This window comes from Streptomyces sp. NPDC050422 (genome assembly GCF_044458665.1).
In the GTDB taxonomy this organism is placed as follows: domain Bacteria; phylum Actinomycetota; class Actinomycetes; order Streptomycetales; family Streptomycetaceae; genus Streptomyces.
Genome location: NZ_JBITIE010000012.1, coordinates 1 through 115,343, shown reverse-complemented (window position 1 = coordinate 115,343; position 115,343 = coordinate 1). Strand labels below are relative to the sequence as shown.

Genomic DNA, 115,343 nt, shown 5'->3' with positions numbered 1-115,343 from the left:
ATGATGTGCTGGACCTGCTCGACGGTGCGGGGCAGCGTGACGACGGCGGGGGTGCCGGCTTCGCAGAAGCTCGCCATGTCGTTGGCGTAGGAGGCGGTGACGTCCGGGTCGGTGATCAGGGCTTCGGCCGGCAGGCCCGCGCGCAGAAGTTCGAGGAGATCATCCATGATCCAAGACTGGCACCCGGGCCCATTGGTGTGAACCCGTATGCGGCAGCGTTCGTAAGGCGTGGTGTGATCTTCGTACTGACGCAGAGTGATCGTCATGGACGACACGTCACGGCAGACCCCGATGGCCCCCGGGCCGGACCATGACCTCGAGACTCCCCCCGCCGCCCCCTACGAGTCCCCGCCCGACCCCGCGTCCCTGGCCGAGCCGCCGCCCGCCTCGCTGCGCACGACGCTGCGCAGGGCCGCGTTCGGGGTGGTGGCCGGGGCGGTGCTGGTGACGGGTGCGGTGGTCGCGGTGCCCGACGAGGACCAGGACGCGGCGCCGCCCGTGCCGGGACCGGTCTCGCGGGCGATGAGCGCGACGGCCGCGGGCTCCCCCGCCTCGCTCTCCGATCTGACGGCGCTCATCGGGGAGCGGCAGAAGTGGGTGGGCACGCATCCCTCGGATGCGCAGTCGTGGGCGGTGCTCGGGTCGGCGTACGTGGAGTGGGGCCGGCGGGCGTCGGACGCGGCGTACTACACCCGGGCCGAGCAGGCGCTGAAGCGGTCCCTGGACGTGCGGCCGGGTGAGCGGGGGAACGAGGCCGCCTGGGTGGGCCTCGCCTCGCTCGCCAACGCCCGGCACGACTTCGTGACAGCGAAGAAGTGGGGCGAGACGGTACGGTCCCGGCAGCCCAAGCAGTGGGCCGTGTACCCGGAACTGGTCGACGCGTACAACGGCCTGGGCGACTACAAGTCGGCGACGACGGCGGTGGAGAAGTACGCCGCGCTGCGGTCCGGTGTGCCGTCGCTGGGGCTGACGGCGCAGATGTACCGGGACCGGGGCTGGCGCGAGGACGCGCTGGCCACCGCGCAGGACGCCGCGAACCGGGCGAAGACGCCCGCGGAGAAGGCCGCCTGCCTGTCCAGGCTGGGCGATCTCGCCTGGGAGCGGGGTGAGCCGAAGGAGGCGGTGGCCCAGTACGGGGCCGCGCTGCGCACCGACCCCGCCCATCACCCGTCCTTCGCCGGCCGGGCCCGTGCGCTGGCGGCCCTGGGACGCACCGACGAGGCCCAGCGCGACTACCAGGCGGCGCTGAAGAAGTCGCCGCGCCCGGCCTATCTTCTGGAGCTGGGTGAGCTGTACGAGTCGCTCGGCCTGGACGGCGACTCGGTCAACCAGTACACGAAGCTGCGCCGGGCCCTGGCCGGCGGGAAGGCGCGGGGTGTGGACGAATCCCTGCTCCTGGGCCGCTTCGAGGCCGCCCACGGCGACGCGGCCGCGGCGGTGGAGCTGCTGCGGGCGGAGTGGGGCCGCGGCCATCACAGCGCGGCGGTGGCCGATGCGCTGGGCTGGGCGCTGCACCGCTCGGGCGATCCGGACTCGGCGCTGGAGTACGCGGAGCGGGCGGTCGAATCGGGCGGTCAGAACGCGTCGTACGCGTATCACCTGGGCATGGTCCAGCGGGCGTTGAACGACTTCGGCCCGGCCCGCCGCCATCTGGAGGAGGCGCTGCGCACCAATCCGCAGTTCTCGCCGCTGGACGCGCCTCGGGCCCAGGAGGCGCTGGACACGCTGGGGCTGCCGCCGGCCGGCGGTCCGCAGGACATGCAGCCGGCCGCGCCGCCGGCTCCGGAGCCGTCGCAGGCGTCGTCGCCGGCCGCCGATCCGGAACCCGCTCCGGCTCCGCCGGACGGGGAGCCCGCGCAGATTCCCGGTGAGGCGCCGGCCCCGGCGGCCGGTGCTCCGGGGCAGCGGGCGAAGCCGAGCGCGCCGAAGGCCGCCGCCGCGCATACCTCGGTCGAGCCGTCTGCCCCGCAGTCACCGGCGGGGCACTGACGCCCGTACCTCACAACGGGACAGGGCGGGCCGGTGGTCACCGGCCCGCCCTGTCCCGTGTCGCCGTGTCCCCTTGTCCTCAGTGGATCAGAGGTTGCCGCGCTTCTCCTGCTCGCGCTCGATCGCCTGGAAGAGGGCCTTGAAGTTGCCCTTGCCGAAGCCCATCGAGCCGTGGCGCTCGATCATCTCGAAGAAGACGGTCGGCCGGTCCTGGACCGGCTTGGTGAAGATCTGCAGCAGATAGCCGTCCTCGTCGCGGTCGACGAGGATCTTCAGCTCGCGCAGAGTTTCCACGGGCACCCGGGTCTCGCCCGCCCACTCGCCGAGGGTGTCGTAGTAGGAGTCCGGGGTGTCGAGGAACTGGACACCGGCGGCGCGCATCGCGCGCACGGAGGCGACGATGTCGTTGGTGGCGAGCGCGATGTGCTGGACGCCGGCGCCGCCGTAGAACTCCAGGTACTCGTCGATCTGGGACTTCTTCTTCGCGACGGCCGGCTCGTTGATCGGGAACTTGACCTTGAGCGTGCCGTCGGCGACGACCTTGGACATGAGCGCGGAGTACTCGGTGGCGATGTCGTCGCCCACGAACTCCTTCATGTTGGTGAAGCCCATGACCTTGTTGTAGAAGGCGACCCACTCGTTCATCCGGCCGAGCTCGACGTTGCCGACGCAGTGGTCGATGGCCTGGAAGAACCGCTTGGCCGGGGGCTCGACGACCGGGTCGGCGGCGGCGAAGCCGGGGAGGTAGGGGCCTTCGTAGCCGGTGCGCTCGACGAGGGTGTGGCGGGTCTTGCCGTACGTGGCGATGGCGGCCAGGACGACGGTGCCGTGCTCGTCCTTCACCTCATGCGGCTCGGTGAGGCCGAGGGCGCCGTGCTCGACGGCGTAGGCGTACGCGGCGCGGGCGTCGGGAACCTCGATGGCCAGGTCCACGACGCCGTCGCCGTGCTCGGCCACGTGGTCGGCGAGGAAGCGGCCGTGGTCCGTGGACGCCTTGATGACGGAGGTGAACACGAAGCGCGCGGAGCCGTTGGTGAGGACGTAACTGGCGGTCTCGCGGCTGCCGTTCTCCGGTCCGGAGTAGGCGACCAGCTTCATGCCGAAGGCCGTCGAGTAGTAGTGCGCGGCCTGCTTGGCGTTGCCGACGGCGAAGACGACGGCGTCCATTCCCTTGACCGGGAAGGGATCGGCCTGCCGCGCTGTCCCGGGGGTGCTGTGCATCGTCTCAGTCATGTCCGAAGGTTCCCGCCGCTTCGCAAGGTGCGCAACAGTTCGCGAATCCACTGGTCAATCTGTGCAGCGCATCGCCATGATGGGCGGGCTATCTGTACATGATGACCATCACACCGACACCCCGGAGGCCGGCCGTGGCAATCGATCATCTGGACGGGCGGCTCATCGTCCTGCTGGCGCGCGAGCCGCGGATCGGGGTCCTGGAGGCGTCGCGCCGGCTCGGCGTGGCGCGCGGCACGGTCCAGGCGCGCCTGGACCGCCTTCAGTCGAATGGCGTCATCCGCGGCTTCGGCCCCGACGTCGACCCGGCGGCCCTCGGATATCCGGTGACCGCGTTCGCGACGCTGGAGATCAAGCAGGGTCAAGGCGCCGACGTACGGGCGCACTTGGGCGGCGTGCCGGAGGTTCTGGAGCTGCACACGACCACCGGGCACGGGGACATGTTCTGCCGGCTCGTGGCCCGTTCCAACGCCGATCTCCAGCGGGTGATCGACCGGGTTGTCGGATTTGATGGCATTGTCCGGGCCTCCACGGCCATCGTCATGGAGAACCCCGTACCCCTGCGCATCATCCCGCTCGTCGAGCAGGCCGCACAGGACACCGACTGAGCCGAGGAGTGACGTGTGAGCTTCTGGGAGTACCTCGGGAACCGGCACCAGCAGTTGCTCACCGACGCGTTCCAGCATGCCAGCGCCGTCTTCCAGTGCATGGTCATCGCCACCGTGCTCGGCGTCCTGATCGGGGTGGTCAGCTATCGCAGCGGCTGGGGGTCCTCGGTGGCGATCACCTCGACGGCGACCGTCCTGACCATTCCGTCCCTCGCCGCGATCGGTCTGCTGATCCCGCTGGTCGGACTCGGGGTGGCGCCGACGGTGATCACCCTGACGCTGTACGGGCTGCTGCCGATCGTCCGTAACGCCATCGTCGGCCTGCGCGGCGTCGATCCGTCGCTCGTGGACGCGGCGAAGGGCATCGGGATGTCGCGGACGGCCCGGCTCTGCAAGGTGGAACTGCCGCTCGCCTGGCCGCCGATCCTCACCGGGATCCGGGTCTCCACCCAGATGCTGATGGGGATCGCCGCCATCGCCGCGTACGCCTCCGGACCCGGTCTCGGCAACGAGATCTTTCGCGGCATCGCCTCGCTGGGCAGCGCCAACGCCATCAACCAGGTACTCGCGGGCACGCTCGGCATCGTCGTCCTCGCCCTGCTCTTCGACGCCGCCTACGTCCTGCTGGGACGGCTCACCATCCCGAGGGGGATCCGTGTCTGAGACCACGGCACCGGCCGGACCGGAACCGGCCGTCAACGCCACCTCCGGCGCCACCATCCAGCTGGAGGAGCTGACCAAGCTCTACCCGGGCAATCCCAGCCCGGCCGTGGAGAACGTGTCGATGGACATCAAGGCGGGCGAGACCGTCATCTTCGTGGGCCCGTCCGGCTGCGGGAAGTCGACCACCCTGAAGATGATCAACCGGCTGATCGAGCCGACCTCCGGCCGGATCAGGATCGGCGACGAGGACGTCACCGACATCGATCCGGTGAAGCTGCGGCGCAAGATCGGTTACGCGATCCAGTCGTCCGGGCTCTTCCCGCACATGACGGTCGCCGAGAACATTGCCCTCGTACCGAAGATGGTGGGCTGGTCGAAGTCGAAGGTGAAGGACCGGGTCGAGGAGATGCTCGATCTGGTCGGCCTGGACCCGCGCGAGTTCCACGGCCGCTATCCGCGCGCGCTCTCCGGCGGTCAGCAGCAACGCGTGGGTGTGGCACGCGCGCTGGCCGCCGATCCGCCGGTGCTGCTGATGGACGAACCGTTCGGCGCGGTCGACCCGATCACCCGTGACCACCTCCAGGACGAGCTGATCCGCCTCCAGCACGAACTGCACAAGACGATCGTCTTCGTCACCCACGACTTCGACGAGGCGATCAAGCTGGGCGACCGGATCGCCGTGTTGCGCGAGCACTCGCACATCGCGCAGTTCGACACCCCGGAGGCCATCCTCACCAATCCGACGGACGACTTCGTCTCGGGCTTCGTCGGGGCCGGCGCGGCGCTGAAGCGGCTCAACCTCACCCGCGTGCGGGACGTGGAGATCGCCGAGTTCCCGACGGTGACGGTCGACGACCCGCTCCAGTCCATCTTCAACAAGCTGCGCAGCGGACCCCACAACGAGCTGCTGATGCTGGACCGCAGGAACCGCCCGTACAAGTGGCTGCGGCGCGGCGATCTGATGCGGGCCCGCGGTTCGCTGGCGCGGGCCGGGCAGCTGGTGCACGACACGGTGACCAGGGACGCGACGCTGCACGACGCGCTGGAGGCGGTGCTGACCGACAGCGGCGGGCGGGTCGCGGTGACGGGGCGGCGCGGCGAGTTCATCGGAGTCGTCGACATGACCACGCTGATGAACTCCGTGCAGGAGCTCCTGGAGGCCGACCGGCTCACCGCCATCGAGCACCAGCACGACCTGGAGGAGCTGCGCACCCACCAGACCGTCCAGGAGCTGGAGGGCGGTGCGGGCGCATGACTCCCAGTTCTCCGTCCGGCCCCCGCTCCAGCGGGCCGCTCCCCTCCTCCGGCCGGGACCGGCCGCCGGGCGAGCACGACGTCAAGGGCCTCGCCTTCCATGACGAGGAGGAGGAACCCGCCCCGCCGCCGGCCGGTCCCCCGCGGCGCCTCACGTGGCGCAAGCTCGTGCTGGTGCCGGCGGCGCTCGCGGTGGTGCTGGTCATCACGTACGTGTGGATCACGAACGTCGACCTCGACTCGATCGCGGAGAACTCCCTGGCCGGTGACACGGTCCAGCTGCGGTGGTGGCAGCACGTCAGACTGACGGCCATCTCGACGTTCTGGGTGCTGATCATCGCCATTCCGCTGGGGATCGCGTTGACCCGGCGCGGTCTGAGCAAGGCCGCACCGCTCGTCACCGCGATCGCCAACATCGGACAGGCGACGCCGGCGATCGGTCTGCTGGCGCTGCTGGTGATCTGGCTGGGCATCGGCCCGTCCACGGCGATCACCGGCATGGTGATCTACGCGGTGCTGCCGGTGCTCTCCAACACGGTGGCCGGACTGAAAGCGATCGAACCGACGCTGGTGGAGGCCTCGCGCGGCATCGGCATGTCGGCGATGGGGACGCTGCGGAAGGTCGAACTCCCCCTCGCCGTCCCGCTGATCCTGGCCGGCGTACGGACGGCACTGGTGCTGAACGTGGGCACGGCGACCCTGGCGACGTTCGGCGGCGGTGGCGGGCTCGGTGACCTGATCACGTCCGGCATCCAGACGCAGCGCATGCCGGTCCTGGTTCTCGGTTCCGTGCTGACGGTGGTGCTGGCGCTGCTGGTGGACTGGCTGGCCTCGCTGGTCGAGGTGGCGCTTACGCCGCGCGGACTGGAGGTGGAGCAATGAGGACGCGCCGAGTGCGTACGGTGCTGGCGGGCGCCGCCGCCCTGGCCCTCGCGCTGGCGGGGTGCGGGCTGAAGAGCGGCTCGCCGATGGTGGACGACGTGGTGCCGGGGTCGGTCGGACGGGGGCAGCCGCTGGACGGCGCCTCGCTGACCGTCACCTCGAAGAACTTCAGCGAGAACATCATCCTGGGCCAGATGATCGGCCTGATCTTCAAGGCCGCGGGGGCGGAGGTCCTGGACCGGACGAATCTGCCCGGCTCGATCAGCGCCCGTGAGGCGATCGCCCAGGGCGACGCCGACGCGATGTACGAGTACACGGGCACCGGCTGGATCACGTACCTGGGTCACGCCAAGCCGATCACCGACCCGCTGAAGCAGTGGGAGGCGGTGCGCGCCGAGGACCGGAAGAACGGGGTGACGTGGCTGCCGCAGTCCACCCTGAACAACACCTACGCGCTCGCCATCAGCAAGAAGAACAACGCGAAGTACCACCTGAAGACGCTGTCCGACGTGGCCGCGCTGTCGAAGAAGAACCCCTCGGCGGTGACGATCTGCGTGGAGAACGAGTTCGCCTCGCGCAACGACGGGCTGCCCGGGATGGAGAAGGCGTACGGGATGTCGATCCCGGCCGCCAACATCAAGAAGATGGACGCGGGCATCGTCTACACCCAGGTGTCGAAGTCCGACTCCTGCCTGCTGGGCGAGGTGTTCACCACGGACGGGCGCATCAAGGCGATGAACCTGGACGTGCTGGTGGACAACAAGCACTTCTTCCCCAACTACAACGCGGCGCCGGTCGTCCACACCGCGACCTTCGACAAGTACCCGGTGATCGCCGCCCTGTTGGACCCGCTCAGCGCGCGGCTGACCACGGAGGTCGCGCAGGTGCTGAACGCCAAGGTGGACGTCGAGGGCGAGGACCCGCACGAGGTGGCGAAGGACTGGCTGATCCAGGAGGGGTTCATCAAGGAGGGGTGACCGGGAGCCCCCGAAGTTACAAAGAAGATGTTGCAAAGGTCTGTTGCAAAGACAGCTTTGCAACTCTATGGTTGGGGCATGCCAAAGAAGGACACCGACGACAGAACCGCCACCGCACCGGACCCGAAGGTCCGCAGCATCGACGCCCGCTCCCTGCGGGGGCTCGCCCACCCGCTGCGCATGCGCCTGCTCGGCTCCCTGCGCGAGTTCGGACCCGCCACCGCGTCGGGCCTCGCCGACCGGCTCGGCGAGTCCAGCGGCGCCACCAGCTACCACCTGCGCCAGCTGGCCGCGTACGGCTTCGTCGAGGACGACCCGTCGCTCGGCAAGGGACGTGAACGCTGGTGGCGGGCCGTGCACGCCGGCTCCGAGTTCGGCCCCGAGTTCCTGTACGACCCCGACCCCGAGATCCGCGGCGCCATGGGCGTCGTACTCCACGAGGTCGCGACGGCGCACGCGCAGGAGCTGAACACCTGGCTCGGCACGATGCACGAGTGGCCCCGGGAGTGGTACGAGGGCTCGGACCTCAGCGACTTCAAGGTGCGGCTCACCCCCGAGCTCTCCAGGGAACTCTCCGACAAGATCCACGAGTTGGTCAACAGCTACCGAGGTCGCGTCCCCGAGGACACCGAGGGATCCGCCGTCGTCCGCACCCATCTGCACGTCTTCCCGCGCCCCACCGACTGAAGGGACCACCACGCCATGCATCCCGAGACGCACCTTGAGCTGCACCGCATCCGTTCCGCCGAACTGCGCGACCAGGCAGCCGAGTTCCACCTGGCACACCGTTGCGCCGCCCCGCGCAGGGACCTGCGGACCCGGCTGGGCTGGACCATGATCGAACTGGGCCTGCGCGTCATACCGGCGCGGACCACCGTGCCGCCGCGCGCACCTCGCATGGCGTAGCCGTGGACGGGGGGAAGAACAACACGCCCGGCCGGCTGCCGCTCGTCTCCGTACTGGCAGCCAACTCCATCTCGACAGCGGGAACTTCACTCACACTGATCGGCGTCCCGTGGTTCGTCCTCGAAACCACCGGAAGCGCGGGCAGGGCCGGGTTCGTCGCCTTCTGCGCGACCCTGCCTATCGTCGTCTCCGCACTGATCGGCGGGCCCGTCATCGACCGGATCGGCCGGCGCCGGGTCTCCATCGCCTCCGACACGGTGTGCGGACTCGCCGTCGCCGCCGTCCCGTTGCTGCACTACGCCGACGCCCTCGCCTTCTGGATGCTCTGCGCCCTGATGGCGCTGGGCGGGCTCGCCCACATCCCCGGCAACACCGCGCGCTACGTCCTCGTACCCGACCTGGCCGAGCACGCCGGCACCACGCTCGCCCGCGCCGCCAGCCTCTTCGACGCGGTGTCGCGCGGCGCCCGGATGGTCGGGGCGGCACTGGCCGGCGTGCTGATCTCGCTGGTCGGCGCGGAGACCGTGCTGCTGCTGGACGCGGCGACGTTCCTGGCCTCGGCCGCACTGGTGGCGGCGGGGGTACGGGGCGTGCGCGCGGCCGAACCGCTGAAGGCCGCGGCGCCGGTCTCGCTGCGCACCTACCGGCACGAACTGCGTGAGGGTTACGCCTACTTGTTCGGGAACCGGCTGCTGCTGGGCGTCGTCGTGATGGTCCTGTTCATGAACGGCACCGACCAGGGCTGGAACGCCGTCCTGCTCCCGGTCCACGCCTCCGCCGAACTGGGCGGGGCGCGCGACCTCGGGCTGCTCACCGCGCTGTTCGGGGCGGGCGGCCTGACCGGGGCGCTGCTGTACGGGGCGGTGGGGCACCGCTGCTCACGGCGGGCCGTCTTCACCGTGTGCGTGGTGCTGTGCGGGGCGCCACGATTCCTCGTCGCCGCCCTTACCGGTACGACGCTCCCCCTCGCCGTCACGATGGTGCTGAGCGGGATCGCGGGCGGGGCCCTGAACCCGATCCTGACGACCGTGATCTACGGGAGCGTGCCCGACGCCCTGCGCAGCCGGGTCTCCGGGGCGGTCACCGCCGGGTGCGAGCTGGCCATGCCGGTGGGCGGGCTGGCGGCCGGCCTGCTGGTGGAGAGCGCGGGCGCCTCGGGGGCGCTGCTGGCGATGGGGGCGGTCTACCTGATCGCGACGCTGAGCCCGCTGGTCTTCCCGGCCTGGCGGGCGATGGACGACCCGCTCCCCGGGGAGACCGACGGCCGTGCGGCGGACCCGGTCAGCAGCCCGGGACCTTCCCGCCGTGGTCCAGTGCCCGCAGCGAATCCACCGCGCCCTTCAGAGTCGTGACCGGGATCAGCCGGAGCCCCTTCGGCAGCTCGGACTTCGCCTCCTTGCACTCGGCCTTCGGTACGAGGAAGACGGTCGCCCCGTCCCGCCGGGCCGCCTGCGTCTTGAGCGAGACGCCGCCGACCGCGCCGACGTCGCCGTCCGCCTCGATGGTGCCCGTACCGGCGACGGTGCGGCCGCCGGTGAGATCACCGCCGGAGCCGTCGCCGTCGAGCTTGTCGACGATGCCGAGCGCGAAGAACAGGCCGGCGCTGGGGCCGCCCACGTCGGCGAGGTGCAGGGTCACGTCGACCGAGCCGGGCTTCTTGCCGAGGTAGTTCAGAGCGGCGTCGACGGCGGAGTCCTGCGACTTCGTCATGTCGTCGAGGTTGTGCTTCTCGATCTCCTTCTCGGAGCCGCCTGAGGGGTAGACGGAGTCGCGCGGCATGACCGCCCGGTCCGTACGGAACCAGCTGTCGATCACGTCACCGACCCCGACATCGGCGCTGGGCCCGGTGGCCACGATCGTCGTCATCCGCAGCTGGCCCTTGGTGGGCCGGGTGGGGGTTCCCTCGATGCTGATCACCGGGGTGCCGTGGTCGTCGCCGAGCACGTTCGCCGTCGTCCCCGGCTGCGCCAGCGTGAACGGCAGCGGCGCGAAGGCGGCGACACCGAAGAGGGCGAGGACGGGGAGGGCGCACAGGGCGAGGGTGCGGGGGCGCGAGCGACGTGTGAACACGCACCCAATCTAACGGGCGCCCACGCCTGGAGGTCTCGGCCCCACGATCTCCGTGGGGTGCGCCTCTGTCCGGTGGGTGGGGGTGGGGGCCCTCCGGGGAGACTCCTCAAAAATGGCGTGTTCACCCGACAACGGACAGATACCCGGGTCGTACGCCATTTTCTGCGGGGACTCCCCTGCACGCCCCCACCCACTCCCACCTGCGTCTGCACACCGGCCATACAACCGCCGCAGACGCGGGACGGCCGGGTCCGGGGGCGTGCAGGGGAGTCCCCGCAGGACGACGAACACCGACCCGGGTCCGCTGCGTACCCGCCGAACGTTCGTCGTCCGAGGAGACGCCCCGGAGGGACCCCGGACCCCCACCACCGGGGAACCGCGCCTCCGCAACGCGGAGCACCCGCACCAACCAGCCCGTCCGGCAATTGAGGACGGAACCGGTCCGCCGGAGCAACCCGCACCAAGGACCTGGCCAGCCCAAGCGCCCCGCGCTAGCGAAGCGCGTCCGCGACCTCGCGGGCCGCGTCCACCACCCGTGGCCCCACCCGCTCGGGAACCGCGTCCGCGAGCATCACCACACCGACGCTGCCCTCGACCCCCGTCACCCCCATCAGCGCGGCCGCGGCCCCGCTCGCCCCCGCTTCGAGCTCTCCGTGGGTGAGCGTGAACGCCGTCTCCCCCACCGGCTTCTGCCGGGCGGCAAGGATCGCCCGCCCCGCGGCGCCCCGGTCGAGCGGGTGACGGAACCCGGCCCGGTAGGCCACGTGGTAGTCCGTCCAGGTCGGCTCGACGACCGCGACAGCGAGCGCGTCCGTGCCGTCGACCAGCGTGAGGTGGGCGGTGGCCCCGATGTCCTCGGCCAGGGAGCGCAGCGCGGGCAGCGCGGCCTCCCGGACGAGCGGGTGGACCTGGCGGCCCAGGCGCAGCACGCCCAGCCCGACTCTCGCCCGGCCGCCCAGGTCGCGGCGGATCAGGGTGTGTTGTTCCAGGGTGGCGAGCAGACGGTAGACCACGGTGCGGTTGACGCCGAGTTTGTTGGACAACTCGGTGACCGTCAGGCCGTGGTCGGTGTCGGCGAGCAGTTTGAGGACACGCAGTCCTCGGTCGAGCGTCTGGGAGGTCTCCGCGGTCACGACGCCCTCTCCTCTTTGGTGAGCGGCGGCGGCTGTTCCCACGGGATGTGCGCCACCGGTCCCAGCGGCGACGCACGGAGAGGCCGCCGGCCTGGCCAAGGCACCGGCTGCGCTCCGCGGCGGCATTGCCACGGGGCGTTCACATTTTGGGGACAGTAGCGAGCCAGTCCGCTCAGCGGAAGACCTCGTCCAGAATCCGGGCGCTCAGGAAAACGCGCTTGTGCCGGAATCACATAAGCGCCGGTCAGCGGGGGGTCGGCCGAACAGCGCGGATCTACGCGCGTCCATGTCGGCCGACTCCCCCGCGACGCTCCGTACACCGGAGGTGAACCGGCGTTAACTCACTGTGAACAATTGCTGCACAGTTTTTCCGTTCACGAGTACCTCGCAGGCCCTGATCGCCTTCGTCGCCGGGTCCCGGACGGTGAAGTTGAGGGCGAACGTGCCGTCGAGTCCGATGACCCGGGTGACGTAGGAGTCGGAGGTCTGCTTCCCGTCCGCGGCGCGTCCGGTGACGGAGACCGTGGCGACGGGGGCGAAGCCCCGCCCGGCCACCTGGACCACCGTGCCGGGCGGTCCCTCGGGCGGCGAGAGAGCGAAGGAGGCCCCGGCCGGGGCGGTGCCGTCCTGGACGGTGAAGGCGGCTGTCTCCGTACGCGGGTTGACGAGGACCTCGCGCACCCGGAGGGCGACGGTGTCGGCCGCGTTGACGGTGAAGGTCTGCGAGAACGCCCCGTCGAGGCCGACCACCTTGGTCCGCACCGAGTCGGAGGTCTGCGAACCGTCCGCCCGCAGCCCGACGATCGACACGGTCGCCACCTTCGCGAAGCCCTGGCCGAGCACGGTGACCGCGGTGCCCTTCGGTCCGGACGCCGGGGTGAGGATGATGAAGGTCGGGGCGACGGTCAGCTCGGTGAGCGCCTGCTGTCCGCCTGCGGTGACCTGGAGTGCGTAGACGCCGCGGGCGGTGGATCCGGCGGCCGTGACCGTACCGGCGAGAGTGCCGTCGGCGGCGATCCGCAGGGTGGAACCGCTGATGCCGGCGGCGTTGCAGCCGGTGCCGTCGGCGGCGCACAGGGCGGCGGAGGGGGTGGCGCCGGAGGGCCAGCCGTCACCGGAGACGGCGATCGAGCCGCCCGGTTTGACCTTGGCGGTGCCCGCGGAGAGCGTCGCGGTGGCCTCGGTGACGGTGAACGGCGTGGTCAGTACGGTAGCCGGGTCGTTGCCCTCGTCGACCTGGATCGAGGCGATCGCCGGATCCGAGACGGTGAAGTCGACGGAGAACGTGCCCTCGGGCCCGCTCTTCACGTAGACGGCCGTGTCGTCGAGCGTCGCGCCGCTCGCGTCGAGACCGACGGTGTTGATCCACCGGTCCTGGTAGTAGTCGCTGCCGGTGACGGTGATGACGCTGCCGACCGGGCCACTGCCCCGGGACAGGGCGATCGCGCGGGGGCCGTCGGGCACGAATGCCTGGACGGTCAGGGGCGCGGTCGCCTCCTTCGTACCGTCGCCGACCTTCACGAGGTACGAGCCGTCCGGCACCGTCCCGGCCGCGGCGAGCACGGCGCTGCCGGTGAGCTGCCCGGAGGAGTTGATCGCGAGGGAGCTGCTCGCGAACTTCCCGGCGTCGCAGCCGCCACCGTCCACCGCGCAGAGCGAGGGCACGGGGGTGGCGCCGACGGTCCAGCGGCTGCCCGACAGGGCGACCGCGGTGGACGGCCTGACCGCTGTGGTGGGGGCGATGAGGGTGGCCGGCTGGCCGGCGCTGCCCTCGGCCGTCACGGTGCCGATGGAGCCGCCGCCCGCGGTGATCTCACAGGTGGTCGTGTAGTTGGAGCCGAGCACCTTCGTGCGGGTGATGTTGCGCAGCGGGGTGAAGGTGATCGGACCGCTCGCGTTGGCGGGGATGAGGAAGTCCCCTTCGTACGGCGGGATCTCGATCGGCTGCCCGGACGGGACGTCGAGGCTGACCTCGGGCCCGGTGACGGTGACCGTGCCGGTGGCGCCGCCGGACATGGCGAGGTCGACGCTCGGGGTGGTGGGGACGTCGTTGAGGCCGATTCCGCTGGTGGCGGGGGACGGGCCGAGCGTCACCTTGGCGTGCACCTTGCCGCCCGGGTCGACGACATCGGGCGTCAGTTCGACGTCGAACTGCTGCGGCCCGGTCGCCTCGCCCTGACCGGCGGGCAGGACGCAGTGGACGGTCGGGGTGATGGTGCCGGCGTGGGCGAGGGGGGCGAGCGCGACGGTTCCGCCGGTCCAGGCGAGTACGGCTCCGGCACCGAGGGCGACGGCGCGGCGCCATGCCGGGCGGCCCGGTCTTCCGGTGGGTCTGCGATGCGCGAACATGCGGCTCCTCCAAAGGAAACGGAATGCGACTGATCCGAATGCGGAATGGACGACGCCCGCCTGCTCCATTGCCGTACGGAACAGACGGGCGTCCTCGGTGCTTTCCTCGCGACCCTTTACAGCAGGGTCAGTGTGAGGGTGGCGCTGTAATCTCCGGGCCGGGTGAATTCGGGAACCGTGAGGGCGAGCCCCGCCTCGGCGTCGAACTTCCCGCCGGTGAACGGACGTGATCCGTCCGGATTCATCCGGCAGAGGCTCGCCGCCTCGCTCCCGAGCACGGTGGGCGATCCGGCGACCGGCGCCCCCACACTCCCGTCCTGTGCCGTGCAGGCCGGCGCCCAACGCACCGCTCCGGCCGGGATGGTGTTCCCGTCGGCGCTCGTGAAGCCGGTGAGGGTGGCGGTCAGGGACCAGCCGCTGTTGACGCCGCGGGCGTCCTGCACCTCCACCCGGTTGAGGTGGGCCCGCTGCACACCGCTGTCCGCGCCCAGGACCGTCTCACCGAAGTCGACGGTGTCACCGTCCTGGGTCATGGACAGCGTCCCCGCCCTGACCTGGGTGCTCAACTGCTGCTCGGCCGTGCTGCCGCCCCCGCCGCCACCGGTGGTGACGGTGAACGGGGCGGTGCGTACGGTCGCCGGGTCGTTGCCCTCGTCGGCCTGGACGGCGGCGACGGCGTCGGAGATGACGGTGAACTCGACGGCGAAGGTGCCGTCCGCGCCGCTCTTCACGTAGACCGCGCTGTCGTCGAGCGTGGTGCCCGAGGCGTCGAGGCCGATGATGTTGATCCAGCGGTCCGGGTTGTAGTTCCGGCCGCTGACGGTGATCACGCTACCGACCGGGCCACTGTCCGCCGACAGCTCTATCTCGCGGTTGCCGGCCGCGACAGCTTCGACGGTGAGGGGGGCGGTGGCCTCCTTCGTACCGTCGTTGACCTTCACCTCGTAGCTGCCGTCGGGCACCGCTCCGGCCTCACCGAGGGTCGCGGTGCCGCTGAGCGTGCCGTAGGAGTCGATGCTCAGGGTGTGGGCGGTGAACTTCAGCGGATCGCAGCCGCCTCCGCCGACCGCGCACAGCGAGGGTACGGGGGCGGCGTCCGGGGTCCAGTCCGAACCGCCCAGCTTGACCGCGGTGTTGGGGCGTACCGGGTCGGCGGGCGCGGTCAGGGTGGCGGGCTCCGCCGCGGAGCCCTCCGCGGTGACCGTGCCGATGGAGCCGCCGCCGTCGACGACGTCGCAGGGTGTCTCGAAGACCGATCCGAACACCTTCGTCTGCGTCAGCGTGCGGATCGGAGCGAACGAGATCTCGCCCGAGGCGTCCGCCGGGAGCAGGAAGTCACCCTCGAACGGGGGGAACTCCATGGGCGTGTCGACCGGGACGTTCATGATGAACTCGGCGCCCCGCACGGTGGTGGTGCCAGTGGCCCCGCCGGACATCGCGAGGTCGAGGCTGATGGTGGTCGGCACGTCCTCCAGGGCGATCTTGCTGGTGGCCGGGGACGGGCCCAGCGTCACCTTCGCGTGCACCTTGCCGCCCGGTTCGACGACGGCCGGCGACAGGTCGACGGTCATCTCCTGCGGCCCGGTGGCCTCGCCCTGGCCGGCGGGCAGGACGCAGTGCACGGTCGGGGTGATCGTGCCGGCCGCGGCCACCGGTTCGACGGTGGGCGGGGACGGTGCGGCCGTCGCCCCGACGCAGCCCAGTGACAGTACGAAGCAGGCCGCGAGCAGACCGGTCACACCGGGTCTTCGTCGTCGGATCACCTGACACCCTTTCATGGACCATTGATTGCGCACATTGAGGAGGTCACGTGCAGAGAAGTCAAGAGAGAGCCTGTTGATTCTTTCGGAAATGCCCCAAAGGGATTTTGGAAGACGTTCCTCACATACCTGTTGACTTCTTCGAAGATCACCGTTTCACTGCTGCCGACATGCCGGGCCCGGCACGCAGATCCGCACGTATAGCGAATGCACCGAGTGCAGCGAGACGGCGGATCTACGGAATTCAAACCGGAAGGAGTTCCACCCGTCATGTCGATCTCTTCCACCCGCACGCCCGCCCGAAGACGCCTGCCGCTGGTCCTGGCGGCGGCGTGTTCGGCCGGTGCCCTGCTCGCCCTGTCGTCCCCGACGGCCTCCGCGGTGGCCCCGCTCTCCGCGACGGCCACCTTCGACTGCGGCTCGTGGGGCAGCGGTCTCGCCACCCTGACCGCCGCCGACAACGGCACGACCAAGTCCATCAAGCTCACGTCCTCGGCCATCACGATTCCGGTCGGCTCGAGTGCCGACCCGAACAGCATCACGACGACGCTCAAGGTCTCCAAGACCTCGGGCGGAGTCACCAGTCAGGCCCAGTTCTCCGCCAAGGCCAACCCCGGCATGAGCTATCCGAACCCGATCACCCTCGGGCCGCTGAAGCTCAGCTCCGGCACCCTGGCAGCCGGCGACAGCACCAATTCCGTGGTGCTGCCGGCTCCCGCGACCGCCACCAACTGGTCACTGCGGATCGTGACCTCGTCCCCGACGTCCGCCACCGTGTACTGCGTGGCGACGTCCGTCCAGTCCGCGCCGTTCGTCTGGTAGCGGCCCGCGCATGACGCCGGCCCGGCGCAGGGAACCGCTGTTCCCCGCCCCGGGCCGGTGCGTCGGTGTGCCACCGCGGACTCACGTCATGCGGGTGGCCCACTCCTGGACCTTCTTGATCCGCTGCTCGATCTGACCGGCCGTGGCCTCCGCGCTCGGCGGTCCGCCGCAGACCCGGCGCAGCTCGGTGTGAATGACCCCGTGCGGCTTGCCGCTCTGGTGCGTGTAGGCGGACACCATGGTGTTCAGCTGCTTGCGCAGCCCCAGCAGCTGCTTGTGCGTGACCACCGGCCGGTCCTCGGCCGGCTTCTCCAGCAGGTCGGCCTCCGAGGCCGGCTTCTGCCGACTGTGCGCGATCTGCCGGGTCTGCCGCTTCTGGAGCAGCAGCTGCACCTGGTCGGGTTCGAGCAGCCCCGGGATGCCGAGGTAGTCCTGCTCCTCCTCGCTGCCCGGGTGCGCCTGCATGCCGAACTCGGCACCGTCGTACAGCACCCGGTCGAAGACCGCGTCGGACTCCAGCGCCTCGAAGGGCAGCTGCTCCTCGGTCTCCTCGTCCTCGAGCTTCTCGGCGTCGGCGAGGAGCTTGTCCTCCTCGGAGAACGGGTTCTCCTCGTCGCTGCCCTTCTTGGGCTTGTCGAGGACGTGGTCCCGTTCGACCTCCATCTCGTTGGCGAAGTCGAGGAGCATCGGGATGGTGGGTACGAAGACGGAGGCGGTCTCGCCGCGCCTGCGGGAGCGCACGAAGCGGCCGACGGCCTGGGCGAAGAAGAGCGGCGTCGAGATGGTGGTGGCGTACACGCCGACGGCCAGGCGCGGCACGTCGACGCCCTCCGACACCATGCGGACCGCGACCATCCAGCGCGATCCGTCCTCGGTGAACGTGTCGATCTTCTTCGACGCGGCCTTCTCGTCGGAGAGGACGACGGTCACCTTCTCGCCGGAGACCTTCTTCAGGATCTTGGCGTACTCGCGCGCCGACTCCTGGTCGGTGGCGATGACGAGCCCGCCCGCGTCCGGGATGCCCTTGCGGACCTCGGTGAGCCGCTTGTCGGCGGCGCTGAGGACGTTGGGGATCCAGTCGCCGGTGGGCGACAGCGCGGTGCGCCAGGCCTGCCCGATGGCGTCCCTGGTCATCGGCTCGCCGAGCCGGGCGGCGATCTCGTCACCGGCCTTGGTGCGCCAGCGCATGTTGCCGCTGTAGCTGAGGAAGATGACCGGGCGGACGACGCCGTCGGCGAGCGCGTTGCCGTAGCCGTAGGTGTAGTCGGCCGAGGACCGGCGGATGCCGTCGTTGCCCTCCTCGTACGCGACGAAGGGGATCGGGTTGGTGTCCGAGCGGAACGGCGTGCCGGTGAGGGCGAGCCGGCGGGTCGCCGGGTCGAACGCCTCCTGGCAGGCCTCGCCCCAGGACTTCGAGTCACCGGCGTGGTGGATCTCGTCGAGGATCACCAGCGTCTTGCGCTGCTCACACCGGTTTCGGTGCAGCATCGGGCGGACCCCGACGCCCGCGTACGTGACCGCGACCCCGTGGTACTCCTTGCTCACGGGGCCCGCGCTGTACTCGGGGTCGAGCTTGATCCCTATCCGGGCGGCCGCCTCCGCCCACTGCTTCTTCAGGTGCTCGGTCGGGGCGACGACGGTGATCTGCTGCACGACGTGATGGTGGAGCAGCCATGAGGCGAGGGTCAGCGCGAAGGTGGTCTTCCCGGCGCCGGGGGTCGCGACGGCGAGGAAGTCGCGCGGCTGCTCCTGGATGTACCTCTCGAGGGCGCCCTGCTGCCAGGCTCGCAGCTTGCCGGCCGTACCCCAGGGGGCGCGGCCGGGAAAGGCGGGTGAGAGGTTGTGGGAGGCGGTAGTAGTCACGGTCTCCGGTTCGGGTCTCTCGGGTACGTGTGGTGCTGTCCGCACGGACCGGGACGGGCCCGTACGCGATACGACAACCGGGCCACCTTACCGGGGGGCGGGGCGGAACCCCGTACGAACCAGCCGTGGTTCCGCGCCGCTGAGACCCGCTTCACAGGGGAACGTCTACTTGGCGAACCTGGGCAGCTGTTCCGCGATCTTGGGCATGTCCAGTGCTCCCTGACAGACGTCAAGGACGAACTGCTCAGCCTCGTCCACATCAAAGCGTCCGTCCAGCGGATGCCCGTTCATGTGCAGAAAAACCCAGGTCGCATACCAGGCGATGCGCTTGTTGCCGTCGACAAGCGCGTGGTTGCGTGCCAGCGACTCCATCAGCGCGGCAGCCTTCTGCCAGACGTCCGGATAGGCGTCCTGACCGAATACGCTCGACTGCGGACGGGCCAGCGCCGAGTCGAGCAGGCCGTAGTCACGCACCTCGGCCGCACCGAGACGCTCGGCCAGGTTGAGCAGCTCGGGCATGGTCAGGTACTGCATCAGGCGAGCCTCCGGTTGAGCTCCTCACTCGCCTTCAGTACATGCTCCGCCGCCTCGTTGAAGAGGCGTGAGTGCTCATTTATGGCGGTGATCACCGCATCGTGGGCGAAGGACTGCATGCTGCGCCCCTCCGCCTCGGCACGCGTCCGCAAGGCGTCCAGCTCTTCTTCGGTGAACCGCAGATTCAAACCAGCCATGAGCCGATGGTACTACTCGGTACTACGCGGTACTACGCGTTCATCCGCACCCGCGTAGCCACCCAAGCCCCCACCAGAGCCACCCCCGCCATCGGCAGGAACACCACCGCGAACGCCCCCGGGTGCGAGCCGGACGCCCCCGCCTCCACCGCCTCGTGCACCGCTCCCACCGTTCCCCCGCCGAGCGCCGCGAACGCCGCGCCGCCCGCGGCCAGCAGCAGGACGTTCGAGAGGCCGTCGGAGATCTGCAGGGCCGCCGAGTTCGCCCCCGCCTCCTCGGGCGCGGACAGCTTCAGCAGCAGCACGCTGGTCGAGGCGATCACCATGCCCATGCCGAAGCAGCCGACGGTCCAGGCCACCGCCAGGGTCCAGACGGGCACCGACTGGATCAGTACGGCGGGCGCGGCCGCTATGGCCGCGGCGACCAGCACCATGCCGCCCACCATCAGCCGCTCGCGGTGCGCTTCCGCGCGCGGCCGGGACTGTACGTACGAGCCCAGCGCCCACGTACCGCCGCCGGCGGCGAGCGAGAGTCCGGCCATCGTCGGGGACAGCCCCCGCTGGGTGACCAGCATCAGCGGGACGAACGACTCGGCCGCGATGAACGACCCGGCCGCCACCCCGCGCAGCAGCACCACCGCGGGCAGCCCGCGCGCCGCGCGGCCGGTGCCCGGGGGCAGCAGACCGCGGACCGCGGGGACGAGCAGGGCCACACCGGCGGCGGCCGGCAGCAGGGAGAACCAGTTCCGCTCCTGCCCGGCGTACTGGAGCAGACCGGCGCCCAGCGAGATGCCCAGCGCGAGCGCGATGCGCCGGCGGTCGTACGGCTCGACGGGCGCCGCCGGGTCCGCGGGACCGGAGGCCATCCGCCGGATCGCGGGCAGCGCGAGCACCAGCGGGAAGACGACGAGGACCGGAATGCCGACGAAGACCCAGCGCCAGCCCAGGTGCTCGGTCACGCTTCCGGAGGCCAGCGGCCCCACGACGGACGGGATCACCCAGCTCGCGGCGAACGCGGCCAGGATCGCCGGCCGCAGGTGCTCCGGGTAGGCCCGGCTGATCACCACGTACAGCGCGACGATCACCAGCCCGCCGCCGAGCCCCTGCACCGCCCGGCCCGCGATGAACATCCACATGGTGCCCGCGGTCCCGGACAGCAGCAGCCCCGCCCCGAAGGCGCTGATCCCCGCGGCGAGCGGCGCGAGCGGCCCGCGCCGGTCGGCCCACTGGCCGGACAGCACCATGGCGAAGAGGCTGGTGGTGAAGTACGCCGAGAACGCGAACGCGTACAGCGGGATGCCGTGCAGCTCACGGGCGGCGACCGGCATCGCGGTCCCCACGGCGGTCGCCTCGAAGGCGATCAGGAACACCACGGAGACGATGCCGATGCTGAGCGCCCGGTAGGTCCGTCCCAGGACGCCTTCGGGCGCCGTGGCGACCGCTGCCCCCGGTATGTCGTCGGTGTCTTCGGGGCGGGGCGAGACATCGGCGTCACGCGGTTCCAGGGCGGTCATGAGCCCAAGGGTAAGGGGCGAAATCCGGCATCGGACCTGTCGTGGGCCGCCAGGGTTCTCGTCCGTTGGTCGTAGGACCGGAGCGTAGGACCGGAGCGCATGGGACAGCGGCGATCGTGAACGGCACATGGCAGTCGCGTTGCACGGCGGCCCGCACCCTTGTACGCCCGGCCACCCCCGGCCTACCTTCGGGATGTCGCACCGACGCACGACCGTGTGCCCGAGAGGCTCAGGGGCTCGACTGCAACTCGAGTTACACCGGTTCGAATCCGGTCACGGTCTCCACATCGGACCGCCCGCCCCTCACGCAGAGGGGCGGGCGGTCCGTCGTGCGGCGGGTCAGTGGGTGGACACCGCGTCCGGCGCAGGCTCGCCCGCGTCGGCGTCCCGGTCTGGCACCGGGCTCCTGCCGCGCGCCTTGCGCACCGCGTACGCCACGAGCACGACAGCCAGGCTGCCGAGGCTGGTCAGCAACTGGGTGCGCTGGTCGGCGATGACGGCCATGGCCACCAGCACCGCCGCGAAGCCGGCCATCACCACCCAGGTGAGGTACGGGAAGAGCCACATCCGCAGGGTCAGCCGCTCGGGCGCCTCACGCTCCAGCCGGCGCCGCATGCGCAGCTGGGACACGCCGATCATGAGGTACATGAAGATGGCGATCGCACCCGAGGAGTTCACCAGGTAGGTGAAGACCGTGTCCGGGGACAGGTAGGCCAGGAGCACCGAGATCCAGCCGACCACGGTGCCGGCGAGGATCGCGCGGACCGGGACCTGGCGCTTGTTCGTCGCCACCAGCCAGGTGGGGGCGTCGCCGTGGGTGGCGAGCGCCCGCATCATCCGCGAGGAGACGTAGACCGAGGAGTTGAGCACGCTCAGCACGGCCGTGAGGATCACGATGTCCATCACGACGCCCGCGCCCGGCAGCCCGATGATCTTCCAGGCCGCGACGTACGGACTGGCCAGGACCTGGGCGCTGTCCCACGGCACGATGGCGACCACCAGGACGATGGAGCCGACGTAGAAGAGGATGATCCGCCAGATGATCCCGGTGGTGGCACGGGCCACCGAGCGCTCGGGCTCCTTGCTCTCGGCGGCGGCGATGGTGACGATCTCGGCTCCGCCGAACGCGAAGATGACCACGACGATCGCGGAGAAGATCGCGGTGAAACCGTTCGGCGTGAAGCCGCCGTGCGCGGTCAGGTTGGAGAAGTCGAAGGACGAGTCCGGCCAGAGGCCGAAGACGTAGAGGCCGCCGACGATCAGGAAGGCCACGATGGCGGCGACCTTGACGGAGGAGAACCAGAACTCGAACTCGCCGAACGACTTCACGGAGAGCAGATTGGTCGCGGTCATCACGACCATCAGGCCCATGGCCAGGACCCAGAGCGGCAGGTCGATCCACGCGTGGAGGATCGCGGCGCCCGCGACGGCCTCCACAGCCACGATGATGACGTAGTAGTACCAGTACAGCCAGCCGATGGTGAAGCCCGCCCACGGCCCGATGGCGGTGCGGGCGTAGTCGGCGAAGGAGCCCGCGGACGGCTTCGCCACGACCATCTCGCCGAGCATCCGCATGGTGCACAGCACGAGTGCGCCGGCCAGGCAGTAGGACACGATCGCGGCGGGCCCCGCGGTCTTGATCACCGAGCCGCTGCCGACGAACAGTCCGGCGCCGATCGCGCCTCCGATCGCGATCATCGACATATGGCGGTTGCGCAGGGAACGGCTGAGTTCTGGTTGTGGGCTCTGCGGTTCTCTCTGCGGTACGGACGAAGTCATGGCAGCTCCAGTCATGGGCAACGGCATACAAGGGGGCGGGGAAAACCCCTCGGGGCGGGTGCGGGCGCGCCGTCGAGAAGCGGCGGTCGGGCGGCGTGGATCCTGGCCGCCCGAACGCGGTGGTCTCAGGTCCAGTCACCCTCGCGACCGCCGCCGATCACCCAGCTGAGCGCCCGGAAGCGGCGCAGCGCCGTCACGGCGTCAGGGGTCTTCATGCGGATGGTCCGGGGCCCGGACAGTTCGACTCCGGACAACGCGCTCGCGCGGTCCGCGAGGTGCGGGCTGTCCACGTCGACCTCCACCACGTGCGGCGAGGGCCGCAGGGTGGGGCGGGGTGGGGGTGCCGAGAGCGCCGCCGCGGCCTCACGGCGGATGTCGGCCGTCGTGACGGCCGGGGTGCGGCAGACGGCCGCGTACCGGGAGATCGCCCTCTTCACGGTGACGGTCCGGCAGCCGGGGGCGTACGCGGCCGCTTCGCGGCAGGTCACGTCGTCACCGGTGACGAGGACGACCGGGACGCCGGCCTCGGCGGCGACCAGGGCGTTGAACCCGCCCTCGCCGACGGGTTCGCCGTCGATGCGGACGCCGAGGATGCTGTGCGAGAGGTAGGTGTGGGCGAGGACGCCCTGTTCGCCGGCGCCGGTGTGGTAGCCGACGAACGCCACCGCGTCGGGGCCGTCCTCCAACCCCTCCATCATGCCGAGGGGCTTGTGCCGGCCGACGATCAGGACGGCGCGCGGGTCGAGTTCCTCGATGAGGACGTTGTCCATGCCGCAGTGCGCGTCGTTGACGACGATCTCGTCCGCGCCCGCGTCGGCGAACCCGGCGACGGCGGCGTTGACGTCCTGCGTGAGCAAGCGTCGGAAGCGTTCGTAGCGCGGTGTCCCCGCGGTGACGTCCGCCGGGGAGACCGTGCCCGTCGCCCCTTCCATGTCGGCGGATATGAGGACACGCTTCACCCCGCCACCTCCTTCTTCGTTCCTTGCTCCGGACCGTCCGCGCACAGCGCCACGAGGGCGTTCGCGTGGGAGAGGCCGCTCTCCTCGACGACTTCGCGCACGCTCTGGGCCTCGCGGACCAGGGCGAGGCGGACCTGCCCGGCCGAATCCGTGCGATAGCCGTATACAGCGGGTCTGGGGAGGGAATTGTATGAGAAGTGCGAGGAGAAGTAGTACGCCCCGGTGTCGTACAGCGCCACCACGTCTCCGGGCTCGATCGCCGGGAGTTCGCGGGCGGTCGCTGTCAGGTCGCCGGCGAAGCAGCACGGTCCCGCGATGTCCACGACCTGGAGCGGGCCCTCCTTCGGGTGGCCCGCGGCGTCGAACACGCCGACGCGCAGGGGCCAGGCGTCCGGCATGAACACGGTGCGGGTGGCCACCTGGGCTCCGGCGTGGGTGACCGCGATGTGCCGGCCGCCGGAGGACTTGGTGTACTCGACGACCGAGCCGATGGTGCCGCTCTTCGCGAGCAGCGAGCGGCCGAACTCGGTGACAAGGGTGTACCGGCCGTCGAAGAGGTCCGGGGCGGCGCTGCGCAGTTCGGCGACGTAGTCGGCGTAGGTGGGGCGGTCGTCCTCGTCGGCGAAGTTGACGGGCAGGCCGCCGCCGATGTCCAGGCCGGTGATCCGTGCGTGCCCGAGCCGGTCGTTGATCCGCTCCGCGAGGTCGTACGCGGCACTGATGCCCTGCGCGATCAGCGGCAGCGGGCACCCCTGGGAGCCGACGTGCGCGTGCAGGCGGTTGAGCCAGGGGCGCCGGGTGAAGGCGTCGATGACCGCGTCCACGGCTCCGGGGTCGCGCAGTGCGACGCCGAACTTGGACGTCGCCGTCGCGGTGCTCATCGCGCCGATGGCGCCGGCACCGACCTGCGGGTTCACCCGCAGCCCGATGGGGCCGGACGGCTCGCGGCCGGCCAGCAGACGGTCGACGCGCTCCAGTTCCTGGAAGTTGTCCAGGTTGATCGCGATGCCGTGCTCCAGCGCGAACTCCAGCTCCTCGACCGTCTTCGCCGGGCTGTCGAAGACCAGCCGGTCGGGGCTGAAGCCGGCGGCAAGGGCCTGTTCCAGCTCGCCGGGCGAGGCGACCTCGCAGCCCATGCCGGCCTCGGCGAGCAGCCGCAGCACCGGCACCAGTCCGCACGCCTTGGCCGCGAACGTGTGGTGCACGGTGGCCGGTCCCTCGAACGCCTCGTTCAGCGCGTCCACCGCGGCCAGCACCCCGTCCACGTCGAGGAGGCCGACCAGGGGCGAACCCGGACCGAGCAGCCCGTCCTCGACGGCACGGGCGAGCGCCGCCTCGCGTGCGCGCTTGCGCTGGGGGGCCGGACCGGAAGTCACCTGAAGCACACTCCTCTGTGATGGCGTGATGGGCCGCTCGGGGACCGCGCTCGTCGGACCGCGGGCCGTTGTGCCCAGCTTCGGTGCGCGGAGCCCGGCATGTCTTCGTCAGCCACGACCAGGCCTGGTCCGTTCATTTGTCCGGTCCGACAGGTAAACGATCATGTGAGGTTGGTTGCCGTACCGGGTACGCGTCACCGGGTACGGCTGCCGAGGCGCAGCCCGATGTCCGCCAGGAGCCGTACGGCCGGGTCGGTGAGGTCCACACCGAACAGCTCACGGGCCCGGCGCAGCCGGTACCGCAGGGTGTTGGCGTGCACGTTGAGGTGCCGCGCCGCCTCCGCCGTGTCACCGAAGGCGTCGAGGTGCGCGGCGACCGATTCGCCGTACCGTGACCCGTGTGCCCGGTCGTGCTCCAGCATGGCGTGCACCGGACCCGACAGCTCCTCCCACAGCGGCTCGACCCGGTCCAGCAGCCGCAGCACCGCCGCCTCGGCCGCCACCTCCGCGTACGACGCCACCGCCGACCCGGCCCCGGCCGCCGGCAGGCGTGCCGCCCGCTCCCTCAGCACCCGTACCACCAGCTCCGCGGCGTCACGGGAGGCGGGCAGCTCCGACAGGTCCGCCACCACGGGGCCCGTGCCGGCGAAGACCGCGCCGCGCGGCACCGCGCGGGCCGTCGCCAGCAGCGTGCGCGCGGGATCCGTCTCGCCGTCCGCGGCCGGCACCAGGACGTAGAGCCGCGGCCCCGACCGTGCGGTCACGCACCCGGGGCGGTAGGCGGCGGCCTGCAGCGCGAGTACGTCGAGCACCCGTTGCCCGACGTCGCCCGGCGCGGGCTCCCGGCCGTCGTACACCTCCGCCACCATCACGGCGTACGGCCTGCCCCGTACGATCCCGACGTCGTGCGCCGCCTGCGCGCTGCCCGCCAGGAGCGCGTGCACCGCGCCCTCGCGCGACCGGGCCGCGGCCCGGCCCCACGTCCGGTGGTGCGACAGGTGCGGGACCGCGGCGCGGCCCGCCGTCCGCAGCGCCGCCACCGCGTCCTCGGCCATCGGCCGCCCGTCCGTGGCGGCCCAGATCGAGCCGAGCACCTCGGAACCGTGCCGCACCGCGACGGCGAGCCGCTCGGCGTACCGGTCGTCGGCGGGGAGCCGCACCACGTCATCGGTGTTCCACAGGGTCTGGAAGAAGCCGCTCTCGCGCAGTTCGACGACCCGCCAGCGGGGCACCTCCTGGCCGAGGATCGTGAGCCTGCGCATCGGATCGGGCTCGTGGTCCATGCGCGAGTACGCCAGCACCCGCGACTGCGGGTCCTCGATCGTGATCGCGCCGCCGACGAGGTCGGCCACGGTGTTGGCCAGGCCCGACAGATCTCCCAGCCGCAGCCCGTCCACCCCTGCGGCGCCCTCGGACCGGTCGGCGACGCTGTGCACCAGCGCCGTCCGCAACTGCCCGAGCACCTCGGTCCAGCCCTGCCCGGGCCGCCGGGTCAGCAACGCCGTGCGCCCTCGCTCCGCCGCCTCCAGCAGCACCGTCCGGGGCCCGCGGGCGCCGCGCCGCATGACCACGGCTGCCGCCCCGGCGCGGTCGGCGGCGCGCAGCACGTCGACCGCCTCGGGCGAGGCGACCTCCACGCCGACGGCGAGCAGGACCAGCCCGGTGGCCGCCCACGCCTCCTCGTCCCGCTCCTCGCCCGTGTCGTGCAGCACCACGTCGGAGACGGGTACGCCGGTACCGCACGGCGCCACGACGACGTCGAGGGTCCCGGCGGCGATCAGCGCGAGGAGCTGCGCCAGCGTGGTGCCGTGGTCGGGGCGGTCCGTTGCGGAGGAGTGCATCCACCCATGGTCGCCCCATGCCCCGGCGGCCCGGCCATGTCCCCGGTCACTGTGCCGGGGACGGAGTCAGGACTTGGGGACGGCCACGGCCGCCTGCGGCCGGATCGGGAGACGGTTGACGGGGCGGCCGGTGGCCGAGCGGACCGCCGCGGCCACCGCGGCCGGCGAGGTCACGACCGGGATCGCGGAGGCGGGTTTGGCGCCGAAGGGGGCCACCACGTCGCGTTCCTCGACCAGTCTGACGATGTGGATCTCCGGGGCGTCCAGCGCCGTCGGCAGGGCGTAGCCCGTCAGGTCGGGGTGCCGGATCACTCCGCGTGCGCTGCGGAGGTTCTCCGTCAGCGCGGCCCCGATGCCCTGGGTAATGCCCGCCTCGATACGGGTCGCCAGCTGGGACGGGTTGAGGACCCGGCCGACGTCCTGGGCGATCGCCATCTCCACGACCCGGATCGAGCCGAGTTCGATGTCGACGTCCACCACGGCGCGGATCGCGCAGAACGCGAGGCCGACGAAGGCATCACCCTGGCCGGACTCGTCGAGCGGTTCGGTGGGGTGCGGGCGGCACTGGGCGGTGGCCCAGAGCTCCTTGCCGTCCATGGCCTCCATGACGGTCGTGGAGAGCACTCCGTCGTACGAGGTGATCTTGCCGTCGGCGATCTGGAGCAGCTCGGTGGACATGCCGAACTGGTGGGCCAGCGGCTGGAGCAGCTGGGTGCGGACCATCTTCGCCGCGCGTTCTACGGCTCCGGCGGAGACCCAGGTGTGGCGGCCGTGCGTCGTCGGGCCCGCCGGGGGCTGGTCGGTGTCGACGGAGGCGACGTGCACCTCTTCGATGCCGAGCGTCTCCTGCACGACCTGCCGGGCCAGCGTGGTGAAGCCCTGCCCCGCCTCGACCGCGGCGCAGATGACGGTGGCGACCCCGTCGTGGACCCGGACGGTGGCCGTGGAGACCTCGTCGGCACCCTCGGCGCCGAGCATGTGGACCATGCCCAGCGCGTACCCGACCCCGCGCCGCACGGCTCCGGGTTCGCCCGCGCCCTCGGGGCCGCCGGGCAGCAGCCAGTCGTCCTCCGGGGAGTCCTTGGGCAGCGAGGGGAGCGGGAAGTCCCGTACGGAGCGCAGGAGTTCGGCGACCGGGGCGGGGCAGGTCACCGTCTGTCCGGTGGGCAGGATGTCGCCGGTGGACAGCACATTGCGCATCCGCAGTTCGGCCGGTTCGATGCCGAGCTTGGCTGCCAGTTTGTCCATCTGGCCCTCGTACGCGGCACACACCTGCATCGCGCCCTCGCCCCGGACATGGCCGGACGGCGGGTTGTTCGTACGGACGGCCCAGCCCTCGATGAAGGCGTGCGGGACGACGTACGGACCGCAGGCGAAGGCGACCGCGGCGGCGAGGGACTCCGACGAGGCGTCCGCGTAGGCGCCCGCGTCCAGGAGGATCTGTGCCTCGACCTTGACCAGACGGCCCTCGGCGTCCGCGTGGTGGCGGTAGCGGAGCAGCGTTGGGTGGCGGTGCGCGTGCCCGAGGAAGGACTCCTCTCGGGTGGCGGCCAGTTTGACCGGGCAGCCCGTGCGCAGGGCGAGCAGGCCGAGGGGGAGCTGGAAGCCGGGGTCCTCGCGGTCGCCGGTGGCGCCGGGCACCCCGGTGACGACGACCTTCACGCGGTCCGGTTCGAGGCCGAAGCAGGCGGCGGCGAGGTCCCGGTCGGTGTGCGGGTCGGTGGACGCGGTGTAGAGCTCCACGCCGCCGTCGGGGCGGGGCACGGCGAGTCCGGCCTCGGCGCCGATGGGCGCCGGGTCCTGACGGCCGATGCGGTAGAGGCCCTCGACGACGACCTCGCCGGTGACCTCCGGGTCGCCGTAGCGCAGCGGGATGTGGCGGATCAGGTTGCCGTCGGGGTGCAGCGGCTCGGCGGCGAAGGCCTTCTCCGGGTCGGTGACCGGTTCCAGCACCTCGTACTCGACGGCGATCGCGGCGGCGGCCAGCCGGGCGGTGTCCGGGTGGTCGGCGGCGACCGCGGCGATCGGCTCGCCGTGGTGGCGGACCAGGTCGGACGCGAAGACGGGGCGGTCGACGACGCGGCGTCCGTAGGAGCCTTCGCCGGGGACGTCCTCGTGGGTGACGACCGCGCGGACACCGGCCATCTCGGCGGCGGCCGAGGTGTCGATGGACAGGATGCGGGCGTGCGGGTGCGGTGAGCGGAGCACGGCGGCCCAGAGCAGTCCCTCGGCCCACAGGTCCGCGGCGTACGGGAAGGTGCCCTCGGTCTTGGCGCGGGCGTCGGCGGGCGGCAGGGAGGCGCCGAGGCCGAGCAGCGGCTGCTCGGTGTCGGGGCCGCTCGGGCCGTCCGGTGACGGGATGCTGATCGCCGTGTGGGTCGCGCCGGCGGCGGTGGCCGCGTCGTTGCTCACGCCATGCCTCCGTCCTGCAGGTGGGCCTGCACACTACCCGCGCCCGGTGGGGCCTGGTGCGGGATGCGGGCCTCGTCCGGCTCCGCGGATTCCTGCGCGGGTGCCGATGCCGCCTCCAAGGCGGCCTCCCGGCCCGCGATGACCTCGTTCACGGCGTCGAGCACGCCGCGGTAGCCGGAGCAGCGGCAGAGGTTGCCGCAGAGCGCCTGGCGGGTCTCCAGCTCACTGGGGGCGTGGTTGCCCTCCAGCAGGTCGTGGACGGTCATGGCCATGCCGGGGATGCAGAAGCCGCACTGGACGGCGCCGCAGTTCGCCAGGGCCCGCTGCACGTCGGACGGCTCGCCGTCGACGGCCAGACCTTCGACCGTACGGACCTCGCTGCCCGCCGTCGTGGCCGCGGGGACCAGGCAGGAGGCGACGAGCCGGCCGTCCACCTGGACGTTGCAGGCACCGCACTCGCCCTGCGAGCAGCCGTCCTTGGCACCGGCGAGACCGAGGCGCTCGCGCAGCACGTAGAGCAGTGACTCACCGATCCACGCGTCGGTGACCGGCCGGTCGGCTCCGTTCACGTGCAGCACGTAGGAGGCGGCGGGGTGCTCGCTGGGCAGGTCGAGCGCGGGGGCGGGCGGGGCGTCCACGGACGCGTCGTCCGGGGACGCGTCGTCCGCGACCGCTCCGTCCGCCGCGTCTTCCGGGGCCGCCGGGTCGGGCTGTTCCGGGTCGGGCTGCTCCGGGTCGGGCTGCTGCGCGTCCTCGGGGCCGGTGTCGGGCGCGTCCGCGGAATCGGCCCCGGCCGCGATGCCGTCGGCGACCGGCTCCTGGCCCGGCCCGTCCGCCGGGTCGTCGGCCCGCGTTTCGGCGCCGGGCTCCGGCAGCGGGCCCAGGTCCGTTCCCAGGGCCGGGGTGTCCCCGGCACCGGACTGCGGCTCCTGCGTCGCCCACGGCGCGGGCGCACCGCCCGGCAGCGTGGCCGGCGGGGTGCGGTCCGCGTACCAGCCGGCGGCCAGCGCGGAGGCGGAGAACTCGCCGGACTCCTCCGGGAGCTCGCCGTCGGCGACCGGGATCGTCCACTGTCCGGTGTGACCCGCGGCGGCCTCGGCGGGACCGCCAGACTCGGCGAAGTCCCACTGCCCGGTGGCGGCCGAGGCCCCGGGGTACTGGTCCGGGTACTCCCGGTCCGGATACTCCCGGTCCGGATACTCCCGGTCCGGATACTCCCGGTCCGGATACTCCTGGTCCGGGTACTCCTGGGATGCCTGCGGGCCGGGCTGCGAGTATCCGTACGGCGTCTGCTGCTGGTTCGGGTCCGGCCAGTGCACCGCGGCGGGGGCGGGCTCCGCACCGGGGTCCTGCGGCTCGGGCCGGCCGTGCTGGTCCGGCGTCTGGACGATCCAGCTGCCGGTGGCCGCCGGGTCGAGACCGGCGGCGGGGGTCAGCGGAAGAATCATCGGCGGCACGTACCCCTGGCCGGGTGCGGCCAGCGGCACGTTCGCCAGGTCCTCGGGCGGCAGGTGGACGAAGGCGGTCGCCTCGGCGTCGTACTCGCCGCCCTGCGGGGTCGGCTCCCAGCGTCCGCGCCGGTCGGTGCGGTCCTCGTTGCTCACGACAGTGCCCTCCCCAGCGCGCGTCGGGCCAGCGCGGCGACGGTGCGCCGCAGGTGCAGTACGGCGGGAGGCAGCGGTGGCGCCTCTCCCCCGTCGGCGGGTGGTGCCTGGTCCGGGATGCAGGCCGCGGCGACGTACTCGCCGAAGGCGGCCAGCGCGTCGGGGGCGAGGCCCCGTTCGCCGTCCCAGTCGATCAGTGAGGCGATCCAGCGCTCGGCCTCCAGCGGCCGCAGCGGCATCGGCGCGATGGCGCCGACCGCGCAGCGCACCCCGCGCCTGGCCGGGTCGAGCACGATCGCGACGGAGGCGGTGGCCCGGCCGGGGCCGGTGCGTCCGGTCGCCTTGAGGAAGACCTGCGGGGCGTGCAGCAGCGGAACCCGCACGAAACCGATCAGCTCGGCGGGCTCCAGCATCTCGCGGCCCGCCAGCAGGTGCGAGACCGGGATCTCGCGGCGCGCGCCACCGGGGCCCGCGATGACGAGCTCGGCCTCCAGGGCGGCGAGCACCGGCAGGGCGTCGCCGGTCGGTGCGGCGGTGGCGATGTTGCCGCCGAGCGTCCCGGCGTTACGGATCTGGGGCGGGCCGGCCGCGCGCGCGGACGCGGCGAGCGCGGGGATGAGGGCGGCGAAGTCGGGCCGCCCCATGCGTGCGTGGGTGAGACCGGCGCCCAGCAGGGCGTGGCCGTCCTGGTAGTGCCAGCCGCGGAGCTCGCTGATCCGGCCGAGGCCGACCAGTCCGGAGGGGCGCAGGAGCCCCTTGTTGACGGCCGCCATCAGGTCCGTGCCGCCTGCCACGGGGACGGCGGCGGGCATGGCGCCGAGTGCCGCCACGGCCTCGTCCAGCGAGGCAGGCAGCGTGACGGACTGCGTCGCCTGCGGTGCGTGCGTGGTCAACCCAGCTGCCCCTTCCCGGTGTCCCGGCTGTCCCGCCTGTTTCGCCGTACGGTACGTGCTCAAAGCCTGGACGTGGCAACTCTGGCACATCTTCGGACCGGCCCGACGCGAGGGTCCACGAAGGGTGTATCCGTCCCCGACCAGGGGAATGATCCCGTTTCGCACCTCTTCGGCACAGGGCGCGAATTGCCACTGTTCAACGCGCTTGTACGACTTGTCCGTTCCGGCGGGTGACGGCTCCCACGGGCGGTACTCGCGCGCGAACGGCACCGCCACCACGGTCCCAGGGACCGTGGTGGCGGCAACCGGAGCGCGTCCGGACTCACACGTTCGGGGGTGTTCCCTCGATCGGACGTCCGAGGACCCCGGGACGCCGCTGCCACGGCAACGGCCCGCCCGGCGGCCGGTAGTCGACGCCGAGCGCGTCAAGTCGCGCGTAGTGCGTGGCCATTCGGCGCTCGAAGTCCGCGAAGTCCCGGTCCGCGGGGGCCGGCAGGGCCGACCAGGCGACCTCGGCGAAGGCCGCGAGACGGGGGAAGACCTGGTAGTCGACCCGGGCCCGGTTCTGCATGACCTCGGTCCAGACGTTGGCCTGGGTGCCGAGGACATGACGCGCCGCCTCCTCGGAGAGAGCCGGCGGCACGGGTTCGAAGCGGTAGACGTCCTCCAGGGTGCGGACGTATCCGATGGGCATCGGCTCGTCGGGGCCGCCGTGCTGACGGTGGTCCAGATACACCTGCTGCTCCGGACACATCACGACGTCGTGCCCGGCCTCGGCCGCCGCGATGCCGCCCGCGTACCCGCGCCACGACGAGACGGCCGCGCCCTCGGCCAGCCCGCCCTCCAGGATCTCGTCCCAGCCGATGAGCCGGCGGCCGCGCGCGGTGAGCCAGGTGTCGAAGTGACGGATGAACCAGGACTGCAGCTCGTCCTCACCGGCGAGACCGAGTTCCTCGATGCGGGCCTGGACGGCCGGCGACTGCTTCCACTGGTCCTTGGGGCACTCGTCGCCGCCGACGTGGATGAACGGCGAGGTGTCCGCGGGGAAAAGCTCCAGCAGTTCCTCGAAGACGCCCTCGAAGAAGCGCAGGGTGTGGTCGGAGGGGGCGAGCACGTTCGGGGTGACACCCCAGTTGTCCCACACGGACAGCGCGGCGGTGTCGACGACGTCGGTGTTGCCCAGCTCCGGGTAGGCGCTGATGGCGGCCTGCGAGTGACCCGGGATGTCGATCTCGGGAACGACCCTGATGTGCCGCTCGGCGGCGTACGCCACGATCTCGCGGATGTCGTCCTGCGTGTAGTAACCACCGTACGGGGTCTCGTCCCAGAGCTCGGAGGCCCGGTGTCCGTACTTGGTACGCGAACGCCACGCACCCACCTCGGTCAGGCGCGGGTAGCGCTTGATCTCGACGCGCCAGCCCTGGTCGTCGGTGAGGTGGAAGTGGAAGACGTTCAGCTTGTGGGCGGCGAGGAGGTCGAGGTAGCGCAGGACGTCGTCCTTCGGCAGGAAGTGCCGTGACACGTCGAGCATCAGACCGCGCCAGCCGAAGCGCGGGCGGTCCTCGATGTCCGTGAACCCGAGAGCGGTCTCGGTGCGCCCGTCGACGGGCGCCCGGCGGAAGGCCTCGGGCCCCAGCAGCTGACGCAGCGTCTGCGCACCCCAGAAGACCCCGGCGGGGCTGCCGCCCGTGATCACGACGCTCTCGTCGGGCTGGGTGGTCAGCCGGTAGCCCTCGGACGCCAACGACGGGTCGACGCGCAGCCGGATGGCGCGCGCGGCCCCCTCGGCACCCGGTGCGAGCGGCAGCCCGAAGGCGGCTCCGAGCGTGGCACGCAGCCAGCGCTCGGTGCTCTCGGTTCCGGGCGCCGCCGCGATGGCGGTGGACGGGTCCAGGAGGAACCCGCACCGCCCTCGGTCACCGATACTCACGGGCGCCGGGATCAGTTCCATGCGCACATGCCCCTTTCGTTTGGTTCTGCACACCACGCAGGAGGATAGGTCCTGTCTGGAGTTCCGGCGCGGGAGAAGGAGCGGCGTCCGGTGCCGTCGGATCCAAGGCGGAGGAGGGAGTCGACGCGGAGCGTCGGCGACTGACGACAACGCGGAGGCGGCGGCACCGGACGCCGTGACGCCGCGGGGGAACTCCAGACAGGACCTGGGTCCATACCAAGAAGCCGACAAGTGGTCTCCACCACTCCGTGACCCACGGACGCAGCCCGTGCAACGCGCCGGTCCCGCACGCGGGAGAGCCCCCGGGGCACGCGACTGCGTGCCCCGGGGGCTCTCCCGGGCTGTTCCTCCGTACGGGCGGGACTACTTCTTGTCCTTGCCGCCCTTGCCCTTGTCCTTGTCGCCGCCGGCGCCCATGGACTCGTAGATCTCCTTGCACATGGGGCAGACCGGGTACTTCTTGGGGTCGCGCCCCGGTACCCAGACCTTGCCGCACAGTGCGACCACGGGGGTGCCCTCCAGGGCACTCGCCATGATCTTGTCCTTCTGAACGTAATGGGCGTAGCGCTCGTGGTCGCCGTCGCCGTTCGACACCTGGGGTGTCGGCTCCACGAGGGTTCCGGTGCCTGACCCGCGCTCGGGCTCAAGAGTGCTCATAACCGCCAAGCGTACTGAAAGCCCGGGCATCAGTTCAGCGAAGGGTCGTCCGGATACGTGGCGATCATGGCCAGTTCGCTGCGCTGGCGGCGCAGGACCGCCCGCCAGAGACTTTCCGGGCGGGGCGAGGAGACGTCGCCGGGTTCCGACTCCACGACGTACCACGCACCCTCGGACAGCTCCGCCTCGAGCTGGCCGGGGCCCCAGCCGGCGTAACCGGCGAAGATCCGCAGCGAGCCGAGGGCCGCGGCGAGCAACTCCGGGGGCGTCTCCAGGTCCACCAGGCCGATCGCCCCGTACACCCGGCGCCAGCCCAGGGGGCCCTCGTCGCCGGGGATCACCGCCACGCCGAGCGCGGAGTCGAGGGAGACCGGGCCGCCCTGGAAGACGACGTCGGGCTCGCCCGTCAGGCCGGCCCAGGACATCAGGATGTCACCGACGCCGACCGGGGTCGGGCGGTTGAGGACCACGCCGAGGGAGCCCTCCTCGTCGTGGTCGAGGAGCAGCACCACCGCGCGGTCGAAATTCGGGTCGGCGAGGGCGGGTGTGGCCACGAGCAGTCGCCCTGTGAGCGAGGACACCTCCGTCATGGCAGAAATGATCCCGCATCTTCGGCTTTCGCGGGGGCCAAGGGCTCGTCCGGCGGGCCAGGGTCGAACAGGGCGTGGCGTCCGGTGCGGTGCATCGCAAGGCGCAGAAATGCCCGCATAGCATAGCCATTCGGGCTTTTCGGCAACGCCGCGAGGTGCCGTGCCGGACGTCACGCCCCGACCCGGCCCGCCTGACGCGCCCCAAGTGACCCGGTCGTCGCCCTGGGTGCCCGAGCGCAGCTCAGGGCGCACGGGTGCACAAGGAGCGCACGGCCGGGCCGCCCATCCGGACGGTAACCCTCCGCAAGATCCGGGCAGCACAGCGTGTTGTGGCGGATTCATGACGTTCGTACTCCCCCCGTTCCCTTACGGAAGGGGGGTGCCGGGCCATTACCCTTTCGGTTGGCCCCCTGCCCGACCACTCCGGAACGCGAGATTCATGACCGGCACAGACGATGTCCTGCTTGTCCACGGCGGAACCCCGCTGGAGGGCGAGATCCGCGTCCGAGGCGCCAAGAACCTGGTGCCGAAGGCAATGGTCGCCGCGCTGCTCGGCAGCGGGCCCAGCCGGCTGCGCAACGTGCCCGACATCCGCGATGTGCGGGTCGTGCGCGGGCTGCTGCAGCTGCACGGCGTGACGGTCCGTCCGGGTGACGAACCGGGTGAGCTGATCCTCGACCCCACCCATGTCGAGAGCGCGAACGTCGCCGACATCGATGCCCACGCGGGCTCGTCGCGCATCCCGATCCTCTTCTGCGGCCCGCTGCTGCACCGGCTGGGCCACGCGTTCATCCCGGGGCTCGGCGGCTGCGACATCGGCGGCCGGCCGATCGACTTCCACTTCGACGTGCTGCGGCAGTTCGGCGCGACGATCGAGAAGCGGGCGGACGGCCAGTACCTGGAGGCCCCGCAGCGGCTGCGCGGCACCAAGATCCGGCTGCCGTACCCGTCGGTCGGCTCCACCGAGCAGGTGCTGCTGACCGCGGTGCTCGCCGAGGGTGTCACCGAGCTGTCCAACGCGGCCGTGGAGCCGGAGATCGAGGACCTCATCTGCGTACTGCAGAAGATGGGCGCGATCATCTCCATGGACACCGACCGGACCATCCGGATCACCGGTGTCGACCGGCTCGACGGGTACACCCACCGGGCCCTCCCGGACCGCCTGGAGGCCGCCTCCTGGGCGTCCGCCGCGCTGGCGACCGAGGGCAACATCTACGTGCGCGGCGCCCAGCAGCGCTCGATGATGACGTTCCTGAACACCTTCCGCCGGGTCGGCGGTGCCTTCGAGATCGACGACGAGGGCATCCGCTTCTGGCACCCGGGCGGCGCGCTGAACGCGATCGCGCTGGAGACGGACGTGCACCCCGGCTTCCAGACGGACTGGCAGCAGCCGCTGGTCGTGGCGCTGACGCAGGCCGCCGGTCTGTCGATCGTCCACGAGACGGTGTACGAGTCTCGGCTCGGCTTCACCTCGGCGCTCAACCAGATGGGCGCGCACATCCAGCTCTACCGCGAGTGCCTGGGCGGCAGCGACTGCCGCTTCGGCCAGCGCAACTTCCTGCACTCCGCGGTCGTCTCCGGGCCGACGAAGCTGCAGGGCGCGGATCTGGTCATCCCGGACCTGCGCGGCGGTTTCTCGTACCTGATCGCCGCCCTGGCGGCCCAGGGGACGTCCCGGGTGCACGGGATCGACCTGATCAACCGCGGCTACGAGAACTTCATGGACAAGCTGGAGAAGCTCGGCGCGAAGGTGGAGCTGCCGGGCGGCTCACTGGTCTGAGGAGGGGTTCCCGGGGGCCCGCGCCCCCGGGAACGCCCCTCCAGGGGCTCAGAACGGCGTCAGAAGGGCGTTCTGCGGCCCGCACGCCGAAGGGCGGCCACCCTGGTCGGGGTGACCGCCCTTCGTCGTGCTCAGGGGTGTTACTTACCCTTGGCGGCTTCCTTGAGCTTCGAGCCCGCGGAGACCTTCACGCTGTAGCCGGCCGGGATGTTGATCGGGTCGCCGGTCTGCGGGTTACGAGCGGTGCGAGCGGCACGGTGAGTGCGCTCGAAGGTCAGGAAACCGGGGATGGTGACCTTCTCGTCGCCCTTGGCGACGATCTCACCGACGGTCTCGGCGAGCGCGGCCAGCACGGCGTCGGCGTCCTTGCGAGTCACCTCGGCACGGTCGGCCAGGGCGGCCACCAGCTCACTGCGGTTCATGTTGTTACTCCCGTGTTCTTCTTGCCTGTGAGGCGTGAGATCGAAGCCGATGCTGCCAGGGCCCTCGGACAGTCCCCGGACCCGGGTCCGAATTTTTGAGACCTTCGCGCCCCGTGGGGTCTCCCCCGGACGAAGTCCTTGGGAAAGCATCCTGCCCCCACCTGCGGCGGGAAAGCCAATCCGGCACCCTCCGGAGTCACACGAAAAGCACCACTGCCTCGTCGTGGTGACGTTCCGTCGACTCCCCAAAAGCGGTCCGCACCTGATGCGGGGCTCTGCGGGACGCGTCGCCCGCCCACCCTAAAGGGGCGTTTGGGGCGCCGCGACCCGCGACGCGCCGGACATCAGACCGACGTGGGGCCCGTCACAGCGTCGCCGGCCGCCTTCGCGGCGTCCCGGACCGCTCCCGCGACCGCTCCGGCGACCCTGTCGTTGAAGACCGACGGGATGATGTAGTTCGCGTTCAGCTCGTCCTCGGCGACGACGTCCGCGAGGGCGCGCGCGGCGGCGAGCATCATCTCCGTGTTGACGGCGCGGGACTGAGCGTCCAGCAGGCCGCGGAAGACGCCGGGGAAGACCAGGACGTTGTTGATCTGGTTGGGGAAGTCCGAACGGCCGGTGGCCACAACTGCCGCCGTCAGGCGTGCGATCGCCGGGTCGACCTCGGGGTCCGGGTTCGCAAGCGCGAACACGATCGCGTCCTCGGCCATGGCGGCGACGTCGTCGCCGTCCAGGACGTTCGGGGCCGAGACGCCGATGAAGACGTCGGCGCCCACGACGGCCTGCTTGAGGGTGCCCGTGACGGACTCCGGGTTGGTGTTGTCGGCGATCCAGCGCAGCGGCGAGTCGGCGTGGGCGGAGACCAGGTCCTCGCGGCCGGCGTGCACCACTCCGTGGATGTCGGCGACGACCGCGTGCTTGACGCCCGCGGCGATGAGCAGCTTCAGAATGGCCGTGCCGGCCGCTCCGGCGCCGGACATGACGACCCGTACGTCACCGATGCCCTTGCCCACCACGCGCAGCGCGTTGGTCAGGGAGGCCAGGACGACGATGGCGGTGCCGTGCTGGTCGTCGTGGAAGACGGGGATGTCGAGGGCCTCGCGCAGCCGTGCCTCGATCTCGAAGCAGCGCGGCGCGGAGATGTCCTCCAGGTTGATGCCCGCGAAGCCGGGGGCGATCGCCTTGACGATCGCGACGATCTCGTCGGCATCCTGGGTGTCCAGGCAGATCGGCCAGGCGTCGATGCCGGCGAAGCGCTTGAAGAGCGCCGCCTTGCCCTCCATCACGGGGAGGGCGGCCATCGGGCCGATGTTGCCGAGGCCGAGCACCGCGGAGCCGTCCGTCACGACTGCGACGGAGTTGCGCTTGATGGTGAGGCGCCGGGCGTCCTCGGGGTTCTCGGCGATCGCCATGCAGACCCGGGCCACGCCCGGGGTGTAGATCATCGAGAGGTCGTCACGGTTGCGGATGGGATGCTTCGACGCCATCTCGATCTTGCCGCCGAGGTGCATCAGGAACGTACGGTCGGAGACCTTGCCGAGGACGACGCCCTCGATGTCCCGCAGACCTTCGACGATCTCGTCCGCGTGCGAGGTGGAGGAAGCGGCGATCGTGACGTCGATCCGCAGCTTCTCGTGGCCGGAAGCGGTCACGTCGAGGCCGGTGACCGAGCCACCGGAGGACTCCACGGCCGTGGTCAGCTGGGAGACCGCTGTGCCGCTCGCGGGCACCTCCAGCCTGACCGTCATCGAGTACGAGACGCTGGGCGCCGTTGCCATGGCCGAGTCCTTCGCTTTCCTCAGAGCGGCCGTCCGTCGGGGCGGCTTCGCGGGGCTGGGCACGCACTCCGGGGCCGGACGCTCTTAGCTTCATTGCTACGCATGGCCGGAACTGTTGCTCCGGACACGCCTGACCGATATTCGCACCTACCGACGAGTAGCCGGTAATGACTGCCACGCTTCGGAAAGTATTTTCCACCATACGAGATATGAAGGCTCCAGCGGAACCCTGCCAGGGGCCGGAAACAGAAACAGGCCCGCGCCACCGGAGGGTGACGCGGGCCTGTCTTCTTCAGTTGAGCGGCACCGACCCGCCATGCTCGCCTCGCGGCAAGTGGTCGCTCGAAGCGACGAAGGTTGGGCCCGGGGGCTTGGATCGAGCCGGTGCCGACTCCAGGCTAACAAAGACCCCGGAGAAGTGATTCCCCCAGCGCGGGTTGACCGAAAAAAGGCTCCCGCGCCGGGCCCCGTCAGTCCCTGAGCAGGTCCGGCACCCCGTCCTCGTCGGGCAGGTCCCGCTCCCCCGCGACGACCGTGAGCTGCTGGGTCGCCCGGGTCAGCGCCACGTACAGCACCCGCAGCCCCGCCGGGGACTCGTCCGCGATCTCCGCGGGCGAGACGACCACCGTGGCGTCGTACTCCAGGCCCTTCGCCTCCAGGCTGCCCAGCGCCACCACGCGCTCGCCGAGCTCCGCGAGCCAGCCACGGGCCTGCGCCCGCCGGTTCATCGCGACGACGACGCCGACCGTGCCGTCCACCTCGCCGAGCAGCCGCCGGGCCTCCTCGCGCACGGTGCCGGCCAGATCGCCGTCCCGCACGGTCTCGAAGCGCGGCCGCACGCCCGTGGAGCGGACCGCGGCCGGGGACTCCATGCCCGGCATCGCGAGCGCCAGGACCTTGGCGGCGAGCTCGGCGATCTCCGCCGGGTTGCGGTAGTTGACGGTCAGCGTGAAGTTGCGGCGCGGACGGCTGCCCAGCGCCTCGTCACGGGCCGCCGACGCCTCGTCCGGATCGGACCAGGAGGACTGCGCCGGGTCGCCGACGATCGTCCACGTGGCGTGCCGGCCGCGGCGGCCGACCATGCGCCACTGCATGGGCGTGAGGTCCTGCGCCTCGTCGACGATGACGTGCGCGTACTCCGTGCGCTCCGCCGCGAGCCGCTCGGCCCGCTCCCACTGGGTCTCCTCGCGCTGCGGCATCAGCTCCTCCAGACCGGTGAGCTGGTCCAGCGGATCGAACTCCCGCTTGCGCTTGGGCCGGTTCGGGGCGCCGAGCAGCGTCTGCAGCTCGTCGAGGATCGCCACGTCGTGGACGGAGAGCGGCCCCCGGCCCTCGGCGTCCAGGCGCTTCAGGGAGCGGGCGAACCGGCGCACCTCGCCCTGGTTGAGGGTGCGGCGCGCCCAGCGGGCCAGGCGCTTCTCGTCGGCCATGGCCGCGAGCACCCCGCGCGGGGTGAGCTCGGGCCACCACGCGTTCAGGAACTCGATGAACGGCGTCTCGGTGGAGACGTCCTCGTCGAACGACGAGCGCAGCTCCGCCGCGAGCTCCTGGTCGGTGTAGCGCCCCCGGCCCGACGACCTGTTCCACAGCGCGTCGAGCAGCAGCTTGCGGGCGCGCGGGCGCAGCAGGTTGACGGGTGCGGTGCCGCTGAGCACGTTGTTGCGGATGCGCCGCAGCTCGTCCTCGTACAGCTCGACCCGGGCGCCGAAGGCCACCACCCTGAGCCGGGTGGGGGTGCCGGGGTCCTGAGAGGCCTCGTCGGCCTCCCCGAACGCCAGCTGGCCCTCCTGGCCCGCCGGGCGGGGCACAGGCTGTTCCAGGGCCCCGCGAGCTGCCTTGCGCAGCACGTGGAGCATCCGCGAGGAGCCCTTGATCCGCGCGACGGCCGGTTCGTCGTACGTGGTGGCACCCTCGGTGCCGGCCGCCTCGTCGGACAGCGAGCCGACCGCACGGATCGCGACCTGGCCCTCCTCGCCGAGCGAGGGCAGCACGCCTTCGGTGTACGCGACCAGCAGCGGCGTCGGCGAGACGACGAGGATGCCGCCCGCGTACCGCCGCCGGTCCTGGTAGAGCAGGTACGCGGCACGGTGCAGGGCGACCGCGGTCTTGCCGGTGCCGGGACCGCCGGAGACCTCGGTGACCGAGGCGGCGGGCGCCCGGATCACCAGGTCCTGCTCGGCCTGGATCGAGGAGACGATGTCCCGCATGGTGTGGCTGCGGGCCTGCCCGAGCGCCGCCATCAGCGCGCCGTCCCCGATGACGGGGAGCGTGGCGCCGCCCAGGTACGCGGTCAGCTCCGGACGCATCAGGTCGTCCTCGACCCCGAGGACCCGGCGGCCCTTGGAGCGGATGACCCGGCGGCGTACGACCCGGCCCGGTTCCTTCGGCGTCGAGCGGTAGAACGGTGCGGCCGCCGGGGCGCGCCAGTCGATGACCAGCGGCGCGTAGTCGGAGTCGAGGACCCCGATCCGGCCGATGTGCAGCGTCTCGGCGATATCCGCGGTGCCGTCCTCCCGTACGACGTCGTCGGCGGGTTCGACGGAGGTGAACGCCCCGTCCGGGCCGCGCTCACCGTCCTTGCCGAGCAGCAGGTCGATCCTTCCGAAGAGGAAGTCCTCGAACTCGCTGTTCAGCCGGTTGAGGTGGATTCCGGCGCGGAACACCTGGGCGTCACGTTCGGCGAGCGCTCCCGGTGTACCCACCTGGCCGCGCTTGACGGCGTCCTTCATGAGAAATTCCGCCTCGTGGATCTTCTCCTCGAGGCGGTGGTAAACACGGTCGAGATGTTCCTGCTCGACACCGATTTCCCGGTCCCGCATCGAATCGACAGCGGCATCCTGCGCGGCCACCGAGGCCCCCTTCTGACGTGCATTGGGCAGCCGTCAACCCTATGCGAAGGGGGGCCTTCGCGCACCTGCCGCAAGCATCGGTCTTGCGCGCCGGGATATCGATTGCGTGTCGGAGGCCCGGTGGGCGCCCCGCACGGTCCTCAGACGCCGACGCTCACCAGCCGTTCGCCGTCGAACGTACGTACCTCGAAGTGGTCGATGTCGGCCCGGTCCATAGCCGCCCCGCCGTGGACGTAGAGCGGGTACCGGGCGGTGGGGTGGGTGGAGTCCGCGATGCCGTATCCCCACTTCGGTACGGACCAGGAGGTGACGACCTCTTCCTCGCCGGTCTTCGAGACGGCGACCAGCCGGCACTTCTGCGGGCCCTTCACGTTCTTCAGTTCGAGGACGGTGTGCGTGCCCCATGCCTTCGGCTCCATGCCGACCGTGGCGTCGACCGCGGTGACCGGATCGGTGGCCTGCGCCTTCTCCTTCATGTGGTGGAAGAAGGCGTCCTCGGCGGGGCTGGTGGGGTGAGGGTCGGCCGCCTCCACACTGCTCGTGCCGCCGCCGGTGGCCACGACCGCGACCACCGGGCCTCCGATGATCAGCGCCGCTGCCGCCGCCACCAGATACCTGCCTCGCCGGGTGCGCCGGGCGCGTTTGGCCGCCACCTCGTCGACCAGCGCGCCGAGCACCCGGGGCGCGGGCGGCGCCGGCACGTGCGGGGCCGGGCGGGCGCCCGGCACGGCGGCCGGGGACTCTGCGAGCATCGCGAGCATCGGCTCCAGGCCGGCGAACTCGTCCAGGTGGGCGGCGCAGCGGGCGCAGCCGGCCAGATGCGCCTCGAAGGCGGCGGCCTCGGCGCCGTCCAGGATGCCGAGGACGTAGGCCCCCGCCGCGTCGTGCCCTGCCTCGTCCCCGGGGCTGCCGGGGACGGCGAAGGGGCCGATGGGGCCGGAGGGGCCGGCCGGCCGGGGCTCGAAGGGCTCCCACTCGTGGTCGCTCATGCCGTGATCCCCCTCTCCTCGAGTGCGAGCTTCATCGAACGCAGTGCGTAGAAGACCCGGGACCGCACCGTGCCACTGGGTATCCCGAGCACCTCGGCCGCCTCGTTGACCGTGCGGCCCTTGAAGTAGGTCTCGATCAATGCTTCCCGGTGGGCCGGGGTCAAATCGTCGAGCGCGTCGGAGAGCGTCATCAGCCACAGCGCCTTGTCGATCTCGTCCTCCGCGGGAATGACCTCCAGTGGCGACGGGTCGACCTCGTGCGGCCGGGCCTGCCGGCTGCGGTGGCCATCGATGACGATGCGCCGGGCGACCGTCACCAGCCAGGGCCGGACGGAACCGGTGGCCCTGTTGAGCGAACCGGCGTTCTTCCAGGCACGGATGAGCGTCTCCTGCACCACGTCCTCGGCGCGCTGTCGGTCGCCGGCGACGAGGCGGAGTACGTACGCGAGCAGAGGTCCGGCGTGTTCGCGGTAGAGCGCCCGCATCAGCTCCTCGTCGGGGACGGCGGAGGGGGACGGGGACGGCCCACTGCGATGCCGGGCCCTGTGCGGACGGTCATCGGCCACGGCCGCATCCTTGCGCACCCGAACCTCCCGGTCGAGACCCTGTTGAGCTCCTTGGCCATCGATACGGGGATGCCGGGCGATCCATTCAACGCGCGTCCAAGATTCTTTACGGATCCGGGGCGCCGCGGTCCGCTGCGGCGCCGGCCGGGTCCGTGTGGCGCCGCCGGTGCCGGGCGACCCGTTCACGGTTGCCGCAGACCTCGCTGGAGCACCAGCGCCGGCGCCGGCCGCGGGAGGTGTCCAGGTAGACGCGGCGGCAGTGGTCGCCCTCGCAGCGGCGCAGCCCGGCCAGGGCGACCGGATCGGTGAGGAGTTCCACGGCGTCCCGCGCCACGGCGGCCAGCAGCGCCCCGCAGCCGGGCTCGGCGCTCAGGCCGCGCACCAGGGCTCCGTTCCCGGCGCGCACGGCGCACAGACCGGGCGGAGAGCCGGCCGCGAGCGCGTTGACGCGCTCCAGGGCGCCGGCCGCGTCCCGCCCGCCGAGCTGTGCGGTCAGCAGCCCGTCCACGGCGCTCCTGAGCTGCCGGAACCGCACGAGCCAGTGGTCGTCCACGACGTCGAGCCGGGTGCCCCGGGGCACGGCCCCGGCGGCCACCAGCCAGTCGGCGAGCCCCTCGGGCCGGTCCAGCGGGTCGGCGGTGCCCGGGTTCCCGGCCCCTGTCGCGACGAGGTCCAGGCAGAGCCGCCCGGAGTCGAACCGCCAGTCGTACGAGCCCTTGCGAGTCGCCATGCGCATGCCACCGCCTCGGGTCCGGTCGACGTCCCCACCAGAGTGCCCCGCGCGCCCCCCGGCCGTAACCCCTGCCGCGTGGGCGGCGGCAACTCCCCTCATACGATGGGCCGATGAACGACCACGCGCGGGGTACCCGCCTCCGAACCGGCTCCCTGGTGCTCCGCCCCTGGCTGCCGGGCGACATCACGTTCCTTCTGGACGCGTACCGCGACCCGGCGATCCAGGCCGGGTCGCGCGCCCCGGTGGCGGACGGGGCGGCGGCGGAGCGCTGGCTGCGGGACCAGGAGGAGGGCCGGGCGTCCGGGCTGCGCCACAGCTTCGCCGTGGTGGACACGGCGCTCGGGGACGGGCCGGCCGGAAACGTCGTCCTGGTGCGCCCCGCACCGGGTTCGGCCGCGGCCGAGGTCGGTTACTGGACGGCGGCGCCCGCCCGCGGCCGCGGCATCGCCCCGCAGGCCCTCGCAGCGCTCACCGACTGGGCGTTCACGGTGTTCGCCGCGGACGGACTCGTCACGCTGGACCTGCTGCACCAGGTGGACAACGAGGCGTCGTGCCGGGTGGCGGAGAAGGCCGGGTACGGCTTCGCGGAGGTGCTGCCCGCGCACCCGCCGTGGCCGCTCGAAGGCCACCGCCACGAGCGCCGGGCGGCCGGCCCCGGGCGCTGACGGCGCGGAGTCCCTCAGGCTCCGTTCACCGGGCCGTCGTGCAGGATGCGCTGGAAGAGCCGGTGGTCGCGCCATGCGCCGTCGATGTGGAGGTAGCGCGGGGCCACACCGAACTCCTCGAAGCCGCACTTGGTGAGCACCCGCTGCGACGCCGCGTTGTCCAGCACCGTCCCGGCCTCGACCCGGTGCAACCGGAGCTCGTCCCGGGCCAGTTCGCAGATCAGCCGCACCGCGGCGGTGGCCAGCCCGCGCCCCGCGAAGTCCACGTCCACCCAGTAGCCGAGGGTGGCGCTGCGAAACGGCCCGAGCACCATGCCGTTGAGGGTGAACGCGCCGATCGCCCGGTCCTGCCCGTCGCAGAGCGCCCAGGGCATCGCGCGCCCCCCGGCACGGTCCGCCAGCGCACCGGCCAGCCGCTCGCGCTGCCCCTCCTCGGTGTAGAAGGCGTCGGGCCGCACGGGCTCCCAGGGCTGCATGTACGTACGGCTGCGGGTCAGGGATTCCGCGAGGGGACCGGCGTCGGCCATGGCGACGGGCCGGAGCCGTATCTCCGCGTCGATCCGGTGGATGTCATCGATCATCCCCGCACGCTATCCCGGCGCGCGGGACGCTCCTCAGGAGTCGGCGTACTTGGCGTCGGACGCCGGGTCCAGGGCCAGCCGGTAACCGCGTTTGACGACCGTCTGGATCAGCCGGGGCTCCCCGAGCGCGGTGCGCAGCCGGGCCATCGCCGTCTCCACCGCGTGCTCGTCCGTACCGCTGCCGGGCAGGGCGCGCAGCAGATCGGCGCGGGCCACCACCCAGCCCGGCCTGCGGGCCAGGGTGTGCAGCAGGGCCATGCCGGCGGGCGGCACCGCGCGCAGTTCGTCGTCGACCAGGACGGCGTGGCCGCGGATCTCGACCCGGTGCCCGGCGACCGGCAGGGTCCGTGCGCGGGCGGGCAGTTCGCGGCAGATCAGCTGGACGAGCGGGCCGAGCCGGAAGCGCTCCGGCTGGACGGTGTCGATGCCGCGGTCCTGCAACGGGAGTGCGGTGACCGGTCCGACGCAGGCCGAGAGCACGTCCCCCTGGAGGGCGACCGTCAGCTCGGTCAGCAGCCCGCGTTCCCCGGCCCGGCGCAGCAGGGAGACCGCGGCCGGGGCGCTGGTGAAGGTGAGCGCGTCGAGGCCGCCCGCGACGGTGATGTCGATGAGCCGGTCGAGGGGGGCGATGTCCTCGGGCGGCATCCAGCGGTAGACGGGAACGCCGACGACCTCGCCGCCGGCCGCGCGCAGCGACTCCACGAAGCCCGGGAGGGGTTCGCCGTGCAGTTGGAGGGCGATGCGGCGGCCCTCGACGCCCTCCTCCAGGAGCCGCTCCAGCACCTCCGCCATGGATTCGGACGCCGGTGACCACGTCTCGGTCAGCCCGGCGGCACGGACCGCGCCCTTGACCTTGGGTCCGCGGGCCAGCAGTTCGACCCCGCGCAGGGTGTCCAGCAGCTGTTCCCCGATGCCCCAGCCGTCGGCGGCCTCGATCCAGCCGCGGAAGCCGATCGCCGTGGTCGCGAGGACCACGTCGGGGACGTCGTCGATGAGTTCCTTGGTGGCGGCGAGCAGTTCGCTGTCGTCGGCGAGCGGCACGATCCGCAGGGCGGCTGCGTGCACCACGGTGGCGCCCCGCCGCCGCAGCAGGGTGGAGAGCTCGTCCGCCCGGCGCGCGGCGGTGACACCGACCGTGAAGCCCGCGAGGGGCCCGTGCTGTTCGTCGTCGCGCATATGGTCTACCCGGCTCTCGTCCCGCTGCTGATCGATGGTGCGGAGGTCCGAGCCTGCCAACGAAGCGTGACAGGCTCGGTTCACCCGTATTTCCCGCCCGTTACGTCACCCGACATCGATAGGGCCTTTCGTTTGGATCATGCCGGACCCCGCGAGCCCGGCATGATCCAAACGGAAGGCCCTAGGTCATCATCACACTTCGGCGTAGCTGAGCTGGGGCTTCGCCGGGACGGCCGCGGTGCGGCGAAGGTATACCGCCCAGGTGAGCGCGAAGCACACCCCGTAGAAGACGAGGAAGGACCAGAAGGCCGCCGTTCCGGAGCCCGAGGTCTGGAAGGACTGCCGGAAGGCGAGGTTGATGGCGAGCCCCCCGAGCGCCCCGACCGCGCCGATGAGCCCCATCGCCGCCCCGGACAGCCGCCGCCCCCGGGCCGCCGCCTCCTCGCCGCGCAGCCCCTGGGCGATCGCCTTGGCGTGGAAGATGCCCGGGATCATCTTGTACGTCGATCCGTTGCCGAGCCCCGTGAGGACGAACAGGGCGGTGAAGCCGACGAGGAACACGGTGAGCGATTCGATGCCGGAGGCGTATACGACCACGCCGGTCGCGACGGCCATGGCGGCGAAGTTCGCCAAGGTGATCCGGGCGCCGCCGTACCGGTCGGCCAGCAGGCCGCCGGCCGGCCTGATGAGCGAGCCCAGCAGCGGACCGACGAAGGTGAGCGAGGCGGCCTGCAGCGGGGTCCGGCCGAACTGGGTCTGCAGGACGAGCCCGAAGGCGAAGCTGTAGCCGATGAACGAGCCGAAGGTGCCGATGTAGAGCACCGCCATGATCCAGGTGTGCGGGTCGCGCACGGCGTCCTTCGCGGCCCCGGTGTCGTTCTGCACGGGTGCCAGGTTGTCCATGAAGTACGCGGCGCACAGCCCGGCGACGACGATCAGCGGGATGTACGCGCCGAGCACGATCCGCGGGTGCATGGCGCCCGCGGTCCCGATCACGAGCAGCCCGGCGAGCTGCACCACGGGCACCCCGATGTTGCCGCCGCCCGCGTTCAGTCCGAGCGCCCAGCCCTTCTTGCGCAGCGGGAAGAAGGCGTTGATGTTCGTCATCGACGAGGCGAAGTTGCCGCCGCCGATGCCGGTCAGCGCGGCCACGGCCACGAAGGTCGTGTACGAGGTCCCCGGCTCCATCACCATGAAGGCGGCGACCGTCGGCACCAGCAGGGTGAACGCGCTGAACACGGTCCAGTTCCGGCCACCGAACCGGGCGACGGCGAAGGTGTACGGCACCCGCACGAGGGCCCCGACCAGCGTCGCGGTGGAGATCAGGAAGAACTTCCCGGCGGGGTCCACCCCGTACTCCGGCCCCATGAACAGGACCATCACCGACCACAGGGTCCAGATCGAGAACCCGATGTGCTCGGAGAGTACGGAGAACCAGAGGTTCCTGCGGGCGATGCGCTCGCCCTTCTCCCGCCAGAACGTCTCGTCCTCGGGTTCCCAGTGCTCGATCCAACGGCCGGCCATGACGCGCCTCCACGGGTGGTCGGGGTGTTGTCCCCGACGCTAGGGTCGGTTCGGAGGATCAGGGCCGGGGCGGCGGCGCCTGGTACGGCACCTCGCCGCGTTACCGAAACGCCCGGATAGCTCCGCTATCAGGACGCTCCGGCGCCTTGCGATGGGCCGCACCAGACGCCGCCGCCTATCCGACCCTGATCCTCCGAACCGACCCTAGAGAGCGCGCGTTTCGGTGTGGTGCCGTGAGGTGACCGGTGCGCAACCTTGCTCTCACCGGGCCCGGGCCGGCCCGGTGAGACGGTGGTTCAGCGCCGGCGCGAACCCTCCGGCACGACGGCCGCACGGCCTTCCGCGCCGCGCTTGCGCCCCTGCCCGTTGGGCCAGAGCCGCGGGGGGCGCTTGGCCGCGACGTCCTCGACCCACCCGACGGTGATGATCATCAGTCCTATCAGGGGCCAGATGAGAATCAGCACCAGAGTGTTGTACGAAGCGTCGATGTAGGTGCCGAGGTGGTCGCCGACCCACGGCACGTTCCACAGCTGGTCGATGAGCGGGAAGGCGGCCATCAGCAGCAGGTTGTGCCAGAGGTAGATGGTCACGGCCCGGTTGTTGGCCAGGGTGACCAGGCTGTCCCAGCCGGCCAGCCGGCCCGGCAGCTGCCGCCAGGAGGGCGCGTACTGGAGGAGGATGACGCAGAAGCCGAGCGACCAGGTGGCCTGGGCGAGCGGGATCTCGTCGAGGTTCCAGCCCTCCTCGGTGAGGTGCCCGGAGGCCCACCAGAGCGCGAAGGCCATGAGGAACGCCGCGAGGGAGACCGTGAGGTAGCGCGGAACGGTCCGCAGCAGCCCGTCGTTGTGCGCGAAGCCGAGAATCCAGCACGAGCCGAACACGGCGAAGTCGACCAGCCCCTCCCCCGCCGTGCCCGGCACGGTGACCAGCCCGGTGCCGATGACGGCGGTGAGACCGATCGGGGCGAGCAGGGTCACCCAGGGAAGCCTGCGGAAGGCTTTCAGCAGAAGCGGTGAGGCCAGGACGAACCACAGGTACGCGCGGATGTACCAGAGCGGCCCCATCGCCTGCTCGGCCCAGGAGGTCTCCAGGAAGCCGCCCTCGGAACCGTTCTCCCACGGGAAGGGGGGCGTACCGACCGGGAGCAGGTAGCAGCCCAGCTTGAGGAACCACCAGATGCCCTCGTCCCGGACCGGCTTCCAGCCGAGCAGGAAGACCACCGGTACGACGACGGCGAGGAACGCCCACATCGGCGGAAGCAGTCGCCGCAGCCGGCCGCGGACGACGCTCCACGCGGGCCGCGCCAGCGACCGGGCCATCAGCGAACCGGCCAGGGCGAACATGACGCCCATGGAGGGGAACAGGACGGTCAGCCAGGCCCAGCCGAAGAGGTGGAAGACGACGACGCGGACGAGCGCCACCGCACGCAGCAGGTCGAGATAGCGGTCCCGGCCCGGCTTCGTCGCGGCGGCCGGCGCGGCTTCCGGCTCCGGCGCGGGGGCGGGGGCGGGGACCTGTGTCCAGGGTGTGGGCCCGGACAGCGGTGCCCCGTGCTGCGGCTGCACCGGGAACGGCACCGTGTGCGGCTCCCGGGGCGGCTGCTGCGGGTACGCCGAGGGGTAGGTCATGCGACGGGCCTCCGGTCGTTGCTGCGCCGGCCCTGGCTCGGCATCGCACGGGGCGCCTCCACGGCCCCCGTGCGGCGCAGCTTCTGCCAGCGGAGCCGGCCGCCGGTGAGAGCGGTGATCCACGACTGGAGCAGCACCACGTACATGAGCTGCCGGTAGAGGACCTGCTGGAGGGGCAGCGAGAGCAGATGGGTCATGCGCTCCCGGTCGAGCCGGAAGGCGTACGCGGCGCAGACGGCCTGCACCGCGAGGACGCCGAGCCAGGCGACGACCGTCTGCTCGGTGGGGCCGAAGACGAGCCCGTACAGCAGGAAGACGTCGATGAGCGGGGCGAGCAGCGGGGCGACGACCATGAACAGGGCGACGAACGGCAGCCCGACGCGTCCGAAACGGCCGGACGGGCCGCGTTCGATCACCGAGCGGCGGTGCTTCCAGATGGCCTGCATCGTGCCGTACGACCACCGGTAGCGCTGCGACCAGAGCTGTTGCACGGACTCCGGCGCCTCGGTCCAGGCACGGGCGTTCTCCGCGTACACGACGCGCCAGCCGTCCCGGTGCAGGGCCATCGTGACGTCGGTGTCCTCGGCGAGGGTGTCCTCGCTCATGCCGCCGATCCGGTTCAGCGCGTCGCGGCGGAACGCCCCGACCGCGCCGGGGATGGTGGGCATGCAGCGCAGCATGTCGTACATGCGGCGGTCGAGGTTGAAGCCCATCACGTACTCGATGTGCTGCCAGGCGCCGATCAGCGAGTCACGGTTGCCGACCTTGGCGTTTCCGGCGACGGCCCCGACCCGGGGGTCGGCGAAGGGCTGCACCAGCTCGCGGACGGTGGACGGCTCGAAGACCGTGTCGCCGTCCATCATCACGATGATGTCGTGACGGGCGTGCGCGATGCCGTTGTTCAGGGCGGCGGGCTTCCCGGCGTTGCGCTGGCGCACCACCCGGACGCCCGGCAGTCGCATCCTGTCGACGAGGTCCGCGGTGCCGTCCGTGGAGCCGTCGTCGATGACGATGACCTCGAGCGGGTAGTCGCTCGCCACCAGCGAGCGGACCGTGTTGGCGATGCACTTGCTCTCGTTGTACGCGGGCACCAGGACGGACACCGGGCGGGTGAGCGGCTCGCCCCAGTTGAAGTCCCTCTTGCGGACCCGGCGGGCGTGCGCGAAGGACAGCAGCAGCATCAGGCCGAAACGGGCCAGGACCAGCACGCCGATGACGGCGAGACCGACCACCAGCACATCGGTGATGTGCTCGGAGACCTCCACGGCGGAGACGAACGCCTTGCCCTTCCAGAGCGCGTACCCGGTGACCGGGGTGTGTGCGCTGGGGGCGCCGAGCGCGTCGGTGAGGTTGGCGAACTCGTACCCCTTGTCCTGCATCTTGGGCAGGAAGTGGCCGAGCGCGGCCACGGTCTGGGACCGGTCGCCCCCCGAGTCGTGCATCAGGACGATGGCACCCTTGCCGCCCTTCGGGGTGGCGTTCTTGCTGATGACGCCGACGCCCGGCCGCTTCCAGTCCTCGCTGTCGGTGTTGTTGACGACGGTGAGGTAGCCGCGGCTGCCGACGTACTGGGTGACCGGCCAGGACTTGTCGTCCATGGCGTCGGCGAACGAGGAGTAGGGCGGCCGGAACAGCGAGGTGCGGATGCCGGCCGCGCCTGCCAGCACCAGCTGGTTCTGGGACAGCTCCCAGTCGATGCGGCTGGTGGACTGGTAGGAGAGGTCGGGGTGGTTGAAGGTGTGCAGCCCGACCTCGTGCCCCTCCTTGACCATGCGCTCCACCAGATCGGGGTAGCGCGAGGCCATGGTGCCGGTGACGAAGAAGACGGCGTGGGCGTTGTACTCCTTGAGCTTGTCGAGCACGCGCGGGGTCCACACCGGGTCGGGGCCGTCGTCGAAGGTCAGCACGATCCGGTGATCGGGGATCCGGAGCGTCTTCGCGGGCTCGGTGGCGCTGCGCGCGTCGATGACCGGACCGCCCTCCAGCACCTGCTCGGGCACCTGGTCGGTGGCCGCCGGTGGCTGGATCCGGTGGTCGGCGAGGATCTCGCTGTGCACGTAGCCGCGCAGCATCAACATGGCGAGCAGGGCAACGAGGAGCATGAACGGCAGCATGTAGCGCATGGGAAGTCTGCGCCGCCGTGTCTGCTTCTTACGGTTGTGCCTGACCCGCGGGGCGGGGGTGGTCATTCAGCTGGCGCCTTCTTGCTCTTGCACAGGAGGATCCGGTGTGCTGGCGGTCGAGCTCACGGGGTCCGGGGGTGTGGACACCGGATCGGCGCTCGGTGTCCAGGGTTCGGCGGCCGCTGCCGAGGCGGACGTCTCGCCGCCCGGCTCGTCGCCGGCGGTGCTCGATCCCGTTCCGGAATGCTGGGCGGACGGGAAGGCGGCGGGGGCCGAGGCGGACGATCCGGCACCGGGCGACGAGGAGCTTCCGGCACCGGCGGCGGCGCCTGCGGGGACGACCGTGCTCCCTCCGGACTGCGGGGTCGCGGACGGCGAGGTGCCGGGCGCCGTACCGGGTGACACCTGGGTTCCCGGGGTCTGACCCGGCGTGGCCGGCGTCTGTACCTCTTCCGTCGTGCGGTGCTCCTCCTGGCCGGAGAGCGGCAGGAAGGGTGCGCTGGAGTTGCCTCCGAGCAGGGCGACGACGAGCGTCACCGCGTACCCGAGACAGATCGCGGCCAGGACCCAGCCGAGCCGCCGGAGCGACTTGCTGCGCCGGCCGCTCTCGTCGACGAAGACAGGGCCTTCGGAGCCATCCGGAGCGGTGGGTTCCGGGAGCAGCTCGGAGAGCTGTCGTCCCAGTCCGTCGAGCTGGATGGTGACTTCGTTCGGCTCGTGGGTGTGACCCGCACGGGCACCTTCACGCCAAGTTTCCACTGCTGTACGCACTTCCCCCACTCAGGATCGGGTGCGCGCGACTGACCGTCTGTACGCCGCCGGACCGGGCCCCCACCCTGTCCACGCGCCCCTTACCACAGTGCACCCGGGCCATGAATGTAGCGCACGCCGACGACGGTCCGACCCCGCAGCCGGCTGTTGTTCATCATGAGAGATACATCTGTTTTCGAACCGTGGTGCGGGCACTGCCCCGTCCGGGCCGGGCCGCCCGACGCATGGGAGCGCGGCACATAATCGCGCGCCGGGGGCGCACGCCCTCAGACACCGGCCGCGGCCCCCGCGATGCGTCGGGCCACAAAAAAACGAGGACCCCGCTGCCGGTGGCAGCGGGGTCCTCGTTCACATGGGAATTGTGGAGATGGCGGGAATCGAACCCGCGTCCAACGGTGCGGAACCAGGGCTTCTCCGAGTGCAGTTCGCTGCGCTTTTCTCGGCCCCGGAGGTCACACGAACAAGCCTCCGACAGGCCCAGCCACTGTTTGATTTCCTTCCAGGCCCCGTGACCGGGCTTAGAAGTTTAGATCCCTTAGTGATGCCAGGATCCGGGTCGGGATCACCCCCGGGCTGACACTCCGCAGAGTCTTCGCTTAGCTGCTAATTAGGCAGCGAGGGCGAAGGCGGAGGAATCGCGCTTGGAATTGGCGATTATTGTTTGCGACATATGGTTTACGAGATCATTGCCGCTTCCTCGACTCGCTTCCCCTGCTTCGACATCCGCTGTCGAAACCGATCATCCCCATGTTGATTTTTCAAAGGTGGTGCACACCCCGTGGGGTGCAGTGCCATCGTACGTGACCAACGCACGACGATGCCAGCGTATTCCTGCCGCACCGGCCGGCAGCCACTGGCGCGGTGCGCTCAGGCGCTCCGCTGACGGCGGCGGACCGCCGAAATCGCACGGTTCGTCTCCCTCGTGTCCTGCTTCTCCCGCAGGGTCTGCCGCTTGTCGTACTCCTTCTTGCCCTTCGCCAGCGCGATCTCGACCTTGACCCGGCCGTTGGTGAAGTACAGGGCGAGCGGCACGATCGTGTGCCCGGTCTCCTGCGACTTCGACTCCAGCTTGTCGATCTCGGCCCGGTGCATCAGCAGCTTGCGCTTGCGCTTGGCCGAGTGGTTGGTCCAGGTCCCCTGGACGTACTCCGGGACGTGGATGTTGTGCAGCCACGCCTCGCCGCCGTCGATCTGCACGAAGCCGTCCACCAGGGAGGCCCGGCCCATGCGCAGCGATTTGACCTCGGTGCCCATCAGGACGAGGCCACACTCGTAGGTGTCGAGGATGGTGTAGTCGTGGCGCGCCTTCTTGTTCTGCGCGACCATCTTGCGCCCGGTGTCTTTTTCCTTAGCCATAGTGCGGCCATTTTCGCACTACGACCCACCCCCGAGGCCACTCAATACTGTCTCGGCCCGCTGCTGGGCCCGCGCGCTCACCGCGAGGTCCGGGGTGATCCCCCGGCCGTCGACGCCATGGCCCGCCGGAGTGCTGTAGTGCCCCACGGTCAGCTCGGCGACGGAACCGCCCGCGAGCCTGCTCGGCATCTGGACGGACCCCTTGCCGAAGGTGCGCGAACCGACCGTGACCGCCCGGCCCCGGTCCTGCAGGGCGCCGGTCAGGAGCTCGGCCGCGCTCATGGTCCCGCCGTCGATGAGGACGACGAGGGGGCGCTCGATGTCGCCGCCCGTCTCCGCGTACAGGGCCTGCTGCTCACCGTGCACGTCGTACGTGGCGACCAGGCCGCCGTCCAGGAAGGCGGAGGCGGCGGTGACGGCCTCGGTGACCAGACCGCCGGAGTTGCCGCGCAGATCCAGCAGCACACCGGCGCCCGCCGGCGCCTCGCGGACCGCGTCACGGACCGCGGCGCCGGATCCTTTGGTGAACGAGTCGACCTCGATCAGTACAGCTGCGGAGGAATCGGAACGGTCCGGTCCGAGCCGCCGCACGGAGACGGTCTCGGTGGCCAGACGGGCCCTCCGCAGCGTCTCGGTCCGGGTGACGGAGCCCCGCTGGACGCCCAGTACGACGGTGGTCCCGGCGGTCGCGCCGGTGCGGTCGCCCCGCAGCAGCGCCACGACGTCGGAGACCGGCCGCTTGTCGACCCGGTGGCCGTCGACCGTGCGCAGCAGATCACCGGCCCGGATGCCGGCCCGGTCGGCGGGGCCGCCCGGCTGGACCCGGGCGACCGCGACCAGCCCGTCGTCGGAACGCCTGGCCGCGATCCCGACGCCCGTGTACGAGCCGTCGAGGGCCTGCTCGAACTCCTGGTACTCCCGCTCGTCGTAGACCGCACCCCAGCGGTCCCCGCTGCGGCTGACGGCCTCCTCGGCCGCCTCCGTACCGGACTTGCCGTCGGCCACCGCCTCGGCGGCCGCGTCGGCCACCGCGTCGCGGTCGGCGGAGGCGACGACGGACCGGGTCTCTATGTCGGCGCTCCGCCCGCTCCCGCGCGGTAGCGAACCGGTGGCGGCGGCCGTGGCGAGCACACTCGCGAAGACCAATGTCAGGGCCGCCCCGCGGCAGAGGCCGCGGGGCCCGAAACGGTACTCAGGGCCCGACATGGCGCCGAGTCTAGGACAACGCCCCGACGGCGCACGGCCCGTTGGCCGCGCGCCCCAAGGGGCGCATGTCACACCTTGAGGTACTTGCGCAGCGCGAAGAGAGCGGCAACTGCGGGCATCAGCAAGCCGATCGCCAGGACCAGCGGGAGCTTGGTGAGGACGGCCTCCCAGCCGATGAAGTCGATCAGATTCAGCTTGTCCTGGAGGGCGAGGCCGCCGTCGATCAGGAAGTAGCGCCCGGCCAGCAGCATGACGCAGGCCAGCACGCCGCCGATCAGTCCGGCGAACGCGGCCTCCATGATGAACGGCATCTGGATGTAGAAGCCCGACGCGCCGACGAGCCGCATGATGCCCGTCTCCCGCCGTCGGCTGAACGCGGACACCCGGACGGTGTTCACGATCAGCATCAGCGCGATGACGAGCATCAGCGCCATCACGAAGAGCGCGGCGACGTTCATACCGTTCATCAGGCCGAAGAGGTTGTCCAGGATGCTTCTCTGGTCCTGGACCGACTGCACCCCGTCACGGCCGGCGAAGGCCGTGGCGACGACCTTGTACTTCGTCGGGTCGTGCAGCTTGACGCGGAAGGACTCCGGCATCTGGTCCGGCGTGATGTTGCCCGCCATCGGGGAGTCGCCGAACTCCTCCTGGTAGTGCTTGTACGCCTGGTCGGAGGACTCGTACGTCACCGTCTCGACGACGTCCATATCCCTGAGATCGCCCTCGATCTCCTTCTTCTGCGGCTCGGTGACCGCACCCTTGGCGCACTGGACCACCGTCTCCGCGTCCCCCTTGCCACAGAGGTAGATGGAGACGTTGACCTTGTCGTACCAGTAGTCCTTCATCGTGCTGACCTGCTCGCGCATGAGCAGCGCGCCACCGAACAGGGCGAGCGAGAGGGCGACGGAGACGACGACGGCGAAGGTCATCGTGAGGTTGCGACGGAGGCCGACGCCGATCTCCGACAGGACGAACTGGGCGCGCATGGCGTCCTTTCAGTGCTGGGTGCTCAGTGCTGGTAGCCGTAGACGCCGCGCGCCTGGTCGCGTACGAGACGGCCCTGCTCGAGCTCGATGACGCGTTTGCGCATCTGGTCGACGATGTTCTGGTCGTGGGTCGCCATGATCACGGTGGTCCCGGTCCGGTTGATCCGGTCCAGGAGCTTCATGATCCCGACCGAGGTCTGCGGGTCGAGGTTGCCGGTCGGCTCGTCCGCGATCAGCAGCATGGGCCGGTTGACGAAGGCCCGCGCGATCGCCACGCGCTGCTGCTCACCACCGGAGAGCTCGCCGGGCATCCGGTCCTCCTTGCCGCCGAGGCCGACGAGGTCGAGGACCTGCGGGACGGCCTTGCGGATCTCGCCGCGCGGCTTGCCGATCACTTCCTGGGCGAACGCCACGTTCTCCGCGACGGTCTTGTTGGGAAGGAGCCGGAAGTCCTGGAACACCGTGCCCAGCTGGCGCCGCATGTGCGGCACCTTCCAGTTGGACATGCGCGCGAGGTCCTTGCCGAGGACGTGGACCATGCCCTGGCTGGCGCGCTCCTCGCGGAGGATGAGACGCATGAAGGTGGACTTGCCGGAGCCGGAGGAGCCCACCAGGAAGACGAACTCGCCCTTCTCGATATCGAGAGACACATCCCGTAGAGCGGGACGGCTCTGCTTCGGGTAGGTCTTGGAGACGTTGTCGAATCGGATCACGGATGCACCACGGTCGGCCGGGAGTAGGTGTGCGTGACCATACGCGAACCCGGCTCACGCGTGCAGGCGCGCGTACCGGGATGGGTGATTTACGGTGAAACGGCAGCGGCCCGGGCTCCGCCGGAAGCGGAACGGACCGGGAGGTATCCGGCGTGCCGAGCCGAAAGCCGTGCGAGCTGGCACAGTGGTAGGGGGAACGGTTGCGTTTCCGTGAGCGTTGTGCGGAGAGAAGGCTTGTGCGGCTCCGCCGCGCGGGAGGAGGAAAGCGCATGACCTATGACCGATTGGTGTGCGCGAACTGTGCGGCGCCCGTGAACGAGGGGCGCTGCCCCGTATGCCGGGCCAGCCGCGCGCGACTGGAACAGCAGGAGCAGGAGCAGGGCCCGTTCGCGGGGATCAGCCCGGCGATGCTGGTGGCCCTGATGGTGGTGCTGCTGGCCGCGCTGGCGCTGCTGGCGCACCAGACCGTTTAGCCCACCCGCCCGGCCACCCGTCCTTTTTTGCCGGGTCGGCAAAAGCATTTCGTCCTCGTACGCGCAGGCGCAGGCGCATGCACAGGGGCCCCGGACACCGATCGGCGTCCGGGGCCCCTGTGTGATGTGTACGTGTTCCGCTACTGCCGGTCAGGCGGTCGTGCGGCCGTTCACCAGGCGCGGCAGGATCCGGAAGCCGATGCCTCCGGCGATCATCGTCGCGGCGCCGATCAGCAGGAACGTGGTCTCGGCGGCGCCGGTCTCGGCGAGCTCGTCCTTGCCCTTGCCCTGCTCGGCCGGCTGGTTGCCGACCGAGTCGGTGTCGGTGTTGTCGGCGCACTCGGCACCGTCGAGGTCGACGGTGCAGGTACCGGTGTCGCCGGTGGAGCCACCGTTCGTCGCGGAACCGTTGGTCCCCTCGCCACCACCAGCAGCAGCGTTACCGCCACCAGCAGCCGCGTCGCCACCACCGGCAGCCGCGTCGCCACCACCAACGGCAGCGTCACCGCCACCAACAGCCGCGTCACCGCCACCAACAGCCGCGTCACCGCCACCAACGGCAGCATCGCCACCACCAACAGCCGCGTCACCGCCACCAACAGCCGCGTCACCGCCACCAACAGCCGCGTCACCGCCACCAACGGCAGCATCGCCACCACCAACAGCCGCGTCACCGCCACCAACGGCAGCATCGCCACCACCAACAGCCGCGTCACCGCCACCGACAGCAGCATCGCCACCACCAACAGCAGCGTCGCCACCACCGGCTACGTCCGCACCGCCGGCGACATCGGCGCCACCGGCCACGTCAGCGCCGCCGGCCGCGTCGCCACCACCGGCAGCCGCGTCGCCGCCACCAGCAGCCGCGTCGCCACCACCGGCGGCGTCGTCCTCGCCGTTGACGCCGATGTTCAAACCGTCTTTGTTGGCCTCGGCGTTGACACCGATACCGGCCACGTCGACGCCAATGCCGACGGCCTGCGCCGCACCCGCGACGGTCAGCGAGGCACCCGCGGCAATGACCGCGCCCGCAGCTATCCGCGCGACGCGGACTCGCGTCTTCTTCGTCATGTGCTGCTACCCCCAGTAGCTGTTCTCGTCAATGGAGCAGCCATACGCGGGGCACGGCCCAACGGGGTTTGCTCCGAGCGCCGGCCCACGTCGTGCCGTGGCCATGCCGCCCGCCCCCGATCACACCCGTCCCAGACATACGCATGCTGCTCCAGCACCCTGTCCAGAGTTAAGGACTACGTCAAGGCCGTTCTGTGCAATGTGCACCGGTTTGAGCAGAGTTGACCTTCATTCAGGGCCTCGACTGTGACGCACTCACCACGCCATCCACGCAACTCACCCGACCAACTCCACTTTGGCCCAGGCCCGTTTCGGACGCCTGCCCGTCGCACTGCGGCCATGTCCGGTTCATCCGGAACGATCATGATGCGGGCGTCCGCCCGAACCGTCGTCCCGAACCCCGGTGAACCCATGCAGAAGCGAACCGCCGCACTCTCCCTGACGCTCACCGTGTCCGCCCTGCTGCCGGCCGCACTGCCGGCGCAGGCCACGTCGGGCTCCTCCGGCTCCTACGCCACCAAGACCCCGTACGCGCCGCAGCAGGACCCGCGCTCGTACCAGCAGGCCCCCAAGGGCTTCGTTCCGGTGTTCACCGAGAACGTCTCCCGCCACGGCTCCCGCGCGGCATCCGACAGCGAGGACGGCGACCTGATCCTGGCCCTGTGGGAGAAGGCGAGGAGCGAGGGGCAGTTGACCCGCGACGGTGAGCGGTTCGGCGACGAGACGAAGTCGTTGCTCGCCGCCATGGACGCGATCGGCTACGGACAGCTCAGCGGGCGCGGCGTACGCGAGATCCAGGACACCGCCGTACGGCTGGAGAAGCGGCTTCCCGGGCTCTTCCGGCAGATCGCCAAGGACTCCGAACAGATCAACGTCGTCAACTCCGGCAAGGACCGGGCCGTCGACAGCGGGGACCTGTTCGCCGAAGCCCTCGCCGAGAACGACCCGGCCCTGGCACCGCTCATCACCCCGGCCAGGACCGACGCCGACCTGCTCTACTTCCACAAGTCGGCCGACAGCGCGGAGTACCGGGACTACGTCGACAACGACGAGCGGCTCGCCACCACCCTCGACACGATCACCGACCAGCCGGCCTCGCACACCGCTGCCCGCAACGTGCTGAAGAAGATCTTCAAGCCCGCGTTCGTCGAGCGGATCTCGGCGGGCGAGTTCGACTCGGTCGGCACCGAGGTGGAGGCCGCGCAGGCGGTCTACGCCCTCTACAGCATCGCTCCGGCCATGGCCGACGAGGGCGACTGGAACATGAAGCGCTACCTCGCCCCCCGTGACGCACGGTGGTTCGCCTACCTCAGCGACGCCGAGGACTTCTACGAGAAGGGGCCGGGCTTCGCCGACAGCGACATCACGTACAGGATGGCGAACGTCCTGCTCGACGACTTCTTCGCGAAGATCGACGCCAAGCGGAACGGAACCGGCAACGCGGGCGCGGAGCTGCGCTTCACGCACGCGGAGGAGATCATCCCGCTGGCCGCGCTCATGGGGCTGCCCGGCAGCACGAAGCCCGTGTCGCAGGCCCGGCCGTACACGTACGCCGACAACCCGTGGCGCGGTGAGTCGGTGGCGTCCATGGCGACGAACATCCAGTGGGACCTGTTCCGGAAGGGGAACAAGTACCTGGTGCGGATGCTCTACAACGAGAAGCAGACCGCGTTCAAGAAGGGCTGCGAGCCGGTGGCGAAGGGCAGCTACTACTACGAGGTCGACGAACTGAAGCAGTGCCTGGGCCGCGCTGCTTCCTGACCGCCCAGCGGATACGCGAGGAGGGGCGTCGGAGCCGCGGCTCCGACGCCCCTCCTCGCGTACGTCCCGTCCGGCGGGACTACCTCGCCGCTTCTCGCTACTTCTCGCTCTGCTTGCGCCAGCGGATGCCGGCCTCGATGAAGCCGTCGATCTCGCCGTTGAAGACCGCTTCCGGGTTGCCCATCTCGAAGTCCGTACGCAGGTCCTTGACCATCTGGTACGGGTGCAGGACGTACGAACGCATCTGGTTGCCCCAGGAGTTGCCGCCGTCACCCTTGAGCGCGTTCATCTTCGCCTGCTCCTCCTGGCGGCGGCGCTCAAGGAGCTTCGCCTGGAGGACGTTCATCGCGGACGCCTTGTTCTGGATCTGCGAGCGCTCGTTCTGGCAGGAGACGACGATGCCGGTCGCCAGGTGGGTCAGGCGCACCGCGGAGTCCGTGGTGTTGACGCCCTGACCGCCGGGGCCCGAGGAGCGGTACACGTCGACGCGCAGTTCGGACTCGTCGATCTCGATGTGGTCGGTCTGCTCGACCACGGGCAGCACCTCGACGCCCGCGAAGGACGTCTGGCGGCGGCCCTGGTTGTCGAACGGGGAGATCCGGACGAGCCGGTGCGTGCCCTGCTCGACGGAGAGCGTGCCGTAGGCGTACGGGACCTCGACGGTGAAGGTGGTCGACTTGATGCCGGCCTCTTCCGCGTACGCCGTCTCGTAGACCTCGGTCTTGTAGTTGTGCCGCTCGGCCCAGCGGAGGTACATGCGCTGGAGCTTCTCGGCGAAGTCCGCGGCGTCGACGCCACCGGCCTCGGCCCGGATGGTGACCAGGGCCTCGCGCGCGTCGTACTCGCCGGAGAGGAGCGTGCGGACCTCCATCTCGTCCAGTGCCTTGCGGACGGACGTCAGCTCGGACTCGGCCTCGGCGAGCGCGTCGGCGTCGCCCTCGTCCTCGGCGAGCTCGAAGAGGACTTCGAGGTCGTCGATCCGGCCACGCAGGGCCTCGGTCTTGCGGACCTCGGCCTGGAGGTGCGAAAGCTTGCTGGTGATCTTCTGCGCCGCCTCCGGGTCGTCCCACAGGGACGGAGCGGCAGCCTGCTCCTCGAGCACGGCGATGTCACCCCTCAGCGCATCCAGGTCCAGGACGGCCTCGATCGACCCCATGGTCGAGGAGAGGGACTTCAGCTCTTCGGAAATATCGACGACTGCCACGGGTCCAGCGTAACGGCTGTCGGCGCGGGCATTCCTCGGACCGCTGGATCACGGCTCCGCCGCCCCTCCCGGAGGTCCGGGGTCAGGGGACGGCGGGGGCCGAGTTCTTCGTGTCCTGCGGTGTCGCTCCCGCGCCGTCGCCGCCCAGCGCCAGCCAGCCGCCCACGCCGACCGCGGCGACCAGCACCAGGGCCGCGGCACCCAGGGTGAGGCGGCGCTTACGGATGGCCGCCGACTTGTTGCGGGCCGAGCCGGGGCGGGGTTTGCCCGGGGCGCGGGGAGCTCGGGCGGTGCCGCGGGGGCCGCCCGAGAGTTCGTCGGGGGCCGGGACACGCATGCTCGTGTGGGTGTCCCGATTGGAGTCGGGCGAGGAACCGGGGACCAGCGGGACCGCGCCGCGGCGGCGGGGCTCCTCGGCCGCCGGGGTGTACTGCTGCTCGTCGTAGGCCTGGCCGTGCGGTTCGGACTCGGACTCGTCGTCCGGCTCGTCCACGTCCAGCGGCGGTATGCCGGCCAGGTGCGGGAGCTGCTCGCGCAGCCGCGCCGCCAGCTCGGAGGCGCGCAGCCGGGAGGCCGGGGCCTTGGCCAGGCACTGGACCAGCAGCTGCCAGAGCTCGTCGGGGATGCCGGGCAGCGGGACGACGGTCTCGGTGACATGGCGGCGCAGGACGGCCCCGGGGTGGCCGCCGCCGAAAGGCGTGAAGCCCGCGAGGAGCTCGTACAGCACGGTCGCGAGGGCGTAGATGTCGACGGCGGCGCGCGGCGGGAGGCCCTCCACGATCTCGGGGGCCAGATAGTCCGGCGTACCGATGATCTTGGTGGCCTTGGTGCGCCGCGGGGTGTCGATCAGCTTGGCCACACCGAAGTCGGTGAGGAGTGCGGGGTGGGAGTTGCCGGGGCCGAGCGGGCCCTCCATGTCGAGCAGGATGTTCTCCGGCTTGACGTCGCGGTGGACCACCCCGGCGGCGTGCGCGGCGGCGAGGCCGTCGGCGACGTCGGCGACTATCGCGACGGCGGCCTCGGGGGCCAGCCGGCGCTCGCGGTCGAGCCGGGTGCGCAGGTCCGTGCCGCGGACCAGGTTCATCACCAGGGCCAGGTCGTTGCCGTCCACCACGAGGTCGCGGACGGCGACGACGTGCGGATGGTCGAGACCGAGCAGGGCTGTGCGCTCCTGGACGAAGCGGCCCACGAGTTCCTGGTCGGACGCGAGGTCCTCGCGGAGCAGCTTGATGGCGACGGGCCCCTCGGGGCCGTCGCCGAGCCACACCGTGCCGGCGCTGCCGCGCCCCAGAATCTGGTGGGCGGTGTACCGGCTGCCGATATTCCGTGCCAAGACTGCTCCCTCAGCGGCTGGCGATGGACCGTCGCTCAACAACCCCCGGTCGACAAAGCTACGCGGCGATCGGGGGGTTGCGTGCCCTGGATGGCGCCAACCTTCGCTTCTGCGGGCGAATTGCCGCGGAATTCGTCCGCAGAAGTCGATATAGCTACAGAGTCCGGCCGGCGTCCAGGTGTCCGATTGCCCGGGTGTCCGGGTGTCCGTGTCCGGGTGTCCGGGTGTCCGGGTGTCCGGGTGTCCGGTCAGGTTCCGCTGCCGCCGCTGTCGCCGCCGATCTTCGAGATCCAGCCGGTGACGGTGTCGAAGGCGTCGGTGATCGCGTGCCAGTAGCTCTGTCCCTGGCCGATCCAGTCCTTCAGCGGGGTCAGCTCCCAGATCAGCCAGCTCGCGACGAAGAGCAGCACCAGCGTGAACAGGCAGCCCTTCAGGCAGCCGAGGCCGGGGATCTTCATCGGGCTGGCGCTGCGCTGCCTCGGCTCGCGGGGCGGGCGCTGGGCCGGCTGCTGGGGCTGTTGAGGCTGCTGCGGCGGCGCGTACTGCTGGCGCTGCTGCTGCGGCTGGTACTGCTGCGGCTGGGGCTGGTACTGCTGCTGAGGCTGCTGGCGGTACTGCTGCGGCTGCGGCTGTTGTTGCTGGGGGTACTGCTGCTGGCGGCCCGGCTGCTGCTGTTGCTGCGGCTGCTGGCGCTGGGGGCGGCGGCGCAGCGGGTCCTGGCTGGGGTCGAGGTACTGGACCTGCGTCTGATCGTTGCGGTCGCGGGCGGCCTGGAGCTGGGACTGCCACGGGTGCGGTCCGTCGGGCTCCGGTGCTCCCTCGGGGCGCGGCGGGACGGGCGGCATGACCGCGGTCGGGTCGGCGTGACCGCCGCCCGGCCCGGCGTTCTGCTGCATGACGCTGGTGGCCGCGTTGGGGTCGTAGCCGTTCGGGTCGTACGAGCCGGCGTTGCTGGGCAGCACCTGCGTGGGGTCGGCAGCGCCGGGCGCCTCCGGGACGGCGGTGGGCGCCGGGTCGGGGGCGAGCAGGGCGCCCACCCCGTCGGCGGCCGCGATCTGCGCGGAGTTCGCGTGCACGCCGATGCCCGCGGCGACGGTACGCAGCGCACGGGCGAGGTTCTCGGCGCTGGGCCGGCGGTCCGGGTCCTTGCTCAGGCAGCGCTCTATCACCGTCCACAGCGGGGCGGGGACGGTGCTGGGGCGGCGGGGCTCCTCGCTGAGGTGCCGGTGCAGGACCTCGAGCGCGGTGCCGCCGGCGAACGGCGGACGGCCGGTGAGCAGCTCGTACAGCAGGATTCCGGCGCCGTAGATGTCGACGGCGGAGGTCTGCGGGCGGCCCTCTGCCGACTCGGGCGCCACATAGGCCGGCGTCCCGACGAACTCGTGGGTCCGGGTCAGGCCCGGGGAGTCGGCGAGACGGGCGATGCCGAAGTCGGTGAGCATCGGATGCATCTGGCCGTCGCGCTCGTCGAGCAGCACGTTGGCGGGCTTCAGGTCACGGTGGACGACGCCGTCGGCGTGGCTGGCGGCGAGCGCGTCCGCGATCTGCGCGGTGAGCAGCGAGGCGGCGACCGGGGTGAGCGGGCCGTTGTCGCGGAGGTAGTGGTGCAGGTCGGGGCCGTCGATCAGGTCCATGACGAGGGCGAGGAGATCGCCCTCCACCACCAGGTCGCGGGTGCGCACGATGTTCTCGTGCCTCAGCCGCAGCAGGACGGAGCGCTCGCGCAGGAACCGCATCACGACATCCGCGTCGTTGGCGAGCTCCTCCTTGAGGACCTTGATCGCCACGGTCTCGCCGGGCTGACCGGCGACGGCCGCCTCGGCGCCCGCGGTCTCACGCTGGCGGGCGCGCCAGACGGTGCCCGTGGCGCCGCGTCCCAGCGGCTCCTCGAGCAGGTACTTGCTGCCTACCGGCCGCACGTCATGCGCTCCCTGCTGATCGTGGTACTTGCGGTCCCCCCGGATCCGTCCGGAGTTTCCGGCCCACTCTAGTGGGGCGACAGGAGTGGACGGCCGGGTCGGACGGACTGCGGAGGAAGACGCCCGGCCCGGGCCGATGGTTGCCGCCAGGGAGTCCGGCGAAACGTCTCCGGACTCCGCTCCGGGTCACACCGGGTGCGGCCGGGGCTCCTCGAATACGCCCCGGGGAACCGGCCAAGCAGGCACTTTTGGGCGCACAGCCGACCTTTCAAGATCACTTAGCGGTGACCCCCGGGCGTGTTGTCAGTGGCAGGTGCGAGGATGCCTCCAGCACGGAACTGTGGGGGCGGGAGCTCTGCAGTACGTGACGAACCTGTACCGGACGACGCGTCCGTGCCGGGTGGGGGGAATCACAGGGCGTCTCCCCTGCCTGTACACCGCGCGCAGAAGGGACCGCTGACGCGATGCAGATCCGGCTGACCGTCCTCGCGCCGCGCAGCGGCCAGACCCCGGCGCGTGCATGCGACGTGCTGGTGACCGCCCCTGCGGGGACGGCGCTGGCCGCCGTGGCGTCCCACCTGGCCGCCTCCGTCTCCGGGCCCGACGGCTCCCTGGGCGGCGGTGCGGTGGTGCTGTTCGCGGGCCGGGAGCGGCTCGACGCGCAGCGTTGCGCCCTGGGCGAGCCGCCGCTGGTCGACGGGGCGGTGCTCTCACTCCAGGTCCCGGGCGAGGACGAGACGCCGGACGACACCGTCCCGGCCCAGTTGCACGTGATCGCCGGGCCGGACGCGGGCGGGGTCCACCTGCTGCACGGCGGGCAGATCCGGATCGGCCGCTCCGCCGATGCCGACGTCCCGCTCGACGACCCCGATGTGTCCCGGCTGCACTGCGCGGTGACGGTCTCCGCGGAGGGCCGGGTCTCCGTCGCCGACCTCGGCTCCACCAACGGCACCTCCCTGGACGGCACGGACGTCCGTGACCGTCCGGTCCGGCTGCACCCCGGCGCGCTGCTCCGGCTCGGCGAGTCGACGCTCCGGCTCACCTCCGGTGCCCGCCCCGCGACGCTGGGGACGGCGCCGGACGGCGAGGGCCATCTGCGGGTGGCCAGGGCCCCCGCCGTCGCCCCGGCAGCCCCGGACCACGGCTACGGGCCCGCGTACGGCGGTCCGGACGAGCACGACGGACCGGACGCAGCCCATGAGCACACGCGCTCCACGGACCCCGACGGGCCGGCCCCTGCACGGCCGCAGCACTCCGGCTCCGGGCGTACCGGCCGGTTGCCGGACGACGGGGCGCCCCGTCGTGGCGGGATAGGCAAGTGGGCCCGCCGGCTCGCGGGCGGCAAGGGCGATCCGGTGCACGAGAGCGTGCCCGACGAGGCCGGTCCCCCGGCTCCCGCCGCGACCTTCACCGCGCAGCCCACCGCCCCCGAGGGCACCTGGCCGGATCCGGCCGCCGTCCTGCTGACCGCGCTCGGCCCGGGGCCCCGGCTGTGGGAGCGCGACACTGCGCACCCGGAGGCGCTGGTGGTCCGGCTGGGCACGACCGACCGGGCCGACCTGCCCGCCGTGCCGGTGACGGTCGGGCTGCGGGAGGCGGGTTCGCTCGGGCTCGCCGGGCCGCGGGAACGGCTGGCTGGGCTCGCCCGTTCCGCCGTGGCCCAGCTGGCCGCGCTGCACTCCCCCGCCGATCTGGAGATCGTGCTGATCAGCACGGACCGGGCGCGCGGCACGGACGAGCGGCGGCGCGAGTGGGCCTGGCTCGGGTGGCTGCCGCATCTGCGCCCGATGCACGGCCAGGACTGCCGGCTGCTGCTGGCGTACGACCGTGAGCAGGCGGTCGCCCGGACGACGGAGCTGGTGCGCCGGCTGGACGAGGGCCCGCTCGGCCCCGGCTGGGCGAGCCTGGACCCCGGCACGGTCGCCGAGGCCGCCCGTCACTACGAGGGCCCGTTCACCGTGGTGATCGTCGACGGTGACCCCGGTTCCGCGGTGCTGCGCGAGAACACCGCTCGGCTGGCCGCGGCGGGTGCGGCGGCGGGCATCCATCTGCTCTGTCTGGCGGAGACTCCGGCCGCCACCCCCACGTCACCGGTCGCCGCGACGTACGAGGCGGCCTGCCATGCCTCGATCGCCTTCCGGGAGTGCGGGGCCGTGGCCATGCTCAGCGGTGACGTGGCGACGGCACTTCGGCTGCTGCGGACCGCGGGCGGCCGGGCGGCCGGCCACGGCACGGTGGCCGCGGTCGACGCGGTGTCGGCGCACTGGGCGGAGCGGTTTGCGCGGGCGCTGGCCCCGTTGCGTGCCGAGGGTTCGGCCGCGCTGCCGGGCCACCGCGCGGCGGTGGCGCTCCCGCCGTCGGCCCGCCTGCTGGACGAGCTGGGTCTGGCCCGCGCCACCCCGGCCTCGCTGATGGCCCGCTGGGCCTCGGCCGCGGACGAACAGCCCGGGGCCACGGTGCGCGGCGTCGGCAGCTGGACGGGCGGCGGCACGGGAGCGTCGGCGGACGACACCCGCGGCTCGGCCCGCACCGCCCACCCGGGCGGCCCCGGCCCCCGCGTGGGCGCCCAGCGCACCGCCGCCGACCCGCCGCACACCGGCGCGCCCCGGAGCACGGACGACGACGGCCACCCCCGGGACTCGGGGCGCACCCCGTACCCGTCACCCACCGGCTCCGGCCGCACGCCGTACCCCCGCGCCACGGACGACCGCGGATCGAGCCGCACGACGGACGACCGCGGCTCCGGCCGCACGCCATACCCCCGCGCCACGGACGCCCCCGGCTCCGGCCGCACGCCATACCCCCGCGCCACGGACGACCGCGGCTCCGGCCGCACGCCATACCCCCGCGCCACGGACGACCGCGGATCGAGCCGCACGCCGTACCCCGACAGCTCCGGATCGGGCGCCGGCTCCGGCCGCACGCCGAACCCGGAAAGCAGAGGATCGGGCCGTACCCCGTATCCCGACAGCGCCGGATCGGGCCGCACGCCCCATCCCCGCGTGGGGGCACAGCGCTACGACGGAGGGCCCGGGGACTCGCCGAGTTCCCGCACCCTGCCGGGTTCCGACACCCGTTCCTGGGGCGGGGCCGGAGACGTCCAGGGCGCCGACAGCCTGCGTAGCGCCGGATCGGGGCGCTCCTCGAACCGGGTCAGCGGACCGCGCCAGGGTGACGCGCCCCAGGTCGCCGCGCGCGGTGCCGAGTCCGGGCGGGCCCCCGTGCCCGCTCCCCGGCCCGCGTCCGCAGGCGTTCCCGCCGGGGCGGCCGGGCGGCCTGTCGTGGTGCTCGGGGCCGGGCCCCGGGGCCCGGTGAGTGTGGATCTCGCCGACGAGGGGCCGCACCTGCTCATCGAGGGGCCCGGCGGCAGCGGGCGTACGGAACTGCTCAGGGCGGTCGCCGCGTCGCTGGCCGCCGCCGACCGGCCCGACCGGCTCGGCATCCTGCTGGTCGACGGGGCGGGCGGCGAGCGGGGCGAGAGCCTGCGCCCCTGCACCGAGCTCCCGCACGCGTTCACGCACCTGGTGGCCTCCGACCCGGTCCGGATGCGGGAGTTCGCCCAGGCCCTCGGCGGTGAGGTGAAGCGGCGGGCCGAACTCCTCGGCGGGCTCGACTTCGCCGACTGGCACAGCCGGCTCGAGGTGGCGCAGCGGATGGCCGGACAGCGGCCCCCCGGCCCGTCCGAGCAGGGCGGTGACATCGAGTCCGCGATGAGCGGCACCTTGCGGCTCCGGCCCGCATCCGCGCGGGCGACGGACCCCGGCCCCTCGCCGCTGCCCAGGATCGTCGTGCTCGTGGACGACTTCGACGCCCTGATCGCCCCGGCGCTGGGCAGCCCGGGCCGTCCGGCGGCGGGTTCGGTCGTACGGGCACTGGAGGCCGTGGCCAGGGACGGCGGCCGGCTCGGGATCCATCTGGTCGCGGCATCCGCCCGCCCGGACCGCACGGAGGACACCGAACTGGCCCGCGGGGCGCGGCTGCGCGTCGTGCTGGATCCGCCCGTCGTGCCGCCGTCGCCGGACGAACCGGCGCCGGGCCGCGGGCGGCTGGGCCATCCCGACGGACGGGTGACGCCGTTCCAGGGCGGCCGGGTGACCGGCCGCATCCCGCGTACGGCGACGCTGCGGCCCACGGTCGTACCCCTGGAGTGGGAGCGGATGGGCGACCCGCCCACCCGTCGCCCGCTCCGCGAGCTGGGCAACGGGCCCACCGACCTGGCGCTGCTGGCCAGTGCCCTGGAGCGGGCGGCCCGTTCGGTGAACGCCGAGCCGCTGCCACCACTGCCCCCCACGCACCCGTGACCTAGGTCCTGTACTCCGTACAGGACCTAGGTGGCCACCCCGGTGGGCCCCCTGTCCTCAATCGCCTCATACCTGCCCTGACCTCACGTCACGAGCCCATCACGATCAAGGAGTTGGGCCCACTGACGGTATTGCGGCGCCCGGACACCGGGCGTAGGACTGTGCGCACAGGACGACGTGATGAATGAGCGGCACCGTCGGAGGTCCGGCCGGTGCCGGTCCGTGCAAGCGCACAGGAGAGACGGGGCAGGGATGCGCACAACGCTTCGGATTCGCAGGGCCGCCTTGGTGTTCACCGCCATCGGCGCACTGGCCCTCACCGGTTGCAGCGACGACGGTGACGGCACGAAGGGCTCGAAGGACGGGGGCAGCCCCTCCAAGGGGGCCGAGGACACATCGAGCGTCACGTTACCGAAACTGGACGGCGAGAAGATCTCGGTCGCCGCGGTGTGGACCGGGCCCGAGCAGGCCAACTTCGTCAAGGTCCTCAAGGAGTTCGAGAAGCGTACGGGCGCGACGGTGACGTTCGTCCCGGCGCAGGACCCGATCGTGAACTTCCTCGGTACGAAGATCGCGGGCGGCCAGCCGCCGGACGTGGCGATGATCCCTCAGGTGGGCGCCATTCGGCAGGCCGTCGAGAAGAAGTGGGCCAAGCCGGTCGGCAACGAGGCCAGGGCCCAGCTCGGACAGAACTACTCGCAGGTCTGGCAGGACCTCGGGCGGGTGGACGGCACCCAGTACGGCGTCTACTTCAAGGCCGCCAACAAGTCCCTGATCTGGTACAACGCCAAGGCGTTCGAGAACGCGGGCGCGAACGAGCCGAAGACCTGGAAGGACTTCCTGACGACCGCCGAGACGGTGTCCGCCTCGGGTGTCACTCCGGTCTCGGTCGGCGGCGCGGACGGCTGGACGCTCACCGACTGGTTCGAGAACGTCTATCTCTCCCAGGCGGGGCCGGAGAAGTACGACCAGCTGGCCCAGCACAAGATCAAGTGGACGGATCCGTCCGTCAAGGCCGCGCTGACCACCCTGGCCCAGCTCTTCGGCAAGCCCTCCCTCATCGCGGGCGGCGCCGACGGCGCGCTGCAGACGGAGTTCCCGGCCTCGGTCACCCAGACCTTCACCGGCGGTGACCAGCCCAAGGGCGCCATGGTCTTCGAGGGCGACTTCGTCGGCGTCAACATCGCGCAGACGAAGGCCAAGATCGGCACGGACGCCAAGGTGTTCCCGTTCCCCGCGGTCGGCGCGGAGTCGCCCGTGGTGACCGGCGGCGACGCGGCGGTGGCCCTGAAGGACAGCAAGGGCGCCCAGGCCCTGCTGACCTGGCTGGCCTCCACCGACGCGGCGAAGATCTGGGCCGAGCAGGGCGGGTTCATCTCGCCGAACAAGGCTTTGGACGCCGCCGCGTACCCGAACGAGGTGCAGCGCACGATGGCGAAGGCGCTGATCGCGGCCGGTGACGCCGTCCGGTTCGACATGTCCGACCAGGCTCCGCAGTCGTTCGGCGGGACGCCCGGCAAGGGCGAGTGGAAGACCCTCCAGGACTTCCTGAAGAACCCGAAGGACATCGCGGGGACCCAGGCGAAACTGGAGTCCGACGCGGCCAAGGCGTACAAGAGCTGACGGGATGACGACAGCCGCATCGGGGGGCGCCGACGAGGCGCTCCCCGCCGACAAGCAACCGTCCGGCGGGGCCACGGTTCCCGCCCCCAGGAAGCCCGTGCCCGGGGAGCCGCCCCTGCGCAAAGTGCCCAGTAGCAGGAGCGTGACCGGCACCCGCAGGGTCATCGCGGCGCTCTTCCTGCTGCCCGCGCTGGTCCTGCTCGGCGCGCTCGTGGTGTATCCGATCGTGTACTCCGTCTACCGGTCGTTCTTCGACCAGGCGGGCACCGGATTCGCCGGGTTCGACAACTACAAGGCGCTGTTCACGGACGACACGATCCGTACGGCGGTCAAGAACAACGCGATCTGGGTCGTCTTCGCCCCGACCGTCGCCACCGCGCTCGGGCTGATCTTCGCGGTGCTGACGGAACGGATCCGCTGGGGAACGGCGTTCAAGCTGATCGTCTTCATGCCGATGGCGATCTCGATGCTCGCCGCGGGCATCATCTTCCGGCTGGTGTACGACGCGGCCCCGGAGCGCGGGGTCGCCAACGCCGTGTGGGTGGGCGTGCACGACACGTTCGCCGAGTCGGCGGGTTTCCCCAAGGCGCATCCGCTGCCCGTCCATCCGCTGAAGGCGGCGGGCGGTGGTTCCTTCGTGACGAAGGTGCCGGTACGGGCCGGGGAACCGGTCCGGCTGCCGCTGGTCGGGGTGCTGCCCGCGAAGATGCCCACCGACGCGAAGCCGGCCCGCGCCCCGCAGACAAGCGGGGACGGGAAGATCACCGGCACCGCGTGGCTGGACTTCACCAAGGGCGGCGGGGGCAAGCCCAACGTCATCGACGCCAAGGAGCTCGGGCTCAAGGGCATCAAGGTGGAGGCCGTCAAGGACGGCAAGGTGGTCGCCTCCGCCACGGCGGGCGCCGACGGGGTGTTCACCCTGCCCGCCTCCGCGGACGGTGCCGAACTCCGCCTGCCCGCCTCGAACTTCAAGGAGCCGTACAACGGGGTGGAATGGCTCGGCCCGTCGTTCGTGACGCCCGGCATCATCGGGAGCTACGTCTGGATGTGGGCAGGCTTCGCCATGGTGCTGATCGCGGCGGGCCTGGCGGGCCTGCCGCGTGAACTCCTGGAAGCGGCCCGGGTGGACGGGGCCAACGAGTGGCAGGTGTTCCGCCGGATCACCGTGCCGATGCTCGCCCCGGTCCTCGCGGTGGTGCTGGTGACACTGATGATCAACGTCCTGAAGGTCTTCGACCTCGTCTTCATCATCGCGCCGGGCTCCTCGCAGGACGACGCGAACGTCCTGGCGCTCCAGCTCTACCGGTCCTCGTTCGGCACGGACGCGGATCTGGGGATCGGCAGCGCCATCGCCGTACTCCTGCTGCTGCTGGTGGTCCCGGTGATGCTCTTCAACATCAGGCGGATACGGAAGGAGGGGCGCCGATGACGACACCCTCGACCAAAGCCCCGCCCGCCGGGGCGGGCGACGCCCCGGGCACCTCCGCGGCGAAACCCGGACGGTCCCTCGGCGCACGGATCGCGGCCCTGGCCGGCGGCGGTGTGATGCGGGTCGTCCTGATCCTGGTGGCCCTGTTCTGGCTGATGCCGACCATCGGACTGTTCCTGTCCTCGCTGCGCAGCGCGGACCGGATCGCGGCCACCGGCTGGTGGAAGATCTTCACCGTCCCCTCCGAGCTGACCTTCGACAACTACTCACGACTGCTGGACAATTCCACGATCACCGACTCGCTGTTCAGCACGGTCCTGATCACCGTCCCGTCGACGGTCCTGGTCGTGGTGATCGGCTCGCTCGCCGGATACGCCTTCGCCTGGATGGAGTTCCCGGGCCGCGACTGGTGGTTCCTGCTGGTCGTGGGGCTGCTGGTGGTCCCGGTGCAGGTCGCCCTGATCCCCGTCTCGAAGCTCTTCGGGGCGGTCGGGATCTTCGAGACGACGTTCGGCGTGATCATCTTCCACACGGCCTTCGGTCTGCCCTTCGCGATCTTCCTGCTGCGCAACTTCTTCGCGGAGATCCCGCGGGAGCTGCTGGAGGCGGCACGCCTGGACGGGGCGGGCGAGATCCGGCTCTTCACCCGGGTCGTGATGCCGCTCGGCGGGCCGGCGATCGCCTCGCTCGGGATCTTCCAGTTCCTCTGGGTGTGGAACGACATGCTGGTCGCGCTGATCTTCGCGGACTCCGGTTCGCCGCCGATCACCGTGGCGCTCCAGCAGCAGGTACGGCAGTTCGGCAACAACATCGACGTACTGGCGCCCGGCGCCTTCGTGTCGATGGTGATTCCGCTCGCGGTCTTCTTCGCCTTCCAGCGCCAGTTCGTATCCGGCGTGATGGCGGGCGCCGTCAAGTAACCGCACCACTAGAACCGACGGGTACGTCAACCGGGGGCATCCCTGCTTACTCCAGCAGGGGTGCCCCCGCCTGGCGTTTCGCGTGGCCGACGGGGTTCCGCGTAACCCTGTCACTCCATCGGGCGTTTACGGAGTACCCGCCCCCGCCGTCGGCGCGCGCACCTGCGCGCACCGCGCGCCGGCCCTGCCGCTCCGCACGCCCGTGTCCGAGAAAGAGTCCGTATGCCCCGCCTGAGTGTCATCATCCCCGTCCGCCGCGCCCGGGGAAGTCTGCGCGAGTGCCTGGAGTCGGTGCTCTCCCAGTCGTTCTCGGACATCGAGGTGATCGGTGTCGACGACGGGGCGCCGGACGGATCCGGGCTCCTGCTCGACGAGTTCGCCGCCCGCGACGACCGGGTGCAGGCCATCCACCTCCCGGACGGTGCGGGCCCGGAGGGCTGCCGCAACGCCGGGGCCGAACGCGCCGTCGGGGACTACCTGCTGTTCCTGGAGGCGCGTTTCGTGCTCCTGCCGGGCGCGCTGGGGGCCGTAGCCGACCGGCTCGGTGCCGCGGGTGACCCCGATCTGCTGCTGTTCGGCCATCACAAGCGGCCGTTCCGGGGGCGCTCCCGCCCCAGCCGGTCGCTGGAGCGGCTGGGCGAACTCTCCGACGGACCGCTGGCCGCGACAGGACAGTCCGCGCTCCTCGACATCGCCCCGGTGTCCTGGAACCGGGCGGTGCGCCGCACCCTGCACGAGGGCGAGAAGCTGGCCTTCGGGCCCGGGCGGCACGGGGAGCGGATCTACGCCCTCCAGACCGTCGCCGCCGCCGAGTCCGTGGTCGTCCTGCCGACCGCCTGCGTCGAGCACCGCCAGCAGCGCCACCTGCCGGGCCTCGACGACGAGACGACGCCGGACGTGGCACCCGCCGAGCTCGTCGACGCGTACGCCGGGCTGATGGAGTTCCTCCGTGAGCGCCCCCGGCTGCTCCCGGTCCAGCCCCTGCTCTTCGAACGGGCCGTCCAGGAACTGCTGTCCGGCTATCCGGCGGTGACGCGCCGCCGCAGGCGGTACGTACGCTCCGTCGCCGCCTTCCACCGCGCGTACCGGCCCGCCGGGCACCGTTTCCCCGGCGGCGCGCGCGGGCTGCGGCCCCGGCTGATCGGCGGCGGCCGGTACGCCGTGCTCGGCGCCCTCGACACGGCCCTGGCCCTGCGCCGCGGGCTGCGGGCCGCGCCGGACGCGGTGCGGGAGCGGTCCAAGCGGAGCCTGAGCAGGCGCTACTACTGGTGGCAGCGCAAGCTCCCGCTGGACCGCGGGCTCGCCGTCTACGCCGCGTACTGGAACCGCGGGGTCAGCTGCAATCCGGAGGCCGTCTTCCGCAAGGCCCGGGAGCTGGCGCCGGGGGTGCGCGGGGTGTGGGTGGTCTCGAAGAACCAGGTGGACTCGGTGCCGGAGGGCATCGACTACGTGGTGCCCGGCACCCGCCGCTACTGGGCGGCCATGGCCCGTGCCACGTACTTCTTCAACAACGTCAACTTCCCCGACCACGTGGTCAAGCGGCCCGGCCAGGTCCATGTGATGACGCATCACGGCACTCCGCTGAAGATCATGGGCCTGGACCAGCAGGACTATCCGGCGGCGGCCCAGGGGCTGAACTTCGACCGGCTGCTGAAGCGGGTCGACCGGTGGGACTGGAGCGTCTCCGCCAATCCGCACTCCACCGAGGTGTGGGCCCGTGCCTATCCGGGCGCCGCGCGGAGCCTGGAGTCGGGGTACCCGCGCAACGACGTCCTCGCGTCGGCGACCGCCGAGCAGACCCGGGCGGCCCGTGAGGGCCTCGGCATCCGGCCCGGTCAGCGCGCCCTGCTGTACGCACCCACCCACCGCGACTACGAGGCGGCGTTCACCAGCCGGCTGGACCTGGAACGGTTCTGCGCGGCGGTCGGCCCGGACACCGTGGTCCTGGTGCGTGCGCACTACTTCTACGGGGGCGCGGGGCTGCCCGCGAGCCCGTCGGTCATCGACGTCAGCGACCACCCGCGGATCGAGGACCTCTGCCTGGCGGCCGACGCCCTGATCACGGACTACTCGTCGGTGATGTTCGACTACGCGCACCTGGACCGCCCGATCGTCGTGCACGCCCCGGACTGGGAGACGTACCGCACGGTCCGCGGCGTCGTGTTCGACCTGCTCTCGGGCAGGCCCGGCGAGACCCCGGGGGCCGTGGCGACGACCACGGACGAGCTGGCGCGGATCTTCAACGACGGCAGCTGGGACGGTCCGGCGGGCAAGGCGCTGCTGACCGCCTTCCGGGCCCGCTTCTGCCCGTACGACGACGGCCGCGCCGCCGAGCGCGTGGTGCGCCGGGTGCTGCTGAACGAGGAGCCCGCCACGGTCTGACCCCGTCGCACATGCCGATGGGCCCGCCACCGAGGTGGCGGGCCCTTCGGCATGTGCGACGGCGCGGGCTCAGCGTTGCTGGCCCGCCATGACCGTGGCGAGGCCGACCACCACGAGCAGCGAACCGCCCCAGGTCCACATCGAGGTCCGCTCGTGCAGCACCGTCGCCCCGGCCCCCACGATCAGCAGGTAGCCGAGGGCGTTGAACGGATAGGCGATGGACAGCGGCACCTTGGCCAGTGTCGACATCCAGGCGAGTGCCGACACCGCGAAGACCACCAGGCCGAGCACGACCCAGGGGCTGGTGACGGCGCGCAGCGCGACCGACCCGCCGTCCCGGCCCGCGGTGGCCGCGGCGCCCTTCATCCCGTGCTTGAGCATGATCTGACCGCCCGCCGACGAGAACACGGCGAACAGCAGCAGGATCAGACTGGGGAGGGTCAAGGCCTTGCTCCTGACGGCGGCGGCCCGGGACTCGGATGCCGGGGCCGGGGTGGGTTCGGGGATCGTCGCCTCAGACTCCGACCCGGTCGGCGGGGACGTACTGTCGGTTGAGGATGTCCTGTACATCGACGTGCTCTCCAGCGATGATCGTCTCGGCCGCATGCGGGGTGAGCAGTGCGACGTGCTGATAGCCGAACAGGGTCGGCCGGATCCGGGTCAGCAGCCTCGACAGCCCGCCGAGTACGGCGGCGAGCGGCCCGCGGCCCAGGAGCGACCAGAACGGCGCTCCGGTCGAGGCGATGTCGAGGACGTCGTAGCCCGCGGCTCGTACGGTGCGGCGCAGACTGGCCCGGGTGAAGAAGCGCAGATGCGTTTCGTCGAGGATGCCGCGGCGGTCGTAGTCGAAGGCCCCGAGCGCGACCCGCAGCCGTGAGTACCAGTGGCTGAAGTTCGGCACGGACAGCAGCACCTCGCCGCCGGGCCGCAGCACGCCGGCGACCTCGGCGAGCACCCGTTCGGGGCGGGAGAGGTGCTCGATGACGTCCCCGGCCACGACGTAGTCGAAGCCGGTGCCGATCCCGTCCGGCAGCCCCTCCTCCAGGTTCGCGAGATGGAAGTGGGTGCACTTCTCGCGCACACCGGGCACCTCGACGTAGTCCACGCCGGTCACCTCATGGCCGAGGGCTTCGAGGCGCTGCGCGAACAGCCCGCCGGAACAGCCGAGGTCCAGGACCCGGCCGGGGGGCATCTTCCGCATCTTCTCCAGGATGACCGCGTGCGAGGAGCCGTCCCCCTCCTTGAAGGCGTACTCCACGGGCTTGGGGATCCAGGCGCAGCGGCCGAACCCCTTGACCGCCAGCCGGTATTCGAGGACGTCCTTGACGACGTCCTTCGCGTACTTCATGCCGTTGACGTAGCAGATCTCGTCGCCGTAGTACGTGGGGACCGGGATCTCCTTGATCCGCATTCCCGCGTTCAGCAGCTGGACGATGATCTGGGTGTCGAAGTCGAAGGCGTCCGTGTTCCGGTCGATGGGCAGCTTCTTCAGCGCCTCGACACTGTAGGCGCGGTAACCGGAGTGGAATTCGGTGAGCTTCGATCCGAGCAGTCCGTTCTCCAGTCTGGTGAGAACGCGGTTGCCCAGCCACTTGTACATCGGCATTCCGCCCTTGAGGGCGCTGCCGGATTTCATCATCCGCGATCCGAACACGGCTTCGCATTCGCCGCGTTCGATCGGGGCGACCATTTCTGGGAGCAATTCGGGGGCGTACTGCCCGTCGCCGTGCAGGAGCACGATGATGTCGAGTCCATGTTCGGCCGCCAGTGCGTATCCGGCTTTCTGATTTCCGCCGTATCCGAGGTTCTTGGTGTGCCGCATCACCACCGTCCGCGGCATTCCCTCCGCCTGGGACCAGCGGCAGCCGGCGGTGAAGGTCGCGTCATGACTCGCGTCGTCGAGAATGAGAATCTCGTCGACCCGGGAACGGAAATCCTCCGGAATCCGGTCGAGGGTCTTCTCCAGCGTGGTCTCCGCGTTGTACGCGACCACCAGGATGCCGATCCTGGGGCTCGGGCTTTCCTTCACGGGGCGTTCTCCAGTTGCGCTCGGTGCTCGTGGCTGGGGTCGGGGAGGGGACGGTGACGGGTGCCGCTCGGGGGCCGCGGTCAGGTGACGGCGGACTCGGAGGGCCGGGTGGTACGGGGTACGGAGACCTGCGCCCGGCCGGCGGGGCCGGCCGGGTCCCCGTCCGGGCGGGGGGCGAGGAGGCGGTGGATGCCGGTGGCCAGTCCGGCCGCGAGGACGATCCAGCCGGCGGCGCCCAGTTGCAGCACCGGCTCGCTCCAGCGCACGGGGGAACGCCCGCTGTAGCCGAGGACGGCCGTCAGTCCGAGCACGGAGCTGTACGCCAACCCCTCCCAGAACCCGAGGACGAACATTCCGGCCGCCGCCCAGGTCAGGTACTGCAGGCCGGAGGCGGTGGACAGGAGCAGCAGCAGGCCCAGCGTGACGGCGACGACGCCCGGCAGCTGCGCCGGGCGCAGCCAGGCGAGCCAGGCACCGGCGGCCACGCACAGCAGGACGAAGAGGAAGTGGCCGCCGCCCTGCATGAAGGCGATGAAGGACTCCGGCAGGCCGAACACGTCGGCGAACCGGACCAGTCCCCAGAGGCGGTAGCTGCCGCCGGCGTACTCCAGCACGTTCCTCTGGAGGTCCTGCGGCACGGTCGCCAGGACCGGCCCCCATACCAGCGCGAACACGGCGGCGAACCCGGCGGCGAAGCGGACCAGCACCGGCCGGCCGCCCCGCAGCGCGGCGACGAGCAGCGCCGGGATCACCACGACCGGGATGAACTTGACGCTGACGGAAAGCGCCGCGGCCACCCCCGCGGCGAGCGGGGACCTGCGGTCGGCCAGCAGATGGGCGGCGGCCAGGGCGAACATCACGGCGACCGCGTCGGTGTTGCCGTGATAGCCGGACGTGGCGATCAGCACCGGGCTGACGGCCACACCGATCCCGCACAGCAGCGCGGTACGCGGCGTGGCGCGCCGGCGGACGATTTCGAACACGAGCAGGACACAGAAGAAGTCGGCGACCGAAGCAGGCCATCTGATCAGCGTCGCGAACGACATTCCGAATTCCGAAAGACTGTTCAGTCCGAGCAGCATCCAGCCGGCCAGTGGCGGATGGTTGTAGACGGGAAGGCCGGGCAGCGGGTGCTCATAGATCCGAATGGGGCCGTACGTGGTGATGGCCTTGGCGAATCCCTGGAAGAAGCGCACATCGGCGGGTCCCGGATCATTCGCTGCGATGAGCGTACGAGTGAGGAGGCCGACCGCTGCGGCAACAAGTACAGCGGCTCTGGCCCGTCGCACATCCCAGGTTTCGCACCACATTCGGATACCCATGAAAACAGAACGTAGCAACCCGACGAAACTATGCAACGCACCGATGAACATACTTATCCGGCCCTCGACTCGGATTCCCTGCGCATCCGCGCAAACGCCACATTCTCCGAATCACTCGAACGGTTCACTCAGTTCGGACAGTCCGTGCGTCAATGCACGTTCACCACCACGTCACCCCGCAGTTCACCCCGCATCCCCGCCCGTCCGGGGGCTCGGTGGCACAGGGGTACGGACTACAGCATCCGGTCGACCACCCGGGCGGCCGCCCGGCCGTCGTCCAGGTCGCAGAAATCCCGCCGGAACGCCTCGTACGCCCCCGCGTGTCCCGCCGTCGCGCGGACCGGGTCCCGCAGCGCCTCGATGAGGTCCCCGGACTCCGGGATCAGCGGGCCGGGCGCCCGCGACTCGAAGTCGAAGGCGAAACCGCGCAGTGTGTCGCGGTAGTGCTCGAGGTCGTAGGTGTGGAAGAGCATCGGCCGGCCGGTCTGCGCGAAGTCGAACATCATCGAGGAGTAGTCGGTCACCAGCGCGTCGCTGATCAGCATCAGCTCACCGGCCTCCGGGTAGCGCGAGACATCGCGGACGAATCCCGTGCCGCTGTCCGGGAGCCGGTCGGTCACCAGGTAGTGACGGCGCACCAGCAGGACGGTGTCCGCGCCCAGTTCGCGCTCGGCGGCGGCGAGGTCGAGCCGCAGGTCCATGGTGTAGCGGCCGCGGTTCCTCGGCTGGTCCTCGCGCCAGGTCGGTGCGTAGAGGACGACCCGCTTGCCGTCGGGGATGCGGAGGCTCTCGCGCACCGCGGCCGCGACCTTGTCCCGTTCCGGCGCGTGGAAGAGGTCGTTGCGCGGATAGCCGCACTCCAGGACCTCGCCCTCGAAGCCGAAGGAGCGGCGCAGCACGGGGGTGGAGTACGTGTTCGGGGAGACCAGGAAGCTCCACTGGCGGGCGCGCTGTTCGAGGGTGTCGATGTAGGCGCGGTTCGCCTGGGCGGTCCCGGCGAGGTCCAGCCCGATGCGCTTGAGGGGGGTTCCGTGCCAGGTCTGGACGACGGTCTGCCCCTCGCGCCGTTCGAACCACTCGGGCAGCTGGGTGTTGGTGACGATGTGCCGGCTGCGGGCCAGCGCCTCGTGCCAGGCGGCCGAACCGTGCTCCACGGCGATGGCCCCGGCCGGGATGCGCGCCTGCCGGTCGCGTACGACCCACAGCTGCTCCGGGCCGTTCCCCCGCCGGGTCAGCTCCTCGTGGACGGCGCGCGGCGAGTCCGAGTACTGGCGGCCGTCGAAGCTGCTGAACAGCACGGTCTCGCGCAGCAGCGCGGTGCGCTGTGCCGTGTAGGCCCCGCTGAGCAGCCGCCGGGCGCGGACCCCGCGCTCGGCCGCGTCGAGCGGGGGTGCGCAGCTCAGCAGCAGCTGGTCGTGGAAGCGCCGCTCGACGGCGTACGCGCGGCCTGCCAGGGTGCGGGCCGCGGGCAGGGTGTGGTGGACGGCGGCCGGGAGGCGCAGCGCGATGTCGCGGCTCTCGTCGGTGGCGCCCTTCTCGCGGAGGAAGAAGTACCAGTTGCCCTCCCCCAGCGGCAGTTCGCCGTCGCCACACATCTCGACGGCGTCCGGCCGCAGCTCGGCCGTGAACCGTCGCTCGTCGTGCGGTCCCGTGAACGTGACGGGGAAGACCGCCTCCTCGTGATGGCCGCTGTGCCGGGCCACCAGCTCGAGCGGGCGCCCGGGGCCGTCCGGGAAGGTGCCCTCCAGGAGGAGCTTCCCCGTCTGCGTCCAGGCGGCCAGTTCGACGGCGGGCTGGACGGGGCGGTCGCTGATCAGCAGATTGCCGCGCGCGCTCACGGTGAGGCCCAGTTCGCGGGGCTCGTCACCGACCGGCGCCAGCGGGTAGCGGCCGGGCGGGACGGGCCCCGGGACGTCGATGGGGGTGCGACGGCCGCCGGGGCCGATGAGATGCACGCTGTACGGGATGCCCGACCGCTCCTGGGCGGACTCCGGCCGGGCGCCCGGGAGCGCGGTGAGCGGGATCGCGGCCGTGAAGCGCCGCCAGCCCGTCGCCGAGTGCGCGGCGTCCTCCTGCACCGTCACCGGGCATTCGAGGGTGGCGCCGGAGGGGCGGTGGGTGAGGCTCAGCCGCAGGTCCCGGCCACCGAGCCGGTTCCGGAGCATGCCGTCGACGACGACGGTGGCCGTCCCCTCGGCCGCCCCGTCGCCCGTCCCGCCCGCGCGATGCGTCTCGAAGCGTGCGTCGATCCGCTCGGCGTGCAGGACCAGCCGGTCGGCGTCGAAGACCGGCACGATCCGGTGGTCGCCGTCGGGCCGGTGGACGGGCGGCGCCACGGGGGCCTCCGCGGTGGTGGGTACGGAGCGGCGCAGCAGCCCCTTTCTCGCGACGCCGAGCTCCAGGCGCCAGGTGACGCGGTCGGCCGGCCCGTCGGCGGGGATGCGGAGCCGGGCAGGATCGAGGACCGCCTCGAAGCCGGACCGGTCGTAGTCGTGCAGGCTCTGCCGGGAGCGTGCGGTGGCCTCCGGCTCGCCGGTCCTGCGCAGCCGCAGCGGGATGACCTGCCGCCCGCCCGCCCGCAGCCAGCCGGCCCGGAATTCGGAGGGGCCGTGGCCTGCGGGCAGGTTGCGGATGTACGCGTACCCCTTCAGGTGCAGCTTGCCGTCCTGCCAGCGGACCTCCCGGAGCCGGCCGACGAGCGGCAGATCGCTGTCTCCGACGCGCAGCACCCGGTCCGGCACCGGCCGGGTCAGTGGTGGGTACGCGGCCCGCCGGCGGCGCAGTCCGCGTACGGCGAAGGCGCCGGGCTCGCGCTTGTCGAAGGCGATCAGGGCCAGCAGTTCCTCCGTGCGGCGCTCGCGCACCAGGTGCCACATCAGCCGCAGCCGCAGCGGGAGCCCGTCGAGCACCGCCGGGTCGACCTGGTCGATGAACGCGTTGGTGTGCGTCAGGAAGGCGGCGCGGTACTCGTCGTCGCCGTCGGGCAGGACCTCCAGGAAGTACCGGAGGTCGTTGGCGAGGGCGTGCGCCTCGTAGTGGTTCCGGTCGGCGGCCGTACGGTTCTCCGTCAGGAACGCGCAGACCTCCTGCACGTGCGCGACCCGGTCGCAGATGCCGCGGACGACCGCCCGCCCGGCGGTGATCGAGCCGGGGCGGTCCCGCCAGTGGTAGACGGGGTCCTTCACGATGTCGACGGAGCCGGCCAGGAAGTGGGCGGGCAGCACGACCGGGATGTCCTCGTAGAGCGCGCCGACGGGGAAGGCGAACGCGTGCTCGTCCCAGAAGGAGCGGCGGAAGACCTTGTTGCAGGCGATCCGGTCGCCGGTGAGCTCCCGGTCGCGGGAGATGTGGGTGCGCTGCCGGGTGGTCGCCATGGGCACCTTGAACATGGGCGACTGCTGGAGCCTGCCGTCGGTACGCAGCCGCAGCACGTTGCCGGACGCCAGGTCCGAGCCGGTCTCCTCCAGCGAGCCGACCAGCAGTTCGTACGCGCGTGGCGGGACGACGTCGTCGCTGTCGACGAAGGCGAGGTACCGGCTCTCCGGGGCGCAGTTGCGGACGCCGGTGTTGCGGGCGTGGCCCAGGCCGCCGTTCTTCTGGCTGACCAGCCGGAAGCGGTCGTCCTCGGCGGCGAACCCGGCGGCCAGGGCCGCGCTGCCGTCGGTGGACCCGTCGTCGACCATCACCACTTCGAGGTCGGTGACGGTCTGCTCCGCGAGGGACTTCAGGCAGTCCGTCAGGAAGGGTTCCACGTTGTAGACGGGGACAACGACACTGAGCCGTGGCGGCATGGTGAGCACGTCCGTTCATCGGGGGCCTGGCTATCCGTACGGCTCAACCCCGTGAACGGCCGGGGGTCACCGGTTACGGTCCCCAACGAGTGATGTCGCGATCACCGTGCTGACGCCGCTCGCCGGCGCCGGTGCCCCGCCCCCCGGTCAGCGGGTGAGGGCGGCCACGGCCGAGGCCGCCAGGTCGTCCAGATAGCCCGCGGGCAGCTCGCCCCTGACGACGGCGAGCCGCCAGTAGAGGGGCCCGACGATCAGGTCGAGGGCGCGGTCCGGGTCGCTGTCCGGCGGAAGTTCCCCCCGCGCGACGGCTTCCCGCACGACCACGGCGGCGATGCCCTGCTGCGGGTCGAGCAGTGCGGCCTTGATGGTGTCGGAGATCTCCGGACTGCGGGCCGCCTCGACGAGCAGGTCCGGGATGACCTGCGAGGCGAGCGGATGGCGCAGGGCGTACGCGGCCAGTTCGAGCACGGCGCGGACATCCCCGTACAGCGAGCCGGTGGCCGGGGCCGGCATGCCCTGCGCCGCGACGGCGGAGACCAGGTCCAGGACCAGGTGCAGTTTGGACTTCCAACGGCGGTAGACCGCGGTCTTCCCGACGCCGGCCCGCCGCGCGATGCCCTCGATGGACATCCGGGCGAAACCGACCGCGGCGAGCTCCTCGAAGACCGCACTGCGGATCGCATCGGTCACGTCCTCGCGGAGCACGGCGGCTCCGGCGGGGGCACGGCGGCGGCTTCCCGGGTCGGTGGTCATGGCCGAATCATAGTCCGCGACGACGAAACGGTTGCGTAGCGACGTCACGCGTCCTACCCTCGGCGTTGCGACGATACGGCCCCGTTCCATCGTTGCGAAGAGCACTTCGAGAGCACTTCCCTTCCCGCCCTGCCCGCCTTCCCTCGAAAGCGATCGTGGTGAGCCAGACAACAGCCCCGGCCCCGACGGACGCCCCACCGCCGTCCGTCTCCCCGCCCTCCGCCCCTCACGTCCACGCCCCGGGCAAGCTCGCCGCCCTCGCCGCGCGCCACGGACTGACCGTGAGCGGAGCCCGTCCGACGCTGCCGGTGTACGTACGGCAGCTGTGGGGGCGGCGGCACTTCATCACCGCGTTCGCCACCGCCAAGCTCACCGCCCAGTACAGCCAGGCGAAGCTGGGCCAGATCTGGCAGCTCATGACCCCGCTGCTCAACGCGACGGTCTACTACTTCATCTTCGGCGTCCTGATGCAGACGAAGCAGGGCGTCAGCGACTTCGTCCCGTTCCTGGTCACCGGCGTCTTCATCTGGACCTTCACCAGCAACTCGATCACCGCGGGCACCCGGGCGATCAGCGGCAACATCGGCCTCGTACGGGCCCTGCACTTCCCCAGGGCCTCGCTGCCGATCGCGCTGGCCCTGCAACAGCTCCAGCAGCTGCTCTTCTCCCTGGGCGCCCTGGTGCTGATCATGCTGGCGTTCGGCCAGTACCCGCACGTCTCCTGGCTGCTGGCGGTGCCGGCCCTGGCGTTGCAGGCGCTGTTCAACACCGGCGTCTCGATGGTCTTCGCCCGGCTGGCCGCCCGGACCCCGGACATCGCCCAGCTGATGCCCTTCATCCTGCGCACCTGGATGTACGCGTCGGGCGTCATGTGGAGCCTCGACTCGACCCTGGCGGGCGACCGGGTCCCGTATCTGGCGAAGCTGGCGCTGGAGATCAATCCGGCAGCCGTCTACATCGACCTGATGCGATTCGCCCTCATCGACAGCTTCCACAGCGCGCAGCTTCCCCCGCACGTGTGGGCCGTCGCCACCGGCTGGGCGCTGGTGTGCGGCGTGGGCGGGTTCCTCTACTTCTGGCAGGCCGAGGAGAGTTACGGACGTGGCTGACAGCACGGATTCGGCAGTACCGACGGTCGTCGTCGACGACGTCCACATCACGTACAAGGTCAACGGCGCCCGCACCGGGAAGGGCAGCGCCACCTCGGCCCTGAGCCGGATCGCCTCGCGCCGGCAGACACCGGGGGTGCGCGAGGTACACGCCGTGAAGGGGGTCAGCTTCGCCGCGTACAAGGGCGAGGCGATCGGCCTGATCGGCTCCAACGGCTCGGGAAAGTCGACCCTGCTCAAGGCGATCGCCGGGCTGCTGCCCGCCACAAAGGGCCGCGTCCACACCCAGGGCCAGCCCTCGCTGCTCGGGGTGAACGCGGCGCTGATGAGCGACCTGACCGGCGAGCGCAACGTCGTGCTCGGCGGGCTCGCGATGGGCATGAGCCGCGCCGAGGTCCGGGCGCGCTACGACGACATCGTCGACTTCTCCGGCATCAACGAGAAGGGCGACTTCATCACCCTGCCGATGCGCACGTACTCCTCCGGCATGGGCGCCCGGCTGCGCTTCTCCATCGCCGCCGCCAAGGACCACGACGTGCTGCTGATCGACGAGGCGCTCTCCACGGGCGACGCCCGGTTCCAGCGGCGCAGCAAGGAACGGATCATTCAACTGCGCGAGCAGGCCGGCACGGTCTTCCTGGTCAGCCACCACAACAAGTCGATCACCGAAAGCTGCGACCGGGCCCTCTGGCTGGAGGCGGGAACCCTACGCATGGACGGCCCCGCGCAGGAGGTCGTCGCGGCGTACGAACGCTTCACCGGCAAGAAGTAACCCCACCACTCCAAGCCCACCAACCCCGCCGGCACTTCCAGCCCACCAACCCCGCCGGCACTTCCAGCCCACCAACCCCGCCCGGCGCTCCGAGCCCACGCCCGGCAAAACCAAGCCCGTCGAGGGGGTCCTCCATGCCTTTAGGGCTATGGGGGAGATTGAGGACAAGGCCCCGCGCCGGACGGGCCGCACCATCTCCGGCCGGACCCGGCACACCAAGCCCGCCCGGCGATTGAGGGCGAGGCGGCCACCGGGACGCACCCGGCAACCGCCTCCCCCGGCCACCGCCTACGCGTGCGTACGCAACAACGTCCGCATCGTCCGCATCGCCACCGACAGGTTCGCCAGATCGAACGCGTCCGACCCCTGGATCTCCTCCAGCGTGGACCGCGACCGCGACAGGATCGCCGCGTTCTTCTCCTCCCACGCCTCGAACCGCTCCTGCGGCGAGGAGGCCCCGTTGCCCACGCTCAGCACGTCGCCCGTGAGCGCGGCGTGCGCCGCGTACAGGTCCTCGCGGATGGAGGCTCGGGCCATCGACTGCCAGCGGTCGGCCCGCGGCAGCTCGATGATCCGGTCCATCAGCTGGGTGATGCCCAGCCGGTCCGCGAGGTCGTAGTACACCTCGGCGACGGACAGCGGGTCCTTGTCCGTGCGGTCGGCGATCGCCACGATGTCGAGCGCCGGGAAGGCCGACGAGAATCCGGCGACGCGCTGCGCCAGTGCGTCCGGGACACCCGCCTCGGTGAGCTCGTCCAGGATTCCCTGGTACCACTCCTGGTCGGCGCCCATCAGCATCTTGGGCAGCTCGGCCCAGACCTGCGCGACACCGTCACGGAAGAAGTCGATCGTGTCGGCGATCTCCAGCGGCTGCGGCCGGTTGCCGAGCAGCCAGCGAGTACCGCGCTCGACGAGCCGGCGCGAATGCAGCCGGATCCGGGTCTGCACATCGGCGGCGACCTTGTTGTCGAGCGCCTCGACGGCGTCCCACACCTCGCCGAGACCGAAGATCTCCCGGGCCGCGAACTGGGCCCGCACGATCTCCGCGATCGAGGCGCCGGTCTCTTCCCGCAGCCGGTGCAGGAACGTCGAACCGCCGCTGTTCACCGTGTCGTTCACCAGGACCGTGGTGATGATCTCGCGCCGCAGCGCGTGTCCGTCGACCGCGTCCGGGTAGCGCTCGCGCAGCTGCTGCGGGAAGTAGGCGTGCAACAGCTTCTGCAGATGCGGGTCGTCCGGCAGGTTCGTCCCGATCAGTTCCTGCGCCGCCGTGATCTTCGTGTAGGCGAGCAGCACGGCCAGCTCGGGCTGGCTGAGCCCCTTGCCGGCGTTCAGCAGTTCACGGATCTGCCGGTCGGCCGGCAGGAACTCCAGGGCACGGTCCAGGTGCCCGTCGCGGCCCAGCCGGCGCATGAAGCGCTGTTGGGCGTGGAGCAGGGAGGACGCCTGGGCGGCCGAGTTGGCGAGGGCGGTGTTCTGCGCGTAGTTGTTGCGCAGCACCAGGTGGCCGATCTCGTCGGTCATCTCGGCGAGCAGCTTGTTGCGCTGCTTGACCGTCATGTCGCCGTCCCGCACCAGGCCGTTGAGCAGGATCTTGATGTTCACCTCGTGGTCGGAGGTGTCCACACCGGCGCTGTTGTCGATCGCGTCGGTGTTGATCCGGCCGCCGGTACGGGCGAACTCGATGCGGCCGAGCTGGGTGGCGCCGAGGTTGCCGCCCTCGCCGACGACCTTGGCCCGCAGGTCCTCGCCGTTGACGCGGATCGCGTCGTTGGCCTTGTCACCGACGTCCGCGTTCGACTCGGCGGAGGACTTGATGTACGTACCGATGCCGCCGTTCCAGGCCAGGTCGACGGGGGCCTTGAGGATGGCCTGCATCAGGTCGGCGGGCGTCATCTTGGCGACCCCGGCCTCGATGCCGAGCGTCTCGCGCATGTGGGCGTTGACCGGAATGGACTTGGCGCTGCGCGGGTGGATGCCGCCGCCCGCGGAGATCAGCTCCTTGTTGTAGTCGGCCCAGGAGCTGCGCGGCAGGTCGAAGAGGCGGCGCCGCTCGGCGTACGAGGTCGCGGCGTCCGGCTTCGGGTCGATGAAGATGTGCCGGTGGTCGAAGGCCGCGACGAGCCGGATGTGCTCGGAGAGCAGCATCCCGTTGCCGAACACGTCGCCCGACATGTCGCCGACGCCGACGACGGTGAAGTCCTCGGTCTGCGTGTCGTGGCCGAGCTCCCGGAAGTGCCGCTTGACGGACTCCCAGGCGCCGCGGGCCGTGATGCCCATGCCCTTGTGGTCGTAACCGGCCGAACCGCCTGAGGCGAACGCGTCACCGAGCCAGAAGCCGTACGCGACGGCGACCTCGTTGGCGATGTCGGAGAACTTCGCGGTGCCCTTGTCGGCGGCGACGACGAGGTAGGTGTCGTCCTCGTCGTGCCGGACGACGTCCTTGGGCGGCACGACCTCGCCGGTCACCATGTTGTCGGTGATGTCGAGCAGCGCCGAGATGAAGGTGCGGTACGAGGCGATGCCCTCGGCCAGCCAGGCGTCACGGTCGACGGCCGGGTCGGGCAGCTGCTTGGCGACGAAGCCGCCCTTGGCGCCGACCGGCACGATGACGGTGTTCTTCACCATCTGCGCCTTGACCAGGCCGAGGATCTCCGTACGGAAGTCCTCACGCCGGTCGGACCAGCGCAGTCCACCGCGGGCGACCTTGCCGAAGCGCAGGTGGACGCCCTCGACGCTCGGCGAGTAGACCCAGATCTCGAACGCCGGGCGGGGCGCCGGCAGGTCCGGGATCGACTGCGGGTCGAACTTCATCGACACGTAGCCGTGCGGCTTGCCGTCGTCCGCCTTCTGGAAGAAGTTGGTGCGCAGGGTGGCCTTGATGACCGTGAGGAAGGACCGCAGGATTCGGTCCTCGTCGAGCGAGGCGACCTGGTCCAGGGCCCCGTCGAGCTCTTCGAGGAGCCCGTCGGTCAGCTCCGTACCGGCACTCTGACGCTCCGGCGACATCCGGGCCTCGAAGAGCGAGACCAGCAGCCGGGTGGTGTGGACGTTGTTCTGGAGAGTGCTCTCCATGTAGTCCTGGCTGAACGTGGATCCGGCCTGGCGCAGGTACTTGGCGTAGGCGCGCAGCACCATCGCCTGCCGCCAGTTCAGCCCGGCGCTCAGCACCAGCGCGTTGAAGCCGTCGTTCTCCGCCTCGCCGGTCCATACGGCGGCGAAGGCCTCCTGGAACCGTTCGCGGGCGTCGTCGGCCAGGTAGCCGCCGTTGGACGTGGCCTGCGGCATCCGCAGCCCGAAGTCGTAGATCCAGGCGTGCGTACGGTCGGCGCAGCGCAGCTCGTACGGACGCTCGTCGACGACCTCGACACCGAGCCGCTGGAGCGCCGGGAGGACGGCGGACAGGGAGACCTGCTCACCCGTCCGGTAGATCTTGAACCGGCGCTCGCCAGGGACGGCGCCGACCGGCTCGTACAGGCTGAGGGCGAAGTCCTTCCCGTCCTGCTTGAGCGCTTCGAGGTTGACCAGGTCGGCCACGGCGGAGCGCGGCGAGTGATCGGCCTTGTAGCCCTCGGGGAACGAGTGCCCGTAGTGACGCAGCAGTTCCGCGGCGCGTTCCTCACCGCACTCGGCGCCCAGCGCTTCCTGGAAGCCGTCGGCCCAGGAGCGGGCGGCCTCGACGAGGCGGGCCTCGATACGGTCGGCCTCGGCGTCGGTGAGGCTGGGCAGTTCGCTGCCCGGGGCCACCCGGACGACGAAGTGCAGCCGGGAAAGGATCGACTCGGTGTTCCAGGCGGTGAAGTCGACGCTGGTGCCGTTCAGCTCCTCCTTGAGGATGTCGATCAGCCGCAGCCGCACACCGGTGGTGTAGCGGTCGCGCGGCAGGTAGACGATCGCGGAGTAGTAGCGCCCGTACTCGTCCTGGCGCAGGTAGAGCCGGAGCCGGCGCCGCTCCTGGAGGTAGAGCACCGAGGTGACGACGGAACGCAGCTGGTCGGGCGGCGTCTGGAAGAGCTCGTCGCGCGGGTACGTCTCCAGGATCTGCAGCAGGTCGCGGCCGTCGTGGCTGTTGTACGAGAAGCCCGCGCCCTCCAGCACCTCGGCGACCTTGCGGCGGATGACGGGCACCCGGCGCACGGACTCGGTGTAGGCGGCGGACGAGAACAGGCCGAGGAAGCGGCGCTCGCCGATGACGTTGCCGTCGGCGTCGAACTTCTTCACGCCGACGTAGTCGAGGTAGCTGGGCCGGTGCACGGTCGCCCGGCTGTTGGCCTTGGTCAGGATGAGCAGCTTGTGCTCGCGGGCCTTGGCCCGGGCGTCGGCGGGCAGCCGGTCGAACGAGGGGCTGACCGGGTGCGCCTCGTTCTCGCTGTGGTGCGGGTCGGAGCGCAGGATGCCGAGGCCGGTACCGGGCACGGCGGCCAGCGCGTCGCTGTCCGTGAGTTCGTACTCGCGGTAGCCGAGGAAGGTGAAGTGGTCGGCGGCGAGCCAGCGAAGCAGCTCCCTGGCCTCGTTCACCTCGTCGTCGGCGAGGTCGTCGAGCGGCTCGCCGGGGAGGTCGTCGGCGATGCGCAGCGCGGCGTCCCGCATCTTCTCCCAGTCCTCGACGGTCTCCCGTACGTCGGACAGGACCCGCAGGAGGTCGGTCTGGATCTGCTTGAGGTCGGCGCGGTCGGTCTCGCGGTCGATCTCGACGTGGATCCAGGACTCGACGAGCGCGTCGTGCGGCAGCTCGGCCTTGGCGTCCTTCGCCCCCTTGGCGTTCTTGCGGCCGGCCTGGGGGTCCGCCGAGATACCGACGCCCTCGGTGAGGACTTCGATCAGCTTGCCGGTCACATCACGGCGGACGATGACCTGCGGGTGGATCACGACATGGATGCCGCGGCCCTGGCGGGACAGCTCGTTGGTGACGGAGTCGACCAGGAACGGCATGTCGTCGGTGACGACCTCGACGACAGAGTGGCTGCAGGTCCAGCCGTTCTCCTCGACGGTCGGGGTGTGCACCCGGACGTTGGCCCTGCCCTGCGGACGGTTCTCGGCGAGGCGGTAGTGGGAGGAGGCGGCACCGAAGACATCGACCGGGTCCCGGCCGGCGATGTCCTCCGGAGCGGTGTGGAGGTAGTAGCGCTGGAGATAGGCGAGCAGTACGTCCTGACGGAGACGCTCCTGCCCGGCCCCGGTGCTGTCGTCGGCCCCGGTGGCCGCGACCTGCACCCGGGCGCTACCGCCCGGGCCACCGACACCACCGCCCGGGCTGTTGTCAGCTACCTGGGCAGCCCGTGCGAGCAGCTCGGCCTTGGCTTCGTCCAGCTTGGTCTGCATGTCCTCTGGCTCCTGTCGCGCGCCGTTGCGTGACGTAGGTGAAAAAGACGACGTACCGCCACGACACGGGGTTTCCGGTCTGAGACCGACCGTCACATGGGAGGGCGGCGTCGCGGGGCTGGGCACGCGCATCTGCGGCGTTGTCGTCAATCACCATGGCTCCGCCATGCCTCAATCCTCCGCCTTGCAGCTGCACGCACCCAGCCCCGCTCCTTCTCCCACCCCCCATGTGACGGTCGGTCTGCGTCGACGCTATGCCGCTATGAGAGACGCCCGGGACCTTATCGGCCATTTTTGGCAGTCGGGCCGGGCTGAGGGGATCAGTGGCGGCCCGGGTGCTGTGGCACTCCGGGCTCGGGCCGGGGGCTTCGCTGCCCCCGAGGCGTATCGCGCTGATCACGGGGTCCAGGCTATCTCGCCCGCCCCCGTAACCGTCACGAGCCGCATGTGTACAAAAGCAGGCCCCGAACTTTGACACTCTGGACAGCGCATCGGCCCTGACTGCCGCACTCTGGTACCGGTAAACGGAACAGGCCGACGCACCGTGGGGAGCCCCGCCATGGCACCGAAGATCCTGATCGTCACCGGCGACGCCGCCGAGTCTCTCGAAGTCCTCTACCCGTACCAGCGGCTGCGCGAGGAGGGTTACGAGGTCCACATCGCCGCTCCCTCCCGCAAGACGCTCCGCTTCGTGGTCCACGACTTCGAGCCCGGCTTCGACACCTACACGGAGAAGCCCGGCTACACCTGGCCCGCCGACCTGGCCTTCTCCGAGGTCGACCCGGACGACTACGTGGCCCTCGTCGTCCCGGGCGGGCGCGCGCCGGAGTACCTGCGCAACGACGCGGACCTCCGCACCATCCTCTCGGCGTTCTTCGACACGGACCGCCCGGTGGCCCAGATCTGCCACGGGCCGCTGATGACGGCGGCGGCCGGTGCGCTGAAGAACCGGCGGGTCACGGCCTATCCCGCGCTGGAACCGGACATGGAGACAGCCGGTGCCGCCTTCGAGGACACCGAGGTCGTGGTGGACGGCACGCTGGTCTCGTCCCGCGCCTGGCCGGACCACTCGGCCTGGATGCGTGAGTTCCTGACCGTGCTCCGCACCGAGGCCCCGGTCGCCTGAGCCCGTCCCCCACGGGCCGCCGGCTACTCGCCCAGCTGCTGGGCGAGGGCCGCGGCCTCGGCCAGGGTGTCCACGACGGGCACCCCTGCCGCCTCCAGGCTGGTCCGGCTGTGCGAACCGCCGGTGAAGAGCACCGCCTTCGCTCCGACATGGGCCGCTGCCACCGCGTCGTCCACGGCGTCACCGATGACCACCGTGTGCTCGGGGGATATCCCGTCCAACGCCGCGAAATGCCGCTGCATGTGCTGTGCCTTGCTACCGCCGGACGGCCCGGTACGCCCGTCGACGCGCACGAAGTGCTGCTCGATGCCGTACCCCCGCACGACGGGGACCAGGTGCTCGTGCCCGTACATGCTCAGCAGGGACTGGCTCCGGCCGGCCAGCTGCCACTGCGCGAGCAGCTCTGCGGCCCCCTGCGTCAGCCCGCAGGCCTCGCGCTGCTCGGTGTAGTGACGGTGGAAGACGCCGTCCATCCGCTCCCACTCGGTGTCCGTGGGCAGCCTGCCCATCAGACGCTCGTAGAAGCGGGGTATCGGGATGCAGTACATCTCCCGGTACTGCTCCAGGGTGATCGGCGCCAGGCCGATCTCGACGAACGCGGCGTTCGTCGCGCCGACGACCGCGGTGTTGTCGTCGAGCAGAGTGCCGTTCCAGTCCCAGACCAGATGCGTGCGGTGCTTCCCGTGCGTCCCCATGGAAGAAAAATACCCGCTGCCACTGACAACCGGGCGAACAAGCCCTTCACCCGGGCATGCCCGGGCCCGGCTCACCCGATCAGATTCGGGATCTCCTGAATGCCGAACCACAGCAGCTCGTGGTCCTCGGCGCCGTCGACGGTGAACTGGGCGTCGTCGTCCCCGAGGTCTGCCGCTCCCAGGGCGGCCGCGGCGGCGGTGACGTCCTTGTCGGCCTCGTCCGAGTCGACGTGCACGGCGGCTGCCTCGGCCAGGGCGACCGGGGAGGCGATGGTGACCTCACCGAGCGAGGAGGCGTCCAGGATGTGGTCCGGGTCGGCCACCGCGGCCCCGTCCGGCACGTCGACGGCGACCACGACGCGTCGGCGGGCGGCTCCGGGGTCACCCGCGATCAACCGCAGCGACGCGGACGCGGCCCGGTTGAGCGCCGCGTACTCCAGCTCCTCGATGTCGTCGGAGACGTACCACTCCCGCAGCGCGGGGGTCACCGCGTAGGCGGTCAACGGGCCGGGGCCGACTTCGCCGGCCCCGTGCGCCGCTGCGAGCCCGGAGAGGGTCAGGGGGACGTACACGCGCATGACAGGGGCCGCTTTCGTAGTCGGAACGCCCTCAGGATACGTGGGGCGTACCCCTTTGGGGTTACGTGTCCGGCCCCCGCCCCGTCCACCCGGCGACCGCCCCTCACCCTGCCCGCCCCGCCCCGGGCCCCCGCACCGGGCCGCCCCCACCACCCGGATAGGTGAATCCCGCGCACGCCACCCTCGGCCTACCGACGCTTGCGGCCGCCTCCGCCGTGCCCGTAGAAGATCCACAGCAGAAGTTACCGCCCGGTACTAGCCGGGCCTCTGAAGCACGGGGGCGACAGATGAGCAGTGACAGGACCCGGCCCGCCGGACGGCAGGACGCACGCAGGCCCGAAGCCGTACCCTCACAACGCCGCCGGATTCCCCAGCGGATCCGCCCCCACCAGTGGTTCGCCGAACGCCTCCTGGCGGTACTCAGCGGCCAGCGCCCCGTCCACTGGATGCTCGGCCACACGATCGGCGAGGCCTACGACCAGCTCGCCGAGATGGCCCCCGCGACCCCGCTCAGGAGCCGCGGCGCCCGCCCGGTCATCCGCATGTGCCGGGGCGCCCAGCCGGCCCCCGGCGTCGTGGAGGCCTGCGCGAGCATCGCGGCGGGAGAACAGGTCCGCGCCATGGCCTTCCGCCTGGAACAGGGCCCCGACCTCCGCTGGCGCTGCGCCGCGGTGGAACTGGGCAACACCCCGGTACGCCACCCCTGACCCACCCAACAACCCAGTCCCTCCGAGGCCTTTCCAGCCCCTCCGAGGCCCTCCCAACCGTTCCGACGACCTTCCCAACCTCACCGCGGCCCTTCCCCGACCTCCCCGGCCCTCCCCGGCCCTCCCCGGCCTTCCCTGACCCTCCGCGGCCCTTCCCCGACCTTCCCCGGCCTTCCCTGGCCCTCCCCGGCCCTCCCTGACCCTCCGCGGCCCTTCCCCGACCTTCCCCGGCCTTCCCTGGCCCTCCCCGGCCCTCCCTGACCCTCCCTGACCCTCCGCGGCCCTTCCCCGACCTTCCCCGGCCTTCCCTGGCCCTTCCCCAGCCTTCCGAGGCCTGAGGCCCCTTCCCAGCCCCTCCGGCGTTTGAGGAGCGGGGGCCCGGGGGCGGAGCCCCCGGTTACGGGAAGGGGCGGGGAGGGGAACAGGCCCGCCGCAGGCGCCCACCCACCCGCACACCCCAACGCCCACACGCCCACACGAACGGCCGGGGCCGGACACCCAACGGTGCCCGGCCCCGGCCGCGAACAATCAGCGCACGCTACTTCTTGCGGCGACGCCCACCGCCACCACTCTTCTGCGCCTTGCGCCGCTCCGCCCGGGTCAGCCCGTCCGACTCCGCGGAGCCACCGTCACCGTTGGAGAAGTCGCCCTCGACGACGCCACCCTCCCCGTCCACCGTGGGAGCGGAGAAGTGCAGCCGGTCCGGACGCTGCGGAGCGTCGAGCCCCTTGGCCCGGATCTCCGGACGCGCCGCCGGAACGGCGTCCTCCTTGGACAGCGACGTCGCCGCGTCCTGCACAGGAACCTCCTCGACCTGCTGCTCGACCTGGACCTCCAGGTTGAACAGATAGCCGACGGACTCCTCCTTGATGCCCTCCATCATGGCGTTGAACATGTCGAAGCCCTCGCGCTGGTACTCGACCAGCGGGTCCTTCTGCGCCATGGCCCGCAGGCCGATGCCCTCCTGGAGATAGTCCATCTCGTAGAGGTGCTCACGCCACTTGCGGTCCAGGACGGACAGCACCACGCGCCGCTCCAGCTCACGCATGATGTCGGAGCCGAGCGTCTTCTCGCGCTCGTCGTACTGCTCGTGGATGTCGTCCTTGACGGACTCGGCGATGAACTCGGCGGTGACTCCGGCGAGATCCCCGGCGGCCTCCTCCAGCTCGGCGACCGTGACCTTCACCGGGTAGAGCTGCTTGAACGCGCCCCACAGCCGGTCCAGGTCCCACTCCTCGGCGAACCCCTCCGCCGTCTCCTGGCGGATGTAGTCGTCGATCGTGTCGTCCATGAAGTGGCGGATCTGGTCCTGCAGGTCCTCGCCCTCAAGGACCCGGCGCCGCTCGCCGTAGATGACCTCGCGCTGCCGGTTGAGCACCTCGTCGTACTTCAGGACGTTCTTACGCGTCTCGAAGTTCTGCTGCTCGACCTGCGACTGCGCCGACGCGATCGCCCGCGTCACCATCTTGTTCTCGATCGGGACGTCGTCCGGCACGTTGGCCATTGACATCACACGCTCGACCATCTGCGCCTTGAACAGACGCATCAGGTCGTCGCCCAGCGACAGGTAGAAGCGGGACTCGCCCGGGTCGCCCTGACGGCCGGAACGACCACGCAGCTGGTTGTCGATACGGCGCGACTCGTGCCGCTCGGTACCGAGGACGTACAGCCCGCCGAGGTCCTTGACCTCGTCGTGCTCGGCCTTCACGGCCTGCTCGGCCTTCTCCAGCGCGGCGGGCAGTGCGGCCGCCCACTCCTCGACGTGCTCGACCGGGTCGAGTCCGCGCTGGCGCAGGTCCGCCTCGGCCAGGTCGTCGGGGTTGCCGCCCAGCTTGATGTCCGTACCGCGGCCCGCCATGTTCGTCGCGACCGTGACCGCGCCCTTGCGTCCGGCCTGCGCGATGATCGGCGCCTCCCGGTCGTGCTGCTTGGCGTTGAGGACCTCGTGCTGCACACCGCGCTTCGACAGCTGCTGCGAGAGGTACTCGGACTTCTCGACCGAGGTGGTGCCGACCAGGATCGGCTGGCCCTTCTCGTGCTTCTCCGCGATGTCGTCGACGACGGCGGCGAACTTCGCGACCTCGGTGCGGTAGATCAGGTCCGACTGGTCGGCCCGGACCATCGGCCGGTTGGTCGGGATCGGCACCACGCCGAGCTTGTAGATCTGGTGGAACTCGGCGGCCTCGGTCATCGCCGTACCGGTCATGCCGGAGAGCTTGCCGTAGAGGCGGAAGAAGTTCTGCAGGGTGATCGTGGCGAGCGTCTGGTTCTCGTCCTTGATGTCCACCCCTTCCTTCGCCTCGATCGCCTGGTGCATGCCCTCGTTGTAGCGGCGGCCGGCGAGGATACGGCCGGTGTGCTCGTCGACGATCATGACTTCGCCGTCGATGACGACGTAGTCCTTGTCCTTCTTGAAGAGTTCCTTGGCCTTGATCGCGTTGTTGAGGTACCCGACGAGGGGGGTGTTCACCGACTCGTAGAGGTTCTCGATGCCGAGCCAGTCCTCGACCTTCGCCACACCGGGCTCGTGGATCGCGACGGTCCGCTTCTTCTCGTCGACCTCGTAGTCGCCGGTCTCCTCGATGCCCTTGAGCGGGTTGCCCGCCTCGCCCTTGGCCAGGCGCGTGACCAGCTTGGCGAAGTCGCCGTACCACTTGGTGGCCTGGTCGGCGGGGCCGGAGATGATCAGTGGCGTACGGGCCTCGTCGACCAGGATCGAGTCGACCTCGTCGACGATCGCGAAGTTGTGGCCGCGCTGGACGAGCTCGTCCTGCGCCCAGGCCATGTTGTCGCGGAGGTAGTCGAAACCGAACTCGTTGTTCGTTCCGTACGTGATGTCGCAGCCGTACTGCTCGCGGCGCTGGGCCGGAGTCATGTTGGCGATGATGCAGCCGACACTCAGTCCGAGGAACTTGTGGACCCGGCCCATCATCTCCGAGTCACGCTCGGCCAGGTAGTCGTTGACCGTGATCAGGTGCACGCCCTTGCCGGAGAGCGCGTTGAGATACGCGGGCAGGGTGCCGACGAGGGTCTTGCCCTCGCCGGTCTTCATCTCGGCCACGTAACCGAGGTGCAGGGCTGCGCCGCCCATCATCTGGACGTCGTAGTGGCGCTGTCCGAGAACCCGCTTGGCGGCCTCACGGACGGTCGCGAATGCCTCGGGAAGCAGGTCGTCCAGGCTCTCGCCGTCCGCGTACCGTTCCTTGTACTCGTCGGTGAGCGCCCGCAGCTCGGCGTCGGAGAGGTTGACGAAGTCCTCTTCGATGGAGCTGACCTGGTCCGCGATGCGGTGCAGTTTGCGCAGGATCTTGCCTTCGCCTGCACGCATGAGCTTGTTGAAGACGGACACTGAGGCTGGTCTCCTTGCCGGTCGGGCCTGGCACTGGGTCGTGTTATGGACTCTGGCGCGGGCACGGCAGGTGGGCCCCACCGCAACGGCCATCGTAAGCGAGGACCCCGCCGCGCCGGGAGGGCTGCCACCGCGTTGCCCCGCAGTGCCCTTCCGAATCAACGGCCGAAGAGCGCCGAAGGTGCCGGGAAGCCCGAAAAGTACTCGCCCCGCGCCCGCTCCCTCAGCAGAATCCGTACATGGAGCCGATCACTCTCACCACCGACCGCCTGTTGCTGCGCCCCTTCGTCCCGGGCGACGCGGAGGAACTGCACGCGGCCTGCCAGGACCCCGACATCCAGCGCTGGACGGTCGTCCCCTCGCCGTACGGGCACGCCGACGCGGAGCTCTTCGCCCGGCAGCTCTCGCCCGGCGGCTGGCAGGACGACTCCATGTACAACTTCGCCGTGGTGGTGCGCGACGGCGGCGCCCTGGCCGGTGCGCTCGGCATCAACCGGCGCACCGGTCCGGGGACGTACGAGGTCGGATTCTGGACCGCCAGGGAGCACCGGGGGCTCGGCTACACGACGGAGGCGGTGCTGTGCGCCGCCCGCTGGACCTTCGCCTCGCTCGGCGGGGACCGGCTGGAGTGGCGGGCCGAGACCGGCAACCTCGCCTCGCGGGCGGTCGCGCTGCGTGCCGGATTCCGGCTGGAGGGCGACCAGCGCTCCGGAGTGATCAACAAGGGGGTGCGCCGTGACGCGTGGACCGGCGCCCTGCTCCCGTCCGACCTCGGTCTGCCCGGCACCGATCCGTATCTTCCGGCCGACGCCTCCGCCCGGCCGTGAAGGGACCGCGGGCCCGGCCGGGATGTCAGTGCCGCCCTCTAGGGTGCGGGGCATGACGTCTGTGCAGCCTCCCGCAGCCGAACTCTCCGCCGACCAGGCCCGCAGGATCGCCCTGCGCGCCCAGGGCTTCCTCGGCGCCCCGGACCGCCGTGCCGGGGTGCCCGGGGTCCTGCGGCACCTGGGTGCCGTACAGCTCGACACGATCTCGGTGCTCGCGCGTTCGCACGAGCTGATTCCGTACGCGCGCCTGGGCATGATCGGCCGGCAGTCGGTCGAGGAGGCGTACTGGTCGGGCGGCCGCGCCTTCGAGTACTGGTCGCACGCGGCCTGCATCCTCCCGGTCGAGGAATGGCCGCACTTCGCCTTCCGTCGCCGCGCCTACCGCTCACGCCCCCAGTGGCATCACGACCTGCCGGACGGCGCCTACGACACCGTCATCAAGCAGCTGCGCGCAGAGGGCCCGCTGACGGCGACGGAGCTGGGCGGCGCGAAGAACGGCGGGGAGTGGTGGGACTGGTCCGCCTCGAAGGTGGCCGTCGAGCGGGCCCTGATGTACGGCGAGGTGGTGTGCACCGAGCGGCGCGGCTGGAAGCGGGTCTACGACCTCGCGGAGCGCGCCCTGCCCGCCGCCGTGCTGCACGACGATCTGGACGACACGGAGTGCGTGCGCCGGCTGGTGACGCTGGCGGGCCGGTCACTGGGGGTCGGCACCCGCGCGGACATCGCCGACTACCACCGTCTCAAGGGCGAGCAGTTCGACGCCGTGGTGGCGGACTCCGGACTGGTGCCGGTGACGGTGCAGGGCTGGGCGAAGCCGGCCTGGGCGGATCCGGAGGCGCTGGCCGCCGAGCCACGCGGACGCCACCGCACGACGCTGCTGTCGCCGTTCGACTCGCTGGTCTGGGAACGGGCGCGGACCGAGCGGATCTTCGGCTTCACCCACCGCCTGGAGGCCTACGTCCCCAAGCCCAAGCGGATCCACGGCTACTTCGCGATGCCGCTCCTGGCGGGCGGCAGGCTGCAGGGCCGGGTCGACCCCGCCCGCGAGGGCACGACGTTGGTCGCCCGGCAGGTGTCCCTGGCGGGCACGAAGGCCGTGGTGCCGATGGCTCAGGCACTGGTGGAAGCCGCTTCCTGGGTCGGCTGCACGGAGGTCCGGCTGGAGCGGGTGGACGCACCGGAGCTGCGCGGGCCCCTCACCCGGGAAATCGCCCGCGCCCTGGCGTGACCGCCCATTCCCGGGGCTTTACCCCCGCCCCCGGGCCCGGTCATCTGATCTCGAGGATCTTCTCCCGCATGGCGTAGACCACGGCTTCCATCCGGGAGTGCAGCTGGAGCTTCTCCAGAATGTTGCGGACGTGGTTCTTCACCGTGTTCTCGGAAATGAAGAGTTCCTTCGCGATATCCCGATTGTTCATGCCCGTAGCAACCAGTTTGAGGACTTCCAGCTCACGTTCGGTGAGCCGGGGCGCCGGAACCAGCCGGCGCTCGTCGGTCCGCTGGATCATCGACTTGAACTCGGTGAGCAGTTTGGACGCCATGGACGGGCTGATCTGGGACTGCCCGTCGGCGACCGCGCGAATCGCGGTGGCGACCTCGTCGGTGGAGATCTCCTTGAGGAGATAGCCGGTGGCACCCGCCTTGATGGCGTCGTAGAGGTCCGCTTCCTCGTCACTGATCGTCAACATGATGATCTTCGCGCTGGGGGCCACCTCCTTGATGGAGGTGCAGGCCTCGATGCCGCCCCGCTTGGGCATGCGTACGTCCATCAGGACGATGTCGGGCAGCAGGTCGGCCGCCTTGTCGACGGCCTCCGCCCCGTCGCCCGCCTCGCCGATGACCTGGATGTCCTCCTCCTGCGCGAGGACGATCTCCAGGCCTCTGCGGAACAGAGCGTGGTCATCGACCACAAGGACTCGGATCGGCTCCTTGCGGGAACCGCTGTCGTCATCCGCGCCGGTACGCTCACCGCCGGCGTCGTCGGCATGCTTCGCATCGCGCACGGGCCCGAAGGTATCCGCCATCGTTCCTCCCCCTGAAGGCCACGGCCTGAAGTTCACAAACTGTCCGCCAACGGCAGTTCACAGAGCACCGATTGGCTTGGGCCGCCATGATTTCATGCCTGGACGTCAGAGCGGTGATCCCGTGGTCGCACGCGGGTGCCCCTGGGGGCGCACAGGCGCTCCAGGGGCACCACGAAACGGTGGCGTCAGCCGCCGAGCGCGCCGCCCGCGCCGCCCGCCTCATCGGCGGCCAGCGGGTCGGTCCTCAGATGGATGACACCGTAGTCGTAGGCATGCCGCCGGTAGACGACACTGGGTTCCTTCGTCTCGGAGTCGACGAACAGATAGAAGTCGTGACCGACCAGCTCCATCTCGTAGAGCGCCTGGTCGAGCGACATGGGTGCCGCGACGTGCGTCTTCTCGCGCATCACCAGCGGTCCTTCGCCCTGTACCTCGAGCGAGCCGATCCTGGTGGTGGGGACGGGCTGTGCCGCTTCGTCGGCGACCAGCTCGCCGTCGCCGTTGAACGACGCCGCGTCCGGCACCATTTCACCGACCTCGGCAGCGGGGATACGACCCGTGCCACGGCGGCTGTAGCGCTTGTCGTGCTGCTTGCGCAGCCGCGCCTCCAGCTTGCCTGTGGCCAGGTCCAGCGCTGCGTACGGGTCGCCTGCGGCCGCTTCTGCCCTGATGACCGGTCCACGCGAGCGGAGCGTGATCTCCACTCGGTCGGAGCGGTCTGCCTGACGAGGATTCGGCTCCTTGGACACCTCCACGTCGAGGCTGATCACCTTGCCGTCGAACTTCTGGATCTTGTCCAGCTTCAGCTTCTCGGCCACGTGCTTGCGGAACCGCTCGGGCACCTCGGTCTTGCGGCCCTTGACGACGATGTCCACGCAGAACTCCGTTCCCGGATCGCTCCGCTCAGCGGCGGAGCATCTCCCTTTTGCACCAGGCCCCGGTGATGGCCGGAGCCGCGGACTCGGTGACTTCCACCTCCTCCTCCCCCGTCGGCAAGGTCTCCACCCCACCGAATTCCCGGTTTCCGAACTTCGGTGGGTCGCCTGCCCGAAACCTGGTGGTGCATTCGTCGAGGCCTGGCATTCACCATTCCTCACAACCGAACATAGCCTGCCAGGACGGATGTCGGCACCCGCTACTCGCGCGTACCTCCGTTCAGGTCTTTTTACCCACTCACTACCTGCAACGATGCAAGTTCAGTTCCAGTTCCGGTTTATTTCGAAGGCGGACGGAGAAGCTGCCACGACGGCTGCGTGACGTGCCCCGGAACCGGCGCTCCCCCACCCGCCGGCCCCGTCGACCGCCCGTGCCGCTTCGGCCAGCGAGGCACCCGTCGTCAACAGGTCGTCCACCAGCACCACCCGTCCGGCGGCAAGCAGCCGCCCGCCCCCGGCCACGACCCCCAGGGCACCCGCCAGATTCGCGCGGCGCTCCCGGGCTCCGAGCCCCGACTGATCCGCCACCGGACGCCGTTGCCGCAGGACACCGGCCACCCGGGCAGACGTGCCCCCGCGCCGCAGTTCCGCCGCGGCCGCCAGGGCGATCCGGCGGGCCGGGTCGTGCCCGCGCGCGGCGACGGCACGCCTCGCCGACGGGACGGGCACGAGCAGCAGCGGTCCCTCACCGGGCGACACCCCCGCCCCGGCCCTCACGGCACCCGCCAGCGCCCTGCCGACGGCTCCGGCGAGGCCGAGTGCGCCCCGCTCCTTATGGGCCAGTAGCACCGCACGTACCGCGTTCTCGTATCCGGCGGCCGCGTGCACCAGTGGCAGACCGGAGGGCTCCGGATCGGGTCTCACCCGGCGCGGCACCCCGCCGTACAGCTGCGCGGCGCACTCCTCGCACAGCTCCGTCCGGGGTCTGCCGCAGCCTCCGCAGTCCACCGGCAGGACCAGTCCGGCGATCTCCCGCCACCACCCGCGCATGACTCCACTGTGCCCGCGCCGGGGCAGCCCGACCACCCCTGTGGACAACCGGGACAACCGCCCGGCCGTCCCCGCTGCCGCGGGCGTCAGCCCGGGTAGACCAGCGCCGAGCCCTCCTTGAGGACCGACTGCCAGTTGTCGCCGGGCAGCAGCTTGAATATCCCTTCGCCGACCGTGTCCGCCATCAGTGGCAGCTGCTCGTCGTCCGCGGCGGCTATGGCCCGCACCTGGTTGACGCCGGGCAACACGCCCGAGGAGGGCGTCGAGCCGTCCGCCTGCACATAGCGGACCTGCTGCACCCCTCCCTCCTCCTTGCCGACCACCACGAGCCGGCTGCCACCGGACCACGACATCGCGGTCACGTCCACCAGTTGCGGCGCGGCCTGCCGCAGGTCGACCACGGAGACCTGTTCCCCGCCCGGCCCGCTCTCCCTCTCGATCCGGCCGATCTTCAGCGTCGTCCGCTCGTCCCGCGTCAGCAACAGTGCGATGCGCACCCCGTCCGAGGACAGGCGCAGTGCCGTGATCCGGCTGCCGTACAGGCTCGGCACGGTGACCTCCTGGGGGTCGCCGGTGCCGTCGGTCAGCCGCAGCAGCCGCGAGTTCCCTGGGTCCCGGTCGGCCACCCAGAGGTCGCCCCGGCTGTCCCAGCTGGGTGCCGTCAGGCGGTCCGCGGCGTTCTTGGCCTTGCTGATCAACGCCGGTGGGGGCAGTTCCCCGCCCGTGGCGATGGAGGCCACGTAGAGCGCGTCCCTGCGCTGCGAGAGCGCTGCCGCAGACTGCTCGTCCCGGGCCACGCCGACCGCGCTCACCTTCAGCGAACCGCTGCCGAACGGACCGGCCACCGGCTCCGGCTCACCACTGCCCCGGGTGCTCCCCGGAATGCGCTCCACGTGCCCCTTGGCATCCACGAAGTACTGGCTGTCGGGGCCGCCCGACGAGCCGTCGGGGGCGTACTCCTCGGCCTGGTCCGCCCCCAGCACACACAGCGCCGAGCCATCGGAACGCTGCAGCTCCACCTGCTCGACGCGCGCGGATGTCAGGTCCCGGAGGGTGAAGAGCACCTGCGAGGCCATCATCCGGCAGGAGCGCTGCCCGGACCCGTCCACCTTCTTGTTGAGTGGGACCTTCAACACGTTGCGGTCGTCGGGGGTCAGCGACGTCACGCCCTTCCGCAGTCCGGTACCCGCGGGAAAACGGGACGCGACCACCGGCCGCAGCCAGTCGGTCGGCCCTCTCAGGAGACTGCGGACGGCCTGCGTCACCGTGTCCATGCCGGTGGCCGGATCAGTCCGGTTACGGATGTAGACGGGGTCGGCGACCAGCGTGGACTCTGCCTCGGTCCGCCCGGTGGCGAAGTAGAACTTGTTGACGGAACGGTAGAGCCGTTTGAAGTCGGACTGCCCGAGAACCAGACCATCCGGCACGTCGGCGATGCGCCACTCCTTGCCGTCCGGGCCGTTCTGCCGCACCAGATGAAGGGTGCTGGAGAAGCCCGTCGGGGCGAGCGGCTGGTAGGCGTTCTGGTCGTCGACCGTCGCCACCTTTTCGCCGGTCAGGGTATAGGTGACCTCGTTGGTACTGCGGTCGCTCTCGTGGACCGGCCGGTCGCTCCGGTTCGGCGCCTTGGCCAGCACCGTGGTGACCGCGCCGGGCTTCCAGTCGCTCGACGCCTCCTTCGTGAGGTACTCCCGCGTCGTCCGGAAATCGGAGTCGTCACTGGTCATCGACTCCAGGAAGCCATCGACCACCTCGTTCGGAGTGGCGCCGTCACGCGGAGCGACCGCGTACACCTGCACCTGGGAGTCACCGGGCTGCGAGGCGTCCACGGCCTTGACGTCCCCGGTGACTGGCATCGAGCCGCACGCGGACAGCAGCACGGCGCCACATCCGAGCAGCGCGGTCACCCCCACCGCACGTCCACGGCCGCCCTGACGACGGTCAGTGCCCACGAGTCGCGTCCTCCCGCCCCGGACCCTGTGCCGGAGAGTCGTTGTGACGGTCCGGCCGCTCCCCGGCGGGACGCGGCACCACACGTGCGCCGTTGCCGGGGAGTGCTGCCGGATCCACCGAGGCCGGTGCGGTCCGGGCCGGCACGGAGGCGCGGGCCGGTACGGGCAGTGCTGCCCGGTCCGTACCGGCCGGCTGCGAAGGCAACGCCACCAGCCGGTGCTCGCTGCTCTGCGCGGGAGCGGACGCGGCCCGCTCCCGGTTCTCACGATTGCGCCGCGAGTCCTCGGGCTCCAGCGGTATCGGCGAACCGCGCAGCGGCTCGTCAGCCGTACGCGGCAGCGTCAGCCGGAACTGCGAGCCCCCGCCAGGCTCGCCCCAGGCCTGCAGCCAGCCGCCGTGCAGCCGTGCATCCTCGACGGCGATGGACAGCCCGAGGCCGGTGCCTCCGGTCGTCCTGGCACGGGCCGGGTCGGCCCGCCAGAACCGGTTGAACACCCGGGTCGCCTCGCCGGGCTTCAGCCCCACGCCGTAGTCCCGAACAGCCACGGCGACCGCTCCCCCGGCCACCCCCATCCGCACCACGACATCGCGTCCCTCGCCGTGCTCCACAGCGTTGACGACCAGGTTGCGCAGAACCCTCTCGACCCGTCGCGCGTCGGCTTCGGCGATCACCGGCTGCTCGTCGCCGACCACCCGGATCCGAGTGCCCTTGCGCTCGGCCAGCGGCTCGGCGCCACCGATCACCCGCCGCACGACCTGCCGCAGGTCTATCGGCTCCGCCTCCAGCGCCGCGGCACCCGCGTCGAACCGGCTGATCTCCAGCAGATCGGACAGCAGCGACTCGAACCGGTCGAGCTGGTCCCCCAGCAGCTCCGCGGAACGCGCCGTGATCGGGTCGAAGTCGACGCGTGCCTCGTGAATGACGTCGGCGGCCATCCGTACGGTCGTCAGTGGCGTCCGCAGCTCGTGCGAGACGTCCGAGACGAAGCGCCGCTGCATCCGGGAGAGCTCCTCCAACTGCTGGATCTTCAGCTGAAGGTTCTGTGCCATCTTGTTGAACGCCTCACCGAGCCGGGCGATGTCGTCCTCGCCGGTGACCTTCATCCGCTCCTGGAGCCGGCCGGCCGAGAGCCGTTCGGCGATGCCCGCCGCCATGCGTACGGGTGTGACGACCTGACGCACCACGAACCACGCGATGGCCCCGAGCAGCACGACCACGAACAGACCCGCGGTCGCCAGCGTGCCCTTGACCAGCGTCAGGGACTTCTCCTCCTGCGTCAGTGGAAAGACGTAGTAGAGCTGGTACGGATTGCGGTCGATGTCGTAGAGCCGCTTGCCCACGACGAGACCGGGCTGCGACTCCTGCCCGTTCGCGTACTTGATCCGGGCATAGGTCTGAAACGCGCCCGGACCCTTGTTCACCGACTCTCGCAGCTTCTGCGGAATGCTCGCGGCCTCGACGCTGCCCGAGCCCCGCGGCGCACGGGATCCCTCGTCGGCGCTGAGCGCCACCACGTTGAAGGCGTTCTTCCCGCCGCTGGCGAGCTGGTCGACGAGCTCGGTCCGCCAGGAGTTGTTGGCCGTCGTGCCGTCCGCGGCGTCGCCGCCCTGCCCAGTGGGCGTGAGCGGCGCGTTCGCCTTCTCCTGAGCGGCCGCGAAGCCACCGGCTGCCTGGGTCTGGGCTGCCTTGCCCTTCGCGTCCAGCAGGCCGTTGCGCACCTGTCCGATCACGACGAGGCCGAGCAGCAGCACCACACCGAGCGACATCAGCAGCGTGCCGGCGACGACCCGCAGCTGGAGGTTGCGCCGCCACAGCCGTACGGCTGGGAGCAGCGGACGCCGCACCCAGCGCATCAGCAGTCGCGGCACCGGCCCGCCGGGCGCCCGGTCCTGGAACAACCGGCCGCCCCGCAGGAAGCGCCCCACCGGAAATGACGTGTGCCCTGAGCCGGCAGCCCGCTCCGCACGGACTCCCGGCTCCCCGGGCTTCGGAGCAGTGCTACCCAGGGACATGTCAGCTCGGTCCGGCCTTGTAACCGACACCTCGGACGGTCACCACGATCTCCGGCCGCTCCGGGTCCTTCTCGACCTTGGAGCGGAGCCGCTGTACGTGGACGTTCACCAGACGCGTGTCAGCGGCGTGACGGTATCCCCAGACCTGCTCGAGGAGTACCTCACGGGTGAAGACCTGCCACGGCTTGCGGGCAAGCGCGACCAGCAGGTCGAACTCCAGCGGGGTCAGGGCGATGGACTGCCCTTCCCGCTTCACCGAGTGCCCGGCCACATCTATGACCAGATCCCCGATGGTCAGCTGTTCCGGTGCCGGCTCTTCGGACCTGCGCAAACGTGCCCTGATCCGGGCAACCAACTCCTTAGGTTTGAACGGCTTGACGATGTAGTCGTCGGCCCCGGACTCCAGGCCCACCACCACGTCAACCGTGTCGCTCTTGGCAGTGAGCATGACGATCGGCACGCCTGACTCGGCCCTGATCAGCCTGCAGACCTCGATGCCGTCCCTACCGGGCAGCATGAGATCCAGCAGGACCAGGTCCGGCTTTGCCTCACGAAATGCAGCAAGTGCCTTGTCGCCGTCCGCTACGAACGACGGCTCGAACCCCTCACCACGCAGCACAATCCCGAGCATCTCGGCCAGTGCGGTGTCGTCGTCGACGACAAGGACGCGTCCCTTCATAAACGACATCATCCCATTAGCTAATCGTTACCTGCGATGATCTGGCACACAGCTCTGCCAGTCCGACTCCCGTGACCGGGGAGATTACGCCCTCCTCCGTCACGATCGCCGTGACCAGCTCCGGCGGTGTGATGTCGAAGGCGGGGTTGTACGCCGGAGTTCCCACCGGCGCCACGAGCACTCCGCCCGCTCCCCTTCCGTCAGCACCCGACTGCCGCGACGTGACCTCAGTCACTTCCCGCCCCGGTCGCTGCTCCACCGTGATGGACGCACCGTCCGCGGTGTGCAGATCCACGGTCGTGGTCGGTGCCACCACGATGAACGGTACGTGGTGATACTTCGCGAGCACCGCCAGCGGATAGCTCCCCACCTTGTTGGCCACCGATCCGTCCGCGGCGATGCGGTCAGCCCCGATGAGCACGGCGTCCACCTCACCCGCGGCGAACAGCGACCCCGCGGCGCTGTCCGTGAGCAGGCTGTACGGCATGCCGTTGCGCGCCGCCTCGTACGCGGTCAGCCGGGCGCCCTGCAACAGCGGGCGGGTCTCGTCCACCCACAGCCGCCTGAGCCGGCCCGCCCGGTGCGCACCGAGCGCCACCGCGAAGGCCGTCCCCTCACCCCCGGAGACGAGCGCCCCGGTGTTGCAGTGGGTCAGCAGCCGGTGACCGCCGCCGGGAAGCAACTCGTTCAGCAGGGCGAGCCCGAACCGGGCCATGTGCCCGCTGGCCACGGCATCCTCCCGGTGCAGTGTCCTGGCCTCGTCCAGTGCCGCGGCCGCCGCGCGCTCAGGCCCTGCCCCCTGGTCGACGGCCGCCCAGTACGCCCCGGCCGCACGCCGGACCCCGTACCCGAGATTCACCGCGGTGGGCCGCGACTGCTCCAGCAGGCCCGCGGCCTCCGCCACGTCATAGCCTCGCGCGGCGGCGAGAGCCACCCCGTAGGCCCCCGCGATGCCCAGCAGCGGTGCCCCGCGTACCGCCAGCGTCCGGATCGCCTCCACCAGTGCGGGAACGTCCGTACACGCCAGCTCCGCCTCCTCCGCCGGCAGCCTCGTCTGGTCGAGAAGCACCAGCACAGGACCTTCCGGAGGCTCGTCCCAGCGAAGTACGGGAAGCGCGGCGGGCTCGCTGCCCACCGGCGATTGCGCGTCCTGATCAGCCATCCGTCCAGTCTGCCCCGTGGGGCGCCCCCGCATGAAGGAACGAAGGAGATACAGCGCCTGGCCCGGACGGGTGCGCCGCGTGGCACGATGGCTGCCAACCTGACGCCCCGATGCGCGGACAGGACCGTGAAGGAGCGAGAATGAACGACACTCCGGGCTGGGCCTCGCCCGGATCTGCCCCCTCCGACGACCAGGAGGCAGGCGTCCCCCGGCCTTCCGAGCCCGTCGACGGCAACGGACCTGCGGGAAACTGGTCTCCCACGCAGCCACCCGCAGGACAGTGGTCCCCACCGACCGGTTCCGCTCCCGGCCCCGGCACGCCGCCTCCCCACCCCGGCTGGGGCGTTCCCCCGCAGGGGCCCGGCTGGGGACGCCCGCCGGCTGCGGCCAAGCCCGGCATCATCCCCCTCCGGCCGCTGGGCGTCGGCGAGATCCTGGATGGTGCCGTATCCACCATGCGCGCACACTGGCGCACGGTCCTCGGCATCACTCTCGCCGTCTCGGTGGTCGCTCAGACCGCCATCCTGCTCGTGCAGCGGTACCTGCTGCCGGAGCCGCCGTCGATCGACCGGAACGCCACGGGCTCGGAAGCCCTGCGCCAGGCCACCGACTCGCTCCGCTCCAGCCTGCTCAGCAGCGCCCCGCCGCTGCTCATCTCGATGCTCGCCACGATCTTCACCACCGCGGTGCTGACCGTGGTGATCAGCCGCTCGGTGCTGGGCCGCCCCGTCACGCTCGCCGGCGCCTGGGCCGAGGCCCGGCCCCGGCTGTTCCCGCTTCTGGGCCTGACCCTCCTGCTGGCCGTCATGGCAGCGGCCATCATGACCGCGGGAATCCTCCCGGGCTTCCTGATCGGCGACACGGCAGGTGTCGGCCTCGCCTTCATCGGGCTGCTCGCCGCGGGCGGTGTGTTCCTCTGGCTCCTGGTCCGCTTCTGCCTCGCCTCCCCGGCACTCATGCTGGAACGGCAGTCGATCACCGCGTCGATGCGGCGGTCCGCCAAACTGGTCCGCGGCGCCTGGTGGCGGACCTTCGGCATCCTCGCCCTCACCTGGCTGCTGACGATCATCGTGATGGTGGTGATCGGCCTCCCGTTCGGCATCATCGCGATGGTTGTGGACGACGGTGGCCTGAGCTCCTTCCTCACCGACGGAGCCACCAGCTTCGGCTGGCCGTTCCTGATCGTCTCCGCCATCGGCGACGTGGTCATCGCGACGATCACCTATCCGCTGTCCGCCGGTGTCATGGCCCTTCTGTACGTGGACCAGCGCATCCGACGCGAAGCACTCGACCTCGACCTCGCCAGGGCAGCCGGTCTGCCCGGCTACGACAACGGGAGCTGACAGCGTGTCGGGGGGCACAGCGGCAGCAGATCTACTGATCCGGGCGAGCGGCGGCATACCCGTGGACACCCCACGGGTGCCCGCCCGCGAAGCCGCACGGCACGAACTGTCCAAACCGATGTACCACGAGAACGATCCGAACCCGCTCCAGCGGGCCGTGGACCATCTGTGGGCCTGGATCGGCGACCTCCTCTCCACCGCCTCCGGGGCAGCCCCGGGCGGGCCCATGGGACTGGTCGTCCTCATAGTGATCGTCATCGCTCTGGTCGCCGCGCTCCTGTGGCGTCTGGGCACCCCGCAACGCCCCCTGCGCGCAGCGGACGCCCTGTTCGAAAGTGGTCCTCTGGGTGCGCCGGAGCATCGCGCCGCAGCCGAGGCGCACGCCGCGGCCGGCCACTGGAGCCAAGCAGTCCAGGAACGGATGCGCGCCATCGTCCGCTCCCTGGAGGAACGCGCTCTGCTCGATCCCCGCCCCGGGCGCACCGCCGACGAAGCCGCCTCGGAAGCGGGCCGCGCACTTCCCGCACATGCCACACGACTCCGGTCGGCAGCCCGATCGTTCGACGACGTCACATACGGCGGCCGCTCAGCCGACCAGCAGGCGTATCTGGCCGTGCTCGCCCTGGACGTCGATCTCGAGTCCGCCACACCGCAACTGGCCGGCACACTCCCGGGGGCTGCCGGATGACTGCCGCCACCGCGCCCTCCACCTCCGCCTCCCTCACTCCGCGTCAGATCTGGATCCGCGCTCGCGGACTGCTGCTCGCCCTCCTCGTGCTCGTCGTCGCCGGGATCGCCCTGGCCGCCACCCGCTCCGGAGACCAGCACGGCCGACTCGACCCCCGCTCCGCAGACCGCTACGGCAGCAGGGCCGTTGCCGAACTCCTCAAGGACCAAGGCGTCTCCGTCCGCGTCGTCACCACACTCCAGGCCGCCACGTCCGCAGCCGGCTCCGACACCACACTGCTCGTCGCCGCTCCCGATCTGCTGACGTCGTCCCAGCAGAACGCACTCCGCGAGGCGACCCACGACACGAGTGGCCGGACCGTTCTCCTCGCTCCGGGCCCTCCTTCGGTGGGCACATTGACCCCGGGCGTCCGCGCGAGATCCTCGGTACCGGTCTCCACACGCGCTCCGCAGTGCTCCCTGGCCGCCGCCCGCCAGGCCGGCGAGGCCGAGACAGGAGGCTTCCGCTACACGTCGGACAGCCCCGAAACCCTCGCCTGCTACCCGGCCGGCGGCCTCCCCTCCCTGCTGATGCTGGAGCAACCGGCGTCGGGCGACACCGTCCTGCTCGGATCGCCCGACCTCCTCTACAACGACCGTCTGGACAACGAGGGCAATGCCTCTCTGGCCCTTCAACTCCTCGGCTCGCGCCCGCATCTGGTCTGGTACCTCCCCTCACTCAGTGACCCCTCCGCCACGGACAGCAGCGGAGACAGGGGCAACAGCACGGGCGGAGACAGCGAGGAGGACGAAAGCAGCTTCATCGACCTGATCCCGTCCGGCTGGCTCTGGGGGACCCTGCAACTCGCCCTCGCCGCCGTACTCGCCGCCATCTGGCGTGCACGGCGCCTGGGGCCCGTGGTCGCCGAACGGCTCCCCGTAGCCATCCGCGCCTCCGAATCCACCGAGGGCCGGGCCCGCCTCCAGCGCAAGGCCAACGCCCGGGACCGGGCCGCCGCCTCTCTGCGCCATGCCACACGCACCCGCATCGCCCCCCTCGTCGGCGTCTCCCCTCGCGACGCCCACTCCTCCGCGGCACTCCTCCCCGCCGTATCCGAACGCCGCAGTACCAACGGCACCGGCCTCCACGAACTGCTCTTCGGCCAAGCCCCCTCCGACGACGCCGCCCTCGTCCTTCTGGCAGACCAACTCGACACCCTCGAAAGAGAGGTCCGTACCTCATGAGCGCCCCGCACCCCATTCCCACCGGGACACCCGGGACAGCTGGGACAACCGGGACCGTCAGCAGTGACGCAGCGGCCCGCGCCTCCCTGGAAGCGTTGCGCTCCGAGATCGCCAAGGCCGTGGTCGGCCAGGACTCGGCGGTCACCGGTCTCGTGGTCGCGCTGCTCTGCCGCGGCCATGTCCTGCTCGAAGGCGTTCCCGGCGTAGCCAAGACCCTCTTGGTCAGGGCCCTCGCCGCGTCGCTCGAACTCGACACCAAGCGCGTCCAGTTCACCCCTGACCTGATGCCCAGTGACGTCACCGGGTCACTCGTCTACGACGCCCGCACCGCCGAGTTCGCCTTCCAGCCGGGGCCGGTGTTCACCAACCTCCTGCTCGCCGACGAGATCAACCGGACTCCTCCCAAGACCCAGTCCTCCCTGCTGGAAGCAATGGAGGAACGCCAGGTCACCGTCGACGGAACCCCCCGCCCCCTGCCGGACCCCTTCCTCGTCGCAGCCACACAGAACCCCGTGGAGTACGAGGGCACTTACCCTCTGCCCGAAGCCCAGTTGGACCGGTTCCTGCTCAAGCTGACGGTCCCTCTGCCGTCCCGCGACGACGAGATCAACGTCCTGACCCGCCATGCCGACGGCTTCAACCCCCGCGATCTGCAGGCAGCAGGGATACGGCCGGTCGCCGGGCCCGCCGACCTGGAGGCCGCACGCAGCGCTGTCGCCAGGACGACCGTCTCCCCCGAAATCGCCGGCTACGTCGTGGATATCTGTCGTGCCACCCGTGATTCCCCCTCGCTCTCCCTCGGTGTCTCCCCCCGAGGCGCCACCGCTCTTCTCTCCACGGCCCGGGCCTGGGCCTGGCTGACCGGCCGCGACTACGTCACCCCCGACGACGTGAAGGCCCTCGCGCTCCCCACCCTCCGGCACCGCATCCAACTGCGGCCGGAGGCAGAGATGGAGGGAGTCACCCCGGACTCCGTCATCACCGCAGTTCTCGCCCACGTCCCCGTACCCCGTTGAGGCGGTGAATGATGGCCCTTACCGGACGCACCGCCCTGCTCGCCGCTCTGGGGTCACTCCCTGTAGGCATCTTGGCCCCGAGCTGGACGGGCATGCTCGCGGTCAATGCCCCGCTCTTTCTGGCAATTCTGTGCGACTACGCCCTGGCAGCGCCAGTGCGTACGCTTCAGTTCACCCGATCCGGTGACACAACCGTTCGACTCGGTGACAGCGCCCACGTGCAACTCACCGTAGTCAATCCTTCCCGCCGCCGTCTGCGGGCACGCCTGCGCGATGCATGGCCTCCCAGCAGTTGGTTCCCGGGTACGGATCAGACGGCATCCCGCCACACAGCGGATGTCCCCGCCGGTGAACGCCGCCGTGTCACCACCCAACTGCGCCCCACCCGCCGCGGCGACCGCGAAGCCGAGCAGATCACCGTCCGCTCCTACGGTCCGCTGGGACTCGCAGCCCGCCAGGGCAGTCATCACGTCCCTTGGAAAGTACGCGTCCTGCCACCGTTCACGAGTCGGAAGCACCTGCCGTCCCGCCTCGCCAGGCTGCGCGAACTCGACGGCCGCACGAGTGTCCTCACCCGGGGCGAGGGCACGGAATTCGACAGCCTGCGCGCCTACGTTCCGGGCGACGACACCCGCTCGATCGACTGGCGGGCAACGGCGCGCCAGTCCGCGGTCGCCGTACGGACCTGGCGCCCCGAGCGCGACCGTCACCTTCTCATCGTCCTCGACACCGGGCGTACGTCGGCGGGCCGGGTCGGTGATGTTCCCCGTCTCGACGCGTCGATGGACGCGACACTGCTGCTCACGGCCCTCGCGACCCGGGCCGGCGACTGTGTGGACCTTCTCGCCTACGACCGCCGTGTACGCGCCCAGGTCCGAGGCCGGGCGGCCGGCGACGTCCTGTCGGCCATGGTCGACGCTCTGGCACCGCTGGAGCCGGAACTCGTGGAGACCGACGCCCGCGGGCTGAGCGCCGCCGCGTTGACGCATGCACCTCGCCGCTCCTTGATCGTGCTGCTGACCAGCCTTGACGCAGCCCCTGTCGAAGAGGGGCTGCTGCCCGTACTTCCACGTCTCACCCAGCGCCATACCGTGCTGCTGGCAGCCGTGCGGGACCCGCACATCGAGGACATGGCACGCGCGACGGGAACAGTGGACGCGGTCTACGAAGCTGCTGCGGGAGCCCGGGCTCAAGCGGGACGGCGGCGGACGGCAGACCAGCTCCGGCGTCATGGCGTGGTCGTCGTGGACGCCACCCCCGACAGCCTCGCGCCGTCCCTCGCGGACGCCTACCTGGCTCTCAAAGCGGCTGGCCGCCTCTAGCGTCACGGGTCCGCCCAACCCAACCATCGGCCCGAGCAGCGTCGGGGCACATTCCGGAGTGTCACATTCGGATCGCAGCCGAATCAGGCTCACAGTCCGGTTCACGGTCGCGCCGAGGAAGCAGGAACGGGGTAAACAGCATGAGGAGACCGGCAATGGCGATCGCGGAGCGAGGGCCGGTGACGCCGGCCATCAGGCCCCACAGGCCGGTCATGGCCGCGACAGTCACCTTGCTGGTGACCGACCAGGCCGACAGGGCTCGGACGACGCGGTCCGTCGGGACTTGCTCGAGCCGGTAGGTGGCGAAGACCGGATTGAACACACCCATGCACGTAATCAGTCCGAACTCGACCACGATGACGAGCACGAGCCCGGCTGCGCCGGGCCGGATGAAGGCCAGCCCGAGCGACCAGCACGCGCGCAGTGTCCCGACGATGAGCAGGACCCTGTGCCGTCCGAACCGTGCAACGAGCCGGCGGGCCAGCCGTGAACCGATGATGCCGCCGACACAGGGCAGGCCGAAGGCGAGGCCGTACTGCCAGGGAGCGAAGCCGAGGTCTCCGAGCATGAGAACGGCGAGCAGCGGCGTGGTCGCCATGATCAGGCCGCTGACCAGAACGGTGTTGAAGAACAGCGGGCGCAGGGCCGGGTGCGTCAGGACGTACCGCCATCCTTCAAGCAGGTCGCGAGGCCGCATCCGCGCCTTCTGCGCACCAGTGCCCCCGGGGCGCGGCTCACTGCCGCTGATCGCACCGATCCCTGCGGCTGAGAGCAGATAGCTGAGCGCATCGGCCACCACGGTTGTCACCGGTCCGAAGAACCCGATGGCGGCTGTTCCGACCGGCGGTCCGAGCACGGTGGCGGTCCAGGTCGTGGACTCGAACCGTCCATTCGCGACGAGGAGGTCCTCCGGCCGCACGAGAGCCTTCAGATACGCGCCACTGGCAGCGTTGAAGGCGATGTCAGCTGCGCCGACAACCACGGACACGACCAGAAGCTGCCCGAATCCGAGCGGACCGAGTACGTACGCGACGGGAACGCTCAGCAGCGCTACACACCGGGTCAGGTCCATCGCGACCATCACCGGCCGCTTGCGGCGAACCTCCACCCACGGCCCGAGCGGCACCGCTACCGCGGCCCCCACCGCCAGCCCCGTGGCTGTCAGCACCGAGACCTGCGTCGGCCCGGCGTGGAGCGCAAGGATCGCCATCAACGCGAAAGCATCGAACGCCAGCCTCGTACCGAACGTGCTGACCGCAAACGCTGCCCACAGCCACCCGAACTGCCGGCCCAAAGGCTTCCTTCCCACCGCACTCAGCCCACCCTTGACGTCTCGCCGAACAAACAGACATTGACCAGGCAGAGCTAATCGAGCAGGACAACAGCAGGTCAAACAACAGATTCGCCGGTACTCAACAACGATCCGTTGTGGGCTACCGTGCTTCAGCATGGATATCGAAGCCGTGCGCACATTCGCCGCCGTCGCCGACGCAGGCCAATTCCAGGAAGCCGCCGCCAACCTCTCGATCACTCAGCAGGCCGTCTCCAGACGCATCTCCGTACTGGAGAAGAACCTCGGCGTGCGGCTGTTCACCCGGACGCCGCGGGGTGCCCAGCTCACCATCGACGGCCAGGCGCTCCTGCCCCACGCACGCGAACTGCTGCGCGTCGCCGAGCGCGCGGTCGCGTCCGTGCGCGCCGGCCGACGCCCGCTTCGCGTCGACGTGCTCGCCTCGCGCGGCGCGCAGTCGGGCCTGATGCGCGGCTTCCACCGCGCGCATCCCGAAATCGAGCTCGACGTGCTGATGCTGTTCGAGATCGAGACGGCTGTCGCCGCCATCCGGTCCGGCGCGATCGACGCATCCTTCCGCGCCGTCGCGGCACCCGGCCAGCCTCTGCCCGAGGACATCGAGTCCGTCCCGGTGCTCGACGAGCCGCTACAACTCCTCACCGGCCCTGCCCACGCGCTGGCCGGCGCCAAGTCCGTGACCGTCGCACAACTCGCCGGGCACCGGATCTGGATGCCCGGCATCGTCCCCGGTACCGAATGGGGCGCCTACTACGACGCCCTCGTCGCCGAGTTCGGTCTCACCATCGAGGCGACCGGCCCCAACTTCGGCTCCGACGCGCTCCTCGACACCATCGCCGACACCCCTGCCCTGGCCACCTTCATGGGCGAGCAGACCCGCCTCATCTGGCCCGCCGGCCATGAGCTGCGCCGTATCCCGGTGACGGACCCGACGCCCGTCTACCCGCACTCGTTGATCTGGCGCCGGGACAACCCACACCAAGGTCTCGCTGCTCTCCGCAGCTATCTCGGCTCCGCACAGCCCCACCGGTCCGACAGCGAGACTTGGAAACCTGCGTGGGCCAAGCACTCATGCGGCATGTAAACGCAGAAAAGCCCCGTGCCACAAGGGCACGGGGCTTTCTACAATAATTGTTCGGCGGCGTCCTACTCTCCCACAGGGTCCCCCCTGCAGTACCATCGGCGCTGAAAGGCTTAGCTTCCGGGTTCGGAATGTAACCGGGCGTTT

88 protein-coding genes, 1 tRNA gene, 1 rRNA gene and 1 other RNA gene (1 of these 91 running past the window's edge) are annotated in these 115,343 nt (G+C 71.0%); 32 read left to right on the top strand and 59 right to left on the bottom strand.

The annotated features are described in order from the left end of the window. A protein-coding gene (locus ACIBJG_RS20350) for an FAD-binding oxidoreductase (protein WP_399309040.1) crosses the window boundary here: on the bottom strand, positions 1–167 show its beginning. 1,201 nt of this gene lie to the left of the window's left edge; 167 of the gene's 1,368 nt are visible here — the first part of the coding sequence; it begins with the start codon at positions 165–167; its stop codon lies beyond the left edge, outside the window. Between the two features lie 97 nt (positions 168–264). Between ACIBJG_RS20350 and ACIBJG_RS20345 the strand changes: the two genes are divergently transcribed. Continuing rightward, positions 265–1,989: a tetratricopeptide repeat protein gene (locus tag ACIBJG_RS20345; protein WP_399309038.1), complete on the top strand. Its 1,725-nt coding sequence runs from the start codon at positions 265–267 to the stop codon at positions 1,987–1,989. Positions 1,990–2,076: 87 nt separating this feature from the next. Here the strand turns inward: ACIBJG_RS20345 and hppD are convergent, their stop codons facing one another. Next, complete coding sequence (hppD, locus tag ACIBJG_RS20340; RefSeq protein WP_399309036.1) at positions 2,077–3,222, bottom strand: 4-hydroxyphenylpyruvate dioxygenase; 1,146 nt, start codon at positions 3,220–3,222, stop codon at positions 2,077–2,079. A gap of 134 nt (positions 3,223–3,356) precedes the next feature. On the opposite strand from hppD, the gene ACIBJG_RS20335 reads away from it, so the two are divergent. The 8 genes from ACIBJG_RS20335 to ACIBJG_RS20300 all read left to right on the top strand — a co-directional run bounded on the left by ACIBJG_RS20335 (position 3,357) and on the right by ACIBJG_RS20300 (position 9,864). Then, positions 3,357–3,830 (top strand): Lrp/AsnC family transcriptional regulator, encoded by a 474-nt coding sequence (locus tag ACIBJG_RS20335; protein ID WP_026241547.1) that lies wholly within the window; start codon positions 3,357–3,359, stop codon positions 3,828–3,830. A 15-nt stretch (positions 3,831–3,845) separates the two neighbouring features. After that, complete coding sequence (locus ACIBJG_RS20330; RefSeq protein WP_399309034.1) at positions 3,846–4,493, top strand: ABC transporter permease; 648 nt, start codon at positions 3,846–3,848, stop codon at positions 4,491–4,493. After that, positions 4,486–5,748 (top strand): ABC transporter ATP-binding protein, encoded by a 1,263-nt coding sequence (locus ACIBJG_RS20325; protein ID WP_399309033.1) that lies wholly within the window; start codon positions 4,486–4,488, stop codon positions 5,746–5,748. The genes ACIBJG_RS20330 and ACIBJG_RS20325 overlap by 8 nt, the downstream gene beginning before the upstream one ends. Then, positions 5,745–6,629 (top strand): ABC transporter permease, encoded by an 885-nt coding sequence (locus ACIBJG_RS20320; protein ID WP_399309031.1) that lies wholly within the window; start codon positions 5,745–5,747, stop codon positions 6,627–6,629. The genes ACIBJG_RS20325 and ACIBJG_RS20320 overlap by 4 nt, the downstream gene beginning before the upstream one ends. Next, positions 6,626–7,606 carry a glycine betaine ABC transporter substrate-binding protein gene (locus tag ACIBJG_RS20315; protein WP_399309029.1) on the top strand — a complete coding sequence of 327 codons (981 nt, stop codon included), beginning with the start codon at positions 6,626–6,628 and terminating at the stop codon, positions 7,604–7,606. The genes ACIBJG_RS20320 and ACIBJG_RS20315 overlap by 4 nt, the downstream gene beginning before the upstream one ends. Positions 7,607–7,684: 78 nt before the next feature. Next, entirely contained in the window at positions 7,685–8,293 is a 609-nt protein-coding gene (locus ACIBJG_RS20310) for an ArsR/SmtB family transcription factor (RefSeq protein ID WP_399309027.1), read from the top strand. Positions 8,294–8,308: 15 nt separating this feature from the next. After that, positions 8,309–8,512 carry a hypothetical protein gene (locus ACIBJG_RS20305; protein WP_399309025.1) on the top strand — a complete coding sequence of 68 codons (204 nt, stop codon included), beginning with the start codon at positions 8,309–8,311 and terminating at the stop codon, positions 8,510–8,512. Between the two features lie 2 nt (positions 8,513–8,514). Beyond that, complete coding sequence (locus ACIBJG_RS20300) at positions 8,515–9,864, top strand: MFS transporter (RefSeq protein WP_399309023.1); 1,350 nt, start codon at positions 8,515–8,517, stop codon at positions 9,862–9,864. Here the strand turns inward: ACIBJG_RS20300 and ACIBJG_RS20295 are convergent. The 4 genes from ACIBJG_RS20295 to ACIBJG_RS20280 form a co-directional block, all read right to left on the bottom strand. Beyond that, positions 9,794–10,582 (bottom strand): PDZ domain-containing protein, encoded by a 789-nt coding sequence (locus ACIBJG_RS20295; protein ID WP_399309022.1) that lies wholly within the window; start codon positions 10,580–10,582, stop codon positions 9,794–9,796. The two genes, ACIBJG_RS20300 and ACIBJG_RS20295, sit on opposite strands and share 71 nt — an antisense overlap. A 491-nt stretch (positions 10,583–11,073) precedes the next feature. Beyond that, the gene (locus ACIBJG_RS20290) at positions 11,074–11,715 is read right to left on the bottom strand and encodes an IclR family transcriptional regulator (protein ID WP_024489166.1); all 642 of its coding nucleotides are present in this window, start codon (positions 11,713–11,715) and stop codon (positions 11,074–11,076) included. Positions 11,716–12,051: 336 nt separating this feature from the next. After that, on the bottom strand, positions 12,052–14,064 hold the full coding sequence (locus ACIBJG_RS20285; RefSeq protein WP_399309020.1) for a hypothetical protein: 2,013 nt from the start codon (positions 14,062–14,064) through the stop codon (positions 12,052–12,054). Between the two features lie 116 nt (positions 14,065–14,180). After that, complete coding sequence (locus ACIBJG_RS20280; RefSeq protein WP_399309018.1) at positions 14,181–15,803, bottom strand: hypothetical protein; 1,623 nt, start codon at positions 15,801–15,803, stop codon at positions 14,181–14,183. A gap of 291 nt (positions 15,804–16,094) precedes the next feature. Between ACIBJG_RS20280 and ACIBJG_RS20275 the strand changes: the two genes are divergently transcribed. Next, positions 16,095–16,646 carry a hypothetical protein gene (locus tag ACIBJG_RS20275; RefSeq protein WP_399309016.1) on the top strand — a complete coding sequence of 184 codons (552 nt, stop codon included), beginning with the start codon at positions 16,095–16,097 and terminating at the stop codon, positions 16,644–16,646. Between the two features lie 81 nt (positions 16,647–16,727). Here ACIBJG_RS20275 and ACIBJG_RS20270 read toward each other — a convergent pair whose 3' ends face one another. The 4 genes from ACIBJG_RS20270 to ACIBJG_RS20255 all read right to left on the bottom strand — a co-directional run bounded on the left by ACIBJG_RS20270 (position 16,728) and on the right by ACIBJG_RS20255 (position 20,754). Next, the gene (locus ACIBJG_RS20270) at positions 16,728–18,509 is read right to left on the bottom strand and encodes a DEAD/DEAH box helicase (protein ID WP_399309014.1); all 1,782 of its coding nucleotides are present in this window, start codon (positions 18,507–18,509) and stop codon (positions 16,728–16,730) included. A 165-nt stretch (positions 18,510–18,674) separates the two neighbouring features. Then, positions 18,675–19,043: a type II toxin-antitoxin system death-on-curing family toxin gene (locus tag ACIBJG_RS20265; RefSeq protein ID WP_399309012.1), complete on the bottom strand. Its 369-nt coding sequence runs from the start codon at positions 19,041–19,043 to the stop codon at positions 18,675–18,677. Then, entirely contained in the window at positions 19,043–19,240 is a 198-nt protein-coding gene (locus tag ACIBJG_RS20260; RefSeq protein WP_352126812.1) for an Arc family DNA-binding protein, read from the bottom strand. The genes ACIBJG_RS20265 and ACIBJG_RS20260 overlap by 1 nt, the downstream gene beginning before the upstream one ends. A gap of 32 nt (positions 19,241–19,272) precedes the next feature. Then, positions 19,273–20,754 carry an MFS transporter gene (locus ACIBJG_RS20255; RefSeq protein WP_399309010.1) on the bottom strand — a complete coding sequence of 494 codons (1,482 nt, stop codon included), beginning with the start codon at positions 20,752–20,754 and terminating at the stop codon, positions 19,273–19,275. A 210-nt stretch (positions 20,755–20,964) separates the two neighbouring features. On the opposite strand from ACIBJG_RS20255, the gene ACIBJG_RS20250 reads away from it, so the two are divergent. Continuing rightward, a tRNA-Cys gene (locus ACIBJG_RS20250) sits at positions 20,965–21,039 on the top strand. Between the two features lie 54 nt (positions 21,040–21,093). Here ACIBJG_RS20250 and ACIBJG_RS20245 read toward each other — a convergent pair. From ACIBJG_RS20245 to ACIBJG_RS20200, 10 genes are all read right to left on the bottom strand, one after another. Continuing rightward, positions 21,094–22,533 (bottom strand): amino acid permease, encoded by a 1,440-nt coding sequence (locus ACIBJG_RS20245; protein WP_399309008.1) that lies wholly within the window; start codon positions 22,531–22,533, stop codon positions 21,094–21,096. A gap of 125 nt (positions 22,534–22,658) precedes the next feature. After that, positions 22,659–23,492 carry a M55 family metallopeptidase gene (locus ACIBJG_RS20240; RefSeq protein ID WP_399309006.1) on the bottom strand — a complete coding sequence of 278 codons (834 nt, stop codon included), beginning with the start codon at positions 23,490–23,492 and terminating at the stop codon, positions 22,659–22,661. Further along, a complete protein-coding gene (locus tag ACIBJG_RS20235; protein ID WP_399309004.1) occupies positions 23,489–24,868 on the bottom strand; it encodes a diaminopimelate decarboxylase in 1,380 nt (459 codons plus the stop codon). Before ACIBJG_RS20235 ends, ACIBJG_RS20240 begins: the two co-directional genes overlap by 4 nt. A gap of 194 nt (positions 24,869–25,062) precedes the next feature. After that, on the bottom strand, positions 25,063–26,709 hold the full coding sequence (locus ACIBJG_RS20230; protein ID WP_399309002.1) for a PucR family transcriptional regulator: 1,647 nt from the start codon (positions 26,707–26,709) through the stop codon (positions 25,063–25,065). 66 nt (positions 26,710–26,775) lie between these two features. After that, on the bottom strand, positions 26,776–29,121 hold the full coding sequence (locus ACIBJG_RS20225; protein WP_399309000.1) for a xanthine dehydrogenase family protein molybdopterin-binding subunit: 2,346 nt from the start codon (positions 29,119–29,121) through the stop codon (positions 26,776–26,778). Continuing rightward, a complete protein-coding gene (locus ACIBJG_RS20220; protein WP_399308998.1) occupies positions 29,118–30,725 on the bottom strand; it encodes a 2Fe-2S iron-sulfur cluster-binding protein in 1,608 nt (535 codons plus the stop codon). Before ACIBJG_RS20220 ends, ACIBJG_RS20225 begins: the two co-directional genes overlap by 4 nt. Continuing rightward, positions 30,722–31,618: an FAD binding domain-containing protein gene (locus tag ACIBJG_RS20215; RefSeq protein ID WP_399308996.1), complete on the bottom strand. Its 897-nt coding sequence runs from the start codon at positions 31,616–31,618 to the stop codon at positions 30,722–30,724. Before ACIBJG_RS20215 ends, ACIBJG_RS20220 begins: the two co-directional genes overlap by 4 nt. Positions 31,619–31,940: 322 nt before the next feature. Next, positions 31,941–33,569: a beta-N-acetylhexosaminidase gene (locus tag ACIBJG_RS20210; protein WP_399308994.1), complete on the bottom strand. Its 1,629-nt coding sequence runs from the start codon at positions 33,567–33,569 to the stop codon at positions 31,941–31,943. Between the two features lie 363 nt (positions 33,570–33,932). Continuing rightward, a complete protein-coding gene (locus tag ACIBJG_RS20205) occupies positions 33,933–34,226 on the bottom strand; it encodes a DUF3039 domain-containing protein (RefSeq protein WP_148018922.1) in 294 nt (97 codons plus the stop codon). 29 nt (positions 34,227–34,255) lie between these two features. Beyond that, complete coding sequence (locus tag ACIBJG_RS20200; protein WP_399308992.1) at positions 34,256–34,816, bottom strand: YqgE/AlgH family protein; 561 nt, start codon at positions 34,814–34,816, stop codon at positions 34,256–34,258. Positions 34,817–35,255: 439 nt separating this feature from the next. Here ACIBJG_RS20200 and murA point away from each other — a divergent pair, with 439 nt between their 5' ends. Further along, a complete protein-coding gene (gene murA / locus ACIBJG_RS20195; RefSeq protein ID WP_148018924.1) occupies positions 35,256–36,596 on the top strand; it encodes a UDP-N-acetylglucosamine 1-carboxyvinyltransferase in 1,341 nt (446 codons plus the stop codon). A 140-nt stretch (positions 36,597–36,736) separates the two neighbouring features. Here murA and ACIBJG_RS20190 read toward each other — a convergent pair whose 3' ends face one another. From ACIBJG_RS20190 to ACIBJG_RS20165, 6 genes are all read right to left on the bottom strand, one after another. Beyond that, positions 36,737–37,018, bottom strand: coding sequence for an HU family DNA-binding protein (locus tag ACIBJG_RS20190; RefSeq protein WP_003968811.1), 282 nt, complete (start codon positions 37,016–37,018; stop codon positions 36,737–36,739). Positions 37,019–37,362: 344 nt separating this feature from the next. After that, the gene (locus ACIBJG_RS20185; protein ID WP_399308990.1) at positions 37,363–38,796 is read right to left on the bottom strand and encodes an NAD-dependent malic enzyme; all 1,434 of its coding nucleotides are present in this window, start codon (positions 38,794–38,796) and stop codon (positions 37,363–37,365) included. A 470-nt stretch (positions 38,797–39,266) separates the two neighbouring features. After that, a complete protein-coding gene (locus ACIBJG_RS20180) occupies positions 39,267–41,645 on the bottom strand; it encodes a HelD family protein (protein WP_399308988.1) in 2,379 nt (792 codons plus the stop codon). A 140-nt stretch (positions 41,646–41,785) separates the two neighbouring features. Further along, on the bottom strand, positions 41,786–42,634 hold the full coding sequence (locus tag ACIBJG_RS20175) for an anti-sigma factor family protein (RefSeq protein ID WP_399308986.1): 849 nt from the start codon (positions 42,632–42,634) through the stop codon (positions 41,786–41,788). Continuing rightward, positions 42,631–43,218 carry a sigma-70 family RNA polymerase sigma factor gene (locus ACIBJG_RS20170; protein ID WP_399308984.1) on the bottom strand — a complete coding sequence of 196 codons (588 nt, stop codon included), beginning with the start codon at positions 43,216–43,218 and terminating at the stop codon, positions 42,631–42,633. Before ACIBJG_RS20170 ends, ACIBJG_RS20175 begins: the two co-directional genes overlap by 4 nt. Positions 43,219–43,306: 88 nt before the next feature. Next, positions 43,307–43,930, bottom strand: coding sequence for a CGNR zinc finger domain-containing protein (locus tag ACIBJG_RS20165; RefSeq protein WP_399308982.1), 624 nt, complete (start codon positions 43,928–43,930; stop codon positions 43,307–43,309). Positions 43,931–44,043: 113 nt separating this feature from the next. Between ACIBJG_RS20165 and ACIBJG_RS20160 the strand changes: the two genes are divergently transcribed. Continuing rightward, positions 44,044–44,598 carry a GNAT family N-acetyltransferase gene (locus tag ACIBJG_RS20160; protein ID WP_399308980.1) on the top strand — a complete coding sequence of 185 codons (555 nt, stop codon included), beginning with the start codon at positions 44,044–44,046 and terminating at the stop codon, positions 44,596–44,598. A gap of 14 nt (positions 44,599–44,612) precedes the next feature. Here ACIBJG_RS20160 and ACIBJG_RS20155 read toward each other — a convergent pair whose 3' ends face one another. The 11 genes from ACIBJG_RS20155 to ftsE all read right to left on the bottom strand — a co-directional run bounded on the left by ACIBJG_RS20155 (position 44,613) and on the right by ftsE (position 56,662). Continuing rightward, entirely contained in the window at positions 44,613–45,179 is a 567-nt protein-coding gene (locus tag ACIBJG_RS20155) for a GNAT family N-acetyltransferase (protein ID WP_399308978.1), read from the bottom strand. 33 nt (positions 45,180–45,212) lie between these two features. Next, positions 45,213–46,355 carry a uroporphyrinogen-III synthase gene (locus ACIBJG_RS20150; protein WP_399308976.1) on the bottom strand — a complete coding sequence of 381 codons (1,143 nt, stop codon included), beginning with the start codon at positions 46,353–46,355 and terminating at the stop codon, positions 45,213–45,215. A 192-nt stretch (positions 46,356–46,547) separates the two neighbouring features. Beyond that, positions 46,548–47,879: a nitrate/nitrite transporter gene (locus ACIBJG_RS20145; RefSeq protein WP_399308974.1), complete on the bottom strand. Its 1,332-nt coding sequence runs from the start codon at positions 47,877–47,879 to the stop codon at positions 46,548–46,550. A gap of 296 nt (positions 47,880–48,175) precedes the next feature. After that, on the bottom strand, positions 48,176–49,507 hold the full coding sequence (locus ACIBJG_RS20140; RefSeq protein ID WP_399308972.1) for an acyltransferase: 1,332 nt from the start codon (positions 49,505–49,507) through the stop codon (positions 48,176–48,178). Continuing rightward, complete coding sequence (locus tag ACIBJG_RS20135) at positions 49,504–51,696, bottom strand: glycosyltransferase (protein WP_399308971.1); 2,193 nt, start codon at positions 51,694–51,696, stop codon at positions 49,504–49,506. The genes ACIBJG_RS20140 and ACIBJG_RS20135 overlap by 4 nt, the downstream gene beginning before the upstream one ends. Beyond that, entirely contained in the window at positions 51,697–52,389 is a 693-nt protein-coding gene (locus ACIBJG_RS20130) for a hypothetical protein (protein ID WP_399308969.1), read from the bottom strand. A gap of 371 nt (positions 52,390–52,760) precedes the next feature. Further along, positions 52,761–53,148: a transfer-messenger RNA gene (gene ssrA / locus ACIBJG_RS20125) on the bottom strand. A 120-nt stretch (positions 53,149–53,268) separates the two neighbouring features. Beyond that, on the bottom strand, positions 53,269–53,757 hold the full coding sequence (smpB, locus tag ACIBJG_RS20120) for an SsrA-binding protein SmpB (RefSeq protein ID WP_326736469.1): 489 nt from the start codon (positions 53,755–53,757) through the stop codon (positions 53,269–53,271). Positions 53,758–53,775: 18 nt separating this feature from the next. Continuing rightward, positions 53,776–54,963, bottom strand: coding sequence for a S41 family peptidase (locus ACIBJG_RS20115; protein ID WP_399308967.1), 1,188 nt, complete (start codon positions 54,961–54,963; stop codon positions 53,776–53,778). Between the two features lie 68 nt (positions 54,964–55,031). Further along, on the bottom strand, positions 55,032–55,949 hold the full coding sequence (gene ftsX, locus ACIBJG_RS20110; RefSeq protein WP_399308965.1) for a permease-like cell division protein FtsX: 918 nt from the start codon (positions 55,947–55,949) through the stop codon (positions 55,032–55,034). Positions 55,950–55,972: 23 nt separating this feature from the next. Beyond that, positions 55,973–56,662: a cell division ATP-binding protein FtsE gene (gene ftsE, locus ACIBJG_RS20105; protein WP_024489199.1), complete on the bottom strand. Its 690-nt coding sequence runs from the start codon at positions 56,660–56,662 to the stop codon at positions 55,973–55,975. Between the two features lie 269 nt (positions 56,663–56,931). Between ftsE and ACIBJG_RS20100 the strand changes: the two genes are divergently transcribed. Further along, the gene (locus tag ACIBJG_RS20100) at positions 56,932–57,135 is read left to right on the top strand and encodes a hypothetical protein (protein ID WP_399308963.1); all 204 of its coding nucleotides are present in this window, start codon (positions 56,932–56,934) and stop codon (positions 57,133–57,135) included. A 150-nt stretch (positions 57,136–57,285) separates the two neighbouring features. Here the strand turns inward: ACIBJG_RS20100 and ACIBJG_RS20095 are convergent, their stop codons facing one another. Further along, positions 57,286–58,206, bottom strand: coding sequence for a hypothetical protein (locus ACIBJG_RS20095; protein WP_399308961.1), 921 nt, complete (start codon positions 58,204–58,206; stop codon positions 57,286–57,288). A gap of 411 nt (positions 58,207–58,617) precedes the next feature. On the opposite strand from ACIBJG_RS20095, the gene ACIBJG_RS20090 reads away from it, so the two are divergent. Beyond that, on the top strand, positions 58,618–59,967 hold the full coding sequence (locus tag ACIBJG_RS20090; RefSeq protein WP_399308959.1) for a histidine-type phosphatase: 1,350 nt from the start codon (positions 58,618–58,620) through the stop codon (positions 59,965–59,967). 97 nt (positions 59,968–60,064) lie between these two features. Here the strand turns inward: ACIBJG_RS20090 and prfB are convergent, their stop codons facing one another. The 3 genes from prfB to ACIBJG_RS20075 form a co-directional block, all read right to left on the bottom strand. Further along, positions 60,065–61,171: a peptide chain release factor 2 gene (gene prfB / locus ACIBJG_RS20085; protein WP_399308957.1), complete on the bottom strand. Its 1,107-nt coding sequence runs from the start codon at positions 61,169–61,171 to the stop codon at positions 60,065–60,067. An 82-nt stretch (positions 61,172–61,253) separates the two neighbouring features. Then, the gene (locus ACIBJG_RS20080; protein WP_399308955.1) at positions 61,254–62,504 is read right to left on the bottom strand and encodes a serine/threonine-protein kinase; all 1,251 of its coding nucleotides are present in this window, start codon (positions 62,502–62,504) and stop codon (positions 61,254–61,256) included. Positions 62,505–62,752: 248 nt separating this feature from the next. Continuing rightward, entirely contained in the window at positions 62,753–64,423 is a 1,671-nt protein-coding gene (locus tag ACIBJG_RS20075) for a protein kinase (protein WP_399308953.1), read from the bottom strand. Between the two features lie 464 nt (positions 64,424–64,887). Between ACIBJG_RS20075 and ACIBJG_RS20070 the strand changes: the two genes are divergently transcribed. The 5 genes from ACIBJG_RS20070 (at position 64,888) to ACIBJG_RS20050 (ending at position 75,078) form a co-directional block, all read left to right on the top strand. Beyond that, positions 64,888–68,724: an FHA domain-containing protein gene (locus ACIBJG_RS20070; RefSeq protein ID WP_399308951.1), complete on the top strand. Its 3,837-nt coding sequence runs from the start codon at positions 64,888–64,890 to the stop codon at positions 68,722–68,724. Positions 68,725–68,976: 252 nt separating this feature from the next. Further along, complete coding sequence (locus tag ACIBJG_RS20065; protein ID WP_399308949.1) at positions 68,977–70,347, top strand: ABC transporter substrate-binding protein; 1,371 nt, start codon at positions 68,977–68,979, stop codon at positions 70,345–70,347. Positions 70,348–70,489: 142 nt separating this feature from the next. Next, positions 70,490–71,776 (top strand): carbohydrate ABC transporter permease, encoded by a 1,287-nt coding sequence (locus ACIBJG_RS20060; RefSeq protein ID WP_399309364.1) that lies wholly within the window; start codon positions 70,490–70,492, stop codon positions 71,774–71,776. After that, positions 71,773–72,696, top strand: coding sequence for a carbohydrate ABC transporter permease (locus ACIBJG_RS20055; protein ID WP_399308947.1), 924 nt, complete (start codon positions 71,773–71,775; stop codon positions 72,694–72,696). Before ACIBJG_RS20060 ends, ACIBJG_RS20055 begins: the two co-directional genes overlap by 4 nt. A 222-nt stretch (positions 72,697–72,918) precedes the next feature. Further along, complete coding sequence (locus tag ACIBJG_RS20050; RefSeq protein ID WP_399308945.1) at positions 72,919–75,078, top strand: CDP-glycerol glycerophosphotransferase family protein; 2,160 nt, start codon at positions 72,919–72,921, stop codon at positions 75,076–75,078. Positions 75,079–75,147: 69 nt separating this feature from the next. On the opposite strand, the gene ACIBJG_RS20045 is transcribed toward ACIBJG_RS20050, so the two are convergent. From ACIBJG_RS20045 to ACIBJG_RS20025, 5 genes are all read right to left on the bottom strand, one after another. Further along, positions 75,148–75,522 carry a hypothetical protein gene (locus tag ACIBJG_RS20045; protein WP_399308943.1) on the bottom strand — a complete coding sequence of 125 codons (375 nt, stop codon included), beginning with the start codon at positions 75,520–75,522 and terminating at the stop codon, positions 75,148–75,150. 70 nt (positions 75,523–75,592) lie between these two features. After that, positions 75,593–77,107, bottom strand: coding sequence for a methyltransferase domain-containing protein (locus ACIBJG_RS20040; RefSeq protein WP_399308941.1), 1,515 nt, complete (start codon positions 77,105–77,107; stop codon positions 75,593–75,595). Between the two features lie 80 nt (positions 77,108–77,187). Then, positions 77,188–78,303 carry a glycosyltransferase family 39 protein gene (locus tag ACIBJG_RS20035; protein WP_399308939.1) on the bottom strand — a complete coding sequence of 372 codons (1,116 nt, stop codon included), beginning with the start codon at positions 78,301–78,303 and terminating at the stop codon, positions 77,188–77,190. Positions 78,304–78,662: 359 nt separating this feature from the next. Further along, complete coding sequence (locus ACIBJG_RS20030) at positions 78,663–82,220, bottom strand: CDP-glycerol glycerophosphotransferase family protein (protein WP_399308937.1); 3,558 nt, start codon at positions 82,218–82,220, stop codon at positions 78,663–78,665. Between the two features lie 147 nt (positions 82,221–82,367). Then, on the bottom strand, positions 82,368–82,973 hold the full coding sequence (locus ACIBJG_RS20025) for a TetR/AcrR family transcriptional regulator (protein ID WP_399308935.1): 606 nt from the start codon (positions 82,971–82,973) through the stop codon (positions 82,368–82,370). A 155-nt stretch (positions 82,974–83,128) separates the two neighbouring features. On the opposite strand from ACIBJG_RS20025, the gene ACIBJG_RS20020 reads away from it, so the two are divergent. Then, complete coding sequence (locus ACIBJG_RS20020; RefSeq protein WP_399308933.1) at positions 83,129–84,082, top strand: ABC transporter permease; 954 nt, start codon at positions 83,129–83,131, stop codon at positions 84,080–84,082. Further along, positions 84,075–84,854, top strand: a complete 780-nt coding sequence (locus ACIBJG_RS20015) for an ABC transporter ATP-binding protein (protein WP_399308931.1) — start codon at positions 84,075–84,077, stop codon at positions 84,852–84,854. The genes ACIBJG_RS20020 and ACIBJG_RS20015 overlap by 8 nt, the downstream gene beginning before the upstream one ends. Before the next feature lie 288 nt (positions 84,855–85,142). Here the strand turns inward: ACIBJG_RS20015 and ACIBJG_RS20010 are convergent, their stop codons facing one another. Continuing rightward, entirely contained in the window at positions 85,143–90,176 is a 5,034-nt protein-coding gene (locus ACIBJG_RS20010; protein ID WP_399308930.1) for an NAD-glutamate dehydrogenase, read from the bottom strand. A gap of 559 nt (positions 90,177–90,735) precedes the next feature. On the opposite strand from ACIBJG_RS20010, the gene ACIBJG_RS20005 reads away from it, so the two are divergent. Continuing rightward, positions 90,736–91,302, top strand: coding sequence for a DJ-1/PfpI family protein (locus ACIBJG_RS20005; protein ID WP_399308928.1), 567 nt, complete (start codon positions 90,736–90,738; stop codon positions 91,300–91,302). Positions 91,303–91,325: 23 nt separating this feature from the next. On the opposite strand, the gene ACIBJG_RS20000 is transcribed toward ACIBJG_RS20005, so the two are convergent. Both ACIBJG_RS20000 and ACIBJG_RS19995 read right to left on the bottom strand, forming a co-directional pair. Then, positions 91,326–91,997, bottom strand: coding sequence for an HAD family hydrolase (locus tag ACIBJG_RS20000; RefSeq protein ID WP_399308926.1), 672 nt, complete (start codon positions 91,995–91,997; stop codon positions 91,326–91,328). Between the two features lie 71 nt (positions 91,998–92,068). Then, the gene (locus tag ACIBJG_RS19995) at positions 92,069–92,575 is read right to left on the bottom strand and encodes a DUF6912 family protein (RefSeq protein WP_399308924.1); all 507 of its coding nucleotides are present in this window, start codon (positions 92,573–92,575) and stop codon (positions 92,069–92,071) included. A gap of 287 nt (positions 92,576–92,862) precedes the next feature. On the opposite strand from ACIBJG_RS19995, the gene ACIBJG_RS19990 reads away from it, so the two are divergent. Then, positions 92,863–93,282, top strand: coding sequence for an Rv3235 family protein (locus tag ACIBJG_RS19990; RefSeq protein ID WP_399308922.1), 420 nt, complete (start codon positions 92,863–92,865; stop codon positions 93,280–93,282). A 538-nt stretch (positions 93,283–93,820) separates the two neighbouring features. Here ACIBJG_RS19990 and secA read toward each other — a convergent pair. After that, entirely contained in the window at positions 93,821–96,631 is a 2,811-nt protein-coding gene (gene secA / locus ACIBJG_RS19985) for a preprotein translocase subunit SecA (protein WP_399308920.1), read from the bottom strand. A gap of 239 nt (positions 96,632–96,870) precedes the next feature. Here secA and ACIBJG_RS19980 point away from each other — a divergent pair, with 239 nt between their 5' ends. Then, a complete protein-coding gene (locus tag ACIBJG_RS19980; RefSeq protein WP_399308917.1) occupies positions 96,871–97,458 on the top strand; it encodes a GNAT family N-acetyltransferase in 588 nt (195 codons plus the stop codon). A gap of 52 nt (positions 97,459–97,510) precedes the next feature. After that, positions 97,511–98,686, top strand: coding sequence for a winged helix-turn-helix domain-containing protein (locus ACIBJG_RS19975; protein ID WP_399308916.1), 1,176 nt, complete (start codon positions 97,511–97,513; stop codon positions 98,684–98,686). Positions 98,687–98,726: 40 nt separating this feature from the next. Here ACIBJG_RS19975 and ACIBJG_RS19970 read toward each other — a convergent pair whose 3' ends face one another. The 7 genes from ACIBJG_RS19970 to mtnA all read right to left on the bottom strand — a co-directional run bounded on the left by ACIBJG_RS19970 (position 98,727) and on the right by mtnA (position 107,214). After that, positions 98,727–99,482, bottom strand: a complete 756-nt coding sequence (locus ACIBJG_RS19970) for a response regulator (protein ID WP_399308915.1) — start codon at positions 99,480–99,482, stop codon at positions 98,727–98,729. 185 nt (positions 99,483–99,667) lie between these two features. Further along, positions 99,668–100,357, bottom strand: coding sequence for a ribosome hibernation-promoting factor, HPF/YfiA family (gene hpf / locus ACIBJG_RS19965; RefSeq protein ID WP_148018960.1), 690 nt, complete (start codon positions 100,355–100,357; stop codon positions 99,668–99,670). A 321-nt stretch (positions 100,358–100,678) separates the two neighbouring features. Beyond that, positions 100,679–101,407, bottom strand: a complete 729-nt coding sequence (locus tag ACIBJG_RS19960) for a ComF family protein (protein WP_399308913.1) — start codon at positions 101,405–101,407, stop codon at positions 100,679–100,681. A gap of 86 nt (positions 101,408–101,493) precedes the next feature. Then, positions 101,494–103,263 carry an LpqB family beta-propeller domain-containing protein gene (locus tag ACIBJG_RS19955; protein ID WP_399309362.1) on the bottom strand — a complete coding sequence of 590 codons (1,770 nt, stop codon included), beginning with the start codon at positions 103,261–103,263 and terminating at the stop codon, positions 101,494–101,496. 85 nt (positions 103,264–103,348) lie between these two features. After that, positions 103,349–105,373: an MtrAB system histidine kinase MtrB gene (mtrB, locus tag ACIBJG_RS19950; protein WP_399308911.1), complete on the bottom strand. Its 2,025-nt coding sequence runs from the start codon at positions 105,371–105,373 to the stop codon at positions 103,349–103,351. Between the two features lies 1 nt (position 105,374). Further along, positions 105,375–106,064 (bottom strand): two-component system response regulator MtrA, encoded by a 690-nt coding sequence (gene mtrA / locus ACIBJG_RS19945; protein ID WP_187282414.1) that lies wholly within the window; start codon positions 106,062–106,064, stop codon positions 105,375–105,377. Between the two features lie 4 nt (positions 106,065–106,068). Further along, positions 106,069–107,214, bottom strand: a complete 1,146-nt coding sequence (gene mtnA / locus ACIBJG_RS19940; RefSeq protein ID WP_399308910.1) for an S-methyl-5-thioribose-1-phosphate isomerase — start codon at positions 107,212–107,214, stop codon at positions 106,069–106,071. A gap of 140 nt (positions 107,215–107,354) precedes the next feature. Here mtnA and ACIBJG_RS19935 point away from each other — a divergent pair, with 140 nt between their 5' ends. The 5 genes from ACIBJG_RS19935 (at position 107,355) to ACIBJG_RS19915 (ending at position 112,806) form a co-directional block, all read left to right on the top strand. After that, positions 107,355–108,557, top strand: a complete 1,203-nt coding sequence (locus ACIBJG_RS19935; RefSeq protein WP_399308908.1) for a glycerophosphoryl diester phosphodiesterase membrane domain-containing protein — start codon at positions 107,355–107,357, stop codon at positions 108,555–108,557. 61 nt (positions 108,558–108,618) lie between these two features. Beyond that, entirely contained in the window at positions 108,619–109,245 is a 627-nt protein-coding gene (locus ACIBJG_RS19930) for a DUF4129 domain-containing protein (protein WP_399309361.1), read from the top strand. Further along, positions 109,242–110,468 (top strand): DUF4350 domain-containing protein, encoded by a 1,227-nt coding sequence (locus ACIBJG_RS19925; protein ID WP_399308906.1) that lies wholly within the window; start codon positions 109,242–109,244, stop codon positions 110,466–110,468. The genes ACIBJG_RS19930 and ACIBJG_RS19925 overlap by 4 nt, the downstream gene beginning before the upstream one ends. Beyond that, the gene (locus tag ACIBJG_RS19920; RefSeq protein WP_399308905.1) at positions 110,465–111,484 is read left to right on the top strand and encodes an AAA family ATPase; all 1,020 of its coding nucleotides are present in this window, start codon (positions 110,465–110,467) and stop codon (positions 111,482–111,484) included. Before ACIBJG_RS19925 ends, ACIBJG_RS19920 begins: the two co-directional genes overlap by 4 nt. A gap of 11 nt (positions 111,485–111,495) precedes the next feature. Then, positions 111,496–112,806, top strand: a complete 1,311-nt coding sequence (locus tag ACIBJG_RS19915) for a DUF58 domain-containing protein (RefSeq protein WP_399308903.1) — start codon at positions 111,496–111,498, stop codon at positions 112,804–112,806. 61 nt (positions 112,807–112,867) lie between these two features. Here the strand turns inward: ACIBJG_RS19915 and ACIBJG_RS19910 are convergent, their stop codons facing one another. Continuing rightward, positions 112,868–114,100: an MFS transporter gene (locus ACIBJG_RS19910; RefSeq protein ID WP_399308901.1), complete on the bottom strand. Its 1,233-nt coding sequence runs from the start codon at positions 114,098–114,100 to the stop codon at positions 112,868–112,870. A gap of 154 nt (positions 114,101–114,254) precedes the next feature. Between ACIBJG_RS19910 and ACIBJG_RS19905 the strand changes: the two genes are divergently transcribed. Further along, positions 114,255–115,199 (top strand): LysR family transcriptional regulator, encoded by a 945-nt coding sequence (locus tag ACIBJG_RS19905; protein WP_399308900.1) that lies wholly within the window; start codon positions 114,255–114,257, stop codon positions 115,197–115,199. A gap of 49 nt (positions 115,200–115,248) precedes the next feature. On the opposite strand, the gene rrf is transcribed toward ACIBJG_RS19905, so the two are convergent. Beyond that, positions 115,249–115,343, bottom strand: a 5S ribosomal RNA gene (gene rrf, locus ACIBJG_RS19900); the annotation flags it as partial.

What these genes read in the sequence shown, in the direction of transcription:
- ACIBJG_RS20090 (WP_399308959.1), top strand. Translation starts at nt 58,618, where the DNA reads ATGCAGAAGCGAACCGCCGCACTCTCCCTGACGCTCACCGTGTCCGCC.
- ACIBJG_RS20155 (WP_399308978.1), bottom strand. Translation starts at nt 45,179, where the DNA reads ATGATCGATGACATCCACCGGATCGACGCGGAGATACGGCTCCGGCCC.
- mtrB (WP_399308911.1), bottom strand. Translation starts at nt 105,373, where the DNA reads ATGTCCCTGGGTAGCACTGCTCCGAAGCCCGGGGAGCCGGGAGTCCGT.
- ACIBJG_RS20135 (WP_399308971.1), bottom strand. Translation starts at nt 51,696, where the DNA reads ATGACCACCCCCGCCCCGCGGGTCAGGCACAACCGTAAGAAGCAGACA.
- ACIBJG_RS20265 (WP_399309012.1), bottom strand. Translation starts at nt 19,043, where the DNA reads ATGCAGTACCTGACCATGCCCGAGCTGCTCAACCTGGCCGAGCGTCTC.
- ACIBJG_RS20175 (WP_399308986.1), bottom strand. Translation starts at nt 42,634, where the DNA reads ATGAGCGACCACGAGTGGGAGCCCTTCGAGCCCCGGCCGGCCGGCCCC.
- ACIBJG_RS20165 (WP_399308982.1), bottom strand. Translation starts at nt 43,930, where the DNA reads ATGGCGACTCGCAAGGGCTCGTACGACTGGCGGTTCGACTCCGGGCGG.
- mtnA (WP_399308910.1), bottom strand. Translation starts at nt 107,214, where the DNA reads ATGGCTGATCAGGACGCGCAATCGCCGGTGGGCAGCGAGCCCGCCGCG.
- ACIBJG_RS19920 (WP_399308905.1), top strand. Translation starts at nt 110,465, where the DNA reads ATGAGCGCCCCGCACCCCATTCCCACCGGGACACCCGGGACAGCTGGG.
- ACIBJG_RS20070 (WP_399308951.1), top strand. Translation starts at nt 64,888, where the DNA reads ATGCAGATCCGGCTGACCGTCCTCGCGCCGCGCAGCGGCCAGACCCCG.
- ACIBJG_RS20185 (WP_399308990.1), bottom strand. Translation starts at nt 38,796, where the DNA reads ATGGCAACGGCGCCCAGCGTCTCGTACTCGATGACGGTCAGGCTGGAG.
- ACIBJG_RS20115 (WP_399308967.1), bottom strand. Translation starts at nt 54,963, where the DNA reads ATGTCGGGCCCTGAGTACCGTTTCGGGCCCCGCGGCCTCTGCCGCGGG.
- ACIBJG_RS20025 (WP_399308935.1), bottom strand. Translation starts at nt 82,973, where the DNA reads ATGACCACCGACCCGGGAAGCCGCCGCCGTGCCCCCGCCGGAGCCGCC.
- murA (WP_148018924.1), top strand. Translation starts at nt 35,256, where the DNA reads ATGACCGGCACAGACGATGTCCTGCTTGTCCACGGCGGAACCCCGCTG.
- ACIBJG_RS19995 (WP_399308924.1), bottom strand. Translation starts at nt 92,575, where the DNA reads ATGCGCGTGTACGTCCCCCTGACCCTCTCCGGGCTCGCAGCGGCGCAC.
- ACIBJG_RS20140 (WP_399308972.1), bottom strand. Translation starts at nt 49,507, where the DNA reads ATGACCTACCCCTCGGCGTACCCGCAGCAGCCGCCCCGGGAGCCGCAC.
- ACIBJG_RS20145 (WP_399308974.1), bottom strand. Translation starts at nt 47,879, where the DNA reads ATGGCCGGCCGTTGGATCGAGCACTGGGAACCCGAGGACGAGACGTTC.
- ACIBJG_RS20285 (WP_399309020.1), bottom strand. Translation starts at nt 14,064, where the DNA reads ATGTTCGCGCATCGCAGACCCACCGGAAGACCGGGCCGCCCGGCATGG.
- ACIBJG_RS20095 (WP_399308961.1), bottom strand. Translation starts at nt 58,206, where the DNA reads ATGACGAAGAAGACGCGAGTCCGCGTCGCGCGGATAGCTGCGGGCGCG.
- ACIBJG_RS20245 (WP_399309008.1), bottom strand. Translation starts at nt 22,533, where the DNA reads ATGACTTCGTCCGTACCGCAGAGAGAACCGCAGAGCCCACAACCAGAA.
- ACIBJG_RS20210 (WP_399308994.1), bottom strand. Translation starts at nt 33,569, where the DNA reads ATGGAACTGATCCCGGCGCCCGTGAGTATCGGTGACCGAGGGCGGTGC.
- ACIBJG_RS20065 (WP_399308949.1), top strand. Translation starts at nt 68,977, where the DNA reads ATGCGCACAACGCTTCGGATTCGCAGGGCCGCCTTGGTGTTCACCGCC.
- ACIBJG_RS20050 (WP_399308945.1), top strand. Translation starts at nt 72,919, where the DNA reads ATGCCCCGCCTGAGTGTCATCATCCCCGTCCGCCGCGCCCGGGGAAGT.
- ACIBJG_RS19905 (WP_399308900.1), top strand. Translation starts at nt 114,255, where the DNA reads ATGGATATCGAAGCCGTGCGCACATTCGCCGCCGTCGCCGACGCAGGC.
- ACIBJG_RS20205 (WP_148018922.1), bottom strand. Translation starts at nt 34,226, where the DNA reads ATGAGCACTCTTGAGCCCGAGCGCGGGTCAGGCACCGGAACCCTCGTG.
- ACIBJG_RS20320 (WP_399309031.1), top strand. Translation starts at nt 5,745, where the DNA reads ATGACTCCCAGTTCTCCGTCCGGCCCCCGCTCCAGCGGGCCGCTCCCC.
- smpB (WP_326736469.1), bottom strand. Translation starts at nt 53,757, where the DNA reads ATGGCTAAGGAAAAAGACACCGGGCGCAAGATGGTCGCGCAGAACAAG.
- ACIBJG_RS19915 (WP_399308903.1), top strand. Translation starts at nt 111,496, where the DNA reads ATGGCCCTTACCGGACGCACCGCCCTGCTCGCCGCTCTGGGGTCACTC.
- ACIBJG_RS19925 (WP_399308906.1), top strand. Translation starts at nt 109,242, where the DNA reads ATGACTGCCGCCACCGCGCCCTCCACCTCCGCCTCCCTCACTCCGCGT.
- mtrA (WP_187282414.1), bottom strand. Translation starts at nt 106,064, where the DNA reads ATGATGTCGTTTATGAAGGGACGCGTCCTTGTCGTCGACGACGACACC.
- ACIBJG_RS20100 (WP_399308963.1), top strand. Translation starts at nt 56,932, where the DNA reads ATGACCTATGACCGATTGGTGTGCGCGAACTGTGCGGCGCCCGTGAAC.
- ftsX (WP_399308965.1), bottom strand. Translation starts at nt 55,949, where the DNA reads ATGCGCGCCCAGTTCGTCCTGTCGGAGATCGGCGTCGGCCTCCGTCGC.
- ACIBJG_RS20200 (WP_399308992.1), bottom strand. Translation starts at nt 34,816, where the DNA reads ATGACGGAGGTGTCCTCGCTCACAGGGCGACTGCTCGTGGCCACACCC.
- ACIBJG_RS20055 (WP_399308947.1), top strand. Translation starts at nt 71,773, where the DNA reads ATGACGACACCCTCGACCAAAGCCCCGCCCGCCGGGGCGGGCGACGCC.
- ACIBJG_RS19955 (WP_399309362.1), bottom strand. Translation starts at nt 103,263, where the DNA reads ATGCCAGTCACCGGGGACGTCAAGGCCGTGGACGCCTCGCAGCCCGGT.
- ACIBJG_RS20010 (WP_399308930.1), bottom strand. Translation starts at nt 90,176, where the DNA reads ATGCAGACCAAGCTGGACGAAGCCAAGGCCGAGCTGCTCGCACGGGCT.
- ACIBJG_RS20310 (WP_399309027.1), top strand. Translation starts at nt 7,685, where the DNA reads ATGCCAAAGAAGGACACCGACGACAGAACCGCCACCGCACCGGACCCG.
- ACIBJG_RS20260 (WP_352126812.1), bottom strand. Translation starts at nt 19,240, where the DNA reads ATGGCTGGTTTGAATCTGCGGTTCACCGAAGAAGAGCTGGACGCCTTG.
- ACIBJG_RS20005 (WP_399308928.1), top strand. Translation starts at nt 90,736, where the DNA reads ATGGCACCGAAGATCCTGATCGTCACCGGCGACGCCGCCGAGTCTCTC.
- ACIBJG_RS19935 (WP_399308908.1), top strand. Translation starts at nt 107,355, where the DNA reads ATGAACGACACTCCGGGCTGGGCCTCGCCCGGATCTGCCCCCTCCGAC.
- ACIBJG_RS20030 (WP_399308937.1), bottom strand. Translation starts at nt 82,220, where the DNA reads ATGCCGCCACGGCTCAGTGTCGTTGTCCCCGTCTACAACGTGGAACCC.
- ACIBJG_RS20345 (WP_399309038.1), top strand. Translation starts at nt 265, where the DNA reads ATGGACGACACGTCACGGCAGACCCCGATGGCCCCCGGGCCGGACCAT.
- ACIBJG_RS20255 (WP_399309010.1), bottom strand. Translation starts at nt 20,754, where the DNA reads ATGACCGCCCTGGAACCGCGTGACGCCGATGTCTCGCCCCGCCCCGAA.
- ACIBJG_RS20150 (WP_399308976.1), bottom strand. Translation starts at nt 46,355, where the DNA reads ATGCGCGACGACGAACAGCACGGGCCCCTCGCGGGCTTCACGGTCGGT.
- ACIBJG_RS19975 (WP_399308916.1), top strand. Translation starts at nt 97,511, where the DNA reads ATGACGTCTGTGCAGCCTCCCGCAGCCGAACTCTCCGCCGACCAGGCC.
- ACIBJG_RS19960 (WP_399308913.1), bottom strand. Translation starts at nt 101,407, where the DNA reads ATGCGCGGGTGGTGGCGGGAGATCGCCGGACTGGTCCTGCCGGTGGAC.
- ACIBJG_RS19980 (WP_399308917.1), top strand. Translation starts at nt 96,871, where the DNA reads ATGGAGCCGATCACTCTCACCACCGACCGCCTGTTGCTGCGCCCCTTC.
- ACIBJG_RS19990 (WP_399308922.1), top strand. Translation starts at nt 92,863, where the DNA reads ATGAGCAGTGACAGGACCCGGCCCGCCGGACGGCAGGACGCACGCAGG.
- ACIBJG_RS20315 (WP_399309029.1), top strand. Translation starts at nt 6,626, where the DNA reads ATGAGGACGCGCCGAGTGCGTACGGTGCTGGCGGGCGCCGCCGCCCTG.
- ACIBJG_RS20160 (WP_399308980.1), top strand. Translation starts at nt 44,044, where the DNA reads ATGAACGACCACGCGCGGGGTACCCGCCTCCGAACCGGCTCCCTGGTG.
- ACIBJG_RS20275 (WP_399309016.1), top strand. Translation starts at nt 16,095, where the DNA reads ATGTCGATCTCTTCCACCCGCACGCCCGCCCGAAGACGCCTGCCGCTG.
- ACIBJG_RS20305 (WP_399309025.1), top strand. Translation starts at nt 8,309, where the DNA reads ATGCATCCCGAGACGCACCTTGAGCTGCACCGCATCCGTTCCGCCGAA.
- ACIBJG_RS20190 (WP_003968811.1), bottom strand. Translation starts at nt 37,018, where the DNA reads ATGAACCGCAGTGAGCTGGTGGCCGCCCTGGCCGACCGTGCCGAGGTG.
- ACIBJG_RS20230 (WP_399309002.1), bottom strand. Translation starts at nt 26,709, where the DNA reads ATGCACTCCTCCGCAACGGACCGCCCCGACCACGGCACCACGCTGGCG.
- hppD (WP_399309036.1), bottom strand. Translation starts at nt 3,222, where the DNA reads ATGACTGAGACGATGCACAGCACCCCCGGGACAGCGCGGCAGGCCGAT.
- ACIBJG_RS20000 (WP_399308926.1), bottom strand. Translation starts at nt 91,997, where the DNA reads ATGGGGACGCACGGGAAGCACCGCACGCATCTGGTCTGGGACTGGAAC.
- ACIBJG_RS19970 (WP_399308915.1), bottom strand. Translation starts at nt 99,482, where the DNA reads ATGGCGGATACCTTCGGGCCCGTGCGCGATGCGAAGCATGCCGACGAC.